Annotated in this window: 96 protein-coding genes, 1 tRNA gene and 1 pseudogene (2 of these 98 cut by a window edge); 36 read left to right on the top strand and 62 right to left on the bottom strand. The window is 70.4% G+C overall.

Annotated elements, in window-relative coordinates; translation table 11 throughout:
• Positions 1 to 388 carry the 3' portion of a bestrophin-like domain gene (locus ACZ7M3_RS11715; protein WP_355301237.1) on the top strand. The gene continues 377 nt to the left of window position 1, outside the view, so the window shows 388 of its 765 coding nt (coding positions 378-765); the start codon falls outside the window, past its left edge; its stop codon occupies positions 386 to 388.
• 223 nt (positions 389 to 611) lie between these two features.
• Positions 612 to 1,193, top strand: coding sequence for a hypothetical protein (locus ACZ7M3_RS11720; protein WP_472062646.1), 582 nt, complete (start codon positions 612 to 614; stop codon positions 1,191 to 1,193).
• Between the two features lie 109 nt (positions 1,194 to 1,302).
• Here the strand turns inward: ACZ7M3_RS11720 and ACZ7M3_RS11725 are convergent, their stop codons facing one another.
• Positions 1,303 to 2,187, bottom strand: coding sequence for a hypothetical protein (locus ACZ7M3_RS11725; RefSeq protein ID WP_472062648.1), 885 nt, complete (start codon positions 2,185 to 2,187; stop codon positions 1,303 to 1,305).
• Between the two features lie 332 nt (positions 2,188 to 2,519).
• Here ACZ7M3_RS11725 and ACZ7M3_RS11730 point away from each other — a divergent pair, with 332 nt between their 5' ends.
• Entirely contained in the window at positions 2,520 to 3,182 is a 663-nt protein-coding gene (locus ACZ7M3_RS11730) for a class F sortase (RefSeq protein ID WP_355301231.1), read from the top strand.
• 76 nt (positions 3,183 to 3,258) lie between these two features.
• Here the strand turns inward: ACZ7M3_RS11730 and ACZ7M3_RS11735 are convergent, their stop codons facing one another.
• Both ACZ7M3_RS11735 and lysX read right to left on the bottom strand, forming a co-directional pair.
• Positions 3,259 to 4,092 (bottom strand): polysaccharide deacetylase family protein, encoded by an 834-nt coding sequence (locus ACZ7M3_RS11735; protein WP_472062650.1) that lies wholly within the window; start codon positions 4,090 to 4,092, stop codon positions 3,259 to 3,261.
• 81 nt (positions 4,093 to 4,173) lie between these two features.
• On the bottom strand, positions 4,174 to 7,458 hold the full coding sequence (lysX, locus tag ACZ7M3_RS11740; protein ID WP_472062652.1) for a bifunctional lysylphosphatidylglycerol synthetase/lysine--tRNA ligase LysX: 3,285 nt from the start codon (positions 7,456 to 7,458) through the stop codon (positions 4,174 to 4,176).
• 178 nt (positions 7,459 to 7,636) lie between these two features.
• On the opposite strand from lysX, the gene ACZ7M3_RS11745 reads away from it, so the two are divergent.
• The gene (locus ACZ7M3_RS11745; protein WP_067360854.1) at positions 7,637 to 8,101 is read left to right on the top strand and encodes a universal stress protein; all 465 of its coding nucleotides are present in this window, start codon (positions 7,637 to 7,639) and stop codon (positions 8,099 to 8,101) included.
• Between the two features lie 30 nt (positions 8,102 to 8,131).
• On the opposite strand, the gene ACZ7M3_RS11750 is transcribed toward ACZ7M3_RS11745, so the two are convergent.
• Positions 8,132 to 9,292 carry a CapA family protein gene (locus ACZ7M3_RS11750; protein ID WP_472062654.1) on the bottom strand — a complete coding sequence of 387 codons (1,161 nt, stop codon included), beginning with the start codon at positions 9,290 to 9,292 and terminating at the stop codon, positions 8,132 to 8,134.
• Positions 9,293 to 9,533: 241 nt separating this feature from the next.
• Here ACZ7M3_RS11750 and ACZ7M3_RS11755 point away from each other — a divergent pair, with 241 nt between their 5' ends.
• The 3 genes from ACZ7M3_RS11755 to ACZ7M3_RS11765 all read left to right on the top strand — a co-directional run bounded on the left by ACZ7M3_RS11755 (position 9,534) and on the right by ACZ7M3_RS11765 (position 11,636).
• Positions 9,534 to 10,073 carry a sigma-70 family RNA polymerase sigma factor gene (locus ACZ7M3_RS11755; protein WP_060899753.1) on the top strand — a complete coding sequence of 180 codons (540 nt, stop codon included), beginning with the start codon at positions 9,534 to 9,536 and terminating at the stop codon, positions 10,071 to 10,073.
• Between the two features lie 152 nt (positions 10,074 to 10,225).
• Positions 10,226 to 10,741: a hypothetical protein gene (locus tag ACZ7M3_RS11760; protein ID WP_472062656.1), complete on the top strand. Its 516-nt coding sequence runs from the start codon at positions 10,226 to 10,228 to the stop codon at positions 10,739 to 10,741.
• Positions 10,742 to 10,979: 238 nt separating this feature from the next.
• Positions 10,980 to 11,636 carry an anti-sigma factor family protein gene (locus ACZ7M3_RS11765; RefSeq protein WP_388518221.1) on the top strand — a complete coding sequence of 219 codons (657 nt, stop codon included), beginning with the start codon at positions 10,980 to 10,982 and terminating at the stop codon, positions 11,634 to 11,636.
• Positions 11,637 to 11,664: 28 nt separating this feature from the next.
• On the opposite strand, the gene ACZ7M3_RS11770 is transcribed toward ACZ7M3_RS11765, so the two are convergent.
• The 3 genes from ACZ7M3_RS11770 to ACZ7M3_RS11780 all read right to left on the bottom strand — a co-directional run bounded on the left by ACZ7M3_RS11770 (position 11,665) and on the right by ACZ7M3_RS11780 (position 16,043).
• Positions 11,665 to 12,525 (bottom strand): Fpg/Nei family DNA glycosylase, encoded by an 861-nt coding sequence (locus tag ACZ7M3_RS11770; protein ID WP_472062658.1) that lies wholly within the window; start codon positions 12,523 to 12,525, stop codon positions 11,665 to 11,667.
• A gap of 87 nt (positions 12,526 to 12,612) precedes the next feature.
• On the bottom strand, positions 12,613 to 14,688 hold the full coding sequence (locus tag ACZ7M3_RS11775; protein ID WP_472062660.1) for a SpoIIE family protein phosphatase: 2,076 nt from the start codon (positions 14,686 to 14,688) through the stop codon (positions 12,613 to 12,615).
• Between the two features lie 101 nt (positions 14,689 to 14,789).
• Positions 14,790 to 16,043 carry a DUF6777 domain-containing protein gene (locus ACZ7M3_RS11780; RefSeq protein WP_472062662.1) on the bottom strand — a complete coding sequence of 418 codons (1,254 nt, stop codon included), beginning with the start codon at positions 16,041 to 16,043 and terminating at the stop codon, positions 14,790 to 14,792.
• Positions 16,044 to 16,219: 176 nt separating this feature from the next.
• Here ACZ7M3_RS11780 and ACZ7M3_RS11785 point away from each other — a divergent pair, with 176 nt between their 5' ends.
• The gene (locus ACZ7M3_RS11785; protein ID WP_472062664.1) at positions 16,220 to 17,641 is read left to right on the top strand and encodes a lipase maturation factor family protein; all 1,422 of its coding nucleotides are present in this window, start codon (positions 16,220 to 16,222) and stop codon (positions 17,639 to 17,641) included.
• A 28-nt stretch (positions 17,642 to 17,669) separates the two neighbouring features.
• Here ACZ7M3_RS11785 and ACZ7M3_RS11790 read toward each other — a convergent pair whose 3' ends face one another.
• The 8 genes from ACZ7M3_RS11790 to ACZ7M3_RS11825 all read right to left on the bottom strand — a co-directional run bounded on the left by ACZ7M3_RS11790 (position 17,670) and on the right by ACZ7M3_RS11825 (position 25,623).
• Positions 17,670 to 18,509, bottom strand: coding sequence for an amidohydrolase family protein (locus ACZ7M3_RS11790; RefSeq protein WP_472062666.1), 840 nt, complete (start codon positions 18,507 to 18,509; stop codon positions 17,670 to 17,672).
• On the bottom strand, positions 18,506 to 18,820 hold the full coding sequence (locus ACZ7M3_RS11795) for an L-rhamnose mutarotase (RefSeq protein WP_351433738.1): 315 nt from the start codon (positions 18,818 to 18,820) through the stop codon (positions 18,506 to 18,508). Before ACZ7M3_RS11795 ends, ACZ7M3_RS11790 begins: the two co-directional genes overlap by 4 nt.
• Positions 18,817 to 19,830, bottom strand: a complete 1,014-nt coding sequence (locus tag ACZ7M3_RS11800) for an aldo/keto reductase (RefSeq protein ID WP_472062668.1) — start codon at positions 19,828 to 19,830, stop codon at positions 18,817 to 18,819. The genes ACZ7M3_RS11795 and ACZ7M3_RS11800 overlap by 4 nt, the downstream gene beginning before the upstream one ends.
• A complete protein-coding gene (locus tag ACZ7M3_RS11805; RefSeq protein ID WP_472062670.1) occupies positions 19,827 to 20,585 on the bottom strand; it encodes an SDR family NAD(P)-dependent oxidoreductase in 759 nt (252 codons plus the stop codon). The genes ACZ7M3_RS11800 and ACZ7M3_RS11805 overlap by 4 nt, the downstream gene beginning before the upstream one ends.
• Positions 20,582 to 21,952 (bottom strand): L-fuconate dehydratase, encoded by a 1,371-nt coding sequence (locus tag ACZ7M3_RS11810; protein ID WP_472062672.1) that lies wholly within the window; start codon positions 21,950 to 21,952, stop codon positions 20,582 to 20,584. Before ACZ7M3_RS11810 ends, ACZ7M3_RS11805 begins: the two co-directional genes overlap by 4 nt.
• An 86-nt stretch (positions 21,953 to 22,038) precedes the next feature.
• The gene (locus ACZ7M3_RS11815) at positions 22,039 to 23,073 is read right to left on the bottom strand and encodes an ABC transporter permease (protein ID WP_060899761.1); all 1,035 of its coding nucleotides are present in this window, start codon (positions 23,071 to 23,073) and stop codon (positions 22,039 to 22,041) included.
• Positions 23,066 to 24,559: a sugar ABC transporter ATP-binding protein gene (locus tag ACZ7M3_RS11820; protein WP_472062674.1), complete on the bottom strand. Its 1,494-nt coding sequence runs from the start codon at positions 24,557 to 24,559 to the stop codon at positions 23,066 to 23,068. The genes ACZ7M3_RS11815 and ACZ7M3_RS11820 overlap by 8 nt, the downstream gene beginning before the upstream one ends.
• On the bottom strand, positions 24,556 to 25,623 hold the full coding sequence (locus ACZ7M3_RS11825; protein WP_060899763.1) for a sugar ABC transporter substrate-binding protein: 1,068 nt from the start codon (positions 25,621 to 25,623) through the stop codon (positions 24,556 to 24,558). The genes ACZ7M3_RS11820 and ACZ7M3_RS11825 overlap by 4 nt, the downstream gene beginning before the upstream one ends.
• 199 nt (positions 25,624 to 25,822) lie before the next feature.
• Between ACZ7M3_RS11825 and ACZ7M3_RS11830 the strand changes: the two genes are divergently transcribed.
• Positions 25,823 to 26,524, top strand: a complete 702-nt coding sequence (locus tag ACZ7M3_RS11830) for a FadR/GntR family transcriptional regulator (protein WP_067360902.1) — start codon at positions 25,823 to 25,825, stop codon at positions 26,522 to 26,524.
• Positions 26,525 to 26,564: 40 nt separating this feature from the next.
• Here ACZ7M3_RS11830 and ACZ7M3_RS11835 read toward each other — a convergent pair whose 3' ends face one another.
• From ACZ7M3_RS11835 to ACZ7M3_RS11860, 6 genes are read right to left on the bottom strand one after another with little or no spacing between them, the layout of a single operon-like run.
• Positions 26,565 to 29,582 carry an alpha-mannosidase gene (locus ACZ7M3_RS11835; RefSeq protein WP_472062677.1) on the bottom strand — a complete coding sequence of 1,006 codons (3,018 nt, stop codon included), beginning with the start codon at positions 29,580 to 29,582 and terminating at the stop codon, positions 26,565 to 26,567.
• 43 nt (positions 29,583 to 29,625) lie between these two features.
• Positions 29,626 to 31,638 (bottom strand): endo-beta-N-acetylglucosaminidase, encoded by a 2,013-nt coding sequence (locus ACZ7M3_RS11840; protein ID WP_472062679.1) that lies wholly within the window; start codon positions 31,636 to 31,638, stop codon positions 29,626 to 29,628.
• Positions 31,635 to 32,894 carry a glycoside hydrolase 5 family protein gene (locus ACZ7M3_RS11845; protein WP_472062681.1) on the bottom strand — a complete coding sequence of 420 codons (1,260 nt, stop codon included), beginning with the start codon at positions 32,892 to 32,894 and terminating at the stop codon, positions 31,635 to 31,637. Before ACZ7M3_RS11845 ends, ACZ7M3_RS11840 begins: the two co-directional genes overlap by 4 nt.
• Before the next feature lie 36 nt (positions 32,895 to 32,930).
• A complete protein-coding gene (locus tag ACZ7M3_RS11850; RefSeq protein ID WP_472062683.1) occupies positions 32,931 to 33,848 on the bottom strand; it encodes a carbohydrate ABC transporter permease in 918 nt (305 codons plus the stop codon).
• 44 nt (positions 33,849 to 33,892) lie between these two features.
• The gene (locus ACZ7M3_RS11855) at positions 33,893 to 34,789 is read right to left on the bottom strand and encodes a carbohydrate ABC transporter permease (RefSeq protein WP_054234950.1); all 897 of its coding nucleotides are present in this window, start codon (positions 34,787 to 34,789) and stop codon (positions 33,893 to 33,895) included.
• Between the two features lie 8 nt (positions 34,790 to 34,797).
• The gene (locus tag ACZ7M3_RS11860) at positions 34,798 to 36,090 is read right to left on the bottom strand and encodes an ABC transporter substrate-binding protein (RefSeq protein WP_472062685.1); all 1,293 of its coding nucleotides are present in this window, start codon (positions 36,088 to 36,090) and stop codon (positions 34,798 to 34,800) included.
• A 220-nt stretch (positions 36,091 to 36,310) separates the two neighbouring features.
• Here ACZ7M3_RS11860 and ACZ7M3_RS11865 point away from each other — a divergent pair, with 220 nt between their 5' ends.
• On the top strand, positions 36,311 to 37,354 hold the full coding sequence (locus ACZ7M3_RS11865) for a LacI family DNA-binding transcriptional regulator (protein WP_351305338.1): 1,044 nt from the start codon (positions 36,311 to 36,313) through the stop codon (positions 37,352 to 37,354).
• Positions 37,355 to 37,430: 76 nt separating this feature from the next.
• Here the strand turns inward: ACZ7M3_RS11865 and ACZ7M3_RS11870 are convergent, their stop codons facing one another.
• Genes ACZ7M3_RS11870 through ACZ7M3_RS11880 form a run of 3 tightly spaced genes read right to left on the bottom strand, consistent with a single transcriptional unit; the run spans position 37,431 to position 43,210 of the window.
• Positions 37,431 to 38,963 (bottom strand): alpha-L-fucosidase, encoded by a 1,533-nt coding sequence (locus ACZ7M3_RS11870; protein ID WP_472062687.1) that lies wholly within the window; start codon positions 38,961 to 38,963, stop codon positions 37,431 to 37,433.
• 19 nt (positions 38,964 to 38,982) lie between these two features.
• Positions 38,983 to 40,878 carry a family 20 glycosylhydrolase gene (locus ACZ7M3_RS11875; RefSeq protein WP_472062689.1) on the bottom strand — a complete coding sequence of 632 codons (1,896 nt, stop codon included), beginning with the start codon at positions 40,876 to 40,878 and terminating at the stop codon, positions 38,983 to 38,985.
• Positions 40,871 to 43,210 carry an alpha-L-fucosidase gene (locus ACZ7M3_RS11880; RefSeq protein WP_472062691.1) on the bottom strand — a complete coding sequence of 780 codons (2,340 nt, stop codon included), beginning with the start codon at positions 43,208 to 43,210 and terminating at the stop codon, positions 40,871 to 40,873. The genes ACZ7M3_RS11875 and ACZ7M3_RS11880 overlap by 8 nt, the downstream gene beginning before the upstream one ends.
• A 252-nt stretch (positions 43,211 to 43,462) precedes the next feature.
• Between ACZ7M3_RS11880 and ACZ7M3_RS11885 the strand changes: the two genes are divergently transcribed.
• The gene (locus ACZ7M3_RS11885; protein ID WP_472062693.1) at positions 43,463 to 44,806 is read left to right on the top strand and encodes an amidase; all 1,344 of its coding nucleotides are present in this window, start codon (positions 43,463 to 43,465) and stop codon (positions 44,804 to 44,806) included.
• A gap of 60 nt (positions 44,807 to 44,866) precedes the next feature.
• Here the strand turns inward: ACZ7M3_RS11885 and ACZ7M3_RS11890 are convergent, their stop codons facing one another.
• Both ACZ7M3_RS11890 and ACZ7M3_RS11895 read right to left on the bottom strand, forming a co-directional pair.
• Positions 44,867 to 45,349 (bottom strand): GNAT family N-acetyltransferase, encoded by a 483-nt coding sequence (locus tag ACZ7M3_RS11890; RefSeq protein WP_472062695.1) that lies wholly within the window; start codon positions 45,347 to 45,349, stop codon positions 44,867 to 44,869.
• Between the two features lie 59 nt (positions 45,350 to 45,408).
• Positions 45,409 to 45,582 carry a hypothetical protein gene (locus ACZ7M3_RS11895; RefSeq protein ID WP_165853954.1) on the bottom strand — a complete coding sequence of 58 codons (174 nt, stop codon included), beginning with the start codon at positions 45,580 to 45,582 and terminating at the stop codon, positions 45,409 to 45,411.
• A 570-nt stretch (positions 45,583 to 46,152) separates the two neighbouring features.
• On the opposite strand from ACZ7M3_RS11895, the gene ACZ7M3_RS11900 reads away from it, so the two are divergent.
• From ACZ7M3_RS11900 to ACZ7M3_RS11915, 4 genes are all read left to right on the top strand, one after another.
• Positions 46,153 to 47,397: a permease gene (locus ACZ7M3_RS11900; RefSeq protein ID WP_472062697.1), complete on the top strand. Its 1,245-nt coding sequence runs from the start codon at positions 46,153 to 46,155 to the stop codon at positions 47,395 to 47,397.
• A 106-nt stretch (positions 47,398 to 47,503) separates the two neighbouring features.
• Positions 47,504 to 47,959 (top strand): hypothetical protein, encoded by a 456-nt coding sequence (locus ACZ7M3_RS11905; protein ID WP_351305351.1) that lies wholly within the window; start codon positions 47,504 to 47,506, stop codon positions 47,957 to 47,959.
• 25 nt (positions 47,960 to 47,984) lie between these two features.
• A complete protein-coding gene (locus tag ACZ7M3_RS11910) occupies positions 47,985 to 48,785 on the top strand; it encodes an SDR family oxidoreductase (RefSeq protein WP_472062699.1) in 801 nt (266 codons plus the stop codon).
• A gap of 116 nt (positions 48,786 to 48,901) precedes the next feature.
• A complete protein-coding gene (locus ACZ7M3_RS11915) occupies positions 48,902 to 50,509 on the top strand; it encodes a serine hydrolase (RefSeq protein WP_472062701.1) in 1,608 nt (535 codons plus the stop codon).
• Positions 50,510 to 50,517: 8 nt separating this feature from the next.
• On the opposite strand, the gene ACZ7M3_RS11920 is transcribed toward ACZ7M3_RS11915, so the two are convergent.
• From ACZ7M3_RS11920 to ACZ7M3_RS11945, 6 genes are all read right to left on the bottom strand, one after another.
• Positions 50,518 to 52,041, bottom strand: a complete 1,524-nt coding sequence (locus ACZ7M3_RS11920; protein ID WP_472062703.1) for an SDR family NAD(P)-dependent oxidoreductase — start codon at positions 52,039 to 52,041, stop codon at positions 50,518 to 50,520.
• Between the two features lie 125 nt (positions 52,042 to 52,166).
• Complete coding sequence (locus ACZ7M3_RS11925) at positions 52,167 to 53,498, bottom strand: wax ester/triacylglycerol synthase family O-acyltransferase (protein WP_472062705.1); 1,332 nt, start codon at positions 53,496 to 53,498, stop codon at positions 52,167 to 52,169.
• Positions 53,499 to 53,760: 262 nt separating this feature from the next.
• A complete protein-coding gene (locus tag ACZ7M3_RS11930; protein WP_472062707.1) occupies positions 53,761 to 56,367 on the bottom strand; it encodes a PA14 domain-containing protein in 2,607 nt (868 codons plus the stop codon).
• A 179-nt stretch (positions 56,368 to 56,546) separates the two neighbouring features.
• Positions 56,547 to 57,767: a glucose-1-phosphate adenylyltransferase gene (gene glgC / locus ACZ7M3_RS11935; RefSeq protein WP_054234963.1), complete on the bottom strand. Its 1,221-nt coding sequence runs from the start codon at positions 57,765 to 57,767 to the stop codon at positions 56,547 to 56,549.
• Positions 57,768 to 57,848: 81 nt separating this feature from the next.
• Positions 57,849 to 59,000, bottom strand: a complete 1,152-nt coding sequence (glgA, locus tag ACZ7M3_RS11940) for a glycogen synthase (RefSeq protein WP_472062709.1) — start codon at positions 58,998 to 59,000, stop codon at positions 57,849 to 57,851.
• Positions 59,001 to 59,081: 81 nt separating this feature from the next.
• Positions 59,082 to 59,825 carry a (2Fe-2S)-binding protein gene (locus ACZ7M3_RS11945; RefSeq protein ID WP_450423817.1) on the bottom strand — a complete coding sequence of 248 codons (744 nt, stop codon included), beginning with the start codon at positions 59,823 to 59,825 and terminating at the stop codon, positions 59,082 to 59,084.
• A gap of 228 nt (positions 59,826 to 60,053) precedes the next feature.
• Between ACZ7M3_RS11945 and ACZ7M3_RS11950 the strand changes: the two genes are divergently transcribed.
• Positions 60,054 to 61,490: a DMT family transporter gene (locus ACZ7M3_RS11950; RefSeq protein WP_472062711.1), complete on the top strand. Its 1,437-nt coding sequence runs from the start codon at positions 60,054 to 60,056 to the stop codon at positions 61,488 to 61,490.
• On the opposite strand, the gene ACZ7M3_RS11955 is transcribed toward ACZ7M3_RS11950, so the two are convergent.
• Positions 61,480 to 62,694: a transglycosylase family protein gene (locus tag ACZ7M3_RS11955; RefSeq protein ID WP_472062713.1), complete on the bottom strand. Its 1,215-nt coding sequence runs from the start codon at positions 62,692 to 62,694 to the stop codon at positions 61,480 to 61,482. The two genes, ACZ7M3_RS11950 and ACZ7M3_RS11955, sit on opposite strands and share 11 nt — an antisense overlap.
• A gap of 272 nt (positions 62,695 to 62,966) precedes the next feature.
• Here ACZ7M3_RS11955 and gndA point away from each other — a divergent pair, with 272 nt between their 5' ends.
• Complete coding sequence (gene gndA, locus ACZ7M3_RS11960; protein ID WP_472062715.1) at positions 62,967 to 64,406, top strand: NADP-dependent phosphogluconate dehydrogenase; 1,440 nt, start codon at positions 62,967 to 62,969, stop codon at positions 64,404 to 64,406.
• Between the two features lie 576 nt (positions 64,407 to 64,982).
• Here the strand turns inward: gndA and ACZ7M3_RS11965 are convergent.
• The 3 genes from ACZ7M3_RS11965 to panD are packed head-to-tail and all read right to left on the bottom strand — an operon-like array spanning position 64,983 to position 66,454.
• Positions 64,983 to 65,630 (bottom strand): aspartate/glutamate racemase family protein, encoded by a 648-nt coding sequence (locus tag ACZ7M3_RS11965; RefSeq protein ID WP_472062717.1) that lies wholly within the window; start codon positions 65,628 to 65,630, stop codon positions 64,983 to 64,985.
• The gene (locus ACZ7M3_RS11970; protein WP_323138775.1) at positions 65,630 to 65,974 is read right to left on the bottom strand and encodes a GNAT family N-acetyltransferase; all 345 of its coding nucleotides are present in this window, start codon (positions 65,972 to 65,974) and stop codon (positions 65,630 to 65,632) included. Before ACZ7M3_RS11970 ends, ACZ7M3_RS11965 begins: the two co-directional genes overlap by 1 nt.
• A gap of 60 nt (positions 65,975 to 66,034) precedes the next feature.
• Positions 66,035 to 66,454: an aspartate 1-decarboxylase gene (panD, locus tag ACZ7M3_RS11975; protein WP_472062719.1), complete on the bottom strand. Its 420-nt coding sequence runs from the start codon at positions 66,452 to 66,454 to the stop codon at positions 66,035 to 66,037.
• 709 nt (positions 66,455 to 67,163) lie between these two features.
• On the opposite strand from panD, the gene ACZ7M3_RS11980 reads away from it, so the two are divergent.
• On the top strand, positions 67,164 to 67,577 hold the full coding sequence (locus ACZ7M3_RS11980) for an FKBP-type peptidyl-prolyl cis-trans isomerase (protein WP_472062721.1): 414 nt from the start codon (positions 67,164 to 67,166) through the stop codon (positions 67,575 to 67,577).
• Positions 67,578 to 68,092: 515 nt separating this feature from the next.
• Here the strand turns inward: ACZ7M3_RS11980 and ACZ7M3_RS11985 are convergent.
• From ACZ7M3_RS11985 to ACZ7M3_RS12010, 6 genes are read right to left on the bottom strand one after another with little or no spacing between them, the layout of a single operon-like run.
• Complete coding sequence (locus ACZ7M3_RS11985; protein WP_472062723.1) at positions 68,093 to 69,241, bottom strand: vWA domain-containing protein; 1,149 nt, start codon at positions 69,239 to 69,241, stop codon at positions 68,093 to 68,095.
• The gene (locus ACZ7M3_RS11990; protein ID WP_351305385.1) at positions 69,234 to 70,142 is read right to left on the bottom strand and encodes an AAA family ATPase; all 909 of its coding nucleotides are present in this window, start codon (positions 70,140 to 70,142) and stop codon (positions 69,234 to 69,236) included. Before ACZ7M3_RS11990 ends, ACZ7M3_RS11985 begins: the two co-directional genes overlap by 8 nt.
• Positions 70,135 to 71,061, bottom strand: coding sequence for an XdhC family protein (locus tag ACZ7M3_RS11995; RefSeq protein WP_472062725.1), 927 nt, complete (start codon positions 71,059 to 71,061; stop codon positions 70,135 to 70,137). Before ACZ7M3_RS11995 ends, ACZ7M3_RS11990 begins: the two co-directional genes overlap by 8 nt.
• A 10-nt stretch (positions 71,062 to 71,071) precedes the next feature.
• Positions 71,072 to 73,444, bottom strand: a complete 2,373-nt coding sequence (locus ACZ7M3_RS12000) for an aerobic carbon-monoxide dehydrogenase large subunit (protein WP_472062727.1) — start codon at positions 73,442 to 73,444, stop codon at positions 71,072 to 71,074.
• A complete protein-coding gene (locus ACZ7M3_RS12005; protein WP_355301144.1) occupies positions 73,441 to 73,968 on the bottom strand; it encodes a (2Fe-2S)-binding protein in 528 nt (175 codons plus the stop codon). Before ACZ7M3_RS12005 ends, ACZ7M3_RS12000 begins: the two co-directional genes overlap by 4 nt.
• A 1-nt stretch (position 73,969) precedes the next feature.
• Positions 73,970 to 74,842: an FAD binding domain-containing protein gene (locus ACZ7M3_RS12010; protein ID WP_060897855.1), complete on the bottom strand. Its 873-nt coding sequence runs from the start codon at positions 74,840 to 74,842 to the stop codon at positions 73,970 to 73,972.
• Between the two features lie 116 nt (positions 74,843 to 74,958).
• On the opposite strand from ACZ7M3_RS12010, the gene ACZ7M3_RS12015 reads away from it, so the two are divergent.
• Positions 74,959 to 75,915, top strand: a complete 957-nt coding sequence (locus tag ACZ7M3_RS12015; RefSeq protein ID WP_472062729.1) for a LysR family transcriptional regulator — start codon at positions 74,959 to 74,961, stop codon at positions 75,913 to 75,915.
• Between the two features lie 40 nt (positions 75,916 to 75,955).
• Here ACZ7M3_RS12015 and ACZ7M3_RS12020 read toward each other — a convergent pair whose 3' ends face one another.
• Entirely contained in the window at positions 75,956 to 76,591 is a 636-nt protein-coding gene (locus ACZ7M3_RS12020) for a TetR/AcrR family transcriptional regulator (RefSeq protein ID WP_355615098.1), read from the bottom strand.
• 102 nt (positions 76,592 to 76,693) lie between these two features.
• Here ACZ7M3_RS12020 and ACZ7M3_RS12025 point away from each other — a divergent pair, with 102 nt between their 5' ends.
• The gene (locus ACZ7M3_RS12025) at positions 76,694 to 79,084 is read left to right on the top strand and encodes an MMPL family transporter (protein WP_472062731.1); all 2,391 of its coding nucleotides are present in this window, start codon (positions 76,694 to 76,696) and stop codon (positions 79,082 to 79,084) included.
• Positions 79,085 to 79,149: 65 nt separating this feature from the next.
• Here ACZ7M3_RS12025 and ACZ7M3_RS12030 read toward each other — a convergent pair whose 3' ends face one another.
• Positions 79,150 to 81,069 carry an ABC transporter ATP-binding protein gene (locus tag ACZ7M3_RS12030; protein ID WP_472063110.1) on the bottom strand — a complete coding sequence of 640 codons (1,920 nt, stop codon included), beginning with the start codon at positions 81,067 to 81,069 and terminating at the stop codon, positions 79,150 to 79,152.
• Between the two features lie 221 nt (positions 81,070 to 81,290).
• Here ACZ7M3_RS12030 and ACZ7M3_RS12035 point away from each other — a divergent pair, with 221 nt between their 5' ends.
• The 6 genes from ACZ7M3_RS12035 to ACZ7M3_RS12060 all read left to right on the top strand — a co-directional run bounded on the left by ACZ7M3_RS12035 (position 81,291) and on the right by ACZ7M3_RS12060 (position 89,550).
• A complete protein-coding gene (locus ACZ7M3_RS12035) occupies positions 81,291 to 82,274 on the top strand; it encodes a lysylphosphatidylglycerol synthase transmembrane domain-containing protein (RefSeq protein WP_472062733.1) in 984 nt (327 codons plus the stop codon).
• A 94-nt stretch (positions 82,275 to 82,368) separates the two neighbouring features.
• The gene (locus tag ACZ7M3_RS12040; RefSeq protein ID WP_472062734.1) at positions 82,369 to 83,133 is read left to right on the top strand and encodes a crotonase/enoyl-CoA hydratase family protein; all 765 of its coding nucleotides are present in this window, start codon (positions 82,369 to 82,371) and stop codon (positions 83,131 to 83,133) included.
• Between the two features lie 320 nt (positions 83,134 to 83,453).
• The gene (locus ACZ7M3_RS12045) at positions 83,454 to 84,539 is read left to right on the top strand and encodes a mechanosensitive ion channel family protein (protein WP_472062736.1); all 1,086 of its coding nucleotides are present in this window, start codon (positions 83,454 to 83,456) and stop codon (positions 84,537 to 84,539) included.
• Positions 84,540 to 84,979: 440 nt separating this feature from the next.
• Positions 84,980 to 87,199, top strand: a complete 2,220-nt coding sequence (locus ACZ7M3_RS12050; protein WP_472062737.1) for an NADP-dependent isocitrate dehydrogenase — start codon at positions 84,980 to 84,982, stop codon at positions 87,197 to 87,199.
• Positions 87,200 to 87,384: 185 nt separating this feature from the next.
• Entirely contained in the window at positions 87,385 to 88,446 is a 1,062-nt protein-coding gene (locus ACZ7M3_RS12055; protein WP_472062739.1) for a right-handed parallel beta-helix repeat-containing protein, read from the top strand.
• A gap of 48 nt (positions 88,447 to 88,494) precedes the next feature.
• Complete coding sequence (locus ACZ7M3_RS12060; RefSeq protein WP_351305410.1) at positions 88,495 to 89,550, top strand: methyltransferase; 1,056 nt, start codon at positions 88,495 to 88,497, stop codon at positions 89,548 to 89,550.
• Positions 89,551 to 89,644: 94 nt separating this feature from the next.
• Here the strand turns inward: ACZ7M3_RS12060 and ACZ7M3_RS12065 are convergent, their stop codons facing one another.
• From ACZ7M3_RS12065 to ACZ7M3_RS12095, 7 genes are all read right to left on the bottom strand, one after another.
• Entirely contained in the window at positions 89,645 to 89,977 is a 333-nt protein-coding gene (locus ACZ7M3_RS12065) for a TcmI family type II polyketide cyclase (protein ID WP_054232638.1), read from the bottom strand.
• 26 nt (positions 89,978 to 90,003) lie between these two features.
• A complete protein-coding gene (locus ACZ7M3_RS12070) occupies positions 90,004 to 90,480 on the bottom strand; it encodes an SRPBCC family protein (RefSeq protein ID WP_472062741.1) in 477 nt (158 codons plus the stop codon).
• Positions 90,481 to 90,482: 2 nt separating this feature from the next.
• Positions 90,483 to 90,743, bottom strand: a complete 261-nt coding sequence (locus tag ACZ7M3_RS12075; protein ID WP_472062743.1) for a phosphopantetheine-binding protein — start codon at positions 90,741 to 90,743, stop codon at positions 90,483 to 90,485.
• A gap of 26 nt (positions 90,744 to 90,769) precedes the next feature.
• Positions 90,770 to 92,035, bottom strand: coding sequence for a ketosynthase chain-length factor (locus ACZ7M3_RS12080; protein ID WP_472062745.1), 1,266 nt, complete (start codon positions 92,033 to 92,035; stop codon positions 90,770 to 90,772).
• Positions 92,032 to 93,300 carry a beta-ketoacyl-[acyl-carrier-protein] synthase family protein gene (locus tag ACZ7M3_RS12085; RefSeq protein WP_472062747.1) on the bottom strand — a complete coding sequence of 423 codons (1,269 nt, stop codon included), beginning with the start codon at positions 93,298 to 93,300 and terminating at the stop codon, positions 92,032 to 92,034. The genes ACZ7M3_RS12080 and ACZ7M3_RS12085 overlap by 4 nt, the downstream gene beginning before the upstream one ends.
• On the bottom strand, positions 93,297 to 93,779 hold the full coding sequence (locus tag ACZ7M3_RS12090; protein ID WP_054232643.1) for a cupin domain-containing protein: 483 nt from the start codon (positions 93,777 to 93,779) through the stop codon (positions 93,297 to 93,299). Before ACZ7M3_RS12090 ends, ACZ7M3_RS12085 begins: the two co-directional genes overlap by 4 nt.
• A gap of 69 nt (positions 93,780 to 93,848) precedes the next feature.
• A complete protein-coding gene (locus ACZ7M3_RS12095; RefSeq protein WP_472062748.1) occupies positions 93,849 to 94,970 on the bottom strand; it encodes a SchA/CurD-like domain-containing protein in 1,122 nt (373 codons plus the stop codon).
• A gap of 254 nt (positions 94,971 to 95,224) precedes the next feature.
• On the opposite strand from ACZ7M3_RS12095, the gene ACZ7M3_RS12100 reads away from it, so the two are divergent.
• The gene (locus ACZ7M3_RS12100) at positions 95,225 to 96,874 is read left to right on the top strand and encodes an FAD-dependent oxidoreductase (RefSeq protein ID WP_472062749.1); all 1,650 of its coding nucleotides are present in this window, start codon (positions 95,225 to 95,227) and stop codon (positions 96,872 to 96,874) included.
• Between the two features lie 77 nt (positions 96,875 to 96,951).
• On the opposite strand, the gene ACZ7M3_RS12105 is transcribed toward ACZ7M3_RS12100, so the two are convergent.
• The gene (locus ACZ7M3_RS12105; RefSeq protein ID WP_472062750.1) at positions 96,952 to 97,452 is read right to left on the bottom strand and encodes an SRPBCC family protein; all 501 of its coding nucleotides are present in this window, start codon (positions 97,450 to 97,452) and stop codon (positions 96,952 to 96,954) included.
• 414 nt (positions 97,453 to 97,866) lie between these two features.
• Here ACZ7M3_RS12105 and ACZ7M3_RS12110 point away from each other — a divergent pair, with 414 nt between their 5' ends.
• On the top strand, positions 97,867 to 98,340 hold the full coding sequence (locus tag ACZ7M3_RS12110; RefSeq protein ID WP_095857589.1) for a carboxymuconolactone decarboxylase family protein: 474 nt from the start codon (positions 97,867 to 97,869) through the stop codon (positions 98,338 to 98,340).
• A 281-nt stretch (positions 98,341 to 98,621) separates the two neighbouring features.
• On the top strand, positions 98,622 to 99,380 hold the full coding sequence (locus tag ACZ7M3_RS12115) for a PIG-L deacetylase family protein (RefSeq protein WP_472062752.1): 759 nt from the start codon (positions 98,622 to 98,624) through the stop codon (positions 99,378 to 99,380).
• Between the two features lie 240 nt (positions 99,381 to 99,620).
• On the opposite strand, the gene ACZ7M3_RS12120 is transcribed toward ACZ7M3_RS12115, so the two are convergent.
• Positions 99,621 to 99,992: a cupin domain-containing protein gene (locus ACZ7M3_RS12120; protein ID WP_351305504.1), complete on the bottom strand. Its 372-nt coding sequence runs from the start codon at positions 99,990 to 99,992 to the stop codon at positions 99,621 to 99,623.
• A gap of 835 nt (positions 99,993 to 100,827) precedes the next feature.
• On the opposite strand from ACZ7M3_RS12120, the gene ACZ7M3_RS12125 reads away from it, so the two are divergent.
• From ACZ7M3_RS12125 to ACZ7M3_RS12150, 6 genes are all read left to right on the top strand, one after another.
• The gene (locus tag ACZ7M3_RS12125) at positions 100,828 to 101,724 is read left to right on the top strand and encodes an RNA polymerase sigma-70 factor (RefSeq protein WP_472063112.1); all 897 of its coding nucleotides are present in this window, start codon (positions 100,828 to 100,830) and stop codon (positions 101,722 to 101,724) included.
• 186 nt (positions 101,725 to 101,910) lie between these two features.
• Entirely contained in the window at positions 101,911 to 102,408 is a 498-nt protein-coding gene (locus ACZ7M3_RS12130; protein WP_472062754.1) for an Ohr family peroxiredoxin, read from the top strand.
• A 385-nt stretch (positions 102,409 to 102,793) separates the two neighbouring features.
• On the top strand, positions 102,794 to 104,494 hold the full coding sequence (locus tag ACZ7M3_RS12135) for an FAD-binding protein (RefSeq protein ID WP_472063114.1): 1,701 nt from the start codon (positions 102,794 to 102,796) through the stop codon (positions 104,492 to 104,494).
• Between the two features lie 185 nt (positions 104,495 to 104,679).
• Positions 104,680 to 105,426, top strand: a complete 747-nt coding sequence (locus ACZ7M3_RS12140) for an SDR family oxidoreductase (RefSeq protein ID WP_452966470.1) — start codon at positions 104,680 to 104,682, stop codon at positions 105,424 to 105,426.
• Between the two features lie 393 nt (positions 105,427 to 105,819).
• Positions 105,820 to 105,990 carry a hypothetical protein gene (locus tag ACZ7M3_RS12145; protein ID WP_472062756.1) on the top strand — a complete coding sequence of 57 codons (171 nt, stop codon included), beginning with the start codon at positions 105,820 to 105,822 and terminating at the stop codon, positions 105,988 to 105,990.
• A 302-nt stretch (positions 105,991 to 106,292) separates the two neighbouring features.
• On the top strand, positions 106,293 to 107,024 hold the full coding sequence (locus tag ACZ7M3_RS12150) for a sigma-70 family RNA polymerase sigma factor family protein (protein WP_472062758.1): 732 nt from the start codon (positions 106,293 to 106,295) through the stop codon (positions 107,022 to 107,024).
• Positions 107,025 to 107,042: 18 nt separating this feature from the next.
• Here ACZ7M3_RS12150 and ACZ7M3_RS12155 read toward each other — a convergent pair whose 3' ends face one another.
• Entirely contained in the window at positions 107,043 to 107,978 is a 936-nt protein-coding gene (locus ACZ7M3_RS12155; RefSeq protein ID WP_472062760.1) for a sigma-70 family RNA polymerase sigma factor, read from the bottom strand.
• A 241-nt stretch (positions 107,979 to 108,219) separates the two neighbouring features.
• Between ACZ7M3_RS12155 and ACZ7M3_RS12160 the strand changes: the two genes are divergently transcribed.
• Positions 108,220 to 108,819 carry a hypothetical protein gene (locus tag ACZ7M3_RS12160; protein ID WP_472062762.1) on the top strand — a complete coding sequence of 200 codons (600 nt, stop codon included), beginning with the start codon at positions 108,220 to 108,222 and terminating at the stop codon, positions 108,817 to 108,819.
• A 92-nt stretch (positions 108,820 to 108,911) separates the two neighbouring features.
• Here ACZ7M3_RS12160 and ACZ7M3_RS12165 read toward each other — a convergent pair whose 3' ends face one another.
• From ACZ7M3_RS12165 to ACZ7M3_RS12200, 8 genes and pseudogenes are all read right to left on the bottom strand, one after another.
• Entirely contained in the window at positions 108,912 to 109,256 is a 345-nt protein-coding gene (locus tag ACZ7M3_RS12165) for a hypothetical protein (protein ID WP_472062764.1), read from the bottom strand.
• Between the two features lie 179 nt (positions 109,257 to 109,435).
• A pseudogene (locus tag ACZ7M3_RS12170) lies at positions 109,436 to 110,264 on the bottom strand (NAD(P)/FAD-dependent oxidoreductase).
• Positions 110,265 to 110,378: 114 nt separating this feature from the next.
• Positions 110,379 to 110,452, bottom strand: a tRNA-Pro gene (locus tag ACZ7M3_RS12175).
• A gap of 136 nt (positions 110,453 to 110,588) precedes the next feature.
• A complete protein-coding gene (locus ACZ7M3_RS12180; protein ID WP_472063116.1) occupies positions 110,589 to 112,049 on the bottom strand; it encodes a hypothetical protein in 1,461 nt (486 codons plus the stop codon).
• A gap of 195 nt (positions 112,050 to 112,244) precedes the next feature.
• On the bottom strand, positions 112,245 to 113,012 hold the full coding sequence (locus ACZ7M3_RS12185) for an NPP1 family protein (RefSeq protein WP_472062766.1): 768 nt from the start codon (positions 113,010 to 113,012) through the stop codon (positions 112,245 to 112,247).
• A gap of 433 nt (positions 113,013 to 113,445) precedes the next feature.
• On the bottom strand, positions 113,446 to 113,604 hold the full coding sequence (locus ACZ7M3_RS12190; RefSeq protein WP_472062767.1) for a hypothetical protein: 159 nt from the start codon (positions 113,602 to 113,604) through the stop codon (positions 113,446 to 113,448).
• Positions 113,605 to 113,857: 253 nt separating this feature from the next.
• Positions 113,858 to 114,082 (bottom strand): hypothetical protein, encoded by a 225-nt coding sequence (locus ACZ7M3_RS12195; protein ID WP_261685095.1) that lies wholly within the window; start codon positions 114,080 to 114,082, stop codon positions 113,858 to 113,860.
• A 127-nt stretch (positions 114,083 to 114,209) separates the two neighbouring features.
• Positions 114,210 to 114,275: the 3' portion of an SCO0607 family lipoprotein gene (locus ACZ7M3_RS12200; RefSeq protein ID WP_472062769.1), read on the bottom strand. Its footprint extends 267 nt past the window's final position; only the last 66 of its 333 coding nucleotides appear in the window; its start codon lies beyond the right edge, outside the window; it ends in the stop codon at positions 114,210 to 114,212.

Below are 114,275 nucleotides of genomic sequence, written 5' to 3' on the forward strand. Positions count from 1 at the left end.
CACCAAGGGCGGCCGGCTCTTCGAGGTCGTCCGCCAGGACGTCAGCGACTACAAGCCGAGGTCGGACTTCGAGGCCCAGACCTACCAGCCGCTGGTCGATCAGGTGACCGCGGCCGACGCGGCACGCAACGCCCGCGCCGGCTCGACGGACGCGACCATGCCGGGCGTGGTGTGGTTCGGGCTGATCACCGGAGCCGTGGTCACCATCGGGATGGTGTTCGCGCTCCAGATCCGGCGCACCAAGCGGGAACTGATCCTCGCCGGGCTCTTCTCCGCCCTGATCGCGTTCCTGCTCTTCCTGATCTGGGACTTCGACGCGCCCTACAGCCGGGGAATCACAGCCTCGGCGGAACCGTTCACGGCACTGTTCCCGCACCTTCCGAAGTGACCGGCCTCGCATAGCGGCCGGAGGATCGGGGGACGGACGCCACGCCGCGTTCGTCCCCCGATCGCGCACCCACATTCCCCCGTACGGCCCACCGGATTACCCCATTCGCACAACTGCGATCGCGCCCACGTGCACGCCTTCCTAGCGTTTCGAACATCGAGGCGCATTTCAGACGCAGGCGGAAGGTCCGCAACAAGGCTCCTCGGGGACCCGGAGGCTCACCATGCACGCGATACGCGTCGCTTCGGCCGCACTGCTGGGCGTGTCCGCCCTCACCCTTTCCGCAACCGCCGCTCTCGCCGGAAACAGCGACGGAGACGGTGACGGCGGCCGTGACGGTGGCCGGGGCAACAACATCACGTCGTTCGGCTTCAACGTGCAGCCGCAGAGCATCGCGGCGGGCGGCCGACTCCGGCTGACCGCGGAGAGCTGCGACTCCGTCGCCAGGGTCTCCTCGGAAGTCTTCGACACGGTCACGATCCCCAAGGGCCAGTCGTCGGCGACGGCCCTGATCGACGGGGACGCCAGAGCGGGCTCGGTGTACCAGGTGACGTTCCAGTGCGGCAACGAGAGCGGCCACACCGAGCTGACCATCGCCCCCGGCCGCGCCGGCACCACCTACTCCGACCCGGCCCAGGTCCAGGTCCCGGCCTCCGTGCAGCGAGGCGTCAAGGCCGGTGTCGGTGGGAGCTCCGGCGGTGGCTTCGACCTCAAGGAGATCGGCCTGGGAACCGCGCTCATCGCCGGCTGTGTCGGCACCGCGTGGTCCATGACGCGCTGCCGCGTCACGGACGAGGAATCGTGACCGCTCGCCGCTCGGGGCCGTCCTCGCCCCGGATCTCGGCGAGAAGGTCCGGGGCGAAGGCCTGTCAGACACGCGGTACGCGGGGCACCTCCAAGGGTGAGGGCACCGATCAGATCCGCCGCTCGGACCTGCGGCGCCGCCAGAACAGCCCACCGCCGACGACGCCGGCGGTCAGCAGTCCGCTGCCGATCGCGACGTCGGCGGGCGCCGCTCCACCGACGCTGCCACCCAGACCAGCGTGGACACTGCCGATGACGGTGAAGGCGGCGGGCCGGGTCAGCCTTCGGCCGTCACAGCGGGCCGTGACGTCGTACGACCCCGGGTGCGCGTCACGGTCGACGACGACCGTCGCGATGGACGTGTCACCGCCCACCCGGCGCAGCAGGGTGGTGCGGAAGACCCGCGAGGAGACCGTGCTGCCGGGCCTCAGGCACGCTTCGCCGTTCACGGTGATCGACAGCTGGCCGCCCCGCGCGATGACACTGGGCCGGACGATGATGTTCCGCACCTCGCCTCGGCCGAAGTCATCGAAGCGGTCGTAGTCGTTGAACCGGCCGTTGTCGTTGAACCGGCCGTTGTCGTTGAACCGGCCGTTGTCGTTGAACCGACCGTTGTCGTTGAACCGGCCGTTGTCGTTGAAGCCCGGGCGGCCGCCACCGACCACGCCACCGCCGCCGATCACCACGCCCCCGCCACCGACGACGCCACCGCCACCGACCACCCCGCCACCGACGACGCCACCGCCGCCCACCACGCCACCGCCACCGACCACCCCGCCGCCACCGACCACACCACCGCCGTTGGTCAGCCCGGTGCCATTGCCCGGTCCACCGGGGTTGCCCAGTCGCTCGCTTCCGCTCGGCTCGTCGTTGCTCGGCTCGTTGTTGCTCGACTCATTGCTGCCCGGTTCATTCGATGCCGTCGCCATCGGGGCGGCGAGCCCCATCGCGGCGACCACAGCGGCAGAGACCGCCAGGGCACGAGTTGTACGCATGTGATCCTCCGCGGAAGACGCCCCGGGAACCGTCCCCGGTCGATCGGCGAGAAAGCGCCTCCCATACAGACCCTCAGATGCGGCGCACAGGGACGCATTTCGAGAATGGTCCGTCCTGGTGAGAAGACACGCCGAAGGATTTCCACACAATCGGATATTGCCGCAGGTCACGGACCGTCAGAAATTTCCTGCCCTCGGCAACTCGGATGGCTCACCGCGCGGATGCCCCGACACCCGTTCGCCCGCGCCCCGTCGCCTGCCGGGCATGCTGCACTTAGCGTTCCGGTATGCGCGACGGACGCGGCGACGGCCGCGTCGAGAGGGGATGGCGAATGTTTGCGTCCGAGGTGGCCGAAGAGGAGGAGAGACAGAAGAAGCGCGCCCCGTGGGGCGTAATAGCGCTTGTTCTGCTGACCGGCCTCGCACTCATTCGGAACGGTTCCGGTGAGTTCGACGTGGGCCCTCCGCAGCCCGCGACGGCGGCGGCAGCGGACAGCAGGACGCCCGTCGCCACCTTCTCCAACGGACCCGCCGCGTTGCCGTACTCCGTGGTGGACCGGGTCAGGATCCCGGCGATCCAGGTGAATGCCCCGGTCGTGCCGGTGGGTCTCGACTCGGCCGGCTGGGTCGACGCGCCACCGCCCGACAATGCCAATCTCGCGGGCTGGTTCACCGGCGCGGTGTCGCCCGGCGAGAAGGGCACGGCCGTGATCGTGGGCCATGTGGACAACATGCGGGGACCGGCCGTCTTCTACGGGCTCGGTTCTCTCAAGAAGGGAAACCGGGTCGAGGTCCAGCGAAAGGACGGGAAGACCGCCACCTTCGAGATCTACGGCGTCGACGTATTCGCGAAGAAGAACTTCCCCGGTGACCGGGTGTACGGCAGCAAGGGCACCCCTGAATTGCGGGTCATCACCTGCGGAGGCGGTTTCTCCAAGCAGCACGGCTACGACGGGAACGTCGTCGTGTTCGCCCACCTGGTCGAGGTCCGCTGAGATTCCCCGCCGACGGGCCCGGGCGGTGTTCCCGGGCCCGTCGGCGGAGTCGGGGGCGACCGCGCCCGCTCCCCGCTCAGAAGTCCTGACGGTGCGGCACCGTGAGGTGGTAGCCGGAGTCGAGGAGTACGGGCAGGTAGTCGCGCAGGGCGCGGACGGTCTGGGAGCGGTCGCCGCCCGCGTCGTGGGAGAGGACGACGACGCCGGGGGCGGCGCCCCCCTCCACCCGGTCGATGATGGTGGCGGTGCCCGGGGTGGTCCAGTCGAGGCTGTCGACCGTCCAGGCCATCGGTTCCATGCCGAGGTCGGCGCCGATCTGGAAGGTCGCCCGGTTCCAGGCCCCGTAGGGCGCGCGGAACCAGAGGGGCCGTTTGCCGTAGGCGTCCTCGATGACGTCGCTGGTGCGCGCGATCTCGGAGCGGATCTCGGAGCGCCGGAGGCCTGTCAGCAACGGGTGCGTCCAGGTGTGGTTGCCGACGACGTGCCCGTCGTCGGCCATCTCGGCCAGCAGGTCCTTGTTGTCGACGGCCATCTCCCCGCAGACGAAGAACATCGCCCGTACGTCGTGCTTGCGCAGCGTGCGCAGAATGCTCGGGGTGTAGCGCGGATCGGGTCCGTCGTCGAAGGTCAGCACCATCGCGTGGCCGCGCCCGCTCACCCGCATGATCGGCTCACGCCGGACGGGGGGCTTGCCGGGCGTCGGGCGCGGCGGAGTGGCTCCGGTCATCGGCTCGAGGCGGTACGTGGAGGGCTTGAGTGCCTTGCGCGCCTGCGGGCCCCCGGCCGCGGGCGTGCCGCGCACCGGGCTCCCGGTCGGATCGGCGGCGAGGACGCGGGCGCCCGCAGCCGACAGGACGGCGGCGCCGGCGATCAACGCCCGGCGCCGCGTGAACAGCTTATCCTTTTTCATGATTAATCAGTCGCCCAGCGGAAGCGCGGCGCGGCTGAGCAACACCGGTGCGGACTCGGGAAAGCACCCGTTGGGACCAGCTCAGCGCTGACGCACCAGGGGGAACGGCAATGTCTCCCGAATCGTCAGCCCCGTGAGGAACATGACCAGGCGGTCCACGCCGACGCCGAGCCCGCCGGTCGGCGGCATCGCGTACTCCAGCGCGTCGAGGAAGTCCTCGTCGAGTTCCATCGCCTCGGGATCTCCCCCGGCGGCCCGCAGCGACTGCGCGGTCAGCCGCCGCCGCTGCTCCACGGGGTCGGTCAACTCCGAGTAGGCGGTGCCCAGTTCGATGCCGAAGGCGACGAGGTCCCAGCGCTCGGAGAGGCGCGGGTCGGTGCGGTGCTGCCGGGTGAGCGGGGAGACATCGGTCGGGAAGTCCTTGTAGAACGTGGGCAGCAGGGTCTTCTCCTCGACCAGTCGTTCGTACATCTCCAGCACGACGTCGCCCTGTCCGTCGTCCGGCCGATACGGCACTCCCGCGCGGTCGCACAGCCGGTGCAGGTCCGGCACGGACGCGCCGGGGTCCACCTCCTCCCCCAGAGCCTCCGAGATCGCGCCGTACACCGTCTTGACCGGCCACGGGCCGGAGATGTCGTGCTCGGTGCCGTCCTTGCGGGCGACGGGCGCGCCGAAGGCGGCGGTCGCGGCGCCCTGGATCAGTTCGCGGGTGAGGTCGAGCATCACGTCGTAGTCGGCGAACGCCTGGTAGGCCTCCAGCATGGTGAACTCGGGGTTGTGCTTGTAGGAGACGCCCTCGTTGCGGAAGGTGCGCCCCATCTCGAAGACCTTCTCCAGGCCGCCCACGCACAGCCGCTTGAGGTAGAGCTCGGGAGCGATGCGGAGGTACATGTTCAGGTCGTAGGCGTTGATGTGGGTGGTGAACGGGCGGGCGTTGGCGCCGCCGTGGATCTGCTGGAGCATCGGCGTCTCGACCTCGAGATAGCCCCGGTCCAGCAGGCCCTGGCGCAGCGCCTGCACGACGGTGGAGCGGGTCCGCAGGACCTCGCGGGCGTCGGGGCTGGACACCAGGTCGAGATAGCGGCGGCGCACCTTCGCCTCGGGGTCGGCGAGGCCCCGGCGCTTGTCGGGCAGCGGGCGCAGGCATTTGCCGGTGAGCTGCCAGGAGAGGACGAAGACGGTCGGTTCGCCCAGGTCGCTGACGCCGACGAGGCCCTCGGCGGTGATGTGGTCGCCGATGTCGACGTCCTGGCGGAAGCGCCTGAGCTCGGGTCCGGACTCCAGCCGGGTGAGGGCGAGCTGGAGATCGCCGGACCAGTCGCGCAGGACGGCGAACACGATCCCCCCGAAGTCCCGTACGAGGACGACGCGCCCGGCGACGGTCACGTGCCGTCCCGCCGGTCCCGCGCGGACCTCGGCGAGGGTGTGGGTGCGGGACGGGACGCCCACCGGGTAGGGGTCGACTCCGTCGGCGCGCAGCCGGTCGAGTGTGCGGTGGCGCAGGCGGATCTGTTCGGGCAGGCCCGCGGTCGGATCGGTGGCCGCCGCCTCGCCCTCGTCGAGACCGAGGGCCGACAGCGGGGGCAGGCCCGCGGTGCTCGCGGGCTGGGGTCCGGTCCGCGGGTGCCCCTTGCCCCAGAGCTTGCGCAGCGAGGGCACGGAGACGAAGCCCTCGGCGATGCCGGACGCCAGGCCGATGCGGGCGAGGGAGCCGGTGTCGCCGTAACAGATGAAGCGGGGGTACCACTCGGGCTGGAATTTGGCGTTGGACCGGTAGAGGGCCTCCAGCTGCCACCACCGGGAGAAGAACAGCAGCAGCCCGCGCCAGAGCCGGAGCACCGGCCCCGCACCGATCCGGGCGCCCTCCTCGAAGACCGACCGGAACACCGCGAAGTTGAGGGAGATGCGCCGTACGCCGAAGGTCCCGGCCGCCGCGCACACCTCGGCGACCATGAACTCCATGACGCCGTTCGGGGCGCTGCGGTCGCGGCGCATGAGGTCGAGCGAGATGCCGTCCTTGCCCCAGGGCACGAAGGACAGCAGCGCGAGGAGCTTGCCCTCGGGCGTCAGGGCCTCGACGAGCAGGCAGTCGCCGTCCGCGGGGTCGCCGAGCCGGTCCAGCGCCATGGAGAAGCCGCGCTCGGTCTCGGTGTCGCGCCAGGCGTCCGCCCTGTCGATGAGCTCCTCCATCTCCTCGTCGGTGAGGCTGGAGTGGCGGCGTACCCGGCAGGTGGCGCCGGTGCGCCGTACGCGGTGCACGGCCTGGCGGGTGACACGCATGTCGCGGCCGTCCAGGTCGAAACCGGCGACGTACAGGATCGCCTCGTCGCCGAGTTCGAGCGCGCCGAGCCCGGCGCGCGCGAAGGCCTTGGCGCCGTCCTCCGAGGTGCCCATGACGGCGGGCGCCCACGCGTAGCGGCGGGCCAGGTCGAGCCAGGCCTCGATGGCGTGCAGCCAGGCCTCGCGGTCGCCGACGGGGTCGCCGCTGGCCAGGCAGACGCCGGCCTCGACGCGGTAGGTGACGGCGGCCTTGCCGCTGGGTGAGAAGACGACGGCCTTGTCGCGGCGGGTGGCGAAGTAGCCGAGGGAGTCGTCGGCGCCGTACGCCCGCAGGAGGGCACGGATGCGGGCCTCCTCGTCGCCGCGCAGGGCCGCCTCCAGGCGCTGGGAGCGGAAGAGAGTGGCGACGGCGTTGAGCTGGGCGAGGGCGCCGAGAAGGCCGAGGACGAAGAAGAGCTTGCGCGGCGGGCGCCCGCTGAACGAACTGCTGGGGACCAGCCCGCCGCACACCCGGCTGGCCGCCCACAGCAGCCGTTCCGCCGAGGCCAGCGTGCCGGGGAACCACTCGACCAGGCCCCAGCCGATCAGGATCGCCACGGCGAGTCCGACGAGCAGTACGGCCAGGGCGCGCCATACGGCGCCGCGCCGGGAGTCGGCGTAGAACTCGCGGCGCGCCACGATCAGGAGGACCAGCAGCAGTCCGCAGGCGACGAAGGACGGCAGCGACTCGGCGTACAGGCCCATCGCCAGGCCCACGATGTCGAAGAAGACCAGCACGCCGAGGTAGACGACGACCAGCCACCAGGCGACCTTCTTGCGGGCGGCGGTCGCGGCGGCGAGCAGGAAGAGGAAGACGGCGTACGCGAGGTTGGCGCTGACCGGGACGATCAACAGGTCGAGGAAGGCCACGACGGGGTGCAGCAGACGGCGCACGGGGGCGAAGAAGGCCAGCAGGACGCACAGCAGCGAGAGGGTGCCGAAGAAGGCCGCGAAGCCTTCGGGCACCTTGCTGAGGAAGCCGACCCGGGACGGCGGTACGGGACCCGTGGCGTCCCTCGGTCCGCGGGCCTCCACGGTGGCGCTCATGGTGTCGACTCTAGGAAGCCCCGGCGGCAGGCGCCCGTCGAGCGCCGTGCCCCTCGTCGCCGACGCAAACGGCGGTCGTGGCGGGCCGTGGCGGCGGACACTTCACCCGTTCCGTCCCATGCGGGACGCCGCGGGCCCGCCCTGCCCCCGACCTGCGGCTTCCGATAACCTCGGTGGTGTGGCGGAACAGCAACCCTCGCACCGGTTCGAGCGTGGCACGGACGGTCCCAAGGTCATCGTCGTCGGAGTGGACGGCTCCGACTCGTCCCTGCGCGCGGCGTCCTACGCCGGCGGGCTGGCCAGGCGGCAGCACTCGCTGCTCGCCGTCGTGTACGTACAGCCCGTCATGGCCGCCGGAGCGGCACTCGGGGCGCCGGTCGCCGAGACGACCGACCAGATCGCCGAGGACCTCGTCGCGCAGATCCGGGACGCCGCCGAGCGGGTCAAGGACATCTTCGCGGTGCGCTGGGAGTTCCACACCTTCCGCGGCGATCCCTACAACGGTCTGGTGACGGCGGCCGACGAGCTCAAGGCGGACGCCGTGGTGGTCGGTGCCTCCGAGCAGGCAGGGCACCGGATCATCGGGTCGGTGGCGATCCGGCTGGTGAAGGCGGGCCGCTGGCCGGTCACGGTCGTCCCATAGACCCCACGGGGTCCATGGACTCCGTGGGTCCTACTGCGCCATCATCAGACCGCCGTGGGCCGCGCCGCGGCTGAGCACCACGTCACGGATGCGGTCGCGTACACCGGCCAGGTCGGCGCCCTGGGCCAGAGCCGCGTTGATGTCGACGACCCGCCCGGCGTCGATGTCGAACACCTGCGGTACGAACTCCGCCTTCGTGACCTCCCAGCGGTCTCCCTTGCGCGCGGGCGGGGCGAAGGTGAAGCGGGCGAGGGTGCTCTCGTTGCCCCGGGAGTCCTGGAGACCTTGGCGGTTGAACATCTCGCCCGCGATCTGGTCGCCCATCCCATAGACGACCCACGTGCCGTTGACCTTCTCGTAGGCCTGCGGGACACGCGCGTGCGTGCCGAGGATCAGGTCGATGTCGGGCCGCCCGTCCGTGCGCGAGGCGGTGAGCTCCCGACTCAGCGTCGTCTGCTGGGTGTTGGGCTGTTCCTGCCATTCGGTGCCCCAGTGCAGGGACACGACGACCACGTCGGCGCCCGCCTTCCTGGCGGCCCGGGCGTCCGCGAGGATCCGGTCGCGGTCGATGAGGTTGACGCTCCAGGGCTGCCCCTGGGGCATCGGGAAGCCGTCCGTGCCGTAGGTGTAAGCGAGGTGGGCGACCATCGCGTTGCCCGCGCGCAGGAGGGTGGGCACATACGCCTCGTGCTCCGTGCGCGCCGATCCCGCGTGCCGTACGCCGGCGAGGTCGAGGGCGTCCAGAGTGCGCCGTACGCCCGCGGCGCCGTCGTCCAGGGAGTGGTTGGAGGCGGTGGAGCAGGCGTCGTACCCGGTCGCCGCGAGCCCGTCGGCCACCTGCGGTGGAACCTTGAAGGCCGGGTTGCCGGTGCGGTCGCCGTCGGGTCCGTACACGGTCTCCATGTGACAGATCGCCAGATCGGCACCGGCGACCAGGGGTTTCACCCCCTCGAACATCGGCAGGAAGTCGTACCCGGTGCCGCCCGCGTCGGCGTTCGCCCGCTCGGTGACCGAGGTGTGCGCCAGCACGTCGCCGGAGGCGACGAGGGTGAAGCTGTGGGGGGTGAGGGGCGCGCCCGGCTGCCCACTGCTACTGCTCCGGGCCGACGGCTCCCGGTCGGCCCGGCAGCCGGCGCCCACGACAAGTACGGCCGCGAGAGCGATGGCGGCCAGTCGACTACGTGTGATCATGCCCAGCCTCGATGTAGTCATATTTAACTAGGAAGTGAGGCAAATCCATCCAATCGAAAGGATGGAGTCAAGAAGCGACGCGCATCCGTAGCCCGTCCGGCCCTCGGGGAACCGCCCGACGGGGCGCCACCGGGCCCCGCTGAACCGTTCACCGCGCCGTTCACCGACGGCATCGACCGCCCACCGCAGACCCGCGCCCCGGGCCTGTCCCAGCGGAGCGGCACCCGCTGGCATACACGCCATGACGGCCGGAACCACCACCAAGACGACCGCCGAACACGAGTTGGCCGCGCTGCAGCGCGAGCACGGCCGGCCCCTCTTCGCCCTGCTCCTGCGACTCTCCGACGGCGACCGCCAACGCGCCGAGGATCTGCTGCAGGAGACGCTCGTCCGCGCCTGGCAGCACCCCGAGGCGCTGCGCGCCGACGACTTCGACTCCGTACGCCCCTGGCTGCTCACCGTGGGGCGGCGGCTCGCGATCGATGCGCGGCGGGCCCGCCAGGCGCGTCCGCCGGAGGTCGGGGACGCGGTGCTGGAAAGTGCGCGGGTCTGCGCGGATCACGCCGAAAGGTCGGCGGCGACGCTCGATGTGCGGGAGGCTGTGAAGACACTCACTCCCGAGCACCGTGAAGTCCTGGTGCTGGTGTACTTCCAGGGGGCGAGTGTGGCGGAGGCCGCCGCGGCGCTCGGGATTCCGCCCGGTACCGTGAAGTCTCGTGCGTACTACGCGCTGCGCGCCCTGCGCCGGGTTCTTCCGGGATACGCGGCCGACCTGCGGTGAAACCGAAGGCCGAGTCAAACCTCCGTAAAGCGCCTTGCTGAGGACCATGGTTGAGCAATCAGCTGTCCTCATCCGTGTTCCGGATTGGGGGGAAACCCCCAAGGGCTCGGGATCGGGCGACGCGCACGCAAACCGGAGGAAGGCAGGAAGGGATGCTGCACAGAGGCCAAGAGAGCACGGACGGCACCGGCGGTGGGGAACTCACCGTCCCCATGGCGTGGTTGTACGCCGAGTACATCGCCGACGAGCTGCTGCGGACCGGCGACCTGATGCCGCCCACGTCCTTCGAGTTCCGCGCCGGGCGTGACGCCCTGGCGCTGACCATCTTCCTCTCCGACACCGACGGCGAGCTCTCGGGCATCCGGGTCGTCTCGCAGTTGGAGACCTGGCTCTCGCTGACGGCGTACGACCAGCCGTGGCAGGACTGGGTGCGCGAGCACATGGCGCGGCGCTCGGCCGAGGCGGTCGAGTCCGGCGGCCCCGACCCGGACCTGGAACTGGCGACGGCGGCCTGGCGCTGGCTGGAGGAGACCGAACTGCTCGCCCCGGACCTGGACGCCGTGCCCGGCGGCGGGCCGATCCCGGGCGAGGACGACGGTCCGAAGGTATGGACACCGGCCTGGCGACTGGGTCTGCCCCTGGGACATCTGGCGATCCATCTCTTCTGATCGCCACGACACCGGGCGGACCGCCGGTAACCCCTGTTCAGGGCTCCGCACTCCGCCAAACAAGTTTTCCGCACAACTTTTTTCGGGCTCGCACCAATCCGCGAGCCCACCCGCTCCGAATGTCTTGGCCGCGATTCCGAACGAGTCTTGAGTGATTCGACGGTCTGGTGCGTACCCGTGGGCAACAGCAACACCACTCCCACCCCCGCACCATCGCCACGAGGATTCGGTATTCGGTATGAGGTCCCTGGAACGGCATCGCGACGTCGGCGCTTACGCGCTCGGCGTGCTGGACGAGGCGGAGGCGTTCCGCTTCGAGGATCACCTCATGGAGTGCCCCCAGTGCGCGGCGCACGTGAGTGAGTTCAGGCCCGCCACGCGGCAGCTGATGCTGTACCGGCATGCCACCCCGCGCTCTGTGCACCCCTTCGCCGCCCCCGGGCCGCGCCTGATGGACAAGCTCCTCAGTGAGGTGGCGACCCGGCACCGGGCCGGGCGCAGGCGCTGGTTGTACGCGGTGGCCGCCGCCGTGGTGCTCGCGGTGGGCGGTCCGTCGATCGCGATGGTCACGTCGCACGGTTCCGGGTCACAGACGGCCGCGGTCGCCTCGACGGACGCGCAGACCGGCGTATGGGCCAAGGTCACCACCGCGGACCGCATCTGGGGCAGCCAGGTCGAGGTCGAGGTCAAGGACGCCGGGGGCCCGCGCCCCTGTCAGCTCGTCGCCATCGGCAAGGACGGTTCGCAGCAGACGGTGACGAGTTGGATGGTGCCCGCGCACAACGGCGAGGCGACCACCCTGCAGGGCGGCGCCGCGCTCAAGTCCGATGAGATCAGCCGGTTCGAGGTGCGTACGACGGACGGCAAGCACCTGGTGACCGTCACGCCCCACTGATCCCGGGCTGTTCCCCGCTGCTCCCGGACTATTTGAGCAGCCGGGACAACCGGCGGTCCGCGAGTGGCTTGCCTCCCGTCTGGCAGGTCGGGCAGTACTGCAGCGAGGAGTCGCTGAAGGAGACCTCGCGGATGGTGTCGCCGCACACCGGGCACGACTCGCCCGTTCTGCCGTGCACCCGCAGCCCACTCTTCTTCTCCGCCTTGAGGCGCCCCGCGGCCAGCCCGTGGGAGCGCTCCACCGCCTCGGTGAGCGTGGAGCGCAGCGCCTCGTAGAGGCGGGTAGTCTCCTCGGGGGTCAGTGAGGCGGCCAGCTTGAAGGGGGACATCCTGGCGGCGTGCAGGATCTCGTCGCTGTACGCGTTCCCCACACCGGCGATCAGGCTCTGGTCCCGGAGTGCGCCCTTGAGTTGGCGGCGCTCACCCGCGAGCAGCCGGGCGAACCGTGCCTCGTCGAAGTCGGCGGCGAGCGGGTCGGGGCCGAGGCGGGCCACGCCGGGGATCTCCGCCGGGTCCCGGACGACGTACACCGCGAGTCTCTTCTGGGTGCCGGCCTCGGTGAGGTCGAAGCCCTCGCCGGTCTCCAGGGCGACACGCAGCGCGAGCGGGCCCTTGCCGGGGCGGGGCGGGCCGTCGGGCAGCGTGTCCCTCCAGTGCAGCCAGCCCGCGCGGGCCAGGTGGGTCACGAAGTGCAGTCCGTCGGCCTCGATGTCGAGGAATTTGCCGTGCCGGCGCACGGCGGTCACCTCGCGGCCCTCGAAGGCGGTGACGGGCGGGTCGTAGGTCTTCAGGACGCTGATGGCGACGGGCAGCACGCGCACGACCTCGCGGCCGACGAGATGGTCGGCCAGGAAGTCCTTGAGCGCCTCGACCTCTGGCAGTTCCGGCATGGCTCCAGAGTGCCACCCCCCACCGACAACACCAGCCGAACCGCCCACCTCCTGAGGCGACGGCGGCCGGTCCCCCGCGCCCCCCGGTCAGCTCCGTTCCGGGACCAGGAACTCGCACCACACGCACTTGCCGCCGCCGCGCGCCTCCACGCCCCAGACGTCGGCGAGGCGGTCGACCAGGAGGAGTCCGCGGCCGGAGACGCCGGACTCGCCCGCCTCACGGCGGCGCGGCAGGGCGCTGGAGGAGTCCTCGACCTCCGCGCGCAGCCGGCGGCCCGGACCGCTGAGGACCCGCAGGGTGACGATCGCGGCGCCTTCGGTGTGTATGAGGGCGTTGGTGATCAGCTCGTCGGCGACCAGTTCGACCTCGTCGGCGCGCTCTCCCCCGCCCCAGGCGCGGACCGCGGCCCGGATCATGTGCCGGGCCTCGGTGAGCGCCTCGGGGTCGCCGGGCGCGACATGCTGCTGGAGCCGCCCGCCGGACTGCTGGGGCCCGGGGCCCCGGCGGCGCAGCGCCAGCAGGGCCACGTCGTCGTCGCCGCCGCGTTCCTCGGCCACGTCGATGAGCCGGTCGGCGAGGTCGCGTACGTCGTCCGGGCCCGAGCGGATCAGCTCCATGAGGGTGTGCATGCCCTCGTCGAGGTCGACGCCGGGCTGTTCGACCAGGCCGTCGGTGCACAGCACCAGGGTCTGCCCGGGGTCCAGTTCGACCGTGTCGACGGGGTATTCGAGGCGTCCGAACAGAGCGGACAGGCCGAGCGGCAGGCCCCCTTGGACGGACTGCCGGCGGCAGGTGCCGTCGTTCTGCCGGATCACCGGGTCGATGTGGCCGGCCCGCACCAGCTGGACGACTCCGGTGGACAGGTCGGCCTCCGCGTACAGGCAGGTCGCGAAGCGTTCGGTGTCGAGTTCGTGCAGGAAGACCGAGGCGCGGGCCATCACGGTGGCGGGGGTGTGCCCCTCGGCGGCGTAGGCCCGCAGCACGATCCGCAACTGGCCCATGACGGCGGCGGCGTGGGTGTCGTGGCCCTGGACGTCCCCGATGACGGCGCCGACGCGACCGCCGGGCAGCGGGATCACGTCGTACCAGTCGCCGCCGATGTCGCGGCCGAGGGAGGCGGAACGGTAGCGGACGGCGATGTCGGCGCCGGGCACGTTCGGTATGGAGCGCGGCAGCATGGCCTGCTGGAGGCCCTGCGCGAGGTCCTTCTCCTGCTCGTAGAACATGGCCCGCTGGAGGCTCTGGGCGATGCTGCTGCCGAGCGCGACGAGGACGTTGCGCTCCTCCGACGAGAAGCCGCGCCGGTCGTTGTACAGCAGTCCCATCGCGCCGATGGGGCGGGCCTGGGCGATGAGCGGCAGGTAGGCGGCCGAGGTGATCTTGAGGTCGGTGATGTTCGGCCACAGCAGCGGATACGACTCGGCGAAGTCCTCGGGCGACTCGATGAAGCGCGGGGCGAGGGTGCGTACGACCTCGCTCATCGGGTACTGCTCGTCGATGCGGGTGACCATGGTGCCGGGGACGAAGCTGCCTTCCGGGCCCTCGGCGACCAGCCGTATGCGTCCGGCCTCGACGAGGCCCATGACCAGGCTCGTCGCGCCGAGGTGGGTGAGGCCGTGGGAGTCCTTGAGGACGTCGATGACGTCCTGGACGGTGCGGGCGTGGGCGAGGGCGGCCGTGGTGATCTGCACGACGCTCGTCTGCTGGCGCCGCGCCTCGTCCTGGGCCGCCTGTTCGCGGCGCGCAGCTCTCTCGCCGAGTTCCTGCGTGGCGTCGCGGACGATGCCGATGATCCGGCGCGGCCGGCCCGTCCCGTCGCGGCGGATGTAGCCCTGGGTGTGGGTCCAGCGCAGTGAGCCGTCGCGGCAGCGGATGCGGAAGTAGGCGCCGTAGTTCTCGCTGCCGTCCTTGAGGGCGTGCGAGACCAGCGTGTCGAGACGGATCCCCTCGGTCGCGGGCACTCGCAGGGACAGGGTCTCGGGGCGGCCGTCGTACTCCCCGGGACGCACGTCGAAGACTTCGTGGGCCTGGGCGTCCATCTGCATCAGACCGGAGTCCAGGTCCCATTCGAAACTGCCCATGCGGTTGAGCGCCAGGATCGGATCCGGGTGGGCGGGCCAGTCGTCCGGGAGTGACAGGGCGCTCGCTCCCCGATCAACCATGCGCCCACCTTGCCAGCATTCGGCCGATTATTCGACTTCTGGGAAGTCCGGAATTCGACGTCGAGGGAGTCCGGATTCGGCCTCCCTCGACCGCTCGGCGCTCAGCCGTCGAAGACGTCCGTAGGGGCGTCGAAGACGGTGTCCGCTTCGGGCGACTCGTCGGGGATCAGACCACCGCCGTCGGGCAGGTCGGGGATCTCCGGAACGGTGTCGGGGCCGATCTCGTCCTCCGAGGGGTCCAGCGGGGCGAGGGGGTCCTGCGGGGCGTTCCGGTCGCTCTCCGTGGAGTTGGGGTCGGGGGTCGGCGGTCCCGTCGGCGGGGCGGTCGTGGTGGGCGGGAGACAGTCCGAGACCGCGGCCACCGGAGCCTCCGTCGGCGCGCCACCGTCCGGCATGCCCGGGGTTCCCTCCGGGGTGACGGTCAGGGTGGGCGTCACACAGTCGGACGGCGGCTCCTCCGCGAAGGGGCCCGTCCGCGGGCTCTGCTCCGGGACCGCGCTCGGGCTTGTACCGGGACTCGTACCGGGACTTGTGCCGGGGCTTGTGTCGGTGCGACGGCCGGGGCTCGCGGCCGCGACCGGCGGCCGCAGGACGACGTCCCGGTGACCGTCGTCCCCGATCAGCCGTTCGATCCACCTGTTGTCGACGATGTCGATGATCGTGATGTTTCTGATCGCGGTGGACGCCGGGGTCACGACGACAACGTTGCCAGGGCGGAAACCGGACCAGGGCTGCCCCTGGGTCCCCGGGGTCGTCCTGGACACGACGGGCGGGTTCAGCGGGTTGCCGCCGGCGCAGCGCACCCGCGGCATGCCCCGGTTGTCGACGAGGACCGCGGTGCCCCGCTGGAGGACCGACTGGAAGGTGGTCGCCCGGCCGTCACGGAAGCCGTGGTCGGTGACCTGTGTGTCGGCGCGCAGCACGACCGAGGTCAGAGCGTGCAGGAAGTCCGGGACGGCCGCCTGCGGGACGCCCGCCGCCTGCGCGAAGGAGCGCGCCTTGCCCGGGTCCGAGGAGAGGAAGCCGATCTGCTTCTCGACGTCACAGCTGCCGACGGCCCGGGTGCCGCCGTAGAGGCCGGGTGTGGAGCCGGGGAAGGAGCGCACGCCCTGCGGGGCGGAGCCACGGTTCGCGGGTGTCGCCGGATACGGCATTCGGGTGATGAACGGCGAGTCGGCGGCCGTGGACGCGGTGAACGGGTCGCGGCCACCGCCGGCGACCGGCTGCAGGAGGACCTCACCGCCGTCGGCCCCGGACTCCGCGCTCTCGCCGCCTCGGCCGCCACACCCGGCGACGAGGAGCGCCGCCGAGAGCGCACAGGCCATGACGAAGGCTCGGGTGGGTATGTGCACCACGCTGTTCTCCTGTCGCACCATGTTCTCCCGTTGCACTGCTTCCTCCCGTTGCACCACGACCTCCCGGCCGTTCAGGGCATTTCGTCCACTATTGTCTGCGTCGCCCAGTTGGCGCACGCAAGCGGAGACGGTCACCCAGCGTCACAATGGAAGACAAGGGAAGAGGAGTGGCTCGCGTGGAGTGGTTCGTCGCCCCCGACTACTGGCTGAGCCGGCTGGTCTTCCAGCGGGCCCTGGCCGTGGTGTACCTCGTCGCCTTCCTGGGCGCGGCGCTCCAGTTCCGTGCGCTGATCGGGGAGCGGGGGATGCTTCCGGTGCCGCGGTTCCTGGCGCGGGTCGCGTTCCGCGACGCGCCGAGCGTGTTCCACCTGCGCTACTCGGACCGCTTCTTCGCGGCCTGGGCCTGGGCGGGCTGCGCGGTGTCGGTGGCGCTGATCGCCGGCCTGGACCAGCGGCTCCCGCTCTGGGGTGCGATGGTGCTGTGGCTGGTGCCCTGGGCGATGTACCTGTCGATCGTCAATGTGGGCCAGACCTGGTACGCGTTCGGCTGGGAGTCCCTGCTCCTGGAGGTCGGTTTCCTCGCCGTGTTCCTCGGCAACGACGAGGTGGCCCCGCCGGTCGTCGTGCTCTTCCTGCTGCGCTGGGTGCTGTTCCGCGTGGAGTTCGGCGCCGGGCTGATCAAGATGCGCGGGGACTCCTGCTGGCGGGAGCTGACCTGCCTCGACTACCACCACGAGACGCAGCCGATGCCGGGACCGCTGAGCTGGTTCTTCCACCGCCTCCCCAAACCCTTCCACCGGGTCGAGGTGGCGGCGAACCACTTCACCCAGCTCGTCGTGCCCGTCCTCCTCTTCACCCCGCAGCCGATCGCGACGGCGGCAGCGTCGCTGATGGTCCTCACCCAGCTCTGGCTGGTCCTGTCCGGCAACTTCTCCTGGCTGAACTGGACCACCATCGTGCTGGCCCTGTCCGCGATCGAGTTCCCCACCACTGCCCCGCGCGTGGCAGGCCCGCCCCTCTGGTACGAGATCGTGGTCCTCGCGGTCGCGACGGGCCTGGTGGCCCTCAGCTACCGCCCCGCCCGCAACCTGATCTCCCGCCGCCAAGTCATGAACCGCTCCTTCGACCCGCTGCACCTGGTCAACACCTACGGCGCGTTCGGCAGCGTCAGCCGGGTGCGCCACGAGGTGGTCGTCGAGGGCACGGCGGACCCCGTGCCGCGGGAGGACTCGGAGTGGAAGGAGTACGAGTTCAAGGGCAAACCGGGCGATCCCCGCCACTGGCCGCGCCAGTACGCGCCGTACCATCTGCGGCTCGACTGGCTGATGTGGTTCGCGGCGCTCTCCCCCGCGTACGCCGCCTCCTGGTTCACGGGCCTGGTCGAACGGCTCCTGGAGAACGACCGGGACACACTACGGCTGTTGCGCCGCTGCCCGTTCCCGGCCGACGCCCCGCCCCGATACGTCCGCGCCCGCCTCTACCGCTACCGCTATACGACGTGGCATGAGCTGCGGGAGACGGGCGCGTGCTGGCACCGGACGTATGTGCGCGAGTTCCTGCCGCCGATGCGGCTGGAGTGGGTGGATCAGAGCCGGTAGACCGGACTCGGCGGATCGGACCGGTCGGTCAGAGCCGGTAGACGCGGGTGGCGGTGCCGCCGAAGACCTCGGCGCGTTCCTCAGCGCCAAGTCCCCCGGTCAACTCCTCGGCCGCATCGACCACTTGGCCGTACGACGCCGCCAGCGTGCACACCGGCCAGTCGGAGCCGAACAACAGCCGGCCGGGTCCGAAGGCGTCCAGGACCGTGTCCGCGTAGGGGCGCAGCCCGTCGACCGTCCACTTCGCGTGGTCCGCCTCGGTGACCATGCCGGAGAGTTTGCACACGGTGTTGGGGAGCGCGGCCAGCGCCCGGACGGCCGTCGCCCACGGTTTCAGCGCGCCCGTGGCGATCGGTGGCTTGCCCAAGTGGTCGAGGACGAAGGTGAGTCCGGGGTGCTCGGCGGCGGCCCGGACGCAGGCCGGCAGTTGGTGCGGCAGCACGACCAGGTCGTAGACGAGGCCCGCCTCGGCGACGGCGGCGAGCCCGTCCCGTACGTCCGGACGCAGCAGCCACTCCGGGTCGGGCTCGCCCTGTACCTGGTGGCGGATGCCCTTGAGATGGCGGCCGCCCGGCAGCTCCCGCAGCCGGGCCAGCTCGTCGGCGACGTCCGGCCGGGTCAGGTCGGTCCAGCCGACCACACCCGCGATCAGCTCGCTCCGCGCCGCGAGGGCGAGGAACTCCGGGGTCTCCTCGGGCACGGTGATCGTCTGTACGAGGACCGTGCGGTCGACGCCGGCGGCCCGTGCCTGCGATGCGAGGTCCGCCACGCCGAAATCACGTCGCAGTGGCTGGAGTTCGGGCCCGGTGATCCAGTCCTGGTCGCGGACCGAGAGGTCCCACACGTGGTGGTGCGCGTCCACCCTCACGGCAGCTCCCACACGACGGGCAGCCCCGCCTGAGCGCCCTCGCTCGAGTAGTCGTGGACGACGTCGAGGAGTTCGGCCATGCGTGCCTGCCAGGCGATGTTGACCGGCAGTTTCTCCAGTTCGGCGAGCAGGTGCCCGTAGTCCTCGCACTCCAGGACGTGGAAGAGGTCGGTGCCGCTGCGCCAGATCGTCCAGGAGGTGGCTCCGGCGGCGCGGATGGCCGTGGTGAGCTCTTCGGGGACCTCCCGGTGGGCGGCCTCGTACGCGGCGACGCGGTCCGCGCGGACCTTGGTGTGCAGGGCGACTCTCATGACGGGTCCTGTGGGGGTACGGGTACGGGGGCGTCCTCGGGCAGCAGCTTCGCCTCGAGCAGTTCCCGCCAGAAGTCCTCCGGCACCGGGGTCGTGAACTGCTCGACGCAGTCGCGGACTTCGTGCGCCGAGCGGGCGCCGGCCAGGACGCTCGCGACGACCGGGTGGGCGGCGGGAAAGGCCAGCGCGGCGGCGCGCAGGGTGGTGCCGTGCCGCTCCGCGATCTCCTTCAGTCGCAGGGCGCGGTCCAGCAACTCCGCAGGAGCGGTCGCGTAGTCGTACGTCGCACCGGGCCTTGGATCGGCCAGCAGGCCGGAGTTGAAGGCGCCGCCGATGACGACCGACGTGCCGCGCTCCTCGGCGGCGGGGAGCAGTTCGGTCAGCGCGGCGTGGTCGAGAAGGGTGTAGCGGCCCGCGCACAGCACCACGTCCACGTCCGTGTCGCGGACGAAGCGGGTGAGCATCTCGGCCTGGTTCATGCCCGCGCCGATCGCGCCGACCACGCCTTCCGAGCGCAGCCGCTCCAGGGCCGGATAGCCCTCGTGGAAGGCCTGCTCGGCGTGGTCGTCCGGGTCGTGCAGGTAGACGACGTCCACGCGGTCCAGGCCCAGGCGTTCGAGGCTGGCCTCGATGCCGCGTCGTACGCCCTCGGCGCTGAAGTCCCAGACGCGGCGGTGCGTGGCGGGCACCGCGAAGCCGTCGGCGAGGTCGTCGCCGCCCGTGTCCGCGCCCGTGGGTTCCAGGAGGCGGCCCACCTTGGTGGAGATGGCGTAGTCGGAGCGGGGGCGATCGCGCAGGGCCGCGCCGAGACGGCGTTCGGAGAGGCCGATGCCGTAGTGCGGGGCGGTGTCGAAGTAGCGGATGCCCCCGGACCAGGCGGCGTCCACGGTCTCGTACGCCTGGTCGTCGCTGACGGCGGTGAACAGGTTGCCGATGCCCGCGGCGCCGAAGGACAGGGCACTGACCTCGACACCGCTGTTCCCGAGCGTGCCCCTTCCGAGCGTGCTCACTGGCCCACCGGCCGCAGTCGCAGTCCCTGCATGCCGCCGTCCACGGCGAGGGCGGTGCCGGTGGTGGCGCCGGACAGCGGGCTCGCCAGGTAGGCGATGGCGCCCGCGACCTCGTCCGCCGAGACGAGCCGGCCGGAAGGCTGGCGGGCCTCCAGCGCGACCCGCTCGGCGGCCGGGTCGGCGGCGGCGTCGAGGAGGCGGCCGACCCAGGGGGTGTCGGCGGTGCCGGGGTTCACACAGTTGACGCGGACGCCCTCGCGGAGGTGGTCGGCGGCCATGGCGAGGGTGAGGGAGAGGACGGCGCCCTTGGTGGCGGAGTACAGGGCGCGCTGCGGGAGCCCGGCGGTGGCGGCGATGGAGCAGGTGTTCACGATCGCCGCGTGTGCGGATTCGCGCAGGTGGGGCAGGGCGGCGCGGGCGGTACGGACCATGCCGACGACATTGACGTCCAGGACCCGGTGCCACTCGTCGTCGGCGTTGTCCTCGACGGTGCCCTGGGCGCCGATCCCGGCGTTGTTGATCAGCACGTCGAGTCCGCCGAGTTCCGCGACGGCCGCGGTCACGGCCTCGCGTACGGAGGCGTCGTCGGTGACGTCGGCGCGGAAACCGAGCAGGGGCTTCTCGACCGTCGAGGGATCCAGGTCGAGGACGGCGACCCGCGCCCCACGGGCGGCGAGCAACTCGGCGGTGGCGCGGCCGATGCCGGAGGCGCCACCGGTCACCAACGCCTTGAGTCCTTCGAAGTCGGCGCTCACGCGGCTTCCCCCTTCTGCTTGTCGCTCGGCCGGCTGCCGGACTTCTGGTGGACGAGGTCGGCTGCCCAGAAGGTACCGCCGGGGTAGGTGAACTCCGCGATGGACTGCGGCCGCATGGTCGCGGAGAAGCCCGGCGCGGTGGGTGCCGTGTAGTGACCCTGCCTGATCACCACCGGGTCGAGGAAGTGGTCGTGCAGATGGTCGACGTATTCGATGACCCGGTCGTCGGTGGTGCCGGAGAGCGCCACGAAGTCGAACATCGACAGGTGCTGGACCAGTTCGCACAGGCCGACCCCGCCCGCGTGCGGGCAGACCGGCACGCCGAACTTGGCCGCGAGGAGCAGGATGGCGAGGTTCTCGTTGACGCCGGCGACGCGGGCGGCGTCGATCTGCAGGACGTCGATGGCGCCGGCTTGGAGGAGCTGTTTGAAGACGACACGGTTCTGGACGTGTTCGCCGGTGGCGACCTTGACGGGGGCGACGGCCTCGCGGACGGCGGCGTGGCCGAGGACGTCGTCGGGGCTGGTGGGCTCCTCGATCCAGTAGGGCTCGAACTCGGCGAGGGCCTTGGTCCAGGTGATCGCCTCGTCCACGTTCCAGCGCTGGTTGGCGTCGATGGCGATCCGGATGTCGGGGCCGACCACCGAGCGGGCGACCCGGCAGCGGCGTACGTCGTCCGCGAGATCGGCACCCACCTTCAGCTTGATCTGCCGGAACCCGTCGGCGACGGCCTCGGCGGCGAGGCGGGTGAGCTTCTCGTCGCTGTAGCCGAGCCAGCCGGGCGAGGTGGTGTAGGCGGGGAAGCCCCTCTCCCGGAGGATCGCGGCGCGCTCGGCGGCGCCCTCCCGGCCACGACGGAGCAGTTCGAGCGCCTCCTCGGGGGTGAGGGCGTCCGTGAGGTAGCGGAAGTCGACCTGGCGGACCAGCCACTCCGGTTCGGCGTCGGCGAGCAGCTGCCACAGGGGCTTCCCGGCACGCTTGGCGGCGAGGTCCCACACGGCGTTGACGACGGCGCCGATCGCCATGTGCATCACACCCTTCTCGGGCCCGAGCCAGCGCAGCTGACTGTCCCCGATCAGGTCCCGGGCGAGGGAGCCCGGGTCCGCGCACAGTTCGTCGACCGAGCGTCCGACCACATGCCCGCGCAGCGCCTCGATCGCGGCGACCTGGACGTCGTTGCCCCGCCCGATGGTGAAGGTGAAGCCGTGCCCCTCGGGACAGTCGGCCGCGTCGCCGCGCAGCACGACGTACGCCGCCGAGTAGTCGGGGTCCGGGTTCATCGCGTCGGAGCCGTCGAGCTCGCGCGAGGTGGGGAAACGGATGTCGTAGGTGTCGACCGCGGTGATACGGGCGGCAGTTGGGGACACGGGAGGCCTTTCGGTCCGGGACAGGGGCGTACGGAGGGGTTCCGTGGATCCGTGGGTCCTTGGATCCGTACGAAGACGAAGGGAGGTCAGTCCTGGGCGCGGCCGGTGGTCACGCGGGCGATCATCAGGGCGACCAGGATGATTCCGCCGTAGATGGCCTGGATCCAGAAGGACGGCACCTGGGCGAGCGTGAGCAGGTTCTGCACCACGCCGAGGAGGAGTACGCCGGTCAGGGCGCCGAACATGGTGCCCTTGCCGCCGTCCAGGCTGATGCCGCCGATGACCGCCGCCGCCATCACCGTGAAGATCATGTTGTTGCCCTGGTTGGCGCTGATCGCGCCGACGTACCCGGTCTGCATGATCCCGCCGACCGAGGCGAGGACGCCGGCGACGACGGACACGCCGAGCAGCATCCGGTCGACGCGGATACCGGCGGCGCGGGCCGCCTCCGTGTTGCCGCCGATGGCGTACAGGGCGCGCCCGACGCGGTGGTATTTGAGGATCAGTCCGGCGACCCCGAAGGCGACCGCGGCCAGCCACACCGACAGCGGGACCCGCAGGAAGGTGGAGGTGGCCAGCTGGAAGAACGCGTCGGGCATGCCGAACAGTGTCTTGCCCTTGGTGGCGCCGACCAACAGGCCACGCAGGACGATCAGCATCGCGAGGGTGACGATGAAGGCGTTGAGCTTGAACTTCACCACGAGGATGCCGTTGAAGGCGCCGATGACTCCGCCCACGACGAGGATCGCGACGAGGGCGAGCGCGGCCGACCACTCCGTGCCCCAGCCGGACTGCGCGGACGGCAGCACCAGCAGGGCGCCGACGGCGGGCGCGATGCCGACCACCGACTCCAGTGACAGATCGATCTTGCCGGTGATCAGCACCAGCGACTCGGCGAGGACCACCATCGCGAGCGCCGCCGAGGCGCCCAGGATGGAGATCAGGTTCCGTTCGGTGAGGAACGAGTCGTTGACGATCGCGCCGAGCACCAGGAGCACCAGCAAGGCGGGCACGAGGGCGAGTTCGCGGGCCCTGCGGAGCAGTACGGTCTTGGCGGCCCGTGCGTCGGGGACGCGCGCGGAGGTGGGCGACGAGGCCGACGGGGCCTTCGTGTCAGCCATGGTCCACTCCTTCGATGGAGGCGATCAGCTCGTGGTCGTGCCAGCCCGCCGGGTGCTCGGCGACGACACGGCCGTGGAAGAGGACGAGGACGCGGTCGCAGCGGCGCAGGTCGTCGAGTTCGTCGGAGACGACGAGTACGGCGGTGCCGTCCTCGCTGGCGCTGTCCATCCGGGACAGCAGTGACTCCTTGGACTTCACGTCGACGCCCGCGGTGGGGTTGATGAGGACGAGGAGGCGGGGGTCGGAGGCGAGGGCACGGGCCATGACGACCTTCTGCGCGTTGCCGCCGGAGAGGTCGGAGACGGGCTGTTCGGGGCCCTCGGTGTGGATGTCGAGGCGTTCGATCAGCTCGGTGGCGAAGCCCCGCTTGCGGGCGGCGGAGATGAAGCCGTAGCGGCCGAGCCGGTTCAGGACGCTCATGGTGGTGTTGTCGCCGATGGTCATGCCGGAGACGAGACCCTGCTCGTGCCGGTCGCGCGGGACACAGGCGACGCCCGCCTTGAGTGCGGCCTGCACGTCACCGAACGGCAGCCGCTCGCCGTCGAGTTGAGCCGTTCCGCCGGTCGGGGCGTGCAGTCCGGCGAAGGACTCGGCAAGCTCGATCTTGCCGCTGCCGCTGGAGCCGGCGAGGCCGAGGACCTCGCCGCGGCGGACCGTGAGGTCGATGTCCTCGTACGCGTCCGAGGTGAGCCCCCGGGCGTCGAGCAGCACCGGGGCGTCCGCGGCGACGGACTGGTGCGTGACGGTCCGCTCGGCGATCGACTCCCCCGCCATGGCTTCCACCAGGGCCGTGCGGGGGAGTTCGGCGACCGGCGCGGTGGTGATCCAGCGGGCGTCGCGCAGCACGGTGACCGTCTGGCACACCTCGTACACCTCCTGGAGGTGGTGCGAGATGAACAGGAAGGTGACACCGGACTCCTGGAGCGCGCGCATCCGGGTGAAGAGCCGTTCGATCTCCCGGTTGTCGAGCTGCGCGGTCGGCTCGTCGAGGACGATGAACCGGGCGCCGAAGCTGAGCGCCCGCGCGATCTCGACCATTTGGCGGTCCTCGACCTTGAGGTCGGCGGTGCGGGCCTCCGGGTCGACGTGCACGTCCCAGGTGTCCAGGACCTGCGCCGCCTCGGCCCGCAGCCTGCGCCAGCTGATGAGCCCGCCACGCCCAACGGGTTGCCGGTTGATGAAGAGGTTCTCGGCGACCGTCAACTCCGGTACGACGGTGGGCTTCTGGTAGACGCAGGCCACCTTGCGGCGCCAGGCGTCGCGGTCGGTGAGCGCGGGCGCGGGCTCACCGTCGAAGCGGACCTCGCCCTCGTCGGGGGCCTGGAGGCCGGTGAGGATGGTGACGAGGGTGGACTTGCCCGCGCCGTTGCGCCCGACGAGGGCGTGGGACTCACCGGGGAGAACGGTGAGCCGGCCGTCTTGGAGGGCGACGGTGGGGCCGTACCGCTTGGCCACCCCGCGCGCCTCCACCAGTGGGGTGCTCATTTGACCGTGTTGCCCCAGAGCTTGGGGTCGTCGACGTTGTCCTTGGTCACCAGCGGCGCGGGCAGCTGGTCCTCCAGGATGCCGCTGGGCAGCTTGACGATCTCGGAGTCGTGGTCGGTCGGGCCGGTCTTGAACGTCTTCCCCTGCATCGCGGCCTTGATGTAGTACATGCCGTACTTGGCGTACGCGTCGGCCGGCTGGGAGACGGTGGCGTCGATCTCGCCCTTGCGGATGGCGTCGAACTCCTGCGGGATGCCGTCGTTCGAGACGATCGTGATGTGGCCCGCCTGGCCGGCCTTCTTCAGCATGCCCTTGGACTTGAGGGTCTGCAGGGTCGGCGCGAGGTAGACACCGCCCGCCTGCATGTAGATGCCCTTGATGTCGGGGTTGGCGTTCAGCAGGGTGTCGAGCTTGGAGGCCGCGGTGTCGGACTCCCACTTGGCGGGGATCTCCAGGACCTTCAGCTTCGGGTAGTTCTTCTGCACGCAGGTGCGGAAGGCCTCGGAGCGGTCCCGGCCGTTGACCGAGGCCAGGTCGCCCATGATCTGCACGACCTTGCCTGAGGGGATCTGCTTGCCGAGGTACTCGCAGGCCTTCTCGCCGTACGCGACGTTGTTGGCGCGTACGACCATGGCGACCTTGCCCTTCTCGGGCGCCACGTCGACGGCGACCACGGGCACACCCTTGCGCTCGGCCTGGTCGAGTCCGGCGGCGATCGCGGCGCTGTCCAGGGGGGCCACGACGAGGCCCTTCACGCCCTGGTTGAGCTGGTTGTTGATGTCGGTGATCTGCTGGGACGGGTCGCTGTTGGAGTTGACGGTCTTGAGGGCGTCGACCCCTTCGGACTTCGCCATCTTCGGCACGTAGTCGTTGTAGGACTGCCAGAACGGCGAGGTCAGCAGGGGCAGGATCACCCCGACCTTGCCGGTGCCCCCGCCGCCCGACGACACGGAGTCCTTGGTGCTGCCGCATGCCGCGAGCACGAGGGTCGCGCAGGCGGCCGCAGCCGCCGCACGCACTGCCCGCGACGCAATTCGCGTGTTCCGCACGTTTCTGCCGGCCATCTGACGGCTCCTCGTTGAGCGAGATCGATCGGGGGTGACGGTGCGTGGCCGAGCGTCCCGCTCAACCGGGACGAATATTTATCAGACCACTTCGCCTCCGCAACACCCCTGTGCGCCAAAATTTCCGCGTTATCAGCCGTAGTGGTCCGACCACTTGGGTGGTTAGACTGCGGCGCACCCGGCAACAGGAGGAGACGGCGTGGACGAGTCGGCCCCGCAGAAGGGCACCGTGACGCAGCGCGCCATCGAGCGGATCAAGGCGATGATCGGCGAGGGCCGGCTGGAGCCCGGGCAGCGGCTGCCGACCGAGCGTGATCTCGCCGCCCAGCTGGGCATGTCCCGCAGCTCGATGCGCGAGGCGATCCGCGCGCTCACGGTCCTCGGTGTGCTGGAGGCCCGGCACGGCTCGGGCATCTACGTCACCCAGCTGGAGGCCGGGGACCTGCTGGAGACCTTCGGCGTGGTGGCCGACCTCTCGCGCGGGCCGCAACTGGTCGAGCTGCTGGAGGTGCGGCGGATCCTGGAGTCGACCGCTACCGCGCTGGCCGCCGCGCGCATCACGGCGGACCAGCTCGCCGAGGTCGAGAAACACCTGCTGGCGATGAACGCGACGGACGACCCGGAGGAGATCCTCGCCCACGATCTGGCCTTCCACCGCGAGATCGCGGCCGCCGCGGGCAACGAGACCATGGCCGCCATCCTGGAGGGCCTGTCCTCGCGCACGTTCCGTGCCCGGGTCTGGCGGGGCTACGAGGAGGAGGGCGCCTTCGAGCGCACGCGCCGCGAGCACGCGGCGATCCACCGCGCGCTGGTGGCCCACGACCCGGAGGCGGCCAGGGCCGCCGCCGCCGCGCACGTGGGCGAAGTGGAGCAGTGGCTGCGGACCCAGCTCACGCAGTAGCCGGATCCGCAGCCCGGGAAGGGGTCAGGCACGCAACCGCTCAGGCGCGTGTCAGCCGCAGGGTGACCAGCTCGAAGGGACGCAGCGACAGGGTGACCCGGTCACCGTCGCGCCGCGGCTCCGCGGCGTCCGCGAGGGGCCGCTCCAGCAGGTCGGTCACAGTGACGTCCCCGACCTCGAACCCGGCCGTCAGCGTGGCCCCGGTGCGCCCGCCCCGGGACTCGTGGAAACGTACGACCACATCCCCGCTGCCGTCGTCGGCGAGCTTGACGGCGGTCACCACGACCGCGTCCTGCGCCACCTCCACCAGGGGCGCGACCTCACGCTCGCCGCTCACCCGTCGCTCCGGCAGATTGATCCGCCACCCCTCGCGCACCGCGTCCCCGATGCCGGCCCCCGGCACCAGCGCGTGCCGGAAGCGGTGGACGCCCTGGTCGGTCTCGGGGTCGGGGAAACGCGGGGCGCGCAGCAGCGAGACGCGCACGGTGGTGGTCGTACCCGAGTCGCTGTCGCGGACGGTACGGGTCACGTCGTGGCCGTACGTCGAGTCGTTGACGAGCGCGACACCCCAGCCCGGCTCCTCCATGTGCACGAACCGGTGGTTGCACGCCTCGAACTTGGCGGCCTCCCAGGACGTGTTGGTGTGCGTCGGCCGGTAGAAGTGCCCGAACTGCGTCTCGGAGGCGTACCGCTCCGCGTGCACGTCGAGCGCGAAGGCGAGCTTCAGGAACTTCTCCGTCTCGTGCCAGTCGACCTCGGTGTCGATGCCGAGCCGCCGCTCCCCCGGCGCGAGCGACAGCACCTGGGTGACCCGCGACGCGCCGAAGGACCGTACGATCCGCACCGACACACCGTCCTCACCGGGCACGACCTCGTCCGCGTCGACAAGGTCGGTGACGGTGTTGCGGTAGAACTCGTCGACGTCCCAGGCGTCCCACATGTTCGGGAAGTCGGGGTGGATCTGGAGCAGGTTCGCGGCGCGTCCCGGGGCGATCGTCTCGCGGTCGGCGTCGATGTCGTACGCGGAGACGACCAGACCCCGGGCGTCGATCTCGACCTTCAGCAGGCCGTTGTCGAGGACGTGGCCGCCGCCCACGCGCGGCGCGAGCGTCACCTCGCTCGCCACGGCGGCGGGCTGGGCCCCGCCCGCCGGGACCCCGTCCCTGCGGTGCGGGGCGGAGTTGAACACGAGCTCCGTGCCGCCTTCGCCCGCCAGCGCCCGCTGCGCCGCGTCGATGACGCCGGTCAGCTCCTCGGCGACCCGCTCGTACGTCCTGCGCGCCTCCCGGTGCACCCAGGCGATGGACGAGCCGGGCAGGATGTCGTGGAACTGGTGGAGCATGACCGTCTTCCAGATGCGGTCCAACTCCTCGTACGGATAAGGGAATCCGGTCCGTACGGCCGCGGTCGCGGCCCAGAGTTCGGCCTCGCGCAGGAGGTGCTCGCTGCGCCGGTTGCCCTGCTTGGTCCTGGCCTGGCTGGTCAGGGTGGCACGGTGCAGTTCGAGGTACAACTCGCCGACCCAGACGGGGGCGTTCGGGTACTCGGCCTCGGCCTTCTTGAAGAACTCCGTCGGGGTCTCCCACACCACGGTGGCGGAGCCTTCGAGGTCACGGACCCTGGCCGCCTTGGCGACCATCTCGCGGGTGGTGCCGCCGCCTCCGTCACCCCAGCCGGTGGGCGCGAGGGAGTGCCGGGCGACGCCCTTGTCCTTGAAGTTCTTGGCCGCGTGGGCGAGTTCGCTGCCCCGCATGGAGCAGTTGTAGGTGTCGACGGGCGGGAAGTGGGTGAAGATGCGGGTGCCGTCGATGCCCTCCCACCGGAAGGTGTGGTGCGGGAACTTGTTGGTCTGCGACCACGAGATCTTCTGCGTGAGCAGCCACTTGGAGCCCGCCGCCTTGATGATCTGCGGGAGTCCGGCGGCGAAGCCGAAGGTGTCCGGCAGCCAGGCCTCGTCGTTCTCGATGCCGAACTCGTCGAGGAAGAACCGCTTGCCGTGCACGAACTGACGGGCCATCGCCTCCGAACCCGGCATGTTGGTGTCCGACTCGACCCACATACCGCCCGCGGGCACGAACCGGCCCTCCGCGACCGCCTTCTTCACCCGCGCCCACACCTCGGGCCGGTGCTCCTTCACCCAGGCCCACTGCTGGGCCTGGGACATCGCGAAGACGAACTCGGGCTCGTCCTCGATGAGCGCGGTCATGTTGGAGGTGGTCCGCGCCACCTTGCGGACGGTCTCGCGCAGCGGCCACAGCCACGCCGAGTCGATGTGCGCGTGCCCGACGGCGCTGATGCGGTGCGCGGACGGGACGGCGGGCTCGGCGAGCACCCCGGCCAGCCGTTCGCGGGCCGCGCCGGCGGTCGCGCCCACGTCCTGCAGGTCGACCGCGTCGAGCGCCTTCTCCACCGCGCGCAGGATGTCCCAGCGCCGCGCCGACTCCACCGGCAGCTCGGCCATCAGCTCGCCGAGGACCTCCAGGTCGAGCACCAGCTCCCACACGGTCTCGTCGAGGACGGCGAGGTCCATCCGGGTGAGGGTGTACTGCGGCTCGCTGCCCGCGGTCTCCTTGTCGCCCAACTGGGTGGGCAGGAAGGGGTGGTAGTCGAGGATCACCGGGTTGGAGGCGGCCTCGACGTGCAGCCGGACCTCCTCACCGCCCTCGACCGGGGCGCCGATGCGCACCCACTGGTTGCGCGGGTTGAGGCCCTTCACCGGAGTGCCGTCGGGCCGGTAGACGAGCCCCTCGCACTGGAAGCCGGGCATGTTCTCGTCGAAGCCGAGGTCCAGCAGGGCCTCGACGGTCTTCCCTGCCCACGCCTCCGGGACGGTCCCGGTGACCCGGAACCAGCTGGTGCCCCACGGAGCGCCCCAGCGCGCACCCACCTCGATCGGCTCGGCTGTGGCCGCGAGCCCCTCGGCGACGGGCACCGGCTCACCGGGAGCGTGCCAGACCGCGACGTCCAGCGGCACGGACTCGGGGTACACGGCGGGTCGGATGCGCTCGTCGAGGACGCGCTTGAGGCGGGCTTCGACCAGGGTGCGGTCGTCATGCATGGGGTGCTCCGTGGGGTGAAGATGGTGCGGGAAGGTGGTCCTGCTACCAGGTGTGGGTGGTCCGGGCGGCGGTCGAGACGGTGAACAGCTCCCCCACCGCGCGCACTTCGAACCCCCCGGACGACTCGCCCTGCTCGGCGGTGAGACCGCCGACGTAGAACGCGCTCTGGCAGGTGCCGCCGAGGAAGCGGCGCGTGCCGTCGGGGAGCGTCCGGTACAGCTCGTAATGGCGTACGTCGGCGGGGGCGCCCTGCCAGGCGAAGCGCAGGTTGCCTCCGTCGGCGCCGGTGACGCGCAGGTCGGTGGGTGCGGCGGGGGTGAGAACGGCATGGCGCACCGCGAGCCCGCCGAGACGCCAGCGCACCGGACCGCTGCTCGCCGTCAGCCGCACGCCCAGCGCGTGCACGGTCCCGGTCAGTCCGGTCAGCGGCACTGTGGCGGTCTTCCAGCCGTCGCCCGAGGACGTGAGCGGGAAGTACGAGTACGGCGGCGCCCCGCCCGCCCCGCTCGGCTCGGCGGTGGCGACGGCCAGCTCCACGGCGGCGGCGCCCGCGTCCGTGCGGTAGGTGAGCTCGACCACCGTGTCCGCGGTGAGCGGCAGCCTCGTCGCGTACAGGTCCAGCGTGGTGGGCGCGTCGAGGGCACCGTCGACGAGCAGGCTGCTTCCGCCCCGCCAGGCGTCCGCGAAGTCGAAGGTGACGGCGGGGCGCTGTCCGTTCGTCCGCACGACCCAGCGGCGGGAGGGCAGCCGGTCCTGGAGGCCGAGGTGGTTCCAGGCCTTGTCCGAGGTGACCTCGCCGTCCTCGTACCACTTCAGCCCGTGGCCGGTGTTGAAGACGGTCGCGAACGGAAGCGAGGCGACCGTCGAGCGGTCGGCGACGGAGACGGCCGGGGCTCGCCAGCTCCCGCTCGTGCTGGGCTTGGCGGGGTCGAGGGAGGCGCCGGTCCAGAACAGGTCGTCGGCGGCGTGGAAGTCGCCGGGGGTACGGCTCGCGGGCAGGTGGTTGCGGGTCCACTCGGGCCGGTAGAGGCCGAGCGAGGTGACGTGGGCCTTGGTGCTCGGCACGATGGCGTCCCAATTGACGGACGCGCCGGTGCCATTGGCCTCGACATCGACGCCCGCCCACAACTCGTAGGGACTGCGTCCGAGTTGCTGGGCGGTCGTCGCGGAGGAGGCCAGGCCGCTCTGCGACCAGCGGAAGTCGACGAACATGGAGTCGGCGGCCTGGAAGAACGTCTTGTTCTGGTTGTTCAGGGCGCCCTGCCAGCTCACCGAGCCGCTCACGGTCATCGCGTCGTACCAGGTGACGCGCTGCCCCTGGGCCGTCCCGAGCGTCTTCAGTTCGTTCATGAAGCCGCGCATGTCGGTGGCGAGCGCGGTGTTCCCGCCGCTGGTCTCCGCGTTGATGAACCAGCCGTCGAAGCCGTACGCCGCCGCCACCGCGACGAGCCGCGCGGCGAGGGGGTAGTGCCCGGTGGAGTCCTTCTGGACCAGGTCGCGGGTCCACTGGAGCTGTCCGCCGTAGGCGACGGGCGGCAGGAAGACATTGCCGAGGACGGGCACGCCGTGCCGGTGGGCCGCGTCGACGATCGGGGCGTTCGGCGCGAGGATCAGGCCCTCGCCCGCCGAACCGCCCCAGAAGACGAGTTCGTCGAGGTACGCCCAGTGGGTGAGGGCGTAGTAGTCGGCGGTGGCGGCGCCCTGCGAGGGGTTGCTCGACGTGGGGCCGAAGGACACGAGGGACTGGATACGGGCCTGGCCGCCGCGGGCGGTCGTGTTGGCCGGGGTCGGTGTGAAACGCGCGGCGAGCGGCACGGTCGAGGCGTTGAACGCGAGGTCGGCGTCGGTGGCGGCGCTCCATGCCTTGAGACTGCGCCAGGTGATGCCGGTGCCGGGGGTGCCCGAGGGCAGCGAGTCGGGGTACCAGTAGGAGGCGTACGGCGGTGCCGCGGTCGCGGCGGCCTCGGTCGCCGCGACCGCGGGCAGACCGGGCAGGGCGGGCAGCAGCGCGGCGGCCGCGCCGGCGAGCAGGACGGTGCGTCTGGTGGGGTTCACGAGCGGGTTTCTCCTTGTGTGAGGGGGAGTACCTGATCGGGACTGACGACTTCGGTGATGCCGCGCGCGGCGAGGTGTTCCTTGTCGTCCGCGCGCGCGTCGAGGACGGTGGTGGGGCGGGCGCCGTCGGCGGTGAGCCGGAAGAACGCCTCGAAGACGGGGCCGCCCGGGGCGCACAGCGAGCGGACGGCGGGGTCGGCGGGGACGATCAGCGCCGTGGTGCGGGGGGCGGGCGTGTGGTGGTGCTCGCGGGCCGCGCGGGCCAGCGCCCGCGCGCTGTCCTTGGGGCGCCGGTCGTTGGTCAACAGGCCGAGCCCGTATTCGAGTTCGGGGAAGTCGGCGAGGTCGCGCGAGACGTCGTGGGAGCACCACCAGGTGATACCCCACAGGTCGGGGCAGTCCAGGGCGGCCGCGACGGTGGCCTCGGTGAAGGCCGCGGCGTGCTCGGGCGGGATCAGAGGGGCGGGCGCGCCGACCTCCTGGAGCCAGACGGGCCGGTGCGGGTCGTCGGCCCAGGCCTTGCTCAGCTCGATCAGATACGCGGCGTGGTGTTCGGTCGGCACGGAGGTACGGCCGTGCCGCTGGGCGGTGCCGTTGAAGACCCAGGAATGTACGGCCGTGACGGCGCCGCGGCGGGCGGCCTGGGCCGGGGTGAACGGCATGTCGTCCTGGTACCAGGTCGCGTCGTACTCGGCGTGCAGATGCAGCCTGCCGGGGGCGCCCTCCTCGCAGGCGGCGAGCATCCGCTCCAGCCAGTCGTCGATCTGGGCGCTGCTCGCCTGGTCGGGGTCCGGATGGGGCGGCCCCGCCGAGAACTGGTTGACCTCGTTGCCGAGCGTCATGCCGATGAAGTGCGGGTGGTCGGCGAGGGCCGCGGCGAGTGTGCGCAGATAGGCCGCCTGGCCGTCGAGGACCTCCGGGTCGGTGAACAGGTTGCGCCGGTGCCAGGTCCGCGTCCACGCGGGCAGGAAGTCGAAGCTCGACAGGTGGCCCTGCAGACCGTCCACGTTGACGTCGAGCCCCCGCTCTCCGGCCGCGTCGACGAGCTGGAGCAGTTGCTCGACGGCGCGCGGGCGGATCAGCGCGCGGTTGGGCTGGAAGTAGGGCCACAGCGGGAAGACCCGGATGTGGTCGAGGCCCAGCGCGGCGATGGAGTCGAGGTCGGCGTGTACGGAGTCGAGGTCGAAGTCGAGCCAGTGGTGGAACCACCCTTCGCTGGGCGTGTAGTTGACGCCGAAGCGCACGGCAGAAGGCATGCGGGATCCTCGCGAAGCGAATCGGGGGTGCGGGGGTCAGCCCTTGACGGCGCCCTCCCCCACCCCGCGGAAGAAGTACCGCTGCAGGCAGGCGAAGAGGGCGATGAGCGGCGCCACGGCGATGACCGTGCCCGCGGCGACGAGCCGTTCGTCGTTGGCGAAGGTGCCGTGCAGATAGTTGAGGCCGATGGTGAGGGTGAACTTCGAGGGGTCGCTGAGCACGATGAGCGGCCACAGGAAGTCGTCCCAGGCGCCCATGAAGGCGAAGATCGCGACGACGGCGAGCGTGCCCTTCACCGACGGCAGCGCGATCCGCAGGAACCGCTGCCAGGTGTTGGCGCCGTCCACGAAGGCCGCCTCCTCGATCTCGTACGGCAGATTGAGGAAGGCGTTGCGCATCAGCAGGACGTTCATCGCGCCGATGCAGCCGGGCAGGACGACCCCGACGAGCGTGTTGTTCAGGCCGAGCTCACGCATGGTGGTGAACTGGGCGATGATGATGCCCTCGACGGGGACCAGCATCGCGAGGATGAAGACGAGGGTCGCCACGCGCCTGCCCCGGTAGCGCAGGCGGGCCAGGGCGTAGCCCGCGAGGGCCGAGCCGACGCAGTTGGTGACGACGTTGGCGCCCGCGACCTTCAGGGAGTTGAAGGCGTAGTCCCAGACGGGGATGGTGTCGGCCACCCGCTTGTAGTTGTGCAGCGTGGGATCGCCCGGCAGGAACTTCGGCGGTGAGCTGAAGATGTCCTCGGTCGGGCCCTTGAGCGAGGTGGACAGCTGCCACAGGAACGGCCCGACGGTCAGGGCGAGGACGGCGAGCAACAGCAGGTAGCGCAGGGCGAGTTCCCAGCCGCGGACACGGCGGCCGTGCTCGTCGGTGATACGGCGACGACGGGGCCCGCGCTCGGACGGCGGATGCCGCTCGACGTCGCGCTCCTTCTCCAGCACGCTCACGCGTCCTCCTTCCCGCACGCTCACGCGTCCTCCTTGCGGCGCGCTCACGCGTCCTCCTTGCGGTCGGCGCGCAGCACGAGCAGCATCAGCGCGACGGTGACGACGAAGACGACGACCGAGATGGCGGAGGCGTAGCCGACCCGGCCGGTCAGTCCGGTGCCGGTGCGCTGGACGAGCATGACGAGGGTGGTGTCCTCGCCCGCCGGGCCGCCGTCCGGGCCCGCCATCAGGTACACCTCGGAGAACACCTTGAAGGCGGCGACCGAGGAGAGCGCGGCGACCAGCACCATGGTCGAGCGGACGGCGGGCACGGTGACCGTGAGGAAGCGGCGGACCGCGCCCGCGCCGTCGACCGACGCTGCCTCGTGCAGCTCGCGTGGCACGTTGGCGAGCGCGGCGAGATAGATGATCATGTAGTAGCCGAGGCCCTTCCAGACCGTGACGGCCATGGCGCTCAGCAGGAGCAGCCACTGGTCGCTGAGGAAGCCGACCCTGCCGACGCCGATCGACTCCAACAGCGAGTTCACCAGGCCGCGTTCGTCCAGGAGCCACACCCAGATCAGGCCGACCACGACGATGGACGCGACCACCGGGGTGTAGAAGGCCGACCGGAAGAAGGTGATGCCGGGGATGTTCTTCTGGACCAGCAGCGCGAGCAGCAACGGCAACAGGACGAGCGCGGGGACGACCCCGAGGACGTACAGCGTGCTGTTGCGCAGCCCGATCCAGAACATGTCGTCGTGCAGCAGCTCGCGGAAGTTGGCGAGGCCCACGAACGTGCCCGGGATCAGGGTGCGGCGGTCGGTGAAGGCGTTGACCACGGTCGACACGAACGGATAGAGGATGAACACGCCCACGACCAGAAGGCCGGGGGCGGCGAACAGCCAGGGGCTGGTCGGCAGTTGGCGCCGTACCCGGGCGGTGCTGGAGGAACTCGCCATGGCCCCGCTCAGCCCTGCTGCTTGAGCAGCGTGTCGCAGGCCTTGACAGCGTTGTCGAGAGCCGTCTTGGGGCTCTCCTTGCCCTGCAGGGCCTTCGCGACCTCGTTGCGCAGCGCGGTCTTCATCTGCTCGCTGAAGAGGACCGGCGTGTAGTTGACCGCGTTCTTCAGGGACTTGGCGGCGGCGATCCGCACGCGGGTCTCGTCGGTGCCGTCCTCCTTGGTGAAGTACGGGTCGTCGAGCGAGCCCGCGGTGCTCGGGAAGATCGCGACCTTCTTGGCGAAGGACATCTGGTTCTGCGCGTCGGTGACGAAGTGCGCGAAGGCGACCGAGGCGGGGGTGTGCTTGGTGCGCGAGTTGACCATCACGCCCATCACGTACATGTTCACCTTGCCGGTGCTGGTGATCTGGTCCGTGATGCCGATGTTCTTGTAGAGGTTCGGGGCCTGCTTCTTGAAGTTGCCGAGGTCCAGGGCGCTGCCGGGGTTCATGGCGACGGCCGCGGTGAGGAACTTCTTGCCCGAGGACTCCGGGGTGGCGGTCAGCGCCTGCGGGTCGAGCGCCTTCGCGTCGTACAACTCCTTGTACTTGGTGAGGAGTTCGACTCCCTTGGCGTCGTTGAAGGCGAAGGCGGTGCCTTCCTTGTTCATCAGCTCGACGCCGTAGCGGCCGAAGTCCTCGACGGTGGGGACGTTGGCGAGCGTGGCGACCTTGCCGTCGCTCTTCTTCGCCAGCTGCAGGGCGTCGGCGAAGAGTTCGTCGTACGTCGTCGGCGGCTTGGAGGCGTCGAGGCCGGCCTCCTTGAACACGGACTTGTTGTAGAAGAGCGGGCCGGTGTTGAGGTACCAGGGGAAGGCGTACGTGCCGGTCATGCCCGGTATCTGGTGGCTGGCCCAGGCGCCGTCCAGGTACTCCTTCTTGTACTGCCCGGCGGACTTGTCGAGGTCGAGGGCGAGGCCCGCCTTGGCGAGCGGGGCGACGAGGTCCGGCGAGACGTTGACGACGTCGGGCAGGGTGCCGCCGGCCGCGTCCGCGCTGATCTTGTCGGCGTAGCCCTCGGCGGGCTGGTCGACCCACTTCACATGGGTGCCGGGGTACTTCTTCTCGAAGTCGGCGATCACGCCCTCGAAGTACGGCTTGAAGTTGGCCCTCAGGTTCCAGGTCTGGAAGGTGATGTCGCCCTCGACCTTGCCGGAGGCGTCCGTCGAACCACTGCCGTCACTCCCGGAGCCGCAGCCGCTCAGCGGCAGGAGAACGGCGACGGTGGCAGCGGCGGCGAGAGCTCTGCGGGAGATGCGCACGGATGGGGCTCCTCTTGCAGCAGGGGTAACGGTGCCGGGGCAGACCTTGCAGCCAACTCGCCGGGCAAGTCAATGGATTTGACTCAGCTAAATTCATTAGTGCCACAACATCGCTGGTCACAGACGTTCCCCCAGCCTCTTGCAATCGATCACTAATGCGCTTTAGATTGCCTCAGCTCAAGCGCATTAGTACACCAGCTCAGCAGAACGGGGAACAGGGTTGCCAGCCAAGCGGTCACCCGCGCGCCGACCGACGATGAAGGACATCGCACAGCGCGCCGGGGTCTCCGAGAGCGCGGTCTCCTTCGCGCTCAACGACCGGCCCGGGGTCTCCGAGATCACCCGCGACCGGGTCCGTCGCGTGGCCGAACAGCTGGGCTGGCGGCCGAGTACGGCGGCGCGCCAGCTGTCCGGCGAGGGCGCGGCGACGGTCGGTCTCGTGGTGGCCCGTCCCGCCGACACCCTGGGCGTGGACTCGTTCTTCCTGCAGCTGATCTCCGGCATCCAGGAGGTGCTGGCCGAGCGCCATCTCGGCCTGCTCTTCCAGGTGGTGGAGGACGTGGCCGACGAGTGCGGGGTCTACCGGCGCTGGTGGGCCGAGCACCGTGTGGACGGAGTCATGGTCGTCGACCCGCGGACCGACGATCCGCGTCCGGACCTCCTCGAGGAGCTGGGCCTGCCCGCCGTGGTGATCGGCGGCGTACCGGACGCGGGGCACCCGGGGATCTCCACCGTCTGGGCGGACGACGCGGGCGCGATGGCCGCGGTGGTGGACGAGCTGTACGCGCTCGGCCACCGCCGGATCGTGCACATCGCGGGCCTGCCGGGGCTCGCCCACACCGAGCGCCGGATCCGCACCCTGCGTGCGGAGGCCGAGCGGCGGGGGCTGACGGAGGTGCGCTCGGTCCCCACGGACTACTCGGACGCGGAGGGCGCCGCCGTCACCCGCCGCGTCCTGGAGAGCGGCACCCCGCCGACCGCGCTGGTCTACGACAACGACGTGATGGCCGTCGCCGGCGTCGCCGCCGCCACGGAACTCGGCTTCTCCGTGCCGGGCGACGTCTCGGTCGTCGCCTGGGAGGACTCGCCCCTGTGCCGCATGGTCAAACCCTGGCTGTCCGCCCTCTCCCGCGACACCGTCCAGTTCGGCCGCACGGCCGCCCAGGAACTCACCGCACTACTGGACGGCGGTCCGGCCCGGACGGTGCAGGTACCGGTGCCGCGGCTGATCGAACGGGAGAGTACGGGGCCTTGCGGGGCTTGAGCGGGTGAGGGGTGGACGCGGAGCCGGCGACGGTGCGGGGGGTGGACGCCGTGTGGGGCATCCACCCCCGTACGCGTCAGATCCGTGAGCGATACAGCGCGAACTCCGCGATCCGCGCGGTCTGCCGTGACCCCGTCACCCGAAGGCGCCAGTGCCGGGCCCGTACGGGCACCGGGAGCAGCAGGATCCGGCTCGCTCCGATCGTGCCCGCCCCGGCCACCCGGCTCCAGGCGCCCGCTCCGTACGCCTCGACCACGAAGCTCTCCACCTGCTGGCCGTGCCGGATGTCCTCCGCGAGCCGGATCCGGTCCGCCTCGTGCTCCGTACCGAGGTCGACGGAGAAGACCCCCGGGGAGGAGCGGACCACGGCCCCACGGGACAGATCCTCCGGCAGCTCCGCCTCGACGCGTTCGCGGAACTCGCGCAGCCGCACCACGTCGGCGGCCGGCAGCAATCCCTGCGTGTCGGGTGGGATGTTGAGCAGCAGCACCGAGTTGCGGCCGACCGAGCGGAAGTAGATGTCGGTCAACTCGTCGACGCTCTTGGGCTGTTGGTCGGCGTGGTAGAACCAGCCGTCGCGGATGGACACATCGCACTCGGCCGGCCACCACTGGAGGTAGTCGGCCACCGGCCGGGCCGCCACGAGCGCGTCCCGGCTGCCCTCGTCGGGTGCGTCGTAGGCCAGCGCGTAGTCCGTGCGGCCGTTGTCCTTCTCCGTGACCGGTACGACGCTCCACTCGTCCTCGCGGGCGAGCCCGCCCTCGTTGCCGACCCAGCGCACATCGGGCCCGGACACCGCGATCGAGGCGTCGGGGGCGAGGGCCCGGACCAGCGCGTACCAGCTGTCCCAGTCGTACTTCTCCACCTTGTCGGGCGGATTGCGGCCCTGTGCTCCGTCGAACCACACCTCGTCGACGGGTCCGTACTCGGTGAGGACTTCGTAGAGCTGGTTGAGCATATGGGCGCCGTAGTCGGTGGCGTCCAGCGTGAACGCCCTCGGGTTCGTACGGTCGTCGCCGTCGACGAGCATCGGGACGGTGCGCTCCGTGCGCGCGCTGCCGTTGGCGTACACGCCGTGCAGGTACTGGTTCTCGTCGGCCGGTGAGACGTAGACGCCGACCTTGATCCCGTGGCGGCGCATCGAGTCGGCGAAGGAGCGCAGCACGTCGCCCCGCCCGCCGCGCCAACTGCTCGACGCCACCGAGTGGTCGGTGTAGCGCGACGGGTAGAGGACGAACCCGTCGTGGTGCTTGACGGTGAGGATGGCGAGCTCGAAGCCGCCGTCGCGCAGGGCCCGGGCCCACTGGTCGGTGTCGAGACCGACGGGCTGGAAGACGTCCGGGTCCTCGTCACCGGTCCCCCACTCCAGGCCGGTGAAGGTGTTCACGCCGAAGTGCAGGAAGGCGGTGCGTCCGAGGTTCTGCCAGGCGATCTGCCGTGCGGTGGGCCGGACCTGGGCGGCCTTGCGGACCAGGTCGTCCTCGGTGTCGGAGGGGCTGACGGGGATGCGGGAGGGAGCTTCGCCGGGGGCCGCGAGGGCGACGGATGTGCCGATGGACGCGACGAGGGCGGTGGATGCCAGGACGAAGAGGCGTCTGGAGATGGCCATGGGGTGGGGTCTCCTCACATCAGCGGATGGTCAACTGCCAGACGGACGGCGGCTCTTGGTCCGGCGGGTACTGGAGGAGCCGCCCTGCGTCCGTCACGTGCACCGCCATCCGTGTGATCGCGTTGACGAGCCGGTATCCGCCGTCGCGCACCGGATCCAGCTCCCAGCGCTGCAAGGCGTCCGCGGCGACGCACGGCGATTCGGTCACCTCGACACCGGGGTCCAGGGGCACGTTCAGCGTGAGCTTTCCGCCGCTCACCTCCAGACAGCCGCCGCTCGTCGTGGACCGCAGGGTCGCATAGCCGTCCGCGGTCCGCCGGACCTGGAGATCGGTGGTCGCGGCCCCACCGCGGAAGGTGTACGTCCCCTCGGCCACCGGCACGCGGGTCAGGTCCCGCCACCCGGGCGCGTGCCCCACGGCCACACCGCGCGCGGTGAATTCGGCGTACGTCGGGTCGGGGTGCGCCGAGCCCCAGGTGACCTGGGCGAGGTGCCGCAGGGCCGGGTCCATGGCCGTCGCGACCTCGTTCTCGGTCTCCCCGCGCCCATTGTCCGGCCAGAGGCTGATCTTCGCCCCGGTGACGCCCGCGCGTGAGGCGAGCTTCTCGCCCTCGAAACTGCGCGGGTCCCAGCTCTGGTCGTACAGCGCCTTCGTGTCGGTGTGGAAGCCGCCGCGGACGAGGTAGAGGGAGTAGGCGGCGTTCATCAACGGATAGCCCTGGGCGATGAGCGCGCTGGGTTTGGTCGCCACGTTCAGCCAGTGCTCGACCGTCGTACCGGCCGTGACGGGCACGGTGCTGGCGCCGGTGAGACCGTCGTTCCAGATGCGCAGCTTCTTGCCCTTGGCCGCCGCGTAGGCCTGGACGCGGTTGACGAAGTCGATGAACGCGTCCTGCGGGGTGGCGTTCGCGCCGTACCTGGCCCGTGCGTAGGCGAGGATCTGCGGGTACTTGGCGAAGTCGGAGCCGAGCATGTACTCGTCGGCGCCCATGTGCCAGGACCCGGACGTGAACACCTGCGCGTACTCGTCGATCAGGCTCGTGTAGTACGTGAAGGCCGCGTCCTGTGTGATGTCGAGCCGGGCGGGCTGTTTCACGCCGTCGGCGTCGGTGAGCTGGAGGTCCGGGCGGTTCTGGATCCAGGGGTCCATGTGCCCGGGCGAGTTGATCTCCGGGATGATCTCGACGTGGTACTTCTCGCCGAGGGCCACGAGCCGGCGTATCTCGTCCTTCGTGTAGTAGCCCCAGGTGTCGGCCTCGGGGTGGGTGTCGCTCTTCACCTTCAGTTCGAGCAGCAACTGGTTGAGCTTGTGGTACGCCATGTCGCGTACGAGGTTCTCCAGCCAGGCCGTGGAGATGTGGACGTAGCAGGCGCAGACGCCGACACCGCGTTCCTTGTACTGGGGCACGTCGACCGTGCTCCCGGCGGGCACGCGGTCGCTCCGGGCGAGGAGTTGGAGGAGGGTCCGGGTGCCGTAGAAGGCGCCGGTCTCGGCGGCGGCGGTCACCAACAGGCTTTTGCCCGCGCGCAGTTCGTAGCCCTCCGTGCCGAGCCGCGACGAGGAGGGGTCGACGCCGATCACGATGTCACCCGCGTGCGCGCCCTGCCGTACGACGGGAACGGTGCCGTGGCCGGCCGCGCGCAGATCGTCGGCGAGGGTGCCCGCGACCCAGCGTGCCGCGGGGTCGCGCGCGACGATGCGGGAGCGGGAGCCGAAGGAGTAACTTCCCTGTTCCTGCGTCCAGTTGGAGAGGGCCGGGATCGTGACGGGAGGCACCGCCGCCGTCCGCGCTTCCGCTGTTCGCGCCGGCGCCGGGACCGGCGTGGCGAGCGTCAGCAGCAGCGCCACCGCACCGCCGACGACCGTGCGGGTCCATCTGCTCCGAACGGACCGTGCGGCGCGTCGGTCAGCCATGCCATTCCACCTTGAACACCCACACGTACTGCCCCGCCTTGCGGGCCGCTTCCGGCACGTCGACGACCAGCGACCCGCCGCTCACCGTCCAGGTCAGCGGCCGGTCATGACCGAGCATCGTCACCCTGTCCCCGCCGCGGATCGGCACCGGCGCCTCGACGGTCAGTGTGGCGCCGGGCTCGGTCAGCGAGTGGATGTAGAACGCCTCGTTCTGCCGGACCGTGAACCGCAGGTCCTCGCCGAGCTGCGCCATCCGCGACCAGTACGTGGTGTCGTAGATCGCCTCGCCGTTGGTCCTGAGCCAGCGGCCGGTCTCGCGCAACCGGGTCTGCATGATCTCCGGAATGGTGCCGTCCGCGCGGGGGCCGATGTCCAGCAGGAAGTTGCCGTTCTTCGACACGATGTCGACCAGGCTCCGGACGACCTCCTCGGCGGTCATGTAGGCGGCGTCGGGCGTCGCTTTGTTGTAGCCGTAGCTGAAGGGGTCGAGCCCCCGGCTCGACTCCCACTTCGCGACGACCGTGTTCTCGTACGTCGTGTACTCGGGGGTGGTGAAGTCGTGGAAGCCGATGCCCGAGCGGTTGTTGACGGTCACCTCGTACGGCTTGGGTCTGTTCTTGCCGTGGTTGAAGTACTCGGCGAGGACATGGAGGCTGTCGTTCGCGCCACCGATGTCGCACCAGATGAGCGACGGGTCGTAGCCGTGGATCAGTTCCAGCATCTGCGGAGCCTGATAGTCCTTCACATAGTCCTTGCCCGCCGCGTATCCGGTGTACGGGAGCGGCTCCAGGGTGTACGGGTTGCGCGGGGCGTGGCCCATCCACGGGTTGTCGGGGTTGAACCACTCGGGCATGGAGAAGTACAGGCCGCGGTGCAGCTCGGGCGTGAACTTCTTCGAGGCGTCGAAGAGTTCACGGATCAGATCGCGCTTCGGGCCCATCTTCACGGCGTTGCGGTCCGAGACCTTGGTGTCCCACAGGGCGAAGCCCTCGTGGTGCTTGGAGGTGAGGACGTGGTACTGGGCTCCCGCGTCACGGAAGAGTTCCACCCAGGCCCGGGGATCGAACTTCTCCGCCGTGAACATCGGGATGAAGTCGTCGTAGGCGAAGTTCTCGCCGTATGTGTCCCGGTGGTAGGCGTACACCGCGTTGTCCGGACTCTGCAGGTGGTTCCAGTACCACTCGGCGTACTGCTTGCCGACCGGAGACCAGGCGGGCACGGAGTAGACACCCCAGTGGATGAAGATGCCGAACTTGGCGCGGTGGAACCAGTACGGGGCCTGGTGGCCGGCGAGAGAGTTCTCGGTGGGCTGGTAGTCGGGCACGCCGAGGGTCAACTCGCGCCCGGCGGAGATGACCTGCTGCCCACGTCCGGTGACGGTCACCTTTCCGGGCCGCGCGGTGCCCGGTGCCGTGCCCACGCGGCTGCGGATGCCGACCCGGACGCGCGCCTGCTCGCCGGGGTCGAGGCGGACGACGTGCGCGGGCTCGACGGTGCGGGCGCCCGGCACGTCGACGCCGACCGACACCCGGTCACCGGCGAGGACGGCGACCGTGCCCGCGTTGACGACCGTGGCCTCCACGCTCTGCGCGCCGCTCGACTCCAGCAGGGAGAAGGTGGAGTGCGCGTCCCGCAGGGCCAACGCGCGCCCCTGTGCGGCCGGTTGGAGGGAGAGGGCGAAGAGGTGGAGGGAGGCCTTCCCGGCCTCGGCGGGGTTGGTGGTCGGCAGGGTGAGGGCGACCGCCTCGCGCTGGGGGTCGATCCAGACCTCGGCCGTGCCGATCCCCACACCGTGCTCGTCCTTCGTGCCGTCCGGCCGGTAGCGGTACGGGGCCGACAGCGACCCGCCCGTCGCGTACCAGTCCGCGCCGCCGAGCCCGGCGGTGGTCGTCGAGCCGTCGGCGTAGTGCACCGTGGCCCGGCCCGAGGCGTCGCCGTAACTGCCCGCGGTGAGGAAGTGGGCCGAGAGATAGCGCCCGCTCGGGAGGTCGATGCGCTGGCCGAGGGCCACCACGTTGTTCCGGGCGCCCGCGGCGGCGGAGGGGAAGACGAACGCGATGCCGTCCACCTCGACGGGGCCCGCCGGGAGCTCCTCGCCGGGGAACGTGTACCCCGAGCCGTCGAAGCTGCCGCCGGGGGCGGCCGCCGTGTCGATGCCGTCGTTGTCGGTGTACGCGTCGAGCGGCACGGGGATCGGGTCGGGGACGGGAACCCACTGACCGTGCTGCTCGACCGCCGGTCGCGCTTCGGCCGTGGCCGCGAGGGGAAGAGTGGCCACGACGGCCACTCCGGCCGCGGCGCCCAGAACCTGACGTCTTGGATACGTGCTCATAGCGGCTCCAATTCATCGGATGTTTGATGATTGAGGCGCCACCAGATCCTGTCAATGGGGCGGGTGGATGCGAAAGTTGAGCAAGTGATCGGATGATCTGCGACTCTGCGGAGATACCGGACAAGCGTGAGTGCGAAAGTCCAAGAAGACCGATCCGAATGTCCAAGGGCGACGGCTCTCGACGCGGTACCCCGCCGCCGGGCACAGTGCTCCTCGTACTCGCCAGTAATCCCCTGTCCCCGAGGAGCACCCGTGACCAGCTGGGTCGGCCGGACCGCCACCGAGATCGCCGCAGCCGTACGCGAGAAGCGGGCCACGCCCCGCGAGGTGGTGGCCGACCACCTCGCGCGGATCGACCGGCTCGACGCGCGCGTGGGTGCCTTCCGTGTCGTACGGTCCGAGGCGGCCCTCTCGGAGGCCGACGAGCTGGCCGGCCGCGCGGACCTGGCCGAACTCCCCCTCGCGGGGGTGCCCGTGGCCGTCAAGGACAACCTCGCGGTGCGCGGCGAGTCGAACCGCAACGGCTCCGCCGCGACCGCGGACACCCCCGCCGATCACGACCATCCGACAGTGGCGCGACTGCGCGCGGCGGGCGCCGTGGTCGTGGGTCTGACCAACGTGCCCGAGCTCTGTGTCTTCGGCACCTCCGAGGGTGCGCACGGCACGGCCCGCAACCCCTGGGACACCTCGCGCACGGCGGGCGGCTCCTCGGGAGGCAGCGCGGCCGCGGTCGCCGCCGGGATGGTGCCGATCGCGCTGGGCAACGACGGGATGGGTTCGCTGCGCATCCCGGCGGCCAACTGCGGCATCGTCGGCCTCAAGCCGGGCCATGGCACGATCCCGGCGGGCATCGGTCACGGCGACTGGTTCGGCATGTCGGAGAACGGGCCTCTCGCGACCACGATCGACGACGCACGCCTGATGTTCGCGGTCCTGTCGGACACCGAGGCGATACGCCCCTCGGGGAACCTCGTCCGCAAGGTGGCCGTCTCCGTGCGCAGTCCGCTGGTCGGCGTGAGCGTCGGCCGCCCGTACGCGAGCGCGGCCCGGGAGGCCGCGGAGGTGCTGGCCGGGGCGGGCCACGAGGTGCGGCCCGCCGACCCGCCGTACCCCTACTGGCTGGGCACCGCCGCGCTGATGCACTGGACGGCGGGCACCGCGGTCGACGCCGAGGACCTCGACCCGCGCCGGCTCGCCCGGCGGACTCGGGTGCACGCCACCGTGGGGCGCCGTTTCGTGGCCGGGGTACGCACGGGTGAGCGCCGCGAGCAGCTGCGCGCGCGTCTGGAACCGTTCTTCGCGCAGCACGACGTGCTGCTCACCCCGGCACTGGCCCGACGCGGACCGGCCGCCGCACCGTGGCACGAGCGGGGCTGGCTGCGCAATGTGCTGGTCAACACCCACTACTCGCCGCTGACACCGCCGTGGAACCTCACCGGTTGGCCCGCGATGACGGTGCCGTTCGGGATCCTGCCGAGCGGGACCCCGGCGGCCGTACAGCTGGTCGGACGACCCGGATCCGAGCTCGAACTCCTTGAGCTCGCGGGTCAGTTGGAGGAACTGCGGCCGTGGCGGCGGACGGCGCCACTGGACTGAGGAACGACGGCACGCCCTAGGAGCACGGGGGTTTCACAGCGCCTTGTCCATGCAGGGGCTTCACAGCGCCTTGTACATGATGTGCAGTCCCACCCGCCCGTGCCGGGGGTGCTCGTAGGCGTCCGGCACGGTGCCGAGGATCGTGAAGCCGAGCGCGGTCCACAGCTTGACGGCGGGATTGGTCTCCACGACGGCGTTGAAGACCATGCCCCGGTAGCCGTCGGCCTTCGCCGCGGCGAGGATGTGCTCGGCGAGCGCGCGCCCGATGCCGAGCCCGGCGTGGTCGGGGTCGACCATGAATCCGGCGCCCGCGACGCGGGCGGCGGGGCCGCCGTAGTTGGGGGTGACGTAGGCCGAGCCGACGACCGCTCCGGTGACGTCCTCGGCGACGTACACACGCTTGCCCGGTGCCATCCACAGAGCCCGGGCCGCCTCCTCGGAGGTGCCCGGGTCCCAGGTGTAGGTCTCACCCGCGGCGACGATCCGGCGCCAGAAAGGCCAGATCCGCGGCCAGTCGTCGGCCGCGGCTTCTCTGATCAGCATGGACGTGAGTCTGACACGCCCATGCCGTCAGCGATCGCGATGAGTCCCGCCGCGAGCGGTCAGTCCACGCTGGGCAGGATGTGGGGCTCGGCGAGGTCGTCCTCGTACCCCGCCAGGCGGATCGGGGCGGACCTGGCCCACACGTCGAGGCTGCCGAGCTTCTTCTCGGGCCGGCCTCCGCGCTCCGTGCGTTCCTTGGGGCGCTGATCGCGATTCGTCTTCTCCGGTGTCACCGCGCACTCCTTATGTGTCGGGTCACCCTCGGGACGTACAGGGCCAGTCTGCTTCCGGTCGCCTGACATCCCCTCGGGTCTGAGTCGAAGGCAGTTAAGGACGCGGTGGCGCCGGTAACTCGTGTGAGAGCAGTCCGTGGTGACCGGCTGTCCCGGGACGGACCTTGGGTGTGGGTGGAACCCCTGCAGGCTGTCCGTCCGGTACAGGGTAACCAAATGAGCGGGTGCCCGCTCGATGGGGCTGAAAACACGAGGTAACCGTCTTGCGTCGATCAGCGTCCATCGGCCCTCGATCTGAGCCTATTTGATGATGTATCCCCCCTCGCGCGTCACCCGTTCGGCCTAGCGTCACACCTCCCGTGACCAGGGCGGGAAGACTCAACCGGGCACCCGGACAGGGGCGATGGGCCGACCCGCGGAGCCCCGGACTCCCTTTGGGGCGGCCCCCCGAAGTCTTTGCGGAACCTTGATGAACCGGCGAGACCCGCCCGGCCGCCACACGCCATCTCATACCCCTAGGGGGTATAGTCCCGCATGAATCGGGGAAGCCGGACGGGAAAGAGTGAGGCCATGCACGCGATCCTGCACGCACTGTCCATCACGGGGTCGATGACCTGGGAGATCACCTGGGCACTGATCCTGGGATTCGGCCTCTCCGCCGTCGTCCAGGCCGTGGTGCGCCGCGCGACGATCGTGCGGCTGCTCGGTGACGACCGGCCGCGGACGCTCGCGCTGGCCGCGGGGCTCGGCGCGGCGTCCTCGTCGTGTTCGTACGCGGCCGTCGCGCTGGCGCGCTCGCTGTTCCGCAAGGGCGCGAACTTCACCGCGGCGATGGCGTTCGAGATCGCCTCCACCAATCTGGTCGTCGAACTCGGCGTGATCCTGGCCCTGTTGATGGGCTGGCAGTTCACGGTCGCCGAATTCGTCGGCGGCCCGATCATGATCGTGGTGCTGGCCGTGCTCTTCCGGATCTTTCTGCGCGAACGGCTGCTGCGCGAGGCCCGGGAGCAGGCGGAGCGCGGGCTCGCCGGGTCGATGGAAGGGCATGCCGCGATGGACATGTCGATCCAGGCGGATGGCTCGTTCGTACGGCGGCTGCTCTCGCGCGACGGCTACACCTCGGTCGCACATGTGTTCGTCATGGAGTGGGCGGCGATCCTGCGCGACCTGGTGATCGGCCTGCTGATCGCGGGCGCGATCGCAGCCTGGGTGCCCAGCGCGTTCTGGCAGTCCCTCTTCCTGGACGGCCACCCGCTCGCCGCGAAGCTGATCGGCCCCCTGGTCGGCCCGCTCGTGGCGATCGCCTCGTTCGTCTGCTCCATCGGGAACGTGCCGCTGGCCGTCGTGCTGTGGAAGGGCGGGATCAGCTTCGGCGGTGTGGTCGCGTTCATCTTCGCCGACCTGCTGATCCTGCCGATCCTGAACATCTACCGGAAGTACTACGGGCTCCGGATGACCGGGTTCCTCCTGGTCACCTTCTATGCCGCCATGGCGCTCGCCGGATACGTCGTGGAGTTCCTCTTCGGCGGCCTCGGGCTCATCCCCGACCAGGCCGACGCGACGATCCCCATGGAGGGTGTCTCCTGGAACTACACGACCTGGCTCAACATCGTCTTCCTGCTGCTGGCGACGGCCTTGGTGTGGCGGTTCCTGCGCACGGGCGGCCCGGCGATGCTGCGGATGATGGGCGGGGCACCGGAGCCGGAGGGCCACGGGCACGGGAGCGCGGGGACGGAAGGCCACCGCCACGGCGCACCTGCGCCGGAAGGCCACGGGCACGGGGCTCCGGGGGCCGACGGCCACGGGCACCACTGAACACGGCGCGCAGTTCAGGTCCCGTTGGCCGATTCGCAAGGCAGCCATGATCTGCTGGCGCCCGGAAACGGCTTTTTCCCGCGGGAGGACTCGGGAGGACTGACGCATGGAGCTGCGCAGCGTCGAGGAGCTGATGGATCTGCTGCACGCCTGCCGGAGTGCCCGGGAGACCCCGGGCCGCTGTGGCGGCCGAGTGGATCTGCACGACCACGCCCTGCAGACCGCCGCGCTCCTGCGCCGAAGTCGTCCCGCGGACAAGGAACTCCAGGTGGCGGGCCTGGTCCACGCCGTAGGGCAACTGCTGCGGCCCGGCGACACGGCAGGACACGCCGACCGGGCGGCGGACCTGGTCCGGCCACTGCTCGGCGAGCGGGTCTCCCGGCTCGTCCGGCTGCACGCCGGCGGATGGGCCGACGACGCGGACGCCGACGACGTGCTGAGCCTGCGCCACGCGGACGAGTCGGGCAGGGTCCCCGGTCTCGACGCCGGGGTCCTGGAGGACTGGCGCACGGTGCTGGAGCTGGTGGCGGCGCAGCACTCGCGACTCGGGGCTGTTGACTGACGGTCCGTCATGAGACGGTACGCGGATGACGACGCCGTACGGGCTCGAGGGCAGGAGTGCCATCGTCACCGGGGCCTCGCGCGGGATCGGCCTCGCCGTCGCCGAGGAGCTCTCCCGGGCGGGGGCGCGGGTGTGTGTGACGGCCCGGGACCCGGACGCGGTCGGCCGGGCCGCCGAACGGCTCGGCGGCGTCGGACTCCCGGGCTCAGTGGCCGATCCGGCGCATCTGCGGGAGCTGACCGAGCTGGCGCTGCGGGAGTTCGGGCGCATCGACGTCGTGGTGAACAACGCCGCGACCAACCAGCCGTACGGCCCGCTCATGGACGCCGATCCGGACCGCTGGCGCGAGGCGTTCACGGTCAACGTGGAGGCCCCGCTGCGGTTGGTGCAGTGTGCCTGGCGGGCCTGGATGGGCGAGCACGGCGGCACGGTCGTGAACGTGTGCACGGAGGGCGCCGGGCATGTGGGACCGAACGTGGGGGCGTACGGCACCAGCAAGGCGGCCCTCCTCCACCTCACCCAGCAGCTCGCCGGTGAACTCGCCCCGAAGGTGCGGGTGAACTCCGTCTCCCCGGGGCTCGTCCGCACCGAGATGGCCCGGTTCGTCTGGGAGAACGCCGAGGACGAGCTCGGCGCGGGGCTTCCGCTGGGTCGGATCGGCCGGCCCGAGGACATCGCGCGGGCGGTGGTCTGGTTGGCCTCGGACGCGGCCGGGTGGATCACGGGCGCCGATCTGCTGGTCGACGGAGGCACCCGGGTCCGGTCCGCGCACTCCCCCGCCGACCCCGTCCACGCACGCCTGCGGACGCGCGCGCCCGACGCATAGCGGCCATGCCGGCTCCTACATGCTCCTACCTGCTCCCACCGGCTCGGGCCCGTCTCCCGCCCGACCCCGCAGGTCTCCGCAGGACAAAGCCTGACAGTGCGCGTTCAATGGTGACCATGGGTGTGCGGCGACGGGCGGGACACCACCGATGCGCGGCGCTGATCGCAGCCGTCGCGGCCTCCCTGCTTTGCGCGAGCCGCACCCCCTGCGCCGTAGCGGCGGCCCCGCCTCCCCAGCCGCCTCCGCAGCTCACCCGGGCGGAGGTGGACGGTGCCGTCGGCAAGCTCGACGGCATCGTGCGGGACGCCATGAAGAAGACCGGCGTCCCCGGCGTCGCCGTGGCCGTCGTCCACAAGGACCGCGTGGTCTATCTCAAGGGCTTCGGCGAGCGTCGGGCGGGACGGTCCGGGGCCGTCGACCCGGACACCGTCTTCCAGCTCGCGTCCTTGTCCAAGCCGCTGGCCTCGACCGTCGTCGCGGGGGTCGTCGGCGGCAGGACGCTCGCCTGGGACGACCCCGTCGCGGCGCGGCTGCCCGGCTTCGCCCTCAAGGACCCCTGGGTCACGGCGCACGTCACGTACGCCGACCTCTTCTCGCACCGCAGCGGCCTGCCCGACCACTCCGGTGACCTCCTCGAAGACCTCGGCTACGACCGGACGTACATCCTGGACCACCTGAAGTACGAGCCGCTCGGCCCGTTCCGCGCCAGTTACGCCTACACCAACTACGGGGTCACCGCCGCGGCCCAGGCGGTCGCGAACGCGAAGGACACGTCCTGGGACAAGCTCTCCCAGGACACGCTGTACGGCCCCGCAGGCATGAAGAACACCAGCTCCCGCTTCTCCGACTACGACCGGGCCGAGGACAAGGCCGTCACCCATGTGAAGAACGCGGACGGCACCTGGCAACCGAAGTACGTCCGGGACGCCGACGCCCAGTCGCCCGCGGGCGGCGCGAGCTCCACGGCCCGTGACATGGCCACCTGGATGCGACTGCAACTGGCGAACGGGAAGCTGGACGGCAGGCAGGTCATCCCCGCCGCACCGCTGGAGCGCACCCACCTGCCCGAGATCGTCGCCCAGCCCCCGCAGGCCCCGGCGGGCCGCGCGGGCTTCTACGGTCTCGGCTGGAACGTCGGCTACGACGACCAGGGCCGGCTGCGCCTCAGCCACTCCGGCGCCTTCGAACTCGGCGCCAACACCAATGTGACGATGCTGCCCGGCGAGCAGCTCGGCATCACCGTCCTGACCAACGGGGCGCCGGTGGGCCTCGCCGACTCGGTCGCGCTGAACTTCTTCGACACCGCCCAGTACGGGAAGCCCACGACGGACTGGCTGCCCCTGGTCGACCGGGTCTACCGGCAGCAGGAGCAGCAGGGCCGCTCCCCCACCGACTACGCCAGACCCCCACGGAACGGGGCCGTGGCCCGCGCCGCCGACACGTACACGGGCACGTACGACAACGCCTACTACGGACCGCTGACCGTCACGGCAGCCGACGGCGAACTCAGCATGAGCCTGGGCCCCAAGCACACAACCTTCCGGCTCACCCACTACGACGGCGACACCTTCGGTTTCCGGACCGTCGGCGAGAACGCGATCGGGCTCTCGGGGGTGACCTTCAAGGTCGGTGCGGGGTCACCGGGGTCCGGCGGCTCGAAGGCGTCGCGGGTGACCGTCGAGGCCTGGGACCACGACGGCCTGGGCACCTTCACCCGTGGCTGAGGGCGCGGTCACCACTTGCCGGGCGCGTAGTCCTTCATGAACACGCCGTACAGGTGCTCGCCCTGCTCGCCGCGCACGATCGGGTCGTACACCCGGGCCGCGCCGTCGATCAGGTCGAGCGGGGCGTGGAAGCCCTCGTCGGCGAGACGCATCTTGTCGGGGTGCGGGCGCTCGTCGGTGATCCAGCCGGTGTCGACGGCGGTCATCAGGATGCGGTCCTTCTCGAACATCTCCTGGGCGCTGGTGCGCGTGAGCATGTTCAGGGCGGCCTTGGCCATGTTGGTGTGCGGGTGGCCCGCGCCCTTGTAGCCGCGGTTGAAGACGCCCTCCATGGCGGAGACGTTCACGATGTACGTGCGGTCGGCACCGGAGGCCGCCATCGCCGCGCGCAGCCGGCTGATCAGGATGAAGGGGGCCGTCGAGTTGCAGAGCTGGACCTCGAGGAGCTCGACCGGCGTGACCTCCTCGACCGACTGGATCCAGCTGTTGGTGTCGTGCAGGTCGGGCACGAGGCCGCCCGCGTCGATGGCCGTACCGGCCGCGATCCGCTCCAGGGAGGCCGAGCCGGACACCAGGGCCAGGTCGGTGACGTCCTGCGCGGTCAGCGCGCCGCCCCCGGCGACCGGGAGCGCGGCCACCGCGCCGGAGCCGAAGGTGCCGATGACCTCGGCGGGCGGCAGCTCACCGGCGGGCAGCGGGCCGGACTCGGCGGCGAGCAGCTCGCTGTAGGCACCCGGGGAGCGGCGAACGGTCTGGGCCGCGTTGTTGATCAGGATGTCCAGCGGGCCCTCGGCGGCGACCGAGTCGGCCAGGGCCACGACCTGCGCCGGGTCGCGCAGGTCGATGCCGACGATCTTCAGGCGGCCGATCCACTCGTCGCTGTCGGGCATGGCCTTGAAGCGGCGGATCGCGTCGTTCGGGAAGCGCGTGGTGATGGTGGTGTGCGCGCCGTCGCGCAGCAGCCGCAGCGCGATGTACATGCCGATCTTGGCGCGGCCGCCGGTGAGCAGCGCGCGCTTGCCGGTGAGGTCGGCGCGGGCGTCGCGGCGGGCGCGGTTCTCGGCGGCGCAGTCCTGGCAGAGCTGGTGGTAGAAGTAGTCGACCTCGACGTACCGCTTCTTGCAGATGTAGCAGGAGCGCGGGCGCTGGAGTATCCCCGCGATCTCGCCGGCGTCGGTGACGGACGAGGGCAGGATGCCCTCGGTCTCGTCGTCGATGCGCTGGGCGGAGCCGGTCGCGGTGGACTCGGTGACGGCCTTGTCGTGGGCGGTCTTGGCGGCCCTGCGCTCCTGGCGGCGGCGCTGCTTGACCGTGCGGTAGACGCCCGCGGTGGCGCGGCGCACGGCGATGGCGTCCGGGTGGTCGACCTCGATCTTGTCGAGCTCGTCGAGCACGCTGAGGCAGACGGCCAGCCGCTCCGGGTCGATGCCCGGCCCGTAGGAGACCGCCTCCCCGTCCACGGCGGAAGCCGCCCGGTCGTCCTCGGCCGTGTCCACGGCGAGAGTCGCCTGGCCGTCCTCTGTCACCGTCATCGCGTGTGCCGTTCCTCGGGTCTCGCGCCGCGCTCGAACCGCGCTCGCTTTCGAAGGCGGAATTTTACGGAGCAAGGGGGCAAGGCGCCAAACCCGAGATGATCAACGGTCCCCCGCGGGCCGTTTCAGGGGCCGCAGGCGATGATCAGCGTCTCCACCTCCTCGGTCAGCGCGCGGGCCAGCCGGTTCAGGTCCGGCACGGCCTGTGCGTCGGCGACGAGCCCGTAGTGGACCCGTCCGCGGTACGTCGACACGGCCACCGCCAGCGCCTGGCCGCGGGCCAGCGGGGCGAGCGGATAGACCTCGGTGAGCGGGCAGCCGCCGAGCTTCAGGCCGAGGCTGGGCAGCGGCACGCTGGTGACCAGGATGTCGAAGAGCAGCCGGGCCGCCTGGCCGACGACGGGACCGCCGAGGCGGTGACCGAGCGGCGGCACATGGTCGGCGAGCAGCGCGACGGCGCCCGCTCCCCGGTTGGGTCCCGCGTCCTTGTTGGCGTCCATCGCCGTACGCACCGAACGGAGTCGGCCGAGCGGGTCCGGGTCGTCGACGGGAAGCCGTATCAGGTAACCGGAGAGCCGGTTGCCCTGCGGGTGCGCGGTGCGCGGGCGGCGCCTGGAGACGGGGATCAGGGCGCGGGGCGCGACTCCCTCGCTGCTGTCGCCGCGTTCGTCGAGCCAGTTGCGCAGGGCTCCCGCGACGACGGCGATCAGGACGTCGTTGACGGTGCCGCCGACGCTCTTGCGGACGCGGTGCACATCGTCCAGGTCGAGGGCGACGCCCGCGATCCGGCGGGTGCCGGTGGGCTGCGAGGTGAGGGCGGGCGAGGAGCGGACGCCGAGGGTGGCGCGGGCGACGGAGCTGCCGATGTCGAGGGCGCGGCCCAGGTCGGAGAGGGTGCCGCGCACCAGGTCGGGCAGTTTGCGGACGTCCGGGAGGAGTCCGCGGGGCGGCTCGGCGGTGCGCGGGCGGGGCTCGGGCAGGTCCAGCGGGTCCATGAGGGCGGCGGCGAGCATCAGTGCCCGCAGGCCGTCGGCCAGCGCGTGGTGGAACTTGAAGAACACGGCGAACGAGGTGCCGTCCTCGCCGGGCAGGACGTGCGCCTCCCACGGAGGCCGGCCGCGCTGGAGCGGGCGTTCCATGAGCCGGCCCGCGGCGGCGGGGAAGTCCGCGGTCGGCGCGTGCAGCCGGACGTGGTCGAGGGGTTCGAAGTCCGGCGCGGGTTCCCGGGCCGCGCTCCCGAAGTGGGGCGGGAAGGCGAGGGGCTGCCAGACGTCGCGGATCCGCATGCGCAGCCCGGGCACCCCGACCGCGCGGACCGCGAGCAGTTCGGCGGCGTGCGCGCCCGCGGTCGGCGAGTGCGCGGAGAAGACACCGAGGGCGCCGAGGTGCATCGGGTGCTGGGCGGACTCGATGTTCCAGAACGCCAGGTCGAGTGGTGCGAGGAGATCAGGAGTCAAAGGCTTGCTCTCGCTTCGACGACAGGGTGAGCAAGCAGTCAAACCCCGACAGGCGATTACGGTCAAGTACGATCAAGCTACGCTCAGTTAACAGCAGATTAAGTCCCGCCCCCCGCGAAAGGGGCGGGACACAAGGGGCACATGAGGTCGGCCCAGGATAGGCGTCCCGACCGCGGCACGCGCGCCGACGCGCGGCCGCGCGAAAGACCGGAAACGCCGGGTCGCTCGAAGGACCGCGAAGGCCCTCGAAGGACCCGAGGTGTCAGGTTGCCGGGCAGCCCGTGGGGGTCGCCCGGGACGCGTCGGCGATCAGCGCCTCGTGCGCCGCCCTCAACCTCCCCACGTCCGGCTTCACGACCTTGCGGTCGTAGGTGAGGAGACCGTTCAGCTCGCCCTCCACGTCCGTGATCTGGGTGTAGACGGCGCCGTTGCTCCCCCGGCACGCGAGTGCGCGTACCTCGGCGAGGCGGGCGAGGTAGTCGTCGGTGTACGCCGACGGGTCCACGTCCACGTACGACTGCTGGACCGACCAGGCGTGCCCGGGCACGGCGAGCCCCAGGCCCCCGTACTCGCCGCTGACGAGCGCGCGTCTGCCGTCGGGAGCCGGTGGCAGCGCGGGGCTCGGATAGCCGTGTTCGTCCATGATGTCGCCGGTGCCGCCGTCGGCCCCCAGGTTCAGCCCCGACATGCCGTTGACGAGCCGGGTCGGATCCCAGGCCTTGGCCTGGTCGGCGATGCGACCCTCGTCGTACTGGCCCCAGCCCTCGTTGAAGGTCACCCACATCACGACCGACGGACTGCCGATGTGCTGGTCGATCATCAGTTTCATCTCACGCTCGTACTCGGCGCGGGCCGGGGCGCTCGGATTCACCCCGGCGGTCATGGCGGGCATGTCCTGCCAGACCAGCAGGCCGAGCCGGTCCGCCCAGTAGAACCAGCGGTCGGGCTCCACCTTGATGTGCTTGCGCACCGCGTTGAAGCCCATCTCCTTGTGCATGCGCAGGTCGTACGCGAGGGCCTCGTCCGTCGGGGCGGTGTACAGGCCGTCGGGCCAGAACCCCTGGTCGAGCGTGGCCATCATGAAGACGGGCTTGCCGTTGAGGACGGTGCGCGGGGTGCCGTCGACCTTCTCGACGGAGATCGAGCGCATCCCGAAGTAGCTGCCGACGCGGTCGCGCCCGACGCTCACCCTGAGGTCGTAGAGGAAGGGGTCGTCCGGCGACCAGAGGCGCGGATGGGCGATCTTCAGGCTCAGCGGATGTCCGGTGCGGCCGGTGGCGGTGGCGACCTTCCGCCCTCCCTCGTACGCCGTCGCCGTGACCGGCAGCCCGTCGCGCACGCCCTTCGGTTCCACGGTGAGCCGGCCGCCGTCGACGTCCGGGGTGAGCTTGAGCGAGTCGACGTGGTCCGGGGCGACCGGCTCCATCCACACCGTCTGCCAGATGCCGGAGGTCGGGGTGTACCAGATCCCGCTGGGGTCGAGGCGCTGCTTGCCGAGCGGCGGGTTCTCGCCGGACGCGGCGTCGGTCGGGTCGTACACGCCGACGATCAGCTCCTGGGTGCGGCCGGGCTTCAGCGCGTCGGTGACGTCGACGCCGAACCTGTCGTAGCCGCCCCGGTGTTCGGCGACCCTGACCCCGTTGACGTACACCTCGGACTGCCAGTCGACGGCACCGAAGTTGAGCAGGAGCCGTTTGTCCGAGCCGATGTGCCAGTCGGCCGGGACGGTGAAGGTGCGGCGGTACCACATGCGGTCCTCGTGGCGTTCGACGCCGGACAGCTGGGACTCCACGGGGTACGGGACGAGGATGTGCTCGCCGAGCGTCTTCCCGACCGGGGGCTGCTCCCCCGCGGTGGCGGCGGCGAACTGCCAGCGCCCGTTGAGGTTGCGCCAGGCGTCGCGCGTGAGCTGGGGGCGGGGGTATTCCGGCAGGGCGTTGTCGGGCCCGACGTCGTCGGCCCACTTCGTACGCAGCTCGTACGTGGAGCGGTTGGGGCCGCTGCTCCAGAAGGCGCCGATCGCCTTGCCGTCCCCGGCGGCGGCGAGGCCGCCCGTGCCGTCGTAGCGCAGGTCGGCGTTGCCGCGTGCGGTGCCGGTCTTGTTGCCGACGACCGGCTCCTTGAGCGTGACGAGGAGTGATCTGGGGTCGGCGGGGTCCAACTCGGCCGCTCCCAAGGGCCACTTGGCGCCGCCGATCACGGCCTGGAGGTGGTCGACCACGGCGGCCGGGGGCGCGGACAGTTCCCGTGCGAAGTCGAGCCTGAGGGTGCGGCCGTCCGGCTGGACGGTGGTCGCGAGGGCGCCGTCGTAGTCGTAGCCGTCGGGCAGCAGGAACGCCGACTGCGGGATCGTCACCTTGGCGCCACCGGGTTCGGTCCAGCGCAGATGGAGGTTGGAGCCGCCGTAGTGCTCGAAGTACTCGAGCTTGAAGTCATAGGCGTGACCAGCCGTCAGATCGATGGGATCGGAGGTCTGTTCGCGATCCCAGTCGTCCACCCAGTGGTCGATGACGGGTCTGCCGTCGAGCCAGAGGCGGAAACCGTTGTCGCCGATGATCGAGAAGGTGGTGGGTCCGCTCTTCTCCGGTACGAGTGTGCCGGTCCAGCGGACACTGACATCGTTGTCCTGGCCCGTGGCGAAGCGCAGCCGGGGTTCCAGGTCGTCGAAGTCGAGTTGCGGGTCGAAGCCGGTGGCCTTGAGTTCGTGGAAGTCGAAGGCACCGGGGGCGGACTGCGTGTAGTAGTCGCCCTTCAGTCCGTGGACCGCGACGGGATCGTCGGCCGCGGCGGGCACGGAGGCGAGTCCCGCGGCGCCGAGGGCCGCGGCGAGCAGTAACGCGAGTCGGTCTCTGAGTCGTCCGAAACGCACGGATCCTCCTCTTTGAGGATGGGCGTGGGGCGGGTGGCGCGGCTCTTGCTCAGATGGAACAACGTTGTCACCAACGGCAGTTGGCATGACAACACGAGGTTCCACTTCCTGTCCAGGGACATGACGACGGCCCCGGTGGGCACGGGCGCACCGGGGCCGTCGTCGGTCACCGTCGGCCACTACGGCACGATCCGGCCCTTGCCCAGCGCGATCACCCCGCCCTTGGAGACCGTGTAGAGATCCGCGTCCCGCTCGGGGTTGACGCCGATCGTCGCACCCGGCGGCACCTCGACGTTCTTGTCGAGAACCGCGCCGCGCACCACCGCGCCCCGCCCTATGTGGACGTTGTCGTGCAGGATCGAGCCCTGGACGACGGCTCCCGGGTCGACCACGACACCCGGCGAGAGCACGGACCGCGTGACCTGCCCCCGGATCAGACTGCCCGCGCTGACGATCGACTCGCTCGCGATGCCTCCGGCGTTGAATCTCGCCGGGGAGAGCTGTCCGGAACTGGTGTAGATGGGCCAGCTGCGGTTGTAGAGGTTGAAGGCGGGGCGTTCGGCGATCAGGTCCATGTGGGCGTCGTAGTAGGCGTCGAGGGTGCCCACGTCGCGCCAGTAGCCCTGGTCGCGGGTGGTCTCGCCGGGCACGTGGTTGTCGCTGAAGTCGTAGAGCTGCGCCTCGCCGCGGTCGGTGAGCATGGGCAGAATCGATCCGCCCATGTCGTGCACCGAGTGCACGTCCTCGGCGTCCCGCTGGAGCGCCTCCACCAGAGCCTTGGTGGTGAAGATGTAGTTGCCCATCGAGGCGAAGACGCACTCGGGGTCGTCGGGCAGGCCCGGCGGGTCGGCGGGCTTCTCCAGGAAGCCCTCCACGGTCTGCCCGTCGGAGCCGGGGCTGATGACCCCGAAGGAGGACGACTCGGCGCGCGGCACCCGTATCCCGGCGACGGTCACACCCGCGCCGCCCTCGATGTGCTGGGCGAGCATCTGCCGGGGGTCCATGCGGTAGACGTGGTCGGCGCCGAACACCGCGATGTAGTCGGGCCGTTCGTCGTGCACGAGGTTGAGGGACTGCAGGATCGCGTCCGCGCTGCCCAGGTACCAGCGCGGGCCGAGCCGCTGCTGGGCCGGGACCGGTGTGACGTAGTTGCCGAGCAGACTCGACATCCGCCAGGTCGTCGTCACATGGCGGTCCAGGGAGTGCGACTTGTACTGCGTCAGGACGCAGATGCGCAGGATGTCGGCGTTGACGAGATTGGAGAGTACGAAGTCCACCAGGCGGTACGTCCCGCCGAAGGTGACCGCGGGTTTCGCGCGGTCCGCGGTGAGGGGCATGAGCCGTTTGCCCTCTCCACCCGCAAGGACGATTCCCAGTACCGAAGGTCCACCGCGCCGCATGCCGCCGCCCCTCTGAGCCCGGTCGAGCCGCGCCCGCTGTGCCGGGCCGGCCCCGTTGCTTGAACTGCACCTGTCCGATGGTTACCCCGGTTTGAGGACTTCCTCGTAAAGCTGGACGGTCCGCCGGGCCACCGCGTCCCATCCGAACTCCCGCACCGCGCGCTCCCGTCCGGCCTCGCCCATCCGCCGGGCGGCCCGGGGGTCGGCGAGCACGGAGTCGAGGGCGAGCGCCAGACCCGCCTCGAAGTTCGCCTCGACCGGCACCAGGACACCCGTCACACCGTCCTCGACCACCTCGGGTATCCCTCCGACCCGCGATGCCACCACAGCCGTTCCACAGGCCATCGCCTCCAGGTTGACGATGCCGAGCGGCTCGTACACCGAGGGGCAGACGAAAACGGCGGCGTGCGTGAGGAGTTGGACGACGTCCGGGCGGGGCAGCATCTGCGGGATCCAGTGCAGGCCCCGGCGTACGGCACTCAGTTCCTGGAAGAGATCACGGAACTCCCGGTCGATCTCGGGGGTGTCGGGGGCGCCCGCGCACAGCACCACCTGCACGGCCGGGTCGAGGTCCCGTACCGCGCGCAGCAGGTGGGGCACGCCCTTCTGACGGGTGATGCGGCCGACGAACAGGACATAGGGGCGGGCGGTGTCGATGCCGATGCGCTCCAGGACGTCCGTGCCGTGGTCCGGCCGGTAGAGGGCGGTGTCGATGCCGTTGTGCACGACACGCACCTTGGCCGGGTCCAGGGCGGGGTAGCAGGTGAGGATGTCCTCGCGCATGGCGCCGGAGACGGCGATGACGGCGTCGGCGGCCTCGACGGCGGTGCGCTCGGCCCAGCTGGACAGGGCGTAGCCGCCACCGAGCTGCTCGGCCTTCCAGGGGCGCAGCGGCTCCAGGGAGTGGGCGGTCATGACGTGCGGGATGCCGTACAGGAGCTTGCCGAAGTGGCCGGCGAGGTTGGCGTACCAGGTGTGTGAGTGGACGAGTTCGCGGCCTTCGAGGGCGGCGGCCATGGCGAGGTCCACGGAGAAGGTGCGCAGCGCGTCGTTGGCGCCGTCGAGCGAGGACCAGGACCGGTGGCGCACGACGCCGCCCGCGGCGCCCTCGCCCCAGCAGTGCACGTCCAGGTCCGTGAGGCTCCGCAACTCCCGGGCGAGGAACTCGACATGGACGCCCGCGCCGCCGTACACGTCCGGCGGGTACTCCCGGGTCAGCAGTCCCACTCGCACGCAGAGCCCCCCGTCGTACCGGATACCGGCTGGTGCCTTTCATGGTCACCCAGAAGGGACGCTTGGGGAAGACCGCGGTGCTCAGCGGCGGCCCGGAGCCCCGCCCGGCGTCCGGCCCGGCGGGCGGTCGAAGCAGCAGTCGCCGCAGAGGCCGCCGCCGGGGAGCCGGTAGTAGAGGCAGCAACTGCGGCGGCGCAGGGTACGGGGGTCCACGGTCGCGGACAGGTCGGGATGCGTGAACAGGTCGGCGGCGAGGGCGCGGGCCCGATCGGCCACGTCCGTACGGCCGTTGGCCTCGGCCCAGCGGTGCAGCTGGCGCCAGGCACCCGCGAGCGCCGAGCCCGCGTTCCCCCACAACAGTCCCTCCGACATGCGGTGTCGGGTGCGCAGAGCTGCCGCCAGCGGGGCGAGGTGGCCGTCCCGTACGACCTCTCCGATCGCCGCCACCGGCAGGGCGCGTACCTCGGACAGCCACAGGTCGTCCGGAGCGCTGCCGTCCGGATCCCACCGCAGCAGCCCCGGGTCGAGGTCCGGCAACTGCCCGTACAGCGCGGCGGCACCGAGCGAGACCGACCACAGACGGGCCGCGAGTCCCTGCTGCGCCACCGAGACCGCGATCCGGGGCTCGGGCGCCCGCAGACTCGCCGCGACCTTCCGGACGCGAAAATTCAGAGGATCCGACCAGACATCTCTGGGATCATCGTCTCGGGGAGACGCGTACGCCTGTGCGAGCGTCGGCAGCGGAGCACGCGGCGGTACGCCGGTGTGTAGTACGAAGAAGCCGCCGAGCGAGCCGAGCGCCGAAAGTTCCGGGTCGAGGTCCACGAACAGCAGTAGTACCAAGCCCCCTAGGGGTTCTCACCGGAGGGTCTCCCTCTCATGTCGCCCACCCAGGGGAGGACATGGGGCGAGTCGTACTCCATCGGCAGTACTACTCATTGCCTGCTCAGGTACGACGACGTGAACGGATGCGCGAGGCATCGTAGTGAGTATGAAGGCCGATCGTTCGCCGCGCCGGGCACAGCGCCCCCGCCGCACGCAGAGGAGGGACTCATGAGCGCGCTCGCGCTGTCCGTCCTGCTCTCGTTCGTCTCCGCCGTCGCGTACGCGGGCGGCGCGATCGTCCAGGAGCAGGTCGCACTGACCTCTCCCGACCAGACGTACGCGCCGTTGCGCCGCCCCGGCTGGTGGGCGGCGGTCGCCCTGAGCGGCGTCGGCGGGGTGCTGCACGTGGTGGCGCTCGCCTACGGCCCGCTGAGCCTGGTGCAGCCGCTGGGCGCGCTGACCATCGTGTTCGCGCTCCCCATGGCGGCCGTCTTCGTCGGCCGCAAGGCCGGGGCGACCGCGTGGCGTGGCGCGATCATGGCCACGGTGGGCCTCGCGGTCCTGCTCGCCCTGGTCGGCTCGGCCGACTCGCAGTCCCTGAGTGACACCCAGATCTCGGTGCTGGCCGTGGTGTCGGGCGGCGCGGTCGCGGCCTTCATGGTGGCGGGCCGCGCCGCGCACCGGCACCCGGCCGTGCGCAGCGTGATGCTCGCGGTGGGGTCCGGCATAGCCTTCAGCATGTCCTCGGTGTTCACCAAGACCGTCGCGGTGGACTGGTCGCACCAGGTCTCGCTCTCCGACCTGCCGAGCCTCGTCCTCATAGGTGTCTTCGCGACGGCCGGCATGCTGCTGTCGCAGGCCTCCTACCGGGGCGGCGGTCTCGCGGCGCCGCTGGCCACGCTGACGGTCGTCAACCCCGTCGTGGCGGCCGCCGTCGGCATCACGATGTTCGGCGAGACCTTCCGCTACGGCGAGACGGGCACCGTGCTCGCGCTGGCCTGCGGAGTCGTCGCGGCGGGCGGTCTGATCCTGCTCACGACCGAGCAGATCGGCAGCGCCCGGAACACCGCGGAGGTCGCCGTGCCCGCCGCCGCGGAGACCGAGTCCGTGCCGGAAGGGGCCACGCCTGACTCCGCGTTGCAGGCGCTGCTGCTCGCGGTGCTGCCCGAGCAGTCCACGGGACCGGACCATGAGCACGAGCCGACCACGGGCCGCGGCCGCGGAGAGGTGTTCGGCGCGGGGCTCGGAGAGCCGTTCGACACCGGGTTCGGAGACAAATTCGACGTGGGGCTCGGAAACGGACTCGGTGCCGGGCTCGGGAATGGACTCGGCGCAGGGCTCGGAGAAGAATTCGACGCCGGACTCGGAAGCGGACTCGGCGCGGGGCTCGGGGAGGCGTGCGACGCCGGACTCGGGAACGGGCTCGGAGACGGGTTCGGCGCCGGGCTCGGAGACGGGTTCGGCGTGGACCGTGGCGAGGACCTCTTCGTACCGGCTCCGGCGATGGTGGGGGCCGCGGAGAGCGCGCCCGACCCGGCCGACTCACCCGAGTCGTCCGAGGAGGACGCGCCGCCCGCGCTGGCCTATTTCGGCCCCCTGTGCGGGCCCTACGTGGTGGCGACGCCTCTGCTGGACCACCACCACCGCACACGCGTCAAATCCTGACGCCGCCCGCCCTCAGGTAGGCGACCGGGTCGACGTCCGTGCCGAAACCGGGCCCCGTCCGCACCTCGAAGTGCAGATGCGGGCCCGTACTGTTGCCCGTGGAACCGGAGCGGCCGATGCGCTGGCCGCCCACCACGCTCTGCCCGTCCTTCACCGAGATCGCCGACAGATGGGCGTACTGGGTGTAGCGGCCGTCGGCGTGCCGGATCACCACCTGGTAGCCGAACGAGCCGCCCCAGCCCGCACTGACGACCTGGCCCGCGGCGACCGCCTTCACGGAGGTGCCGGTGGGCACCGGGAAGTCGACGCCCGTGTGGTAGCCCTTCGACCAGGAGGCACCGGCGGCGCGGTAGGGCGTGCCGGTCGCGGCGTGCACGGGGGCGACGAGCGTGTCGGTCTTCTTGGCTGTGTCCGAGGACGTCTTGTGCGAGGAGGTCTTGTGCGGGGACGTCTGGTGCGTGGACGGCTTGTCGGGGGTCTTCCGCTTCTTCGACGCGGACGAGGGAGCGCTCTCGGTGTGCGCCGGGGTCTGGCCCTTGCCTCGCAGGTTCAGCCGCTGGCCCGGGAGGATCAGGTCCGGGTCGGAGCCGACGGTGCTGCGGTTCGCGTCGTACAACCGCTGCCAACCGCCCTGGACGTGGCGGGATCCCGCGATGCCGGAGAGCGTGTCGCCGTGGACGACGGTGTACATCTCGGCGGTGCCGGCCCGCGACTGGGGTGTGGTCTGCGGCTGGACGTCGCGCACGGAGCGCTTGGTGGTCTGGGGCGAGGTACCGGACCTGGTACCGGTCCGCTCGGCGGCCGGGGTGATGTCGGGGGTGTCCCCGCCCCGGGTGAGACCGGCGCGCACCGAGCAGACCGGCCAGGCACCGGGGCCCTGGCCCTTGAGCACCTTCTCGGCGATGGCGATCTGCTGGCCCTTGGTGGCCTGATCCGCACGTGGGGCGTAGACCTGCCCCCCGTACGCCTCCCAGGTGGACTGGGTGAACTGCAGTCCGCCGTAGTAGCCGTTGCCGGTGTTGATGCTCCAGTTGTCGGTGGACTCGCAGGCGGCGACCTTGTTCCAGGTGTCCACGTCGGCCGCGTGTGCGACGCCGGTGCCGATCAACGGGAGTGCCATTCCGGCGCCGCCCGCCGTGACGGTGAGTGAGGCGCGGTTGATCCTGTTCGGCTGATACCGGCGGTGCCGGCCGCGTACGGCCATGTGGGAGCCCCCTCGACATGCGTCAGGAGCGGCAAAAGTAAGCGCTGCGAACAGGCCATGACAAGAGCGCAATCGGCCGTGCTGTGCGCCCCGGGCGCCGCTCCCTCGCCCGGGGAGGCAGCGGGTCGTTCTTCTGCGTACACGTCTCCGACGCGTCAGGATGGCCGGAGGAGTACCGACGAACAGGCACGACAGGATCACCTGCAGCGGCGATACCGACTCATACCGACCAATACCAGGACCTCTTACCGGATCTCTTAGGAGCCAACCGTATGAGCAACTCAGCCCAGATCGGCGTCACGGGTCTCGCGGTCATGGGGCGCAATCTCGCCCGAAACTTCGCCCGCAACGGCTACACGGTCGCCTTGCACAACAGGACCGCGGCACGGACACACGCGCTGGTGGAGGAATTCGGCCACGAGGGCGACTTCGTGGCGACGGAGACCGCGAAGGAGTTCGTCGAAGCACTGGAGCGCCCGCGGCGTCTGATGATCATGGTGAAGGCCGGTGAGCCGACCGACGCGGTGATCCAGGAGTTCGCCTCGCTCCTTGAGCCCGGCGACATGATCATCGACGGTGGCAACGCGCACTTCGAGGACACCCGGCGCCGGGAGCGCGACCTGCGGGGCCAGGGCATCCACTTCGTCGGCACGGGCGTGTCCGGCGGCGAGGAGGGCGCGCTGAACGGGCCGAGCATCATGCCGGGCGGCTCCAAGGAGTCGTACACGTCGCTCGGTCCGATGCTGGAGAAGATCTCCGCGAAGGCGCCGGACGGCTCTCCCTGTGTGACCCACTGCGGTCCCGACGGCGCCGGGCACTTCGTGAAGATGGTGCACAACGGCATCGAGTACGCCGACATGCAGCTGATCGGCGAGGCCTACCAGCTGCTGCGCGATGTCGCCGGGTACTCCCCCGCGCAGATCGCCGACATCTTCCGCACCTGGAACACCGGCCGGCTCGACTCCTACCTGATCGAGATCACGGCGGAGGTCCTGTCGCACGTGGACGCGGCGACGGGCAAGCCCTTCGTGGACGTGGTCCAGGACCGCGCGGAGCAGAAGGGCACGGGCCGCTGGACCGTGCAGATCGCGCTGGACCTGGGCGTTCCGGTGTCCGGCATCGCGGAGGCGGTCTTCGCCCGCTCGCTGTCCGGGCACGCCGACCTGCGCGCCGCCTCCCGGGAGCTCGCGGGCCCCAAGGCGAAGCCGCTCGGGGAGTCCGAGGCGGGGGCCTTCGCGGACCGGGTGGAGCAGGCGCTGTACGCGTCGAAGATCGTGTCGTACACGCAGGGCTTCCACGAGATCAGTGCGGGCAGCGACCAGTACGACTGGGACATCGACCTCGGTGCCATCTCCGCGATCTGGCGCGGCGGCTGCATCATCCGGGCGGCGTTCCTGGACCGGATCCGCGCCGCGTACGACGCGCGGCCCGATCTGCCGAGCCTGCTGTCCGACGAGACGTTCGCGCAGGAGATCGCGGCGGCGCAGGACGACTGGCGTGAGGTCCTGGTGGCCGCCACCCGCCAGGGCGTGCCCGCACCCGGTTTCTCCGCGGCCCTCGCCTACTACGACGCGCTGCGCGCCGACCGGCTGCCCGCCGCCCTGACGCAGGGGCAGCGGGACTTCTTCGGGGCACACACCTACCGGCGCGTCGACCGGGAGGGTTCGTTCCACACGCTGTGGGGCGGCGACCGGTCGGAGGTCGAGGCGTAGGCGTAGGTAGACGTAGGGGTACCAGGCGTACGGGTACACGGCGTACCGGTGTCCGGCGCCACCGAGGCCGTCGCATCCTGGAACCCGGGACGTGACGGCCTCTGTCGTTCACCCGGTCACTCATTCACCCGTTCACCCGGCTGTTCACGTGAGCGGGGGTCCCGGTTCGGGGTTCGGTACCGGCTCGGGGCCCGGAGGCACCGGGCCCGGGCCGGGCGGCACCGGGCCGGGGCTCGGCGGGGTCGGCTCGGGCCCCGGCGGCTTCGGCACCGGGGTCGGCGGAGGGGTGGGCTTCGGTGGGGGGTGAGGGCCCGGATCCGGGGTCGGGTCGGGGAAGGGGTGGGGCTCCGGGAAGGGCTGCGGGCGATCGGGGCCCGGCCCGGGCGTGGGACCCGGTTGCACCGGATCGGGGTTCGGATGCGTCATCGTGTCCTCCAGCCAGTCGATACGTCGGCCCTGGACTTGTCCCACGCGTACCCGGCCACCGCTCCCCCAGTCACCCCGTCGCGCAGGGCGTACGGACCAGTTGGACCAGACGGACCCGGCCGTCGCACCGGAGGCGCGCCCACCGGGCATCTACCCGTGGCGCACCGCGTCCGCCCCGGCCGCGAGCCCCGGGCGGGGGCTGGAGAGTACCGGGACCGCGGTCGTGGTCAGTTGCTGGGCCGGGGTCATGGACGCCTGGGCGAGGACGATCGCGTCGGCGTCGGTGACCGAGTCGGCGGCCGTCGCCACGCTGCGGACGTACCCGTCGATGTCGCCCGCCTCGAAACGGGCCCAGGCCCCGTCGACCAGCAGCGTACGGACCTGTGCGGAGCGCCCGGCGGCGCGGGCCTCCTCCTCGACGAGGGCGACCGTCGGCTCCAAGGTGCTCTCCGACGTCGCGACGACCACCACACGGGGGCCCGCGGCGACCGCGGCGGCGGCCATCGGACGGTCAACCCGGAGCACGGGTACCCCGGCGCCCGCCTCCTCGGCGACGGCGCCGATGGTCGAGCAGGTGCACAGCACGGCACGCGCCCCGTCGGCCACGGCCCGGTCGAGGGCCGCCCGCACCTCGCCTGCCACCGCGGCCGGGCCCTCACGCCGGGCCCGGGCCAACAGTTCCTCGTCCACCATGTGCCGTAGTTCCAGCCCCTGGTGGTCCTCGTCGCGCAGCTCGTCGAAGACGGGGATGTGCAGGGGCGAGGTGTGCAGCAGGGCGAGCGGACCCGATCGGTTCATCAGAAGCGCCCGGGGTGCGTCTCGAGCCACTCCGTCGCCGCCCCGAGCAGCTCCGGGTCGGCCGCCGGAGCCTCCTCGGGGTGGCGCGCCGCCCACTTCACGACGTACGGGCACAGGGGCGCGACCACGATGCCCTCGCGCGCGGCGATGCCGTACAGCTCACGGGCGAGGGAGCCCGCGATGCCCTTCCCCTCGTGCTCGGGTTCCACGATGGTGTGCACGGGGACGAGGGCGCGCGCGGGGGCCTCGAGGACGAAGTACTCGATGTGGCCGACCACTTCGTCCCCGGCGATCGCCTCGAGGCGGCCACCCGCACGGTCGTCGCGGATCTCTATGTCGCTCATGGGCAACTCCTCGCGTCCTCGGGTCATCTGCTTGCTCAGCCGCTGCCCCGGGCCCGGGGTTCAGACGGTGACCGCCCGCGGGCTGCGCTCCTGGTCCGAGCCCGGCACCGGTTCGGACGGATCGGCACCGAGGGCCACGATCCGGTTGTCGTGGTCCACATGCACGACCCTGGGCCGCAGCGCCCGCGCCTCGGCGTCGGAGACCTGAGCGTAACTGATGATGATCACCAGATCTCCGGGATGCACGAGATGGGCCGCCGCCCCGTTGATCCCGACGACCCCGGAACCGCGCTCGCCCTCGATGACGTACGTCTCCAGGCGGGCACCGTTGGTGATGTCGACGATGTGCACGAGCTCACCCGGCAGCAGATCCGCGGCGTCGAGCAGATCGGCGTCGATCGTGACGGATCCGACGTAGTGCAGGTCGGCCTGGGTGACGGTGGCGCGGTGGATCTTGGACTTGAACATGGTGCGAAGCATGGAGAAACTCCCGATTTGCCTGCTCCCTGCCTGCGCTTTTGCAGGTCAAGGGCTGTTTCCACAGCTTACAACCAGTCGCTTGTTCGGGCAGTTTTCCCCATGTTTTTCAGGACCCACGCTGACCCCACGGCATCGACCGGGCAGGACCGTCGAACGTCTACGTGATCACTCACCAGGAGTGGAACGCAGTCAAGATCGGCATCGGCGCCTGCACCGGCTACACCTCCCGCCTCACTCAGCACGAACGCCAGGGCCGGCAGCTGTGCCGTGACTACCCCACCGGCGGCGCTGCCCAGGACGTCGAACAGGCCGTGCTGGGCCACCCGCGCGCGGCAGGACTGGCCCCCCTTCCTCACCCGCGACATCCAGGGTTGTTCCGATTCCGGACAATCTGTCTGTTCCGAACGGAACAACGCTCGTGTTCCGGCACGGAACGCGCCGCAGGTCAGCCGCCACCCCGGCGGATGCGTGAGCGATGCGCGAGCGCACGGTGCGGCATGAGGCGTCACGAGCGCTGATCAGCCTCGAGACGTGACCTGTGCGTGCCGGTCGCGTACATCGCCTGTGCGAAAGATCATCACGTGTGGCCGCTGGGTCTGGTGTGCTCCGGGGACCGGCATTCTCGGTAGCGTGACCATCTGCTGCATGGAGTGTCCATGTGTCCGGCTGGTCCGTGCGACGGCTTCCGACGGAGAGTGATGAGGCTGCGATGAGTGAACTGACGAAGCCCGAGGTCGACGTTCCGGAGGGTGACGCTCCTACCGAGCTGACCATCCGGGACCTGATCGTCGGGGACGGGGCTGAGGTAAAGCCGGGCATGGTGGTCAGGGTCCACTATGTCGGGGTGAACTTCGAGTCCGGGAAGGAGTTCGATGCCTCCTGGGACCGGGGCCAGCCGTTCAAGTTCGCCCTGGGCAGTGGCAAGGTCATCAAGGGCTGGGACCGGGGGGTGAGGGGGATGAAGGTCGGCGGTCGGCGCGAGATCATCGTTCCCCCGCGTCTCGGCTACGGCAATCAGTCGCCCTCGCCGTTGATCCCGGCGGGCTCGACCCTGGTCTTCGTGGTGGACCTGCTGGACTCGTATTCCAGCACAACCGGGTGGAGCAACGCCCAGCACCCCTGACCGCTCCTCCCCCTACGACGTGCTGCGTCGTCCCCCGGGGTTGGCGCCGCCGTGCTCCTCACTGCTGCTGCTTCCGCCTCCGCAGCGTCCGAACGGTTCCGCTGCGACTCAGTGACCGCCGAAGACCACAAGGCGACCGACTGCCTCAACGGCCTGCCCGGAGCCGCCGCCCGGACGTCTGAACCCGGCGGCCGCGCTCGGCAAACGGGGGAGGCCCCCGGCGGAATCCAGCTCGTCGCACTGCCGATCACAGCGCTGGTCCGAGAAGGCCCCGCCCAACAGCAGCACATTGCGCAAGCCGATACTGCACACGGCGGCGTTCCATCGGCTCTGTGGTACCGCTCCATCACTTCCCGCGCCGAGCAAGGCAGAGGAACCTCGCGGAACTCCCCCGCCTTGCGATGCTTCAACTTCCATCAACAACGTCGTGTCGGACCACGTTTGCAGGGTGCATGAGCAGATCCACTCCAACACGCACCGGCCGGCGGACGAAGGTTCAGAGGGTGGCGCCTGGGTCATCGGCGGCGGCGCGGGGCGGACAGTGCAGCGGTGAAGTCGCCCAGGGCCGCGAGGTTGTGGGCGCTGATGACGGCGTCGCAGTAGGGCAGTGCCGCAGCCATGCCGGCCACGAGCGGACGGTAGCGCGGGCTCGCCGTGCGCGGGTTGACCCATACGACGCGGTAGGCGACCCGGGACAGCCGTGCCATCTGGGTGGCGAGGTCGGCGGGCGCTCCGGTGTCCCAGCCGTCGGAGATGATGGCGACCACGGCGCCGTGCGCCATGCCGCGCCGGCCGAACCGCTCGTTGAACTCCGCAAGGCACTCCGCTATCCGGGTGCCCCCGGACCAGTCCGGGGCCGCCCGGCCCGCCCGTGCCAGGGCGTCGTGCGGCCCGGCCCGCCGGAGGACGGGTGTGAGGCGTGTGAGGCGGGTGGCGAAGGTGAAGACCTCGGCGTGGGTGGCGCGGGCGGCACAGTAGAGCAGTTGGAGCATCGCGCGGGCGTAGGGCTCCATCGATCCGGAGATGTCACAGAGCACGATGAGGTCGCGGGGGCGGGCGCGAGGCACGAAGCGGCGTAGCCGCAGCGGGTAGCCGCCGGTGCGCCGGCTGACGGAGAGGGTGCGGCGCACGTCGATGCGCGCACCGTGGTGCGCGGTGCGGCGCCGGCGGGACGGCCGGGTCGGGGTGCGAAGCACCATGGTGCGCATCACTTCGGAGAGCCGCGCCAGTTCCTCGGGGGACAGCTCCGCGAAGTCGCGGCCGGCGAGACGGTCGAGCGGACTGGCCGCGAGGGGTACGGGAGCCTCCCGCGGCTGTACGTCGGCCTCCCGGCCACGTCCGTTCCCGGTGGCCTTCCGAGTGCCGGGGACGCAGCCGGGAACGGTGTCCCTGAGCGATCGCGCCGGGTCGCCGGGTCGCCCGCGTGGTGCTTCGCGGTCGAACGGGCCGCCGAAGACCTCGCGGAAGACCGCGTCGAACGGTTCGATCTGCTCGGGGTCGGACACCAGGGTGGCGAGCGCGCAGTGCCGCAGCTCGCGCGTCGTCGACGGCGCCAGCAGGGTGAGCGCCCGAGCGAAGCTCCGGGTACGGTCGGGGCCCACCGCGATCCCCGCGCCATGCAGGGCGGCGGTGAACGAGGCGGCCAGTTCCGGCAGGTCAGGCATCGGACCCGGCCTCGGCGTCGACCAGTTCCGCCAATCCGGCCCGGCGCACGGCCTGTAGGTCCTCGGCGTACTTGAGGACCGCCCCCAGGGTGCGGTCGGCGGCGTCGGCGTCGAGAACGGAGAGCCCCAGCGCGTGCAGCGCGCCGGCCCAGTCGATCGCCTCGGCGATGCCGGGCGGCTTGGTGAGCTCCTGCCGGGCACGCAGGCGCGCCACCCCGCGCGCCACATGCGTGGCCAGCCACTGGGCCGACTCCGGTAGCCGTCTGCGGATGATCGCGGCGACGCGTGCGGTGTCCGGGTAGTCGATCCAGTGGTAGAGGCAGCGGCGTTTGAGGGCGTCGTGCAGATCCCGGGTGCGGTTGGAGGTCAGCACGGCCACCGGCGGCACCACAGCCGTCCGGGTACCGAGCTCGGGGATGGTGACCGCGGCATCGGCGAGCAGTTCCAGCAGGAACGCCTCGAACTCGTCGTCGGCGCGATCCACCTCGTCGATGAGCAACACCGCCGGGCGCGGCCCCGGATGGCATATCGCGGCGAGCAGCGGCCGTGGCAGCAGATAGTCCTCGGTGAACAGGTCGGCGTCCCGCAGGGGCTCCCCGCGGGACTCGGCCAGCCGGATGGCCAGTAGTTGCCGTGGATAGTTCCACTCGTAGAGGGCCTCGGCCGAGGACAGTCCCTCATAGCACTGCAGCCGGATCAGCTGGGTGTCGAGCACGGCGGCGAGCGCGCGGGCCGCCTCGGTCTTGCCGACGCCGGGCTCGCCCTCCAGCAGGATCGGCTGCCGCATCCGCACGGCCAGCAGCAGCGCCGTGGCCAGGGCGTCGTCGGCCAGGTAGCCGACGGCGTCCAGACGCGAGCGCAGGGCGGCGACATCGGGTACGAGTGCGTCGAGGTCAGGCATGCGCGTACCGGGAGGGGTCGTCGGCGAAGGCGTGCTGGCACCCCGGCCCGCAGAAGTACACACTGCCGGCGGCCCGGTCGAGTGAGAGGGTGGCGGGCGTGATCGCCACGGTCATGCCGCACACGGGATCCACGTTCTCGGTTACGGCCTGCGGCGCGGCGGATCCGGCTGCGGGGCGTGCGGCTCGGGCCACCCGCGGCCGCAGTGCGATGATCTCGGCGTACACCGACAGCGCGATCTCCGCCGGGGTCCGCGCGCCGATGTCCAGGCCTGCCGGGGTGTGGAGGTGCGTGCGCTGTTCCTCGCCGAGATCCAACCCGGCGAGTACCGCCGCGCCACGCTTCGGGCTGGCCACCAGCCCGATGTACGGGACCCCGGCACGTACGGCCTCGGTCAGCACGGTCTCCTCGTCGCGGCCGTGCATGGCGATGACGACGACGTCCAGATCGGGCGGCAGCGGCTCCCCGGGCGAGGCCGGCCGGGCGTCGAGGCCGAGCACACGACCGACGTCGAGCAGGGCGCGGGCGATGGGGGCGTGACCGTAGACGTAGGCCAACGCCGGGGGGAGGTTGGCCTCCAGGAAGATGTCGAGCGTGCCGCCCGACAGGCACGGGTTGGCCACCGTGACCAGACCTTCGACAGGATCCCGCGCGCCTTCGGTGCCGGTGTCCGCGACCGGCGTGATCCTCAGCAGCAGCGACTCTCCGGTCTCCAGCACCCGCAGGCCCTGCAGTTGCACCGTCGTCTCGGCGCATGTGCCGCCCACGAAGCCCTCGACGGTGCCGTCGGGCAGCACCAGCGCGCTGTCCCCGGGCCTGGCGCTCGTGGGCCGTTCCGTGTGGACGACGGTGGCCAGGACGAACGGGGTACGGCCGTGCCGGAGCACGTCCGCGCGGTTCAGCAGTTCGGTGTTCGTCATCGCCGGCACCTCAGGTGATCGCCAGGTCGGTGCGCAGCGGCCGGCCCTGGGCGGCCCGCCACACCGCGGCGGGCGTCAGCGGCATGTCGACATGGCGTACGCCGAGCGGCTTCAGCGCGTCGACCACGGCGTTGACCACCGCGGCAGGTGAGCCCACCGTGGCGGACTCGCCGACGCCCTTGGCTCCGATGGGGTGATGGGGGGAAGGGGTGACGGTCTCGCCGAGCTCCCAGGACGGGCATTCGACCGAGGTGGGCAGGAGGTAGTCCATGAACGACCCGCCGAGACAGTTCCCGTCCTCGTCGAAGGCGATCACCTGCATGAGCGCCATGCCGAGGCCGTCGGCGAGTCCGCCATGCACCTGACCCTCGACGATCATGGGGTTGATCCGGTTGCCGCAGTCGTCCACGGCGATGAACCTGCGGACCTTCACCTGGCCGGTGTCCGCGTCCACGTCGGCGACGCAGATGTACGCGCCGAAGGGGAAGGTGAGGTTCGGCGGGTTGTAGACGCACGTCGCGTCCAGGTGGCCCTCGACGCCCTCGGGCAGCTCCAGGTTGGAGTGTGCGGCGAGCGCGATCTCGGTCATGGTCCGGCCTTGGTCGGGGTCGCCCGTGACGTACCAGCGGCCCTTCTCCCACTCCAGGTCGTCCGGGCTCACTTCGAGCATCGCGGAGGCGACGATCTTCGCGCGTTCGCGCACCTTGCGGGCGACCATCGCGGCCGCGGCTCCGGACACCGGCGTAGAGCGGGATCCGTAGGTGCCGAGCCCGAACGGGGTCTGGTCGGTGTCCCCGTGCACCACGTCGACGTCCTCGGGCGGGATGCCCAGTTCCTCGGCGACGATCTGCGCGAACGTCGTCTCGTGGCCCTGCCCCTGGGTCTGCACGGAGATCCGCAGGACGGCCTTGCCGGTCGGGTGCACGCGCAGCTCGGCGCCGTCGGCCATGCCGAGACCGAGGATGTCCATGTGCCTCCGCGGGCCGGCGCCGACGGCCTCGGTGAAGAAGCTGACCCCGATGCCCATCAGCTCGCCGCGCTCGCGCTTTTCGGCCTGCTCCCGGCGCAGGTCCTCGTAGTGCGCGATGTCCATGGCCAGTCGCAGGGCACGCGGGTAGTCGCCGGAGTCGTACTCCCACCCCGTCTGCGTCTTGTACGGGAACTGCCCCGGCCGCAGCAGGTTGCGCATCCGCAGCGCGGCCGGGTCCGTGCCGAGCCTGTCCGCGAGCACGTCGACCATCCGCTCGACCAGGTACACGGCCTCGGTGACGCGGAACGAGCAGGCGTAGGCGACGCCGCCGGGGGCCTTGTCGGTGTAGACGCCGGTCACGGTGCAGTGGGCGGCAGCCAGGTCGTACGAGCCGGTGAAGACGCCGAAGAAGCCGGCCGGGAACTGGGTCGGCTGTGCGGTCGCGTTGAACGCGCCGTGATCGGCGATGACATGGACGCGCAGGCCCAGGATCTTCCCGTCCTTCGTCGCCGCGATCTCGCCGTGCATGTGGTAGTCGCGGGCGAAGGAGGTGCTCATCAGGTTCTCCGAGCGGTCCTCCACCCACTTCACCGGCTTGCCGGTGACGATCGAGCCGACGACCGCGCACACGTAACCGGGGTAGATGCCGACCTTGTTGCCGAAGCCGCCCCCGATGTCCGGGGAGATGATCCGGATCTTGTGCTCCGGGATGCCGGCCACCATCGCGTAGATCGTGCGGTGGGCGTGCGGGGCCTGGGTGGTGGACCACACCGTCAGCTTCCCGGTGATGGCGTCCATGTCGGCCACGGTGCCACAGGTCTCCAGCGGCGCCGGGTGCACCCGCGGGTAGAGCATGTCCTGCTCCACCACGACGTCGGCGGCCGCGAAGACCTCGTCGGTTCGCTCCTTGTCGCCCGCCGACCAGTCGAAGATGTGGTTGTCGCTCTGATGCTCCTTGTCGTCGCGGATCACCGGCGCGTCCGGGTCGAGCGCCCGGCGGGCGTCGACGACCGGTGGCAACGGTTCGTACTCCACGTCGATCAGTTCGAGGGCGTCCCGGGCGGCGTACCGGTCCTCGGCGACGACGAAGGCGACCTCCTGGCCCTGGAAGCGCACCTTGTCGGTGGCGAGCACCGCCTGCGTGTCGTACGAGAGCGTGGGCATCCAGGCCAGCCCGAGACCGGCCAGGGTCTCCCCGGTGATCACGGCCTTGACCTTCGGGTGTGCCTCGGCGGCGCTGATGTCGACGGACACGATCCGGGCGTGTGCCAGTGGGCTGCGCAGGATCGCTCCGTACAGCATCCCGGGCAGCCGCACGTCGTCGACGTAGGTCCCGTGGCCGCGGACGAACCGAGCGTCCTCCTTGCGGGGCATCCGTCCGAAGCCGACCGGCCGTTCCTCGGTGGTCGTCATGCCCGCACCTCCTCGCGGCCGGGCGCCGGCTCTGTGTCCGCGGCTGCGTCCGCAGTCTGCGCCCCACCGCCGTGCTCGGCGGCCCAGCGGATGGAGCGCACGATGTTCTCGTAACCGGTGCAGCGGCACATCTGTCCGGAGATGGCCTCGCGGATGTCCTCCTCCGACGGATCCGCGTTGTGGTCGAGCAGCCAGCGTGCCGTCAACATCATCCCCGGCGTGCAGAAGCCGCACTGCAGCCCGTGGCAGGCGATGAATCCCTGTTGCACCGGGTCGAGTTCGGCCCCGTGTGCCAGGCCCTCGACGGTCCGCACCTCGTGGCCGTCGGCCATCACCGCGAGTACGGTGCAGGACTTGACCGGCGTCGCGTCCAGCCAGACGGTGCACACCCCGCAGTTGGAGGTGTCGCAGCCCCAGTGGGTGCCGGTGAGTCCGAGTTCGTCGCGCAGGAAGTGCACGAGCAGCAGCCTGGGTTCCACGTCCCTCGTGTACTGCTCGCCGTTCACGGTCACCGTGATCCGCATGTCACGCCTCCTGCCCCTGGGCACGCGCGGCGGCGGCGCGCAGCGCCCGCGTGGTGAGCTCCCCGGCCAGATGCCGCTTGTAGTCGACCGGGCCGCGCTGGTCGGCCGTCGGCCTGCACTCCTGCGCGGCGATCCGGCCCGCCTCGGCGAAGCCCTCGTCGTCCGGCCGTCCGCCGCGCAGGAAGTCCTCCGCCTGCTCGGCCACGAACCGTCGGGCACCCACCGCGGTCAGTCCGATCCCCGCCTCGGTGATGACGCCGTCGGAGATCTCCAGTACCGCTCCCGCGGCGACGACCGCCCAGTCGCCCACTCTGCGCTCGACCTTGCGGTAGGCGCTGGCGTGTGAACGGATGGGCACTCGGATCTCCACCAAGAGCTCCGCTTCGTTCAGTGCGGTCTCGTACGGCCCGAGGAAGAACTCCCTGATCCCGATGGTGCGCCTGCCTCCCGGGCCCTGGGCGACCAGGGTCGCCCGCAGGGCTGAGAACGCCGCGGACAGGTCCTCCGACGGATCGGCCTGGCACAGCGAGCCGCCCACGGTGCCCCGGTTGCGGACGAGCGGATCGGCGATGACCCGTTCCGCGTCCCTCAGGATGGGGAAGTGTTCGCCGACAACCGGCGAAGCGAGCAGCTCCGCGTGGCGGACCATCGCTCCGACGGCCAGGTCGTGCCCGTCCACCCGGATCAACGCCAGCTCGCCGAGGCCGTTGATGTCGATCAGGGCTTCGGGCTGGGCCAGCCGCAGCTTCATCATCGGCAGCAGACTGTGTCCGCCCGCCACTACCCGGGCCTCGGGCCCGTACCGTGTGAGCAGCTCGATCGCCTGCTCGAGGCTGGTGGCCCTCTCGTACTGGAACGCAGCCGGAACCTGCATCGGGCCCTCCTCAGACGCTGTGCCCGTTGCTGCATCGATGCTGCGCTCTTCCACATTGGTCACGCAATGGGTGTATAAGCATTCACTTATCGCCCTGAATGCGAGAAAATCGGATAGTGACCGTTACGCAGCTCAGCACCTTCGTGCTGGTTGCCCGGCTCGGTTCGGTGGGCGCCGCGGCGCGGACTCTGAACGTGAGCGAGTCCGCGGTGTCACAGTCGCTCGCCGCGCTGCGCGCCCACTTCGGCGATCCACTCATCCGGCGCACCGGCGGTGGTGGGATGCGTCTGACGCCCGCCGGGGCGCGGCTGCTGCCCGTCGCGTCGCGGATGGTCGCGCTGAGCGCCGAAGCCGAGGCCGCGGTGCGGGTGGCCCGGGGTGCGCCCGACGAACTGCGGATCGTCGCCACGAGCACGCTGGCCGAGTTCGTACTCCCGTCGCTCGTGGAGGCCTTCGCCTGTCGCTCGGGGCGCAGGACCGAGACCTCGTTCGGGGTGGCCGCCGGCAACGAGATACGCGTGCTGGTGGAGAACCGGCTGGCCGACGTCGCGCTCGGGCCGTGTCCTGGCGCCGCCCGCAGGGGCGAACTGGTCAGCGAGCCGCTGTTCCGCACCCGGTTGGTCGTGGTGATCGGCGCCGGGTCGCCGCGGCCGCCCGGTCCGCCGCCGCGGTGGTCGTGGCTGGTCGATTCCTCCGGGACCGATCCGGACGCGGACTCCGGGCGGTTGCTGCGTCGGCTCGGAGTGGCCGAGGGACACGTGCGGGTGTTCCCCAACCAGGCCGCGACCTGGGCGGCCGCCGCCGAGGGAGCGGGGGTGGCACCGGCGTTGGCTCATCTGGTGTCGCCCCGCATCCGGCGTGACGAGCTGCGGATACTGGAGACCCCTGCCACGCCGTCGGACGCCACGTGGCACGCCACCGTCCTGCAGCCCGAGCATCGTTCCCCGGCCACCGACGCGTTCCTGCACTTCCTGCACACGCCCGCAGCGACCCGCATCATGCGCGCGCCCGGCACCGGCGTCCCGCCCTCCCGGTTCCGGCCCCCGGTGTACGTCACGCTCTGGGGCACGTGAGAGAGCAGGCTCCCCCATAGCCACGACCCGCTTGCGCGCCCTACGGGGTGTGCCCCTCCGCGTCCGTCAGCGTCGCGAAGGCCGCGTGGGTGAAGTCGAGCACGCCGATCTCGTCGCGGGTCGCCTCCGGCAGGCGGGCGTAGGTGAGTCGCAGGGCGCGCAGCACGCCCACGCCCGCGCGGGCCAGGACGGACGCCCGCAGCACGCTTTCCGGCGCGGCCGGGTCGGCACCGTCCACCGTCATGCGGTCCAGGAACGCCGATGCGACGGCTTCCTCCAGGTCGAACAGGAGGAAGCGTTCGCCGCGCCCTGACGGAGCGGTCGACAGGGGCTGCGGTCCGGCGAGGAGGATCCCGGCGGCCCAGTCGTCGCGACCGGCCAGTTCCAGGACGGCGTTGCGCAGGGCCGCGAGGGGAGTTTCGCCCTGCGGGCGGGCCCGGATCGCCTCCTCCAGCAGCGGGATGAAGTCCCGGACGTGCTGCAGGATCAGGCTCTCCTTTGAGGGGAAGTAGCGGAAGAAGGTCCGCTCCCCGACGCCCGCGGCGGCGGCGATGTCCCGCACGGTCGTCGCCTCGTAGCCGTTTTCCTGGAACAGCCCCGCCGCCGCGTGGATCAGCGCCTCATGCGTGCGCCGCTTGTTCTGTTCCCTGCGTCCCGGTTCTGTCGCGCTCTCCACACCCCGAGTATCCCAGCCCCGCGAAAACTTGGCAGTCCTGCCACTTTGTTATTGTGGCAGGACTGCCAGTTTCTTGGGACCGCTTTCTCACCATGGAGCGTCATGCCCGCCTTCCTTCACCGCCTCGGGCGCCTCGCCTTCCGCCGCCGACGACGCATGCTGGCCCTGTGGTTGGCGCTGGTCGCGGCCGCCGTGCTCTGCATGACGGCCTTCGGCGGCACCGGCAAGCTCGACAACACCTTCGCGATCCCCGGCTCCGAGTCCCAGCGGGCCCTGGACCGGATGAAGACCGACTTCCCCACCTTCTCCGGCACGAGCGCGCAGATCGTGTTCACCGCGACGGACGGCCAGAAGGTGACCGGCCCGGCCGACAGCGCCCGTATCCGGGCCGCCCTGGACGCGGCCGGGTCCGCGCCCCAAGTCGCCAAGGTGGTGAGCCCGTTCGACGCTCACACCATCTCCGCGGACGGCACCACCGCCGTCGCGCAGGTGCGCTACGAGGTCCCGCAGAGCGCGTTGGAGCCGAACGCGCTGGACGAGCTCAAGTCCGCCGTGGCCGGGGCGAACCAGCAGGGCATGCGGGTCGACGTCGGCGGCTCCGCGTTCGGCAACGCCCCGTCGGAGTCCCACCGAAGCGACATCATCGGCGTCGGCGTCGCCCTGGTCATCCTCACGCTGACCTTCGGCTCCCTGCTGACCGCCGGAATCCCCGTCGTCACGGCGCTCTTCGGTGTCGCCACGGCCATCTTCGGTGCGCTGTCGCTCACCGGGACCGTCTCGATCTCCTCGACCGCGCAGAGCCTGGCCCTGATGATCGGGCTCGCGGTCGGCATCGACTACGCCCTGTTCATCGTCAGCCGTCACCGGTTCCACCTCGCCCACGGCATGGAGCCGGAGGAGTCGGCCGCGCTGGCGGTGGGCACCGCGGGCAGCGCCGTGGTGTTCGCCGGACTGACCGTGGTCATCGCGATGACCGGCCTCACTGTGGTCGGCATCCCCTATCTGACGGCCATGGGACTGGCGGCCGCCGGCGCGGTGCTGATCGCCGTACTGGTCGCGACCACGCTGCTGCCCGCCGTCCTCGGCTTCGCCGGCACCCGTCTGACGCCCGGGCCGGGCTCCCGCGCGATGCGCCGCGAGCAGGCCGTCGGCGGTGCGGGCGAGGACGCCGACGGCGAGAACGTCGTGAGCACTACCGGGGATAACGTCCTGAGCGGCACCGGTGACCACGTCGCCGGCGGTACCGGGGAGATCGTCGCGAGCCTTACCAGCGAGCACGTCGCGAGCAGTACCCGCCGGCGCGTCATGAGCCGTACCGGCGAGCACGTCGCCGGCACGGCCGCCAACGCCGCCGAGCGCTGGTTCCGGCTGGTCACCCGCCGCCCCCTGCTGACCCTGGTCGCGGTGGTGGCCTCCCTCGGCGCGCTTGCCTGGCCCGCTCACGACATGCGCCTCGCCCTGCCCGACAACGGCACCGCGCCCGGCTCCTCCTCTCAGCGCATCGCCTTCGAAAGGGTGGGCGAGAAGCTCGGGCCCGGTTTCAACGGCCCCCTCCTCGTGCTGGCCGACACCAGCAACAGCTCCGACCCCACCACGGCCGCCCAGCACGTCGCCGCCACCATCGGCGCGCTGCCCGGCGTGGCCACCGTCGGCAAGCCCGTGGCCAACCCGGCCACCCACACCGCGCTCATCCAGGTGATACCGGACAGCGCGCCCAGCGACCCGGCGACCAAGACGCTGGTCAACTCCATCCGCGACGACCGGGCCGCGATCCTGCGGGACACCGGCGCCACCGTCCAGGTCACGGGCAGCACCGCCGTGAGCGTCGACGTCGCCGCGAAGCTCGACTCCGCGCTGATCCCCTTCGCTGCCGTCGTGATCGGGCTGTCGCTGCTCCTGCTGCTCCTGGTCTTCCGCTCACTGGTGGTGCCTCTCAAGGCCGCGGCGGGCTTCCTTCTCTCGATCGCGGCGACCCTCGGCGCGGTGGTCGGCGTCTTCCAGCTGGGCCACCTCGGCAGCCTGATCGGTGTGGACACCACCGGACCGGTCAGCAGCTTCCTGCCGATCATCCTGCTGGCCGTGCTGTTCGGCCTCGCGATGGACTACGAGGTCTTCCTCGTCTCGAGGATGCGGGAGTCCTACCTCCGTACCGGGAATCCGCTGGGCGCGGTACACAGCGGCGCGCGGCACAGCGGGCGGGTCGTGACGGCCGCGGCCCTCATCATGACCTCGGTGTTCGCCGCCTTCCTCACCTCCGACAGCATGATGCTGAAACAGATCGCCTTCGCACTCGCCGCCGGTGTCCTGCTCGACGCGTTCGTCGTCCGGATGACCTTCGTCCCGGCCGTCCTGGCACTGACGCGGCACGCGGCCTGGTGGCTGCCGAAGTGGCTGGAGCGGCTCCTTCCCGAGCTCGACATCGAGGGCGACCGGCTCGGCCCCGCCCACGCCGTACCGGAATCCGTACCTCTTGTCCCGTCGAAGGCCGACTGACGACACCTCACTGCCGCCCCACCCCCGGATCCGGTGATCCGGGGGCGGGGCGTCGGCCGACGGTCCTACGGGATCGCCTCCGCCGCGACGGCGACCTCCGCCACGCCGTCCCGGTCCTTGCCGACTTCCCGGTCCTTCTTGAACTGAGTCCGGTACAGCTCCGCGTACCGGCCCTCCGCCGTGAGCAACTCCTCGTGCGTGCCCCGCTCCACGATCCGTCCGGCCTCCACGACGAGGATCACGTCGGCGGTCCGCACGGTGGACAGCCGGTGCGCGATCACCACGGCCGTGCGCCCTTCCAGCGCCTCGGTGAGCGCCTCCTGGACAGCCGCCTCCGAGGTGTTGTCCAGATGGGCGGTGGCCTCGTCGAGGATGACGACACGCTGGCGGGCGAGCAGCAGTCGGGCGATGGTCATGCGCTGGCGCTCGCCGCCGGAGAGACGGTAGCCGCGCTCGCCGACCACGGTGTCGAGGCCGTCGGGCAGGGAGCGTACGAGGTCTTCGAGGCGGGACCTGCGCAGTACGTCCCACAAGTCGTCCTCCGTCGCGGAGGGGCGGGCCAGGAGCAGGTTGGCGCGTACCGAGTCGTGGAAGAGGTGACCGTCCTGGGTGACCATGCCGAGCGTCTCGCGCATCGACTCGGCGCTCAGGTCGCGGACGTCGACGCCGCCGATACGGACGGTGCCCTCGTCGGTGTCGTACAGGCGCGGCAGCAGTTGGGCGATGGTCGACTTGCCGGCGCCGGAGGAGCCGACGAGGGCGACGGTCTGGCCGGGCTCGGCGCGGAAGGACACGCCGTGCAGGACCTCGGCGCCACCCCGGGTGTCGAGGGCGGCGACCTCCTCGAGGGAGGCGAGGGAGACCTTGTCTGCGGAGGGGTAGGCGAAGCGGACGTCCTGGAACTCCACGGCCGCCGGGCCTTCCGGGACCGTACGGGCGTCGGGTTTCTCCTCGATGAGCGGCTTGAGGTCGAGCACCTCGAAGACGCGCTCGAAGCTCACCAGGGCGCTCATGACCTCGACGCGCGCCCCGGCGAGCGAGGTGAGCGGCGCGTACAGGCGGGTCAGCAGCAGCGCCAGTGAGACGACGGCGCCCGGCTCCAGGCTGCCGCGCAGGGCGAACCAGCCGCCGAGGCCGTACACGAGCGCGAGGGCCAGGGCGGAGACCAGCGTGAGGGCCGTGATGAACGCCGACTGCGCCATCGCCGTACGCACCCCGATGTCCCGCACCCGCCGGGCCCGTGCCGCGAACTCCGCGGACTCGTCCCCGGGCCGCCCGAAGAGCTTGATGAGCGTGGCGCCGGGTGCGGAGAACCGCTCGGTCATCCGGGTGCCCATCGACGCGTTCAGGTTCGCCGCCTCCCGTTGCAGACGTGCCATCCGGCTGCCCGTCCGCCGTGCGGGCACCACGAACACCGGCAGCAGCACCAGCGCGAGCAGCGTGATCTGCCAGGACAGGGTGAGCATGACGGCGAGGGTGAGCAGCAGCGTGACGAGATTGCTGACGACTCCGGACAGCGTGTTGCTGAAGGCGCGTTGGGCGCCGATCACGTCGTTGTTGAGTCGACTGACCAGCGCGCCCGTACGGGTACGTGTGAAGAACGCGACCGGCATGCGCTGCACATGATCGAACACAGCCGTCCGCAGATCGAGGATGAGCCCCTCACCGAGCGTCGCCGAGAGCCAGCGGCCGAGGAGCCCGAGCGCCGCCTCGGCGAGCGCGATGAGTGCGATGAGCACGGCAAGGCGGATGACGGTTTCTTCGTCGCCGCCGGACACGATGGCGTCCACGACGCGCCCCGCGAGCACCGGCGTCGCGACGGCCAGCAGCGCGGTCAGCACGCTGAGGACCACGAACTGGCCGATGCGGCGGCGATGCGGACGGGCGAAGGCGGCGATGCGACGCAGCGTCGCGCGGGCGAAGGGACGGCGCTCCTGCTGCGCGTTCATGACGCTGTACAGCTGGGTCCAGGCTGTGCTCTCCATGCTCATGGGAGTGACCGTAGGACCTCAAGCATCGTTGAGGTCAATGATTCCGGGACGAAGTCCAGAAAGAACACAGTGAAGAGCACGGTGAAGAACACAGTAAGGAATTCATGACGGCACCCACGACGGCGACGACCCCTCCCGCACCTTGCCCGGCACGTCGTCCGCCGGACGCGCGCCCGCAACCCCCCGTTGGCGCGGCGTGGAGAACCTCTCCCGATGTGACAGCGGTTCGACTTCCCCAGAAGCTTCCCCAGGGATTCTCCCAAGGACCCCGACGCTTCCCGCTCAGGTCGGTCCTGTGCGTGATCCCGCTCGCCCTCGTCCTGGTGGTCGCGGTGCGGCATCGGTCCGTCCTCATGGAGGGCTTCGGCCATCTACGCTCGGCCGAATGGCCGTGGCTGCTGGCGGCCGCCGTCGCGACCTGCCTGACCTGGGTCGCCGCGGCCTCCGCCCGGCAGGGCGCGGTCATGCAGCGGCTGCCCGCGCGTCGGCTGCTCGCCACCCAGTTCGCCGCGGGCGCGGCCAACCACCTGCTGCCGACCGGTCTCGGCGCCGGCGCGGTCAATCTGCGCTTCATGACCGTGTGCGGCGTCCCGCTCGCCCGCTCCTCCGCCGCGCTCGCGCTCTACATGCTCGCGGAGTCGATCGCCCGGGTGACCCTCCTGGTGGGCCTGCTCATCGCGTTCCCGGGAGCCCTGCACATCGGATCCCTCCTCCCCTCCGGCGCGATCGGCCCGTTGCTGCTCGCCGCGGGAGGGGTCCTCCTGGCCGCGGTGGCCACGCTTCTTCTCGTCCGACGGCTGCGCGGGGCCGTGCTGTCGTTCCTGCGCACCGCGCTCGGCGAGGCCCGCTCCGTGCACACCCGTCCGGCACGCGCGCTCGCCCTGTGGGGCGGATCGCTCGCCTTCCCGCTGCTGCAGGCCGCAGGACTGACCGCGGTCGGCGAGGCGATGAACCTGGCGGTGCCGCCCCTGCACATGGCTCTCGCGTATCTGGCGGCGACGGCGGCCGTCGCGATGGTGCCCACCCCGGGCGGCATCGGTTCGGTCGAGGCGGCGCTGATCGTCGCGCTGGTGGCGGCGGGCGGCCCGGTGGCCGTGGCGACAGCGGTCGTGCTGGCCTACCGGATCATCACGGTGTGGGTGCCGCTGCTGCCCGGGGCGCTGACGCTGGGCGCGCTGGTCCGTCTGAAGGTGATCTGAGCGCCACGGATCCGCGCCACAAGCAGCCCCGGAGTAACCTCCCCGTACGCCGCTCAGGAGAAGGCGTACATGGCCGGGAGAAGGGGACAGCACGATGTCGGTCCGGATCGAACGCCAGGGGTACGTCACCACGGTCGTCCTCTCCCGCCCCGCCGCCCGCAACGCCGTCGACGGGCCGACCGCCGCCGAACTCGCGGACGCCTTCAGAGAGTTCGAGGCGGACGAGACGGCCCGGGTGGCGGTGCTCTGGGGCGAGGGCGGCACGTTCTGCGCCGGCGCGGACCTCAAGGCGATCGGCACCGAGTACGGCAACAGGGTCGCGGAGGACGGTGACGGGCCGATGGGTCCCACCCGGCTGCGGCTGTCCAAGCCGGTCATCGCGGCGGTCGCGGGGCATGCCGTGGCGGGCGGCCTGGAACTGGCGCTCTGGTGCGATCTGCGGGTCGCCGAGCAGGACGCCGTCTTCGGCGTCTTCTGCCGCCGCTGGGGCATCCCGCTCATCGACGGCGGCACCGTACGGCTCCCCCGCCTCATCGGCGCAAGCCGTGCGATGGACATGATCCTCACCGGCCGCGCGGTCCCGGCCGCCGAGGCGTACGAGATGGGTCTCGCCAACCGGCTCGTCCCGACCGGCCGCGCCCGGGCCGAGGCCGAGGAACTCGCCGCGGCCATCGCCGACTTCCCCCAGTCCTGCCTGCGCAGCGACCGCGCGTCGGTCCTCGACCAGGAGGGCCTGGTCGAGGAGGCGGCCATGCGCGTCGAACTCCGTTACGGCAAGGACGTGTTGGCCGAGGGCATGGAGGGCGCCGCCCGCTTCGCGTCGGGAGCCGGGCGGCACGGCTCGTTCACGGCGAGGTAGTGGGCCGGGGCCTCTGCCGTGCCGCGGCCTCTCGGCTCGATCGGATCGCTCTCGACCGGATCGGCCCCGGCCAAGACCCTGGTGACGGACCGACGGGTGTGGTCGGCAGGGACGGTCGGCCGGCGTGGTCGGCAGGTGTGCCGGAAGCGTGTGGGCCCGGTAACGGACGTACCCGCAAGTACGGCAGGATGAGAGGTCGCCCCGGACGACGAACACGCGTCCGGGCGTGATCGTGCATTCCCGGATTCGAGCAGGTGGCAAGTGACGACACAGCACATCCGGCCCGCGGGCCTTCCCCTCCGTCACACGGGAGGCGGCCGGTGAAACACTCCCTCACACTGGACGACCTGATGATGGCCGGGATTCCCGTGGTGGCGGGTCTGCTGGCCGCGTTCCTGTTGCGCATACTGCTGCGCTGGCTCGGCAAGCACGCCTCGCGCACCCGGTGGAGCGGTGACGACTTCATCGTCGACGCGCTGCGTACGCTCGTCCCCTGGGGAGCGATCGCCGCGGGTGTCTCGGCGGCGGGCGCGGTGCTCCCGCTGACGGCTCCGGTCGGACGCAACGTCAACAGGGTCCTGACCGTCGTCCTCATCTTCGTCGCGACCCTGACCGCGGCCCGGGTCGTCACCGGTCTCGTGCGGTCGCTAGCCCAGTCCCGCTCGGGCGTCGCGGGTTCGGCCACCATCTTCGTCAACATCACCCGGGTCGTGGTGCTGGCGATGGGCTTCCTCGTCATGCTGCAGACGCTGGGCATCTCCATAGCCCCGCTGCTCACGGCCCTGGGTGTGGGCGGTCTCGCGGTGGCGCTCGCCCTTCAGGACACCCTCGCCAACCTCTTCGCGGGCGTCCACATCCTCGCCTCGAAGACGGTCCAGCCCGGCGACTACATCCGCCTCAGCAGCGGTGAGGAGGGCTACGTCGTGGACATCAACTGGCGCAACACGACGGTCCGTCAGCTCTCCAACAACCTGGTCATCATCCCCAACGCCCAGCTCGCGGGCACCAACATGACCAACTTCAACCGCCCCGAGCAGCAGATGACCCTCATCGTCCAGGTCGGTGTCGGCTACGACAGCGACCTGGACCATGTCGAGCGCGTGACCACCGAGGTCGTCACCGAGACGATGGCCGAGATCACCGGCGCCGTCCCGGACCACGAGCCTGCCGTCCGCTTCCACACCTTCGGCGACTCCCGCATCAGCTTCAGCGTCATCCTCGGCGTCGGGGAGTTCAGCGACCAGTACCGGATCAAGCACGAGTTCATCAAGCGCCTGCACAAGCGCTACCGGGAGGAGGGCATCCGGATTCCGGCGCCCACGCGGACGGTGGCGCTGCAGCCGGGCGGGGCGGAGCTGCTGGAGGCGGGCATACCGCACCAGCGCGAGGCCACGTCGGGGAGGTAGCGCCCGGACGAGGGCGAGCCCCGGCCAACTTCCCGGTCCCTGTGCCGTCGGCCTCCCCGGTCCCTGTGCCGTCGGCGCGGCGCGACCAGGCCCGGGGACACCGGGGCGACCGTCCGGTCGGGATGGTTCGGCCTCGGTGCTCGCACAGGAGCCCCGGTGACACTCGGCGGAGCACTCGACACGGACAGTCACCCGGACGTGCTCCGGCAGCGGGCGCGCCGGGGTGACCCGCGACTCTTCGCCCACGCGCGGGTCACGGTGGCTTCGGCCGGCGCGGCCGTGGGCGTCGGTCCAGCGGCAGTGTGAGGGCGTCGAGGGCGGGTGCCTGCGGCGCGCCACTTCTTGTTCACGGCGATGGCGGGCGGACCCCTGTCGAGTCGGGGTCGCTCACGAGATATCTTGATGTCGAGCAATGTTGCAGACGTGGAGCGGAGCACCCGGTGACTGACTCGACCATCATTTACACGCACACTGACGAGGCCCCGGCCCTGGCGACGTATTCGTTCCTGCCGGTGGTCCAGGCGTACGCCTCGCAGGCGGGTGTCACTGTGGAGACCCGTGACATCTCGCTGGCCGGGCGCATCCTCGCGCTCTTCCCCGAGTTCCTCGAGGAGGGTCAGCGCGTTCCCGACGCCCTCGCCGAGCTCGGTGACCTGGCCAAGACGCCCGAGGCCAACATCATCAAGCTGCCGAACGTCTCGGCCTCGATCCCGCAGCTGAAGGCCGCGATCGCCGAGCTCCAGGAGCAGGGCTACGCGCTCCCGGCCTACCCGGACGACCCGAAGTCGGACGAGGAGCGCGACATCCGCGCCCGTTACGACAAGGTCAAGGGCTCCGCCGTGAACCCGGTCCTGCGTGAGGGCAACTCCGACCGCCGCGCCCCCGCGTCGGTCAAGAACTACGCCAAGACCCACCCGCACCGCATGGGCGCCTGGACCCCCGAGTCCAAGACCAACGTCGCCACCATGGGCGCCGACGACTTCCGCTCCACCGAGAAGTCCACGGTGATCTCCGAGGCGGGCTCGCTCCGCATCGAGCTGGCGGGCGACGACGGCTCCACCACCGTGCTGCGCGAGTCGGTACCCGTCCTCGCGGGCGAGGTCGTCGACGCGTCCGTCATGCACGTCGCGCCGCTGCGCGAGTTCCTCACGGCGCAGATCGCCCGTGCCAAGGCCGAGGACGTGCTGTTCTCCGTGCACCTCAAGGCCACGATGATGAAGGTCTCCGACCCGATCGTCTTCGGCCACGTCGTGCGCGCCTTCTTCCCCAGGACGTTCGCGAAGTACGGCGAGACGTTCGCCGCCGCCGGTCTGACCCCGAACGACGGTCTGGGCGGCATCTTCAAGGGCCTGGAGGCGCTGCCCGAGGGCGCCGAGATCAAGGCGTCCTTCGACGCCGAGCTCGCCGAGGGCCCGGCCCTCGCGATGGTCGACTCGGACAAGGGCATCACCAACCTGCACGTCCCCTCCGACGTGATCGTCGACGCCTCCATGCCGGCGATGATCCGCACCTCCGGCCACATGTGGGGCCCGGACGGCCAGGAGGCCGACACCCTCGCCGTCCTCCCGGACAGCAGCTACTCCGGCGTCTACCAGGTCGTCATCGACGACTGCCGCGCCCACGGCGCCTTCGACCCGTCCACCATGGGCTCGGTGCCGAACGTCGGTCTGATGGCCCAGAAGGCCGAGGAGTACGGCAGCCACGACAAGACGTTCGAGATCCCCACCACCGGCACGGTCCGCCTCGTCGACCAGGCCGGCAACGTGGTCCTGGAGCAGGCCGTCGGCGCGGGCGACATCTTCCGCGCCTGCCAGACCAAGGACGACCCGATCAGGGACTGGGTGAAGCTGGCCGTCACCCGCGCCCGCGCCACCGGCGACCCGGCGGTGTTCTGGCTGGACGAGACCCGCGCCCACGACACGCAGCTGATCGAGAAGGTCAACGCGTACCTGGCGGAGCACGACACCGAGGGCCTGGAGATCAAGATCCTGTCCCCGGTCGAGGCGACGAAGTTCTCCCTCGAGCGCATCCGCAAGGGCCTGAACACCATCTCGGTCACCGGCAACGTCCTGCGTGACTACCTGACCGACCTGTTCCCGATCCTGGAGCTGGGCACCAGCGCCAAGATGCTCTCCGTCGTTCCGCTGATGGCGGGTGGCGGCCTCTTCGAGACGGGTGCCGGCGGCTCCGCCCCGAAGCACGTCCAGCAGCTGGTCAAGGAGAACTACCTGCGCTGGGACAGCCTGGGCGAGTTCTTCGCCCTCGCGGCCAGCTTCGAGCACCTCGCGCAGAGCACGGGCAACGCGCGCGCCCAGGTGCTCGCCGACACCCTCGACCGCGCGACGGCGACCTTCCTCAACGAGGACAAGTCGCCGACCCGTCGCGTCGGCGGCATCGACAACCGCGGCAGCCACTTCTACCTGGGCCTTTACTGGGCGCAGGAGTTGGCCAAGCAGACCGACGACGCGGACCTCGCCAAGGCGTTCGCCCCGCTCGCCGAGACGCTGACCGCGCAGGAGCGGACGATCGTCGACGAGCTGCTCGCGGTCCAGGGCAAGCCCGCCGACATCGGCGGCTACTACCAGCCCGACCCGGCCAAGGCCGCGACCGTCATGCGCCCCTCGGCCACCTGGAACGCGACGCTCGCGACCCTCGCCTGACACACCGTCGGCGCCCACGCGTCACCACCGCACCGCCCCGGCCGGGTTCTCCGGTCGGGGCGGTCGCGTGTCCGCCGACGCCGCTGCCTCCGACGGCTCACCCTTGCGCGCAGGCAGGTGACATCGGCGGTCCACCTGGGTGATCAGCGGTGGCGGGCCGGAACACCCGCTCTTAGCTTCGGCCTATGACGAAACGACAGATGGCCTACCTCGCCTGCACCGCAGCCGTCACGGCGTCGGTGCTGGGCGCCGCCCCGTCGGCCGAGCACCAGACGGTGCACTGGGTCAAACCCGGCGGGTCGATCCAGAAGGCCGTGAATTCCGCACACTCGGGGGACACCGTCGTCCTCTCCCCCGGCACGTATCACGAGAGCGTCCGCATCACGGTGTCGAACCTGACGCTGCGCGGCTACGGTGCGCGCTCCACCGTCATCGTGCCGGGCAAGGCCTCCGGCAGCTGCGCCAAGGCCGGCAACGGAATCTGTGTCACCGGCACGGACAAAAAGCGCGTCAAGGGCGTCACCGTCAGCTCACTGACCCTCAGAGGCTTCGCCAAGCAGGGCCTGTGGGCGTCGGGCACCGACCGGCTGACGGTCCAGGGAGTGATCGCCGAGAAGAACGGCCAGTGGGGCATCGCCCAGGAACGCTCCGTGCGCGGGGTGTTCCGCTACAACCTCGCCCGGAACAACGGCGACGCCGGGCTGTTCCTGTCCAACACGGTCAGCACGGAGGAAGGCGCCCGGGACACCCTGGGGACGGTCGTCAGCCACAACCTTCTGTCCGGCAACCGGATCGGCGTCACGGTCCGACGGCTGCGGAACCTGACCGTCGATCACAACGAGGCGACCGGCAACTGCGCCGCGGTGTTCGTCGTGGGCGACGAGAACAAGCCGCACGTCGGGGCGCTGAGCGTGGTCCGCAACTACATCCACGCCAACAACAAGTACTGTCGCAAGACTCCGCGGCTGCCCTTCCTGCAGGGCTCCGGAATCGTCCTCACCGGCGCCGAGAAGACGCTGGTGGCGGAGAACAAGGTCGAGGACAACGTGGGCACCTCCCCGCTGTCCGGCGGCATCGTTCTGTACAAGAGCTTCGTGGGCGCCGTCAACGAGCACAACGAGATCCGCAACAACGTGGCGCAGCGCAACGGCAAGGCCGACCTCGCCAACCGCGACCGCGCCAAGGGCAAGCGCAACACCTTCCACGGCAACACCTGCACGCACTCCGAGCCCGCCGGACTGTGCTGACCCCTCCCCCTCCCCCCACCAGCACGACCCCAGAAGCGAGGCACCACCATGACCACTGTTGATCCGGCTCCACCGACCACGGTCGATCCGGCTCCCCCGCCGCCGTCCATGCGGCTGCGGGAGCTCGCCTTCGGAGCGGCGTGCGCCGCCGCCGTACGCGCGACCGCCCGCCTCGGCGTGGCGGACGCCCTGGGCGACACGCCCATGCGCGTGGAGGACCTGGCGGCGACGGTGAAGGCCCAGCCGAAGACCCTGCGGCGGCTGCTGCGCGCGCTGTGCTGCCAGGGGGTCTTCACCGAACTCCCGGACGGCACCTTCGCGCACACGGAGATGTCCCGGCTGCTGCGCGAGGACGACCCGCACAGCCTCCGCTACATCGCCCTGTGGTGCACCGAGCCGTGGACGTGGAACGTCTGGCCGAAGCTCGACGAGGCGGTGCGCTCCGGCCGTAACGTCTTCGAGGACGTGTACGAGCGGGAGTTCTTCGACTACCTCAACGAAGAGGCCCCGGAGTCGGCGTACGTGTTCAACCGGGCCATGACGACGTCCAGCGAGCAGTCGGCGCGGGACGTGGCGAACCTTCTCGATCTGCGAGGCGTGTCCTCGGTCGCGGACATCGGCGGCGGTCAGGGCCAGGTCCTGGTCAGCCTGCTGGAGAAGCACCCCGGGATGCACGGCACGCTGCTCGACCTGCCGGGAGTGGTGGAGAACGCCGATCCCCGGCTGCGCGGCGGCGGTTCGCTGGCCGAGCGGGTGCGCGTCGTGGCCGGGGACTGCCGTGAGGACATCCCGGTCCAGGCGGACCTGTACATCATCAAGAACATCCTGGAGTGGGACGACGACAGCACCCGCAGGGCGCTGGCCAACATCCGCAAGGCGGCGCGGCCCGGTGCCCGCGTCGTCGTCATCGAGAACCTCGTGGACGACACCCCGTCGATGCGGTTCACCACGGCCATGGACCTGCTGCTGCTCCTCAATGTCGGTGGTGCGAAGCACACCCGGCAGAGCATGGTCGACCGGCTGACGGACGCGGGCCTCGTCATCGACGAGTTCCGTCCGGTCAACGCGTATCTGCACGCCTTCGAGTGCACGATCCCCAGCTGATCCGGCCTTTCCGGCGCACCGGGAAAAACCCGAGGCCGCCGGCTCCGCGTCCATCGCGGGGTCGGCGGCCTCGGGTTGTGTCCGGGCGTTCGCCTCAGGAGACGGCGTCCCGCTCCCAGCGGTAGAAGCACTGGGCCATGGCGTCCTTGGGACTGCGCCACGTCTGCGGGTCGTACGCGCTGACGTACGCCGACAGCTGCTCGCTGACGCTCCGGAACTCGGGGTGCCCGACCACCTTCGCGATGGCGGGTGCCGGGTCCTTGTCGGCTTCGATGAGGTGCATGTACACATCACCGAACTGGAAGAGGCTGCGCCGCTTGACGCCGATCAGGTGCGGGAGTTCACCGCGGTCGGAGGCGGCGAACACATCGGCGATCGCCGGGGCCGAGTCGGGCGCCATGCGCGCGACGATGAGGGCGTGGTGCATCGGATGTCCTTCCTGAGCTCCGGCTGTCAGCCGGCCATCGGCGCGTTCTGACGGTCGCGGGCGACCTTCTCGATCCGGTCCCGGATGAGCTCCATCTGGACGCGGGAGTTGCGGTTGATGTTGTCCGTCATCCAGGCGTCGTCGACCGGGGCCTCGGGCTTCATCGCGAAGTCCTGCACCCAGTGCATGTGGGTGCCCTCGGGGGTCTCCTCGTACTCCCACCGGATGTTCATGTGGTCGAAGGGGCCCGTCTCGACGCGGCGGGCGCGGACCGTCCGCCTGACGCGGTCCACGGTCCGCTCCGAGACCCAGCTCCAGACCTTGCCGTTCTCGTCCGGGTGCATGGTCAGTCGGAACTTCGTCGTGTCGCCGTCGCGGGAGAGCACCTCCAGGGACGCGTACTCGCTGAAGAGCTGCGGCCAGTTCTCGATGTCGTTGGTGATGTCCCAGACGAGGTCGAGAGGGGCGTCGATGGTGATGCTGTTCTCAGTGTGTCCTGCCACTTTCAGGCTCCAGACTTGAGGGTGTTGTTGACGAGGTCGAGGAACTCACGGGGGGTCTTGCAGCGCTCGGCGTCGGGGGGCAGCGGCTGGCTGTACCGGTTCTCCAGCTCACCGACGATGCCGAGCAGGCCGAGGGAGTCGAGGCCGAGGGTGCCGAACGGGGAGTCGGACGACTTCTCGAGGTCCTGGGGGTCGACGGAGACACCGGCCGCCTTCTTCATCAGCGAGGCCAGTTCGATGAGGGTCACTTCGGTGGTGATCATGAGTCTGTTCTCCTTCCCGCCCGGTCCTATCGGGCGGAGTCGCCGCCGCGGCGCACTACCAGCGCCGCGTTGGAGCCCATCAGTCCCCTGCTGAGGACCAGGGCCGTGTGCAGCTCGGTGGGACGAGCGCTCGACATCACCAGGTCGAGGTCGTGGCAGATGTCGAACACGTTGGGGGTGGGGGGTACCTGACCGTTCTCCATGGCGAGCACCGCGGCCGCGGTGTCCAGCACGGGTGCCCCGCAGTAGGCCCGCCCGATGCCCGTCTTGGGCGCCGTGACGGGGACCCGGGTGCCGTGCTTACCGAGGGCGTCGGCAATGGCCAGGGCTTCGGCGCGGTCCGCCTCCGGAACGCCCAGGGCGTCGGCGAACACGACGTCGATCTCCTCCGGAGCGCAGCCGGCCTCGTCGAGGGCGCCACGGATCGCGTGGGCGAGACCCTCTCTGGACCGCTCCCAGCGGGAGGCTCCGGTGAACGTGGCTCCATGGCCGGCCACGATGGCCCGGACGGCCGCCCCGCGCGCGCGAGCGCGGGTCTCGTCCTCCACGACGAGCATGGCTCCCCCCTCCGCGGGAGCGAAGCCGCACGCTCCCGCGGTGAAGGGCCGATAGGCCTGATCGGGATCCTCGGCGGTGCTGATCTCGGGGTATCCGAGCTGGCACACCATCGAGTACGGGGCGAGGGGGGCCTCCGCGGATCCGACGACCACCGCGCCGGTGCCGCGCCGTACACCCCGGGCGGCGAGCGCGATGGAGTCCAGGCCGCCCGCCTCGTCGCTCGCGACCACTCCACACGGTCCCTTGAAGCCGCCCCGGATGGAGATCTGGCCGGTGCTGGCGGCGTAGAACCAGGCGATGGACTGGTACGGGCCCACGTACCGGGATCCCTGGCCCCACAGCTTCTGGAGCTCGCGCTGTCCGAACTCGCCGCCACCTGATCCGGCGGCGGTGATCACGCCGATGTCGTACGGGTCCGCGGGGTCACCCTGGCCCAGGCCGGCGTCGTCGAGGGCGAGCACGGTCGCTGCCATCGCGAAGTGGCTGAAGCGGTCCGTCTGGACGAGGAACCGCTCCTCGATGAGGGCCGCGGCGTCGAAGGCCCGGACCTCGCCCGCGATACGGAGCGGCAGGTGCTCGCATCCCTCGCGGGTGATCCGGTCCAGGACGACGAGGCCTTCTCTGACGGACTTCCAGTACGCGTCGGCGCGCAGTCCGTTGGGCGCGATCACACCGATGCCGGTGATGGCCGCGCGCCGGGGGCGCTGAGTGCGCTGAGTGCGCTGTGTGCTCATCGGGTCCTCCCACCCGGCCCGGTCAGGAGCACCGCGGACTGGAATCCGCCGAATCCGCTGCCCACGGAGAGCACGTTGTTCAGCTTCCGCGGGCGTGCGGTGCGCGGCACGTAGTCCAGGTCGCACTCGGGGTCGGGAGTTTCGTAGTTCGCCGTGGGCGGCACCACTTGGTGCTTCAGGGCGAGGACGCAGGCGACGACCTCTATCGCGCCGATCGCGCCCAGCGAGTGCCCCACCATGGACTTGATGGAGCTCATGGGCGTGTCGTAGGCGTGCTCGCCCAGGGACCGCTTGACCGCGGCGGTCTCGTGCCGGTCGTTCTGTCGGGTGCCCGAGCCGTGCGCGTTGACGTAGTCGATCAGGGTGGGGTCGAGGCGGGCCTGGTCGAGCGTGGTGTCGATCGCCCGGGCCATCTCCAGCCCCTCGCTGGTCAGACCGGTCATGTGGTAGGCGTTGCCGTAGGTGGCGTAGCCGCTTATCTCGCAGTAGATGTGCGCGCCGCGGGCTCGGGCGTGCTCGTACTCCTCCAGGACCAGTACCGCGCCGCCCTCGCCCATGACGAAGCCGTTGCGGTGGACGTCGAAGGGACGGGAGGCGTGCTCGGGGTCGTCGTTGTCGGGTGAGGTGGCCTTGATGGCGTCGAAGCAGGCCATGGTGATCGGGGATATCGGAGAGTCCGACGCCCCGGCTATGCAGACGTCCGCCCGGCCCTCCTCGATGGTGTGGAAGGCGTAGCCGACCGCGTCGAGTCCGGAGGTGCAGCCGGTGGAGACGGTCTGCACCGGTCCCTGGGCACCGAACTCCTCGGCGACGACCGAGGCCAGCGTGCTGGGCGAGAACGCCAGGTGCAGTTGCGGGTCGGCCGCGCGGTGGTCCACGTCCCACCGCCGGCCCCGTTCGCTGACCTGGACGTAGTCGTGTTCCAGGCGGGTGGTACCGCCGACGGCGCTGCCCAGGGAGACCGCGACCCGCCAGGGGTCCTCCTTGCCGGTGTCGAGTCCGGAGTCACGGACGGCTTCCCGGGCCGCGACCACGGCGAACTGGATGTACCGGTCGGCGTGTTCGCTCAGCTCCGGGTCGAGGCCGTGCGCGAGCGGGTCGAAGTCGCATTCGGCGGCTATGCGGGAACGCAGGCCCGCCGGGTCGAACAGCGAGATGCCGCGGGTCGCGGTGCGGCCGTTGGACAGGAGGTCCCAGAACGCCGTCGCCCCGGTGCCGCCCGGAGCGACCACACCGATGCCGGTGACGGCCACCCGCCGGGTCACTTTATGGCCCCACTTCGCTCGGACGGCTGTCCGTGGTCCGGCGCGGACAGGTCCGCCCCGGCGGTGGCGAACTCGGGGCCGGGCGCGGTGTCGTCGGTCACCTCCGTGTCGACGTGGCCGAGGCTCGGACGCGGAGCGAGCGGGCCCAGGTGGAAGACCATGCGGGCTTCCGTGTCGCCGACGTTGCGGAAGCGGTGCCGCATGTTGATCGGGATCAGCAGACCCTGATCGGGCCGCAGGGCGAAGCTGTCGCCGTCCAGGTCCACTTCGAGGGCGCCGTTGACGACGTACACGAACTCCTCGGAGTACGGGTGGTAGTGCTCACCGATGCGCTCGCCGGGCTGGATGAGGGCCAGGCCCATGAAGCCGCTGGTGGACCCCGCCGTGGCGGGCGTGAGCATGGCCCGGATGTCGCCTCCGCGCCTGCGGTTGGGTTCCGTCTCGCTCAGGTCCACGATGCGTGGATGCTTCTTGAACATGCTTGATACCTCCGGGTGGGGCAGTGACGTCCGGGGAGGGAGGGCCGCGGACGAAGCCGCGGCCCTCTGTCAGGAATCCGCCGTGCGGTCGGTGACGGGCATCATGTCGACGTGCGACAGGAGGCGGTTGATGTTGCGTTCCGTCTCCAGGGAGCCCTCGACGCCGATCGCGGCACCGTCGAGGAGACGCTCCAGCTCCGCGGCCTTCTTCGCGCCCTTGACACCGAGCGCGGCGACGGGGTCCGCGTCCAGCTCGCCCGTCACGTCGATGAGACGCACCACGATGTCGTCACGCTGGAAGACCGTGCTCCGGTACACCGGACTCTTCGGGTCATCCGCCGCGGCTTCGTCCTGGTGGGCGAGCAACCTGGCCAGCTCCAACCCGCAGCCTGGCTTGGCCGGGTAGTAGAGCGCGTGGCGACGCAGGTCCTCGGGTGCCTTGCTGCCGGACGTCACGTGGTGCACGGACGGCAGCGCGGCCCGGGTGAAGAAGACCCGTGCCGAGTCGGGGTCCCTCAGGTCCCGGTCCTGCTCCAGGTACGGGTTGATGGCCTCCTCGACCGCCCGTACCTCGGGCTGACGGGCGACGTGACGCAGTGCCGCCATGAGGTCGCCCTCCACCTCCACCGCACGCACGACACGGTTGCCGTGCATGAAGAGGGAGGTGCGCCGCAGCCGCGTGGTGTCGTCGACCTGGGCCTGGGGGGACTCGTACCCGGCGAGGATCTCCGCGACCTTCGACTCGGTCCCCGGCTTGACGGTGAAGGTGAGGGCATGGCGTGCCACACCTTCGCCCACCCGGGCCTCGACCTGCATATCCGCCTTGGCCGACTTCTGGCCGTGCGGCTGGGCGGGGCTGGTCTCCCGAAGGATGCTGTAGCGCATCGAGCGGGTGTCCCGGACGCAGTTGTGCATCGGCCGGACCGTCTCGACGTGCTCCTCGCTGTTGACCCAGGCGAGGAAGGGCGGGGCGCTCTCCCATTCGCTGGTGATGAGCCACTGCGAGGGGTTCTCGATCGACTGGCAGAGCTGGTCGCTGAGGTGTCCGGGGACGGACGCGACCTGATTGCGCATGTGCTCGTACGCGTCGAGGAACTGCTCCTGGGCTCCTTCGTACAGGTCGAGCAGCAGGATCACCCGAAGCCTGGAGCCGTCGAACGCCGATTGCGATATACGTCCCGAAGTAGTCATCCGGCACACCTCTTCTCTTCTTCACGGAAGGTCAGGAACGACCGCCGTGTCCCAAAGACCGGGGTCGCCATGTGCCGATCGTTGACGCGACCCCCGAGGCGCGCGAGCCCGCCGGTGCGGACGAGTGAACTGTGTGCCATCCGGGTGCCCGGAGCGCGCGATCCTCTCCGCACAGGGCATGGAAACTGATGGCCGTTCAAAGCGGCCGGCATCCCATCCCTGACTCACCTCGCGGGTGACGCTGGAGGCAATCAATGAACCGATTGAAAGAGGCCGGCGAGGTCGGTCAGCACACGCCGGTCCTCATCGTCGGCGGCTCCCTGGTGGGCCTGTCCACCTCGCTGTTCCTGGGCCGGCTCGGTGTGCCGCACCTGCTGGTCGAACGCCATTCGGGTACCTCGATCCATCCACGTGGGCGCGGCAACAACGTGCGCACGATGGAGCTGTTCCGGGTGGCCGGAGTGCAGCGGCGCATCGAGGAGGCCGCTTCGGTCCTGGCGGAGAACCACGGCATCATGCAGACGCCGACGCTGGTGGGCGACGCCGGTGAGTGGCTGTTCAAGGAGATCGACCCGGGCGGCGGGCTCGCCCGCTTCAGCCCCGGTGCGTGGTGCCTGTGCAGCCAGAACGACCTGGAGCCGGTGCTGCTGAAGAGCGCCCGGGAGCTGGGCGGAGACCTGCGCTTCTCCACCGAGATGCTGTCGTTCGAGCAGGACGCGCAGGGGATCACCGCGCAGCTCAAGAGCCGGGAGACGGGCGAACACAGCACCGTCCGGGCGGACTACCTGGTCGCGGCGGACGGCCCGCGCAGCCCGATCCGCGAGCGGCTCGCCATCGGGCAGAGCGGACCTGGCGACCTGTTCCACAACGTGAGCGTCACGTTCACCTCGCGGGCTCTCGCGGACGTCGTCGGTGACCGGCGCTTCATCGTCTGCTACCTGACCGATCCGGAGGCCGACGGGGCGCTCCTGCCGGTCGACAACAAGGAGCACTGGGTCTTCCACGCGCCCTGGCACCCCGAACAGGGCGAAACCCTTGAGGAGTTCACCGACGAGCGGTGCGCGGACCACATCCGACGCGCCGTGGGCGTGGCCGATCTCGATGTGCAGATCACCGGCAGGGCCGCCTGGCACGCCGCCGAGCGGGTCGCCGAGCGCTACTCGGACGGCAGGGTGTTCCTGGCCGGCGACTCGGCCCACGAGATGTCCCCCACCGGTGCGTTCGGCTCCAACACCGGAATCCAGGACGCGCACAACCTCGCCTGGAAACTGGCCGCGGTGCTGGGCGGCTGGGCGGGCCCCGGACTGCTGAAGTCCTACGACGCCGAGCGCCGCCCGGTCGCGGAGGCCACCAGCGCCCGTGCCTCGTCGCGTTCGGTCGAGCACAGCCACCCCGGGTACATCCCCGCCCCGGGAGCCGCCGGCCCCGGCGGCAAGAAGGGCGGCATCCTCAACGTGGCGCTGGCCTACCGCTATCCGCGTGGCGCGGTCCTGGGTACCGACCAGTCGGTCCCGATCGTCCCCGACGGCCTGCGCCTGACCGGCGAGCCCGGCAGCCGGGCACCGCACATGTGGCTGCACCGCGCCGGCACCCGGGTCTCCACCCTCGACCTGTACGAGCGGTCCATGGTGCTCCTGACCTCGTCGGACAAGTGGCACAGCGCGGCGAAGGACGTCGCCCAGCGGCTGTCCGTCCCGCTCGACGCGTACCGGATCGGCAGCGGCGCCGACGCGGAGCTCTCCCCCGCGAGCGACACGGACTGGGCGGAGGTGCACGGCGTCACCGAGGACGGAGCGGTGCTGGTCCGCCCCGACGGATTCGTCGCCTGGCGCTCCGAGGGCCCCTCGGCGAACCCCGAGACAGCACTGCGGGAGGCCCTCACGGCGATCCTGGACCGGGGCTGACGGCTCCGTTCACACCGTGATCCCGACGTCCGCGTCGGCAGAGCGCGCCGGTACCCGTTCCGGGTGAGCCGAGGGTCTCACTCGGAACGGGTACCCGACCGCCGCTCCTCCTCGCGTGCGCGGTGAGCCTCCCGACCGCCGTCCAGCCATGCCCGCAGACCACGGTGTCCCCGGTACGTCAGGAGATAGTGGTTGGCGCGGAACAGCGGGCGAAACGGCACCTCGAGCCGGCGGACGAGTGCCTTGCGCGCCACCATGTCCTGCTCGAGGACGGCCCGGCTGCCGGTCCCGTGCGGGCGCACGCTCCACCCCGACACACCCTCCAGGTCGCCGCCGACCACCCCGCGCAACACCCTCGACTCCATGTCCTCGAACGCGCCGGTGATGGTGAGGTCGAGGTCGAACGGCAGCAGCGAGCGCAACAGGAACGCCCCCGACTGCTCATCGACACGGCGCGCCCGCCGCACTCCGGGCCACCACAGGGGCCAGTCGTCGACCACGCGCAGCACCGCGAACACCTCGTCCGGCGGTCGAGCGAAGTCCCACACGCTTCTGAACCGATAACGATGCAGTTCCATGAACAGCAGTGTGCGGGCGCCCACGGCGGTGGCGTGAGGGCGCGGACACCCACGTCACTCGGCGCGCGGAAGCACAACCCGTCACCAGGCGCCGCTCCCCGGAGGGGTGGTCAACCCAGTCTGCACGCCATGCACGCCTGCAGTTGCTGTCCGTCGTGGGGAGTTGGCACGACCGGAGCTATTGACGTTGCGTCGCCCCTGCACACCGCACCACAACAACGGTGTGCTGTCGCCCGCGAGAGTGGCATGTGCACCGCGGCGGCGCGGCCGCTGACACCCATTTTCCGGGCTTCACCTGGCACGACGGTATCCACGACCGAACGGATGAGACTCAGGTCACATGGAGGCGCTGTCACACGTCTTCGGTCACCCCGGTCAATAGTTGTGTATCCACAACACTGCAAGGAGATCACCGTGGAATCGCGTCTCAACTTCTTCGGCCACCCTCTCGCTGGGAAGGTGCTGAAGCACATCAACTCTGCCAACAAGGTGATTGCGGACTCGACGCTGCCGGTCGCGACCCAGGAGCTGGTGAAGATCCGCGCCAGCCAGATCAACGGCTGCGGTTTCTGCACGGACATGCACACCAAGGACGCCACGCACGCCGGGGAGACCCCGCAGCGCCTCAACCTGGTCGCGGCCTGGCGGGAGGCCAAGGTGTTCACCGACGCCGAGCGCGCCGCCCTGGAGCTGACCGAGCAGGGCACCCGCATCGCCGACGCGGCCGGTGGGGTCACGGACGAGGTGTGGGAGAACGCCGCCAAGCACTTCGACGAGGACCAGCTCGCCGCGCTGGTTTCCCTCATCGCCGTCATCAACGCCTACAACCGTGTGAATGTCATCGTCCAGCAGCCGGCCGGCGACTACCAGCCCGGCCAGTTCGGCTGACGGACCCCCGCCCGGCCGCACAGTCCGTCTCCGCGCGCCCCGACCCACGGCGCGGAGACGGCCCGCCACCCACCCACGATGGCGGGCCGTGCACAGGACTTCGCCACCCCGCAGCCCGGGACGCCATTGGTGGACGCCATCCGACGGGTGATGTCGGGGAAGCCGACATGTCCTGTGCGGGCTGGTGGATGACCCGGGCCGGCGCTGGGTCGGCGGGCCCATGGGTGGCTGACGGAACCACCTCTTGCGCCGCGGATTTCGCACGACCACGGGAACAATCCATGAAAGCAGGCGCTGTGACCGATTCGTCTCTCGCGCAACTGCGGCCGATGCCGACCGACTGGCAACGTGCACTGGCCGTGGTGGCCCATCCTGATGATCTCGAGTACGGGTGCTCGGCCGCAGTCGCGTCCTGGATCCAGGACGGCCGTGAGATCGCCTATGTCCTCGCCACCCGCGGCGAAGCGGGCATCGACACGCTGGCACCGGCCGAGGCGGGACCGCTGAGGGAAAGGGAGCAGCGCTCCAGTGCAGCCGCCGTCGGGGTCTCCGCGGTGGAATTCCTCGACCACCGGGACGGCACAGTCGAGTACGGCATCCCCCTGCGCCGCGACATCGCCGCTGCCATCCGCCGTCACCGGCCCGAGTTGCTGATCACTCTGAACCACCATGCGACCTGGGGTTCGGGTGTCTGGAACACCCCGGACCACGTGGCCGTCGGGCGCGCCGCCCTCGACGCGGCGGCGGACGCGGGCAACCGCTGGATCTTCCCGGAACTGGCCGAGCAGAAGCTGCGGCCCTGGAACGGCGTGCGATGGGTCGCCGTCGCCAACTCCCCGAACCCCACCCACGCGGTACGTGCGGACCGAGGCTTCGAACAGGCAGTGCAGTCGCTGCTTCAGCATCGTGCGTACATCGAGGCATTGAGCGACGAGGATCCCGAGACGTACACGCGCCGCTTCCTGACGGGCAGCACCGGCGAGCACAGCGCGCGCTTCGGCGGGAAACCGGCCGTCGTCTTCGAATTGTTCAGCCGCTGAGCGTGGCGCAACGGCTCCTGCCGCGCCTCCGAAATGCTGAAATTGACACTGTTCCGCCCGCCGTGGCACACGTTGCTGTCGTGGAGTGACCGAGGTTCGTCATCCAGGCCATTGCGGCCATGCCGGCCGCGTACGGCAACCTCCGTGCGACATCGGTCAGTTCGAACTGCCGGTGACGGCTGACGGCGGTCGGCGGTCGGCGGTCGGCGGGAACCACAGCGCGGCGGCTGCGAAGAAGGGTCAGTCGGTGGGGCGCGGGGCCCGCAGGTGGGCCCGCTTCTCGAGTTCCTCCTCATCGACCAGTTCGAGCATGGGCTTACCCGGCGCGCACATCATGGTCACGACGAACCGGGTCCGCGCATCGGCCAGCGCGTTGCCGTCCTGGTAGTGGATCGGGTCACCACCCGGTTCCCAGAACGTCCCGCCGGCCTCGACCACGCGCTCGGGCTCGCCCTCGAGCTCGAAACGGACGGCGCCCTCGATGACGTACCCGAACGCCGGCCCCGAGTGGCGGTGCGGCGGAGTTCCCGGGTCTCCGGGCTCCCACTCGACGTGAAGGGTCATCGCCGAGGCACCCTCCGGAACGGAGATCGGTGCGGCGTCCTGCAGCATCGTCACCGCCGTCTTCCACCCCTCCGACGGTGTCTGTCGGCCGGTCCCGTGCACTGAGTCCTGGTTCGACACTGTGTTGCACCTCCATGCATCCATCACGCCATGGGACCGGCTACCGTCGGCCCGACGCGTGTTCGCGCATCCAGGTCCCATGGCCGTTTCCCACTGATGACCGGACGCACGGCGGATCTGTGACATGAGAGACCGTATTTGACCCCTGGGAGGACCGCTCGGCGGACGGAGGTTGTCGAGCGGTGTCACAACATCGGGTCCAACGCTGTCCTAGGAGTCGAGAGTCGCCGGCGAGGGCGCGCATGTTGCGCCCGTGCTGATGCGACCTGTGTCGACCGACGACGTCGCTGCGCTCGCTCATGTCGCCGTGGGAGTGCCACTGTTCGGCGTGCCAGTGGCTCGCCCGACGGTGAGCCCCCTTCGCATGACGCCCGCTGTCAACCCCGCGCGCCTCTCACCGGCCGGCACCGGAAACACGTCCGTGTCCGCGGTCGGCACGGCGGGGAAGGTCGGCTGCGAGGACGCCGGGATCGTGTTGATGTAGTCGGAGAACAAGGGGGCGGGCAGGGCAATGCCGGACCGGGCCGCGTACTCCGGCCTCCCGCACGAAGATGATCGCGGAATGGGCGGAGTACGGCTTCGCCGCGCTGCCCGCGCAGGCCGACCCGCCGTCCTGGCAGGGCGGCTCGGGCGCCGATGCGCGCGACAGCGGTGACCATCGCCCGAGGTCGGCAGCCACTCTCGCATCGCTCAAGATCGTCCGGAGGAGACGCGCACCGCTGCGGCAGCTTGTAGCATGGTGCTGCACTTCTGGAGGACACCTATGCGCGCCCGGGATGACGCAGACTCTCTCGACCAGGCAACGAGGGAATTCATGGCGGCGCGTCCCCACCTCTTCGGCATCGCCTACCGCGTGCTGGGGAGTGTCGTGGAAGCCGAGGACATCGTCCAGGATGCGTGGCTGCGCTGGCAGAACACCGACCGTGCCGACATCGTGGAGCCGGTCGCGTTTCTGGCCACGGTCACTTCCCGTCTGGCGATCAACCTGGCCCAGTCGGCACCGAAGCGGCGTGAGTCGTACATCGGGCCGTGGCTGCCGGAGCCGGTCGACACACGCGTGGATCCGCAGCTGGGTGCGGAACGAGCGGAGGCGCTCGACCTGGCGGTTCTTCACCTCATGGAGAAATTGAACCCTGTGGAACGGGCTGCCTACGTTCTGCGGGAGGCCTTCGACTACCCGTACAAGCAGATCGCGGACATGTTGGAGACGAGCGAAGCCAATACGCGCCAGTTGGTGAGCCGTGCCCGGAAACATCTGTCGGCGGAACGCAAGGAGCCCGTGAGTCCTGCCGCTCATCGGCGGCTGCTGGAGGTGTTCCTCTCCGCAGCGCAGACCGGCAACCTGTCGGTCCTCGAGGACGTTCTCACCGAGGACGTGGTCAGCTACAGCGACGGCGGAGGGATTCGCGGAGCATCCAGGATTCCGGTCGTCGGACGTTCTCATGTCTCCAAGTACCTCGCCGCCTTCGCCCCACGCTTCTGGCCTCAGGCGGACGTTCGCTGGGTGGAGGCCAACGGCATGCCGGCCGTCCTTGTCTCGGCCGATGGACACAGCGTGGCTCTGCTGTGCGTCGATGTGTCGGAGCGCGGCATCGAACGCCTCATGTGGGTCATGAATCCGGCGAAACTGGAACCCTACGTGGCCTCGCTGGACAGCTGAGGCAACTCGGCGATCGGCACTGCGCCGGGGCTGCCCGCCGACGTCACAAGAGGAGTGCCTTGTCGGTCAACTCGTTGTCCGGAATCTCGGATTCTCTGAGACGCGAAGGTAGCTCACCGACATGACGCTTTCCGCAGTTGCTGCTCCCCGCCCGTCCGTGTCCTGGAGCACTGACGGAGTCGCGCGGTGAACGACCGGTTCCGGTTGCCCGGTCTGTCCACCGACAAGGACTTCGACGGCGATACCTTTGCGCCCATCTACACCACGACGGTGACGGTGAGCGGTGGGACAGCGGCTCATGGCCGAGCCTCCGGGAGGGCCCGCTCGGACGACGGAGTCCTGGATCTCGACCTGCGCATGCCTGCCGAGCTGGGCGGAGACGGCCACGGAACGAATCCCGAGCAGTTGTTCGCCGCCAGCTTCGCGGCCTGCTTCCAGGGCGCCGTCACTCTCCTCGCACGACAGGCCGCGCTCGACCCCACCCCGATCTCCGTCGAGGCGACCGTGGCGTTCGGGCGGGATCCGGAAGACGGCGGCTACGTGCTGCATGTCGACCTGGTGGTCACCTGGCCGGACATCGATCCCGAGGTCGCCGCTCCGGTTCTCGAGAAGGCAGATTCGCTGTGCCCCTACGCGAGGATGGCACGGCAGGGAACGCCGACCACCATCACGCTGGCTTCCTAGCCTGAAGCCGGCCCGCATGAAGCGACCAGAGGCGGTCACCGGAGCGGAACGGGCCCTGCCCTTGACGTCGACGCAGGGCCCCGCAATGACGTACGTCATCTTCTCCTCCTTCGTCCGACGGAGCCGATCAGCGCACAGCCGACTTGCGGCGTGCCGTCTTCCGGCTGGAGATATGACCAAGAGACCCATGGTGTTGTGACAGCCGCCGCGCGTTCTGATGGGCGACCGTTTCGATGCGACTCGGACCTACCTCTGGACCGCGTCCTGCCGTGACACCCCGATGGCGCCGGGCGTGTCACAGATACCGCGACGGCCCGGTCGTAGTGAGTGACAACCTTGGCGATCGGAGTGAACCGTGGCTATCACCGAACAACGTCTTGCCACCATGGTGCTGGTGATCGGCACCGGAGGAGCCGGGCTGCGAGCGGCGATCGAGCTGGCCGAGGCCGGCGTCGACGTCCTGGCGGTCGGCAAGCGTCCCAGGGAGGACGCCCATACCGCGCTCGCCGCCGGGGGAATCAATGCGGCCCTGGCCACCATGGATCCCGAGGACAGCTGGCAGCAGCACGCCGCCGACACTCTCAAGGAGAGCTATCTGCTGGCCGACCCTCGCACCGTCGAGATCGTCACCCAGGGCGCCACCCGAGGCATCGACGACCTGGACCGCTACGGCATGGCCTTCGCCCGGGAAGAGGACGGCCGGATCTCCCAGCGCTTCTTCGGCGCGCACAAGTTCCGGCGGACCGCGTTCGCCGGTGACTACACCGGTCTGGAGATCCAGCGCACGCTGATCAGGCGGGCGGACCAGCTCGACATTCCGGTGCTCGACGGCGTCTACATCACCCGGCTCCTCGTACACGACGGCGCTGTCTTCGGCGCCTACGGGTTCGACCTCGCGACCGGGAAGCGCTACCTGATCCACGCGGACGCGGTCATTCTTGCCGCGGGCGGCCATACGCGTATCTGGCGGCGTACCTCCTCGCGGCGCGACGAGAACACGGGCGACTCCTTCCGCCTGGCGGTGGAGGCCGGAGCCCGTCTGCGCGACGCCGAGCTGGTGCAGTTCCATCCTTCAGGGATCATCGAGCCGGAGAACGCGGCCGGAACGCTGGTCAGCGAGGCCGCCCGGGGTGAGGGCGGGATCCTGCGCAACGCGCTCGGGGAACGGTTCATGAGCCGTTACGACCCCGTCCGGATGGAGCTGTCCACCCGCGACCGCGTGGCGCTGGCCTCCTACACGGAGATCAAGGAAGGGCGCGGCACGCCCAAGGGAGGCGTGTGGCTCGACGTCTCGCACCTGCCACGGCAGACGATCATGACGCGGCTGCCCCGGGTCTACCAGACGCTTCTGGACCTGCAGATGCTGGACATCACCCGCGAACCGATCGAGATCGCACCCACCGCGCACTACTCGATGGGCGGGGTGTGGGTGCGTCCCGAGGACCACAGCACCGATGTGCGTGGCCTGTACGCCATCGGTGAGGCGTCGAGCGGGCTGCACGGCGCCAATCGCCTCGGCGGGAACAGTCTCATCGAGCTGCTGGTCTTCGGCCGCATCACGGGCCGGGCGGCGGCCGCCTACTCTCAGTCGCTGACCGCGCAGCCACGGTCGGCGTCCGCCGTCGCGGAGGCCCGCGCGGAGATCGACGACCTTCTCGCCGCCGACGGGCCGGAGAACGTCCGTGCCCTGCAGCGCGCCATCCGCAACACCATGACCGAGCATGCGGGAGTCGTACGCGACGAAGAGGGCCTGCGCGCCGGGCTGGCGGAGCTCTCGGTGATCGAGAAGAGGATGGCGGACATCGGCGTCCACCCGGACATCGCCGGCTATCAGGACCTCGCGCACACCTTTGATCTCAAATCCGCCGCCCTGGCGGCCCGAGCCACGCTCGAGGCGGCGTTGGAACGTCGTGAGACGCGTGGCTGTCACAACCGCAGCGACTATCCCGAACAGGATCCCGCCCTGCAGGTCAATCTCGTGTGGTCCCCGACGACGGGTATCACTCGCGAAAGCATTCCGGCCGTCCCGGACGAGATTTCCGCGCTGATGGAGGAAGTCTCGACCGACGGAAAGCTTGCCGAATGACCTGCCCAGTCCAACCGGGGCACTGAGGGCCGATAGGAGGAATCTTCTCGATTCCTCCGAACCAGCTGTCACAAAGAGAGCCACTTCCCTGTCTCTTCTGATGCAGACGAAATTTGATCGGGTGCCGGTGAGCAGCTCGTCACAGGGTGCGCGCCGCACCAGGAAAACTTCCGAGAGGATCCGTCATGAAGGTCGTAGTGATCGGTGGAACCGGGCTCATCGGCTCGCAGCTGGTCGGCAAGCTCAAGGAGCACGGGCACGACGCGGTCGCAGCCTCGCCCAACACCGGTGTCAACACCCTGACGGGCGAGGGGCTGGCCGAGGTCCTGGAGGGCGCCTCGGTCGTCGTCGACGTGTCCAACTCCCCCTCCTTCGAGGACGAGGCCGTCATGGACTTCTTCCGCACCTCCACGGCCAACCTCCTGAAGGCGGAGACCGACGCGGGCGTGCAGCATCACGTGGCGCTGTCCGTGGTGGGCACCGAGCGTCTCCAGGACAGCGGCTACTTCCGCGCCAAGCAGGTCCAGGAGGAGCTGATCAAGGCGTCCGGCACCCCCTACTCCATCGTCCACGCCACCCAGTTCTTCGAGTTCATGAAGGGGATCGCCGACTCGGCCACCGACGGCGACACCGTGCGTCTTTCCCCCGGCAAGATCCAGCCCATCTACTCCGGCGACGTGGCCGCCGCCGTCGGCCGCACCGCCGTCGCCGCTCCGGTCAACGGCGTGGTGGAGGTCGCGGGCCCCGACGCGTTCCAGCTCGACGAGTTCATCCGCACGGGGCTCGCCGCCACGAACGACCCCCGCGCAGTCGTCACGGACGCGCACGCGACGTACTGGGGTGTCCAGCTGGAGGAGGCCACGCTTCTGCCGGGCCCCGACGCGCACATCGCCGAAACCCGTTTCACCGACTGGCTCGCACAGCAGCAGTAAGTCCCGCGGGTGGCCCCTGTCAGCAGGCGGGGGCCACCTCTTCTCTCCGGTTCCCTCCGTCCACGGGTCACGAGCCCGGCTTCTGCGTTCACGACAGGCAACATTTCCCTCAAGCAGAGTTCTTGGAATCCGCTGCAGGGCCGCAGTGTGCCGGAATGGACCCCCGTCCGGGATTTGTACGTGAAGGAGCCGACTCGACATGGTGAGTCGCGGGGAAATCGCCGCTCCGTGATCACCAACGTGCGGGCCACGGTTCCGTACGGCCGGACACCTTCGGATCAAGGACATCGAACTCCCCGTTCACACCGACCTCGAAGGTGAAGCTGACGCTCGACGTCTCCGCTGTCCGGCTGGAGCAGCCAGACGCCGCCCAGAGCCGCGGAGGGACACCCGATGACTCACACCGCCGAGAACCGAACCGACATCGCGGCCGCCGTCGTATCGCTGGCCGCGGAAGCCGCAGAGCTGGAGACTCGTGTCAACGAGCTGCGCCAAGAACTCACGCATCTCAAGGAGCGGATGCAGGTCGTCTCCACCGCTCTGTATCAGAATCCCCCTACGTGAGCTGCCGAGACGCTGATGGGCGCGTGACGCCTGCTGCCTCGTATGGGCGACGCTCATGTGCGGCCTCTCGGAGATCCGGACGCACGGATAGCCGAAACCCTCCCGTAGGAGGTGGGCGGCACGTTGCGTCGGAGACCGTGCGGTCGCGCGTGTGTGACACGCCGCCGAGTTCAGCGCGTCACTGCAGGTCGTGATCCACAGGGGCGCCATGTCACAAGACCCGTGTGTGCCTGGTCAATCGGAATGAGTCGAGACGACGAAAGGCTCAGTTGGCTGGAGTGGTGTGGGAGGAGGGATGACGTATGGACGAGGCCGACGTGGTGTCGATCGCGGAGTTGCTGGACGAGCGTCGATATCTCCTGGATGTGGCTTGCTGGATGTTGGGCAGTGCCGGCGAGGCGGAGTGTGTGGTCGATGAGGTCTACCGCCGGTGGTACGGGTTGTCGGGTGCGGCGCGCCGGGAGATCGCCCGGCCCCGGTCCTGGCTTGCGAGGAGTACGGGCAGGAGTTGCCTGACCCGGCTCGCGCTGGTCGAGCGGTCTGATGACACCGCATTTGAGGCGGGGGTGGGGGCGGAGGTGAGTCGGGTCCTGCTGGACGCACTGGCTTGCCTGTCGCCGGACGAGCGGGCCCGTGCCAGTCTTCGGGTGCGGCGTTCGGACCCCGTAACGCCGTGGGAGCACGATGCCCTGGTTCGCGCGGTGGGTCGGGCCTGCCTGGACGGGGATGCCGGGCATTTGGTGTCGTTGTTGTGTCCGGACGTCACGGCGTTCTTCGACGGCGGGGGCAAGGTGCGGGCGTTGAGCAGGCCGGTGCACGGGGGCCGGCGAGTCGCGCACAGTCTGCTGACGTTGCTGGCCCACCGGCCGCGCACTGCTTTGACGGCTCAGTCCGTCAACGGTCGTACCGGCCTGGTCGCCCGTTACGGCCGTCAGGTCGCCGCCGTCATCACCCTCGACATCGCAGACCACCATGTCATACAGGTGTGGGTCGTCCTCAACCCCGACAAACTACGCTCCTGGAACCAACCTTGAGCCACGCGGTTGCCGCACTCACGCGCCACTCGGCGCAGGCCTGAGGGCAGTTGTGGAGCGGGATCGTGAGTTGAGGAAGGCGTCGATCTTTGTCGGGTTGAACACCCACATCACCTTGTAGATGCCCGCCCTCTCGGCCGCTATGGTCATGAACGTGGAGGGCTCGCCATCTCGGTGGATCATCGCGCCCATACGGCCGTTGGCAGCGACGAACTCGATGCCCACATTCCCCCAGAACCGCGGATACGCGGTCAGCAGATGGGCCACGCGGGCACGGCCCAGCACGGGAATGCGAGCGACGCCCCGGATACCGTTGCCGTCCGACAGACTGACGGCATCAGGGGTGAGCAGGGCTTCCAGTGACGCCACGTCCCCCGTTCGAGCAGCTGAGACGAAGGCGTTCAGAAGGCGTCGGTGCTCGACCGTGTCCACGCTCTCCCGCTGCTCGTCCGACAGATGCTTGCGAGCACGGCTCACGATCTTCCGTGCGTTGACGAGACTGAGCTGAAGCATGTGAGCGATCTCCGGATAGCTGTAGTCGAACGCCTCGCGCAGTATGTATGCGGCACGCTCGGTGGGGCTCAGCTTCTCCAACACCAGCAGCAGAGCCAGTTCCAGGGCCTCGGCGCGCTGCGCGCCCACCTCCGGGTCCGCACTCGTGTCGATGGGCTCCGGCAGCCACGGTCCGATGTAGGTCTCCCGCCGCACGCGCGCCGACTGCGCGACGTTGATGGCCAGTCGGGTCGCGGTGCTCGACAGGAAGGCCACCGGGCTCACCACCACGGAGCGCTCGGTCCTCTGCCAACGCAGCCACACTTCCTGGACCACGTCCTCGGCCTCGGCCGCGCTGCCTAGTACGCGGTAAGCGATACCAAAGAGACGTGCCCTGTGCTGCACAAAGACCGAAACGGCCTCGTCAAGGTCACTTCCCGTGGGGGACGGCTCGTCATGCATGATCCTCGGTCTCCGTTCCTCCGCTTGGTCGGGCGCCGCGGGTCATGTGGTCACTGAAGGTCACGACTGCTCCAATCACATCCCCTTCATAGACCGGGGTGAGCCCGTCCCTGTGACAGGTTTCGGCAGAGAAATACCGGCCGGCTCATGTCGGAGGAGCCGGCCGGGCGGACACACGGTGTTTTCGCGGCCCACATGGGCTACTGCCTATGATGTCGAAGGTCGAGGATGAGAGGAACACATGGTCTCCGTAACCCACGCGGCGCACGACATCGAGATCACCGCTGAGGGCCTTCAAGCGGAACTGGCCCGCCTGGAGCTTCAGAAGGAGGCACTGGAAAGGGAATTGGCCGCGGTCGTGGCGCATCTCGGCTCGGTGCGGCGGACCCTCGGCGCCTTTGAGTCGCTGTTGCGTGCCCCGGCTGCCGCAGCGTCGACGGGGTCGACCGCGTCCGCGATGGCGAAGCACGGTCAGGCCACTCCCCCGGCCGCCCCGCAGGCAGCCATCACTTCCTCCGAATCCGCGGACGCCGCAACCCCCTCCGCAGCACCCACAGCCCGGAAGGCCAGGAGCGGCAAGACCACGGCACGCCCTGTTTCCGCCGGTACCGGCACAGACACGGACGGGCCGAAGCAGTACGGCAAACTCACCGAACAGATCATGGAGTACTTCGCCGAAGTCGGCGACCGCGACGTGCGGGCCCGCGATGTCGCCGCGGCTCTCGGCCGTGACACCGACAGCGGGAGCATCAATGCGGTCCGCAGCACGCTCGATCGGCTTGTCGGCACGTACCGCGTCCAGCGAACCGGCCGAGGCCTCTACCGCGCCCCGCGTTCCTGAGCGGTGTCCCGCGGGTCAGAACGCAGGACGGCGGTGGCGGGTCGAGTCGCGTCGCATGCCGGGCAAGTAGAGCAGGTTGAGCACACGGTGGGTCAGCCAGACGTCCCCAGGATCACGGCGACGCACACCGTGATCAGTGCCACGGTGATCAGGATCATCGCTATCAGCGTTCCCCGCAGCCATCGGCCGAAGCGGATGTGATGTTGCCCTTCCACCAGGCTGATGCGAGCGGCGATGTGATCCGTCACCATGCTGGCGACGTAGGTTTGCTCTTCGAGATACCACCGCTCGATATCCCTCTTCTGCCCATCGGTCAGCCCCGCCGTTCGGGCGGTGAAATCCGCCACACGCCGATGCGCCGCTTCGAGATGCGCCTCCCTGTACAGGAGGTCTTCGATGTCGTTCAGGCCCCGCGCGGCCTCCTTGCTCGTGTCCATGGTGTACCTCCAGAGAGGGTTGAGAGGACCGGTCACCGCGATGCCGAGTCGGGCAGGAAGCCCAGATGATCTGGTCCTCCGTGGCGGCGGCCTCTCCCATGGACGGGACAGCTCGTCCATCTGTGACATCCGCCGTGGGGAGCCGACGGCGTTCGGTGAAGCCGCCCGCCTGTTGTCGCTCACGCAGCCGCGTTGTCACTCGCCCGGCTCTCGCCGGAACGCTCCGGATTCGCGCTCGTGACGAACGCGTCCCGGGGGTGCTGCACGGAGGCGAGGGAGACAAGATCACGGCCGAACACGGCAGCGGTGAGCCAGACCGTGAGAACCCGGATCTTGCGCTCCCAGGAAGGCGCGGCCAGGACGTGATGGCCCCGGTGCATCAGCCAGGCGGGAAGTCCCTTGGCGACAAGGCTCTTGTACTGGAAGACGCCCTGCCCCAGCCCCAGTGAGGAGTCGTGTGTTCAGGTGGACGTGTGCGCTGCGGCGTTCCAGGGAGCGCACCACCCAAGCACCGGGCTTGTCGCCCACCTCGGGGAGGATGCGGCCGCGAGCCTCGACCAGGTGGAAGGACAGGTCGCCGATGCTCAGCTCCGGATATGACCTGAGCATCACGGTCGCCAGGGACAACAGTTCGCCGAGGCCTTCGACGCCGGAGAACCCGCCGCCCACGAACGTGACGGTGAGCAGCCTCCGTCGTTCGGCGCCTGGCGGCAGTGCCGCTGCTTGATCGAATGCCGTCATGAGGCGATCGCGGAAGGCCACCGCCTCCTCCACGTGCTTCAGGCCGATCGCTCGCCCTGTGCAAGCCCGGGATGGGGAAGGTGCGGGTCACGGCGCCGGCGGTGACCACGAGGATGTCGTAACCCAGTTCGCAGTCGGCTCCGTTCGCAGGTCGGACGACGACCCTCCGGTCCGCGTCACGGATCTCGATCTGGGCTGATACGTCATGTAGGGACGGGGATCGACAACCGTCACCCGCGCCTCACCCGCACGCAACCTCTTCTCCAGGCCCGGGCAGGCTCGTGTGACAGACGCCGGTGCGGCATGCTCAACCCCGAAGCCGGAACGTTCCACGCGAAAAGGGCCCCCGCAGGCTCTCGCCTGCGAAGACCCTTCGCACCGTCGGGACGACAGGATTTGAACCTGCGACCCCTTGACCCCCAGTCAAGTGCGCTACCAAGCTGCGCCACGTCCCGGTGCGTTCACCCGCGGTGTTCCGCGTGATCCTGCAGGTAAACCCTACCGCACGTGAGGGGGCGGCCCCGCACACGTGGAGGTACGGCGGGTGCGGGGGCGCTGGTCACGGCGCGGCGCGAGCCGCGTCCGCCGGACCTACATCTTGCCGTCGGCGAGCTTCCACTCCCGGTGCAGTGTGCCCAGGGGGATGGCGTGCTGGATGACGGGGGTGCCGAAAATGGCCAGCTGGATCTGGAGGGTGCCGCTCAGATCGAGGCCGCCGTAGAGGGCCCAGGAACCACTCGCCGCGACGTCGGACTTGGTGCCGGAGCCGACCGGGGTGGTCGCGGTGACCGTGCCCGCCGCCTCACCCCGCAGGTACGGGGCCAGGTCGGCGGTGACGCCCACGGCGCCGTACAGGCCGACGGTGGCCTGTGCGCCGAGGGCCGCCTTCACGCTTCCGGCGGTCGTGACGGACGTACGGACCGGAGAGCTGTCCATGTGGGACTCGTTGACCGGTGTCCAGCCGGCCGCCGTGCCGAAGGTGCCGCCCGCCTTGAAGTCACCCTTGATGTCCTGTTCGACGTCGACCGTGACCCGGCCGTCGCCGCTGATCTCGAAGTAGCAGGTCAGGTCGAGGTTCACGACGACGGGGACGGGGCCGACCTGGAGGACCGGGTCGGCGTGCAGCTTCGCGAACGGCAGCCGGACCGGCTTGGCGGTGGCGCCGGCGCGCCCCTTGAGCGCCCACTGCGAGGTCCAGTCGCCGGAGACGCCGAGGTAGGCCGCACCCGGCCCGGAAGCGGTGGAACCGTTGGAGGCGGTCGAGGCGGTCGAGGCGCCGCCTCCGTAGGAGAAGTCCACCTCGGGCTTGACCTGGACGAAGCCGGACACGGAGGCGTCCGCCGAAGCCGGTGTCCCCTCGGCCGTGGCGACCTTCGTCGCGACATCGACCCGCAGGCTGCCCAGCGGGACCTTCGTCCCCTCGGGGCCGGAGTGGATGTCTCCCGTCTTCGCCCAGGAGACCTTCACGTCGGGCAGCAGCCGCTCGACGGCGAAGGAGGCCGGGTCGACCGGGACGGTGCCCTTCGCGTCGTCGTCGCCCAGCAGCGTGTCCAGGGTCGTCGGCGCGGTCTGGACCTCGGTGCCGTCGGCCGTCTCACCGATCACCTTGGTGACCTTGGCGAGAAGTCCGTCCGGGGCGCCGGGCGCGGGGGCACTGGCGATGACGTCGCCGACGGCGGTGCGGCCCGGCGTCGCGGTGCCTGCGGGAGTCGCGCTCCCGGTCGGCGACGGCGATGAAGTCCCCTTGCTGACTGCGGATATGACGGCTCGTCGGGTGCGGCTGTCGTACGACTTCACCTTGAGCGAGGTCTTGCGAGCCTTCCCGCCGGCCGTGCCGGGGCGCGCGACGGCGGTCGAGGTGGCGGCCGCCGCGGGGGCGGCGGCGACGGCGAGCGGTTGGTCGCTGTTCTCGGTCGCGGTCGCGGATGTGCCGGCGTCCGGGGTCCGTGCGGCGGCGGAGCTCTGGCCGGGGTCCGCGGAGCAGCCGGCGGCGAGGAGGAGGGCGGAGGCGGCGAGCGCGGGCACGAGGGCGCGCGAGGGCCGCTTGCGGATGCGCAAGATCAGTCCTGGGGGGGGTGGGGGTGGCATGCGATTACCAGCGAGTAACTAGATGTGAGCATGCCATGAAGACGGGAAGCCCTGCTTCACGTTTCCACCCCCGCCCGGGTGATGTACGCCACGATCACGCGTCGAGAGCTGTCAATGACACCGCCAATTCATCTGACTGCCGCGCCATTTGACGGAGCATCATGCATTGGGGTCGAACGGGATGCCGGCCGGCTTCGCCTTCTCCAGGTGGTAGTTGAAGTTGCCGTCCTTGAGGCCGAAGACGGCACTGCCGAAGTTGTAGGCGCTCAGCTTGTCGCGCAGACCGGCGGGGTAGCCGTTCCAGCCGACCAGGTCGGGGAACTGCCAGGCGTGGTAGTGGTTCTCCGGCGGTTCGTCGTTCGAGTTCGCGGGCCGGAAGCAGTGGGTGCTCAGACCGTCCTTGTGGTAGACGACCTTGGGGTGGGTTCCGTCCCAACGGATCTGGTCACGGCCGTAGATGTTGAAGTTGCCGTGGGCGGAGGTGGAGACGTACTGGGCCTCGTTGTTCTGCACCCACACCACGACGTGTTCCCAGTCGTTGCGGTGCCCGCCGAGGCTGCTGCCGAGCACGGCCTGGTCCTTCTCGAAGTACAGGCCGTACATGATGGCGCACCAGCCGTTGTTGCACTTCTCGCGCGAGTAGCCGTTGGTGTTGTCGAGGTCCGAGGCGTCGTGGCACTGGCCGTTGAGGGCGCCGGACGGATTGAGGCCGGGGTTGATCGTCCCGTCGGGGCCGATGGCGGGGGTGGGGTAGCAGCCGTCCGTGTCGTAGTCGAAGGCCGGCTGGAACGTCTGCTCCAGTCCGTCCGCGTTGGCGGGCAGGGCCGTGGGCGGGGCGGCGAGGGCGCTGCCGGGGAAGGCGACGACCAGGGCGACCGCACTGCCGAGGATGAGCGAGACCTTGCGGATGCGCGAGCTTCTCTTCACTGCGTCCTCCTGATCGACCGCGATGTGGGGGTGGGCCGGGCACACCCGGTCGAGTTGGCATGCCCAGATCACCATTCCCCCTCTCGTCGACAACGCATGCGTCAGGGGGTGTCTGAGTGATGAATGATGAAGGGCCAACCAACGGATACGGAGGCGGAGTTGGGCGACGGCTCCTCGCGCGGCCGACCGGACGTGGGGCGCGCGCGAGGAAGCGGTGTTGGGAGTGCGGCGCATAGGGCGCGTACGACGCGTACAGCGCGTACGGCAAGGCCACCCCACGGCAGCGCGGCAGCTGCACGGTGACTGCCTCACGGGACCTGAGCCCGGTAGGTACCCGCGATCGAGCGCCGCTCCGACCGACCGATCAGCACCGAATCGGCCCCACCCAGCACGTCTTCCTCGAAGGCGCCCCGAGGATACGGTTACCCGGACGTCACTTCGGCGGAGCCGACGAGGGCAGGCGTTTGAGCCAACGGGTGGCGAGTGGGTGGGCGAGCGTCGCGACCATGATTCCCGTCAGGGCGGTGACACGGTGCCCGTGGTCGGGAAGCAACCGGCTGACGGGTTCGAAGAGCAGGGCCTGCACGACCACGAGGGCGGCGGTGGCCGCGAAGAAGCCCCCGGCCGACTCCTTGGTCCACCGCCGCCGCTCCGACGCGACGGTGGTGGATCCCGTCTCCGGGGGTGGCGCGAGGGTCGGTCACGCTCCCGTCGTGCCGGTCACCGATGGGCACGACAAGACGCACGATCAACGGCACCGCTGAGCGCCGCCGGACTGACGTACGACGGTTGCACGAGCGGCCGTCCGCGCGGCGCGGCCACAGGGGACGGCCACAGGGGCGCCCTCATCCGCGGGTCTCGGGCCCCCAGTACTCCGGGCCCACACCGCGCCAGTCGATGAGGGGGGACACCGCCGCGGTCACGGGGTCCACGTCGAGACCCGCGCGTCGCAGGAATTCGGACAGGTCCTGCAGGTTGTAGGCCAACCCGAGGTTCTCGCCGTGCACTCGGACTCGGCGGCCACCGGTGTCACTCGGCGGAGCCACGATGACAGGCAACGGTTCGGACATGGATCCAGCCTCGCCTCTCCGGTCCCGGCCTGCATCCCGGCCCTGGAAGTGTGGGTACGTCATACCCGAATTCAAGCACGTGTTCGATTTCCAGCGCACGGCCACTCGTCACTCGCGCAGCCGGCGGTCACACCCCGGCGTCGGGCGCCTTGATGATCTTGCCGTTCTCGTCGATGGTGTGGGTGCTCCAGTA

The organism is Streptomyces sp. NPDC111656, from assembly GCF_055656965.1.

Coding starts and splice junctions, on each gene's coding strand:
- ACZ7M3_RS11720 (WP_472062646.1), top strand. CDS start 612: ATGCACGCGATACGCGTCGCTTCGGCCGCACTGCTGGGCGTGTCCGCC.
- ACZ7M3_RS11725 (WP_472062648.1), bottom strand. CDS start 2,187: ATGCGTACAACTCGTGCCCTGGCGGTCTCTGCCGCTGTGGTCGCCGCG.
- ACZ7M3_RS11730 (WP_355301231.1), top strand. CDS start 2,520: ATGTTTGCGTCCGAGGTGGCCGAAGAGGAGGAGAGACAGAAGAAGCGC.
- ACZ7M3_RS11735 (WP_472062650.1), bottom strand. CDS start 4,092: ATGAAAAAGGATAAGCTGTTCACGCGGCGCCGGGCGTTGATCGCCGGC.
- lysX (WP_472062652.1), bottom strand. CDS start 7,458: ATGAGCGCCACCGTGGAGGCCCGCGGACCGAGGGACGCCACGGGTCCC.
- ACZ7M3_RS11750 (WP_472062654.1), bottom strand. CDS start 9,292: ATGATCACACGTAGTCGACTGGCCGCCATCGCTCTCGCGGCCGTACTT.
- ACZ7M3_RS11755 (WP_060899753.1), top strand. CDS start 9,534: ATGACGGCCGGAACCACCACCAAGACGACCGCCGAACACGAGTTGGCC.
- ACZ7M3_RS11760 (WP_472062656.1), top strand. CDS start 10,226: ATGCTGCACAGAGGCCAAGAGAGCACGGACGGCACCGGCGGTGGGGAA.
- ACZ7M3_RS11765 (WP_388518221.1), top strand. CDS start 10,980: ATGAGGTCCCTGGAACGGCATCGCGACGTCGGCGCTTACGCGCTCGGC.
- ACZ7M3_RS11770 (WP_472062658.1), bottom strand. CDS start 12,525: ATGCCGGAACTGCCAGAGGTCGAGGCGCTCAAGGACTTCCTGGCCGAC.
- ACZ7M3_RS11775 (WP_472062660.1), bottom strand. CDS start 14,688: ATGGTTGATCGGGGAGCGAGCGCCCTGTCACTCCCGGACGACTGGCCC.
- ACZ7M3_RS11795 (WP_351433738.1), bottom strand. CDS start 18,820: ATGAGAGTCGCCCTGCACACCAAGGTCCGCGCGGACCGCGTCGCCGCG.
- ACZ7M3_RS11815 (WP_060899761.1), bottom strand. CDS start 23,073: ATGGCTGACACGAAGGCCCCGTCGGCCTCGTCGCCCACCTCCGCGCGC.
- ACZ7M3_RS11820 (WP_472062674.1), bottom strand. CDS start 24,559: ATGAGCACCCCACTGGTGGAGGCGCGCGGGGTGGCCAAGCGGTACGGC.
- ACZ7M3_RS11825 (WP_060899763.1), bottom strand. CDS start 25,623: ATGGCCGGCAGAAACGTGCGGAACACGCGAATTGCGTCGCGGGCAGTG.
- ACZ7M3_RS11835 (WP_472062677.1), bottom strand. CDS start 29,582: ATGCATGACGACCGCACCCTGGTCGAAGCCCGCCTCAAGCGCGTCCTC.
- ACZ7M3_RS11845 (WP_472062681.1), bottom strand. CDS start 32,894: ATGCCTTCTGCCGTGCGCTTCGGCGTCAACTACACGCCCAGCGAAGGG.
- ACZ7M3_RS11855 (WP_054234950.1), bottom strand. CDS start 34,789: ATGGCGAGTTCCTCCAGCACCGCCCGGGTACGGCGCCAACTGCCGACC.
- ACZ7M3_RS11870 (WP_472062687.1), bottom strand. CDS start 38,963: ATGGCCATCTCCAGACGCCTCTTCGTCCTGGCATCCACCGCCCTCGTC.
- ACZ7M3_RS11875 (WP_472062689.1), bottom strand. CDS start 40,878: ATGGCTGACCGACGCGCCGCACGGTCCGTTCGGAGCAGATGGACCCGC.
- ACZ7M3_RS11880 (WP_472062691.1), bottom strand. CDS start 43,210: ATGAGCACGTATCCAAGACGTCAGGTTCTGGGCGCCGCGGCCGGAGTG.
- ACZ7M3_RS11890 (WP_472062695.1), bottom strand. CDS start 45,349: ATGCTGATCAGAGAAGCCGCGGCCGACGACTGGCCGCGGATCTGGCCT.
- ACZ7M3_RS11900 (WP_472062697.1), top strand. CDS start 46,153: ATGCACGCGATCCTGCACGCACTGTCCATCACGGGGTCGATGACCTGG.
- ACZ7M3_RS11905 (WP_351305351.1), top strand. CDS start 47,504: ATGGAGCTGCGCAGCGTCGAGGAGCTGATGGATCTGCTGCACGCCTGC.
- ACZ7M3_RS11910 (WP_472062699.1), top strand. CDS start 47,985: ATGACGACGCCGTACGGGCTCGAGGGCAGGAGTGCCATCGTCACCGGG.
- ACZ7M3_RS11915 (WP_472062701.1), top strand. CDS start 48,902: ATGGGTGTGCGGCGACGGGCGGGACACCACCGATGCGCGGCGCTGATC.
- ACZ7M3_RS11920 (WP_472062703.1), bottom strand. CDS start 52,041: ATGACGGTGACAGAGGACGGCCAGGCGACTCTCGCCGTGGACACGGCC.
- glgC (WP_054234963.1), bottom strand. CDS start 57,767: ATGCGGCGCGGTGGACCTTCGGTACTGGGAATCGTCCTTGCGGGTGGA.
- ACZ7M3_RS11950 (WP_472062711.1), top strand. CDS start 60,054: ATGAGCGCGCTCGCGCTGTCCGTCCTGCTCTCGTTCGTCTCCGCCGTC.
- ACZ7M3_RS11955 (WP_472062713.1), bottom strand. CDS start 62,694: ATGGCCGTACGCGGCCGGCACCGCCGGTATCAGCCGAACAGGATCAAC.
- gndA (WP_472062715.1), top strand. CDS start 62,967: ATGAGCAACTCAGCCCAGATCGGCGTCACGGGTCTCGCGGTCATGGGG.
- ACZ7M3_RS11965 (WP_472062717.1), bottom strand. CDS start 65,630: ATGAACCGATCGGGTCCGCTCGCCCTGCTGCACACCTCGCCCCTGCAC.
- ACZ7M3_RS11970 (WP_323138775.1), bottom strand. CDS start 65,974: ATGAGCGACATAGAGATCCGCGACGACCGTGCGGGTGGCCGCCTCGAG.
- panD (WP_472062719.1), bottom strand. CDS start 66,454: ATGCTTCGCACCATGTTCAAGTCCAAGATCCACCGCGCCACCGTCACC.
- ACZ7M3_RS11980 (WP_472062721.1), top strand. CDS start 67,164: ATGAGTGAACTGACGAAGCCCGAGGTCGACGTTCCGGAGGGTGACGCT.
- ACZ7M3_RS11985 (WP_472062723.1), bottom strand. CDS start 69,241: ATGCCTGACCTGCCGGAACTGGCCGCCTCGTTCACCGCCGCCCTGCAT.
- ACZ7M3_RS11990 (WP_351305385.1), bottom strand. CDS start 70,142: ATGCCTGACCTCGACGCACTCGTACCCGATGTCGCCGCCCTGCGCTCG.
- ACZ7M3_RS11995 (WP_472062725.1), bottom strand. CDS start 71,061: ATGACGAACACCGAACTGCTGAACCGCGCGGACGTGCTCCGGCACGGC.
- ACZ7M3_RS12000 (WP_472062727.1), bottom strand. CDS start 73,444: ATGACGACCACCGAGGAACGGCCGGTCGGCTTCGGACGGATGCCCCGC.
- ACZ7M3_RS12005 (WP_355301144.1), bottom strand. CDS start 73,968: ATGCGGATCACGGTGACCGTGAACGGCGAGCAGTACACGAGGGACGTG.
- ACZ7M3_RS12010 (WP_060897855.1), bottom strand. CDS start 74,842: ATGCAGGTTCCGGCTGCGTTCCAGTACGAGAGGGCCACCAGCCTCGAG.
- ACZ7M3_RS12025 (WP_472062731.1), top strand. CDS start 76,694: ATGCCCGCCTTCCTTCACCGCCTCGGGCGCCTCGCCTTCCGCCGCCGA.
- ACZ7M3_RS12030 (WP_472063110.1), bottom strand. CDS start 81,069: ATGGAGAGCACAGCCTGGACCCAGCTGTACAGCGTCATGAACGCGCAG.
- ACZ7M3_RS12040 (WP_472062734.1), top strand. CDS start 82,369: ATGTCGGTCCGGATCGAACGCCAGGGGTACGTCACCACGGTCGTCCTC.
- ACZ7M3_RS12055 (WP_472062739.1), top strand. CDS start 87,385: ATGACGAAACGACAGATGGCCTACCTCGCCTGCACCGCAGCCGTCACG.
- ACZ7M3_RS12060 (WP_351305410.1), top strand. CDS start 88,495: ATGACCACTGTTGATCCGGCTCCACCGACCACGGTCGATCCGGCTCCC.
- ACZ7M3_RS12065 (WP_054232638.1), bottom strand. CDS start 89,977: ATGCACCACGCCCTCATCGTCGCGCGCATGGCGCCCGACTCGGCCCCG.
- ACZ7M3_RS12075 (WP_472062743.1), bottom strand. CDS start 90,743: ATGATCACCACCGAAGTGACCCTCATCGAACTGGCCTCGCTGATGAAG.
- ACZ7M3_RS12080 (WP_472062745.1), bottom strand. CDS start 92,035: ATGAGCACACAGCGCACTCAGCGCACTCAGCGCCCCCGGCGCGCGGCC.
- ACZ7M3_RS12090 (WP_054232643.1), bottom strand. CDS start 93,779: ATGTTCAAGAAGCATCCACGCATCGTGGACCTGAGCGAGACGGAACCC.
- ACZ7M3_RS12095 (WP_472062748.1), bottom strand. CDS start 94,970: ATGACTACTTCGGGACGTATATCGCAATCGGCGTTCGACGGCTCCAGG.
- ACZ7M3_RS12100 (WP_472062749.1), top strand. CDS start 95,225: ATGAACCGATTGAAAGAGGCCGGCGAGGTCGGTCAGCACACGCCGGTC.
- ACZ7M3_RS12105 (WP_472062750.1), bottom strand. CDS start 97,452: ATGGAACTGCATCGTTATCGGTTCAGAAGCGTGTGGGACTTCGCTCGA.
- ACZ7M3_RS12115 (WP_472062752.1), top strand. CDS start 98,622: ATGAAAGCAGGCGCTGTGACCGATTCGTCTCTCGCGCAACTGCGGCCG.
- ACZ7M3_RS12120 (WP_351305504.1), bottom strand. CDS start 99,992: ATGCTGCAGGACGCCGCACCGATCTCCGTTCCGGAGGGTGCCTCGGCG.
- ACZ7M3_RS12125 (WP_472063112.1), top strand. CDS start 100,828: ATGCGCGCCCGGGATGACGCAGACTCTCTCGACCAGGCAACGAGGGAA.
- ACZ7M3_RS12135 (WP_472063114.1), top strand. CDS start 102,794: ATGGTGCTGGTGATCGGCACCGGAGGAGCCGGGCTGCGAGCGGCGATC.
- ACZ7M3_RS12140 (WP_452966470.1), top strand. CDS start 104,680: ATGAAGGTCGTAGTGATCGGTGGAACCGGGCTCATCGGCTCGCAGCTG.
- ACZ7M3_RS12145 (WP_472062756.1), top strand. CDS start 105,820: ATGACTCACACCGCCGAGAACCGAACCGACATCGCGGCCGCCGTCGTA.
- ACZ7M3_RS12150 (WP_472062758.1), top strand. CDS start 106,293: ATGGACGAGGCCGACGTGGTGTCGATCGCGGAGTTGCTGGACGAGCGT.
- ACZ7M3_RS12155 (WP_472062760.1), bottom strand. CDS start 107,978: ATGCATGACGAGCCGTCCCCCACGGGAAGTGACCTTGACGAGGCCGTT.
- ACZ7M3_RS12160 (WP_472062762.1), top strand. CDS start 108,220: ATGGTCTCCGTAACCCACGCGGCGCACGACATCGAGATCACCGCTGAG.
- ACZ7M3_RS12165 (WP_472062764.1), bottom strand. CDS start 109,256: ATGGACACGAGCAAGGAGGCCGCGCGGGGCCTGAACGACATCGAAGAC.
- ACZ7M3_RS12195 (WP_261685095.1), bottom strand. CDS start 114,082: ATGTCCGAACCGTTGCCTGTCATCGTGGCTCCGCCGAGTGACACCGGT.